Source organism: Alteromonas genovensis (assembly GCF_010500895.1).
Lineage (GTDB): Bacteria > Pseudomonadota > Gammaproteobacteria > Enterobacterales > Alteromonadaceae > Alteromonas > Alteromonas genovensis.
Genome location: NZ_JAAAWO010000011.1, coordinates 57,672 through 167,043, shown reverse-complemented (window position 1 = coordinate 167,043; position 109,372 = coordinate 57,672). Strand labels below are relative to the sequence as shown.

Genomic DNA, 109,372 nt, shown 5'->3' with positions numbered 1-109,372 from the left:
CCTCAAGGTATTCGAGTATGTGATGACCTGCCTTGATGAACTCAGTCGGCCCGACGCCGATATCGAGCAACTACTACCATGGCAATTTGCTAAGCGCTAGGTGAGATTGCCGGACGGATACGATTAAAGCGATAAAGAGCCAACTTAATCTGAAACCGTATTTTTATGAAAAGTCGGCAAAAGTTGGTATTACTGGATGTATTTTGGGAGGGGTCATCGCTTATTTGTTGTTTGTGAAAGCTCTTCCAGTGTTTGGTGTAAACCTTGAAACACCATTGAGGGAGTATAGCGACCAAGTTGTGTACTCGGTTTTTGGTTTTGGCATACTATTACTAATTTGCTGCATATACTTAACCTGTTCGCTTTGCGCAGCAGTTTATTTTTTCTCAATGGTTAAGAGTGGAAACCTTGATTCTGAAGAATACTTCAATATTGTGTTTAAAAGTCAGTACCCGACACGTTGGCAGCGAATGTAAATACCCGAATGTATATCAAAAGTTATATTGAGCGTTAACTGCCAAGGAGATCTTTATGGCAATAGATAGAAATGCATGGATTTTTGGTTTAGCTGTTGCAGCAATTGCTGTTCTATTTAGTCTTACTTCACCCGCTAAACAAGAAAGTATTGCTGCGTACTTTTTAGTGTTTTTCATGTGTGGTATTCCTGCTGGTGTTGGCTTCTTTATCGGTCAGCGCTCACACAAACAACCCTTAAAGATTCAGCACATTTTGCTTGCTGCTTTTATTACATATTTCCTTACAGATAATAGTGTAAAGCTTATCGGCCTCACCCAAGAGTACTGGTATCTTACTATTGCTGTATTATTTGCACTATCAACGCTTGTTAGTTGGCGTTTACCAAAAATGTTTAACAAAGTCGAAGCTAGTAAATAACTCTTGTCGTTCACGTTGTAGCTGGTGCACAAAGTTGGGTGTTACCTTTTTTTCAATCAATAGGACGTTGTTACGCAGGGGCTACTATGCCCTACCCGCTATCTTCCTTTATTTAAAAGTTATTCACCAATATAGGCAGTAACCAATGAAAATGATTACCTATTTACTCCTAGGTACTGTTGCTTGTTATAGCTCATTTGCAATATCAGACATGTATAAAGATGTTGCTAAAAACCACGGACGTTTCGGGCTTAGCACAAACGAAATAGGGAGTGCGAAGCTCCAGGGGGAATGTCTAGTACAGCTCAAAAATCTTACATTCAAAAGAAAAGATAAATTCGACCCTATATCGGAGTGGATAAACTATAGATCTGTTTCTCTACTTGAACAATACTCGCCGTGTGAGGTTCTCATAATGCTAGAAGTAGCTAACGAAAAGATTCGTGGAGCAAGTGAGTAAGATAGGCTGGCACGCCAAGCCGCTGCGCGGCTCGTCGCCCGTTTGCTTTATATTAAATGCTATAAGGAGAGTACGTGAAAATCTACGGTGATATACAATCCGGAAATTGTTACAAAGTAAAATTGTTATGCTCACTCTTAGAAATTGAGCATGAGTGGGTTCATGTTGATATTCTTGCTGGCGGAACGCAAACCTCTGATTTTTTGGTTAGAAATCCAAATGGTAAAATTCCATTGCTTGAACTACCTGATGGGCGCTGCCTTTTTGAATCTAATGCCATTTTGAACTATTTGGCTATTGGAAGTGCGTTACTGCCAAAAGACAGCTTTGATCTCGCTAAAGTTCAACAGTGGCAGTTTTTTGAGCAGTACAGCCATGAACCGTTTATTGCAGTAGCGCGCTTTATTGCCAAATACTTAGGGCTACCTGAAGATCGCCGAGCCGATTATGAATCAAAGCAGGAAGGCGGCAGTAAAGCTCTATCAGTCATGGAAGCTCAACTTAAAGAAACACCATATTTAGCAGGCGAGCAACTAACTACCGCTGACATTTCGCTATACGGCTATACTCATGTAGCCGAAGAAGGTGGATTTACTCTTTCTAATTACCCAGCCATACAAGTGTGGATTGACAGAATTGCCACTCATCCAAATTATGTTGGCATGGCATAAATGGTATTTAATTGGATAGTCAGAGGTATCTAGCCTCCAGCCTACCCTTTTACAAGCTATGTTATTCATTTAGCCAGTTAGAGGCCCTATTGAAAAATTCTAAAGACACCACGTTAACGCTAGCGACTTTTTTGCTATTGGTTGTAGCTTTTTATATTTTAGGCTATTGGCTGATTTATCGAATGGGTCAAGCGACTCCACTGATGTTGTCAGTTGGCGCTGCTACATTGGTTACTTGCCTCTTAAGAAAACGTAATTTATCAAGCCTTGGTTGGCAATGGGGCAAGTGGAAACATCAAGGTATAAGCTATTTATTGCCTTTAATTATTGCACTCATTTCTTATGTAATTATATGGGCGTGTGGATTCGGCGAATTTTATAATGTTGATTTTCTGTCAAATAAAAAGGAAAGCTATAACTTAGGCCATTGGAATGATCTAGCTATATTTCTCTTTCATTGCGGAATGATTGCAACTATTAGTTTTATTGTTTCATTGCCGTCTATTCTAGGTGAAGAGATTGGTTGGCGAGGCTTTCTGGTACCGGAGCTTGCTAAAACAATGTCTTTTACAGGCGTTGGAGTGGTAAGTGGATTTACTTGGGCATTTTTTCACTGGCCACTAATTATTCTAGGGCTATATGGTAACGACGTAACGCCGTTATTTTATCAGCTGTTTGTGTTCTCCGTTTTTATAACTGCCTCGGGGATAATTATGGCTTACTTTCGTCTAAAAACGAATAGCCTTTGGCCTGCAGTTATTTACCATGCCAGCTCGAATATATTCATACAAAAGTTATTCACGCCCATTACAATAACGAACGCAAACTCTGCTTGGTATATAGATGAGTTTGGAGCTGTGATAGCCACTGTGGCAACCTGCGTGGCGTTTTATTTTCTAAGAAAAGGAAATGCTGAATTTAAATTTGTCAAAACATAATAAGCCATCAAGCTCGCGACTACTAACCGTTTGCTCAGTTTTGCCATGCCACGTAATTTAGCAAATAAACGGTGACTTCATGGACATTTTGTATATTTGGATTTTTGCTTTTTCAATCGTGATAATACTAGCCGTATTGCGATACATGAAAATTGGAAATTATGAGCCCGATAAGGTGCTCTAAGATTTCGGTAATAGCATTTGCGTAAACTATTCAGTTATTGGAAGTAAAACGTTACCAAAGAGCTCTGTAGTGAAGATTCAATTAGCAGGCAACTGCGTAAGTCTTTTCAATAAAAGCGATAACGCTTTAGATATCCATGCTCCTCGAAAAGCGCTTGCTCACAACTTATTTGTTAAAGCGAAAAAAGTTTTTCCACACGCGATGGTTATCGAAGTTGACTGCTAACGAGTAAATGTAATATGTGCGATAGAAGCTAAGCTTTAGCAAGTTAAAACACCAAGGTAACAAAATACAGCTTCACTTGGGAAAGCAGGTATGATGTTATCAACATAATTATTTTTGTATAAATAGGGAAATAATATGACTAATAAAAGTAAAGTTGTTCTTATACCAGCAGTCGTGAGCATTGCTTTCATGTTGTCTTTTTGGATTTCGAATGTGAGAGAATCTCAAAGCATATTAGGTGCTAGCTCAGACATAGCAAGTGGCCTAGCACTTGGTCTTGGCATAGGTTTGGCCATAGCGTTACTATCAACACTTAAGAAGCCAGCCTCCTCTAATTAGGTGCAATAGTTAGCGTAAAAAATTTTGATGGGGTTATCAGGAAAAGGATTTTTGACCATGCGTTTACTCGTTTTACTTTTCTTCATTTCATTTTTATCTTCTGCAGCGACAAACGAACCATTGCAAACTCAGCTTATTGAAATGGCAGAGTTAGATCAGTTGCTTCGCAACCAATTGGGAGAAGCCGGTTGGGATAAAGCCCCTAAAGAACTTCGTGCCCAGTTATCAAAGGTAGACCATGACAATACGGAAGCACTCAAAGCAATATTGAGCGACCGCCAATGGTTTACAGAAAAAGAAGTCGGAAGAGACGGTATAAGCGCTGCATTTCTTATTATTCAGCACTCCCCTGATAAACAGTTTCAAGAAAACATGCTTCCTATATTAAAAAACTCGTACTTAAATAACGAGGGCGTATCGGGGCAAGAAGTCGCCCTATTAACCGATCGAGTTCTAATCCACATGAACAAAGCGCAAATCTATGGCACGCAAGCAGAGATAAAAAACGGTGAAGTTACGTTTATGCCTATTTCTGACAAAGATTTAGTGGATAAAAGAAGGGCCGAAATGAATATGCCGCCGATGGAATATTATAAAAAGCTCTTAGAAACAATGTATGGCATAAAAGACCATCCAGAAATAGACTTGAACTAGAGCGCTAACAACATTTCCACGTACTCGTGGAAAAACTAACCCGGCATTAGCACTTTGTATGGGCTCGTTATACAAAACAGATAATTTAAAATAATAAGGATTTTTGATTATGAAACTAGGAACAAAACTTGGCCTGTCGTTCAGCGTTTTGGGTTGTGCGGTCGGCGCTTACCTTGGGCTCTCCCCTGTTTCTGCCGAGTTAAAGTCTGGTGCCCTATCTGGGCAAGAAGCCGGATTAATATTTAGTTTTGTGGGCATGCTCATAGGCACCACATTAGCAACGGCGAGTATTCTAGCTTCGAAAAAGCACGCCGTATAATACACCTATTAATGCTTTTAAGATTTTCAATAGCGCGTTCACTCGAATAGCGTGCGCTGTTATGCCCTTCGCACCTGCTTTAGAAGTTTGAGGAATGGAGTACTCGATGAATATCTCATTTGTACGCACTGCAGATTTAACGCGAGCTGCTGGTATCACTTTTGACAACATGCGAGTTTATTACCAGCAATTCGCCCCAGAGTGGGACGTGTCGAAAGTATTTGAGGCAACATTAGAACTTGAAAACTATGACATCATATTTCAGCAACAGCTTGTTGGCGTAATGCGATTGCAATTCGATGATGACTATTGTGTTTTACGAGATTTACAGATTATTGACTCGGCAAAAAACAAAGGCATTGGCAGCGCATCGGTAAATGAGGCTAAAAGGCGAGCGTTAAATGCAAAGTTAACCACCCTCACACTTAGGGTGTTTAAAAGTAGCCCAGCGGTTGCTCTTTATAAAAGAAATGGTTTTGTTATACAAAGTGAAGATGAACGCTTTTTCAATATGATAGCGGAAATATCTTAGCAATACGCTATAGTAGGCTTGTAGGTTTACCCTCTCCCTTTAATTGGGATATAAAAACAAGGATTGCAAAATGGGGTTTGAAGTTAACTTTTTTGCTAGGCCCATTGACTCTAATTACCGGCTTGCTTGGGAGTCATTTTTAATCGAATTCTCTTTGTTTGTAATCTGCACCGTGATGGCCATTTATGGTTGGAATAACGGTTCACTACTAATGGCAGTGCCAGCAGCGGTTGTGGCAGTATCATGTTTTGGGCTGGTGATTTATTCACTCTTCAATTTTTTTGCAAATAGCCAAGCAAGCAAATAAAGTAGCGCAGCGCGCTCATAAAATGGATACGCATTCAGCAGCATTTAATATGCCATGCACTTTCAGGGAATTCATGATGAAAAACATTCTTTTACTACTAGCTTTTGTTCTAGCAGGCTGCACTTCCACAACGTTGCCACCCACAACTGCCACTTACCCCCTTACTGACTCAATGAAAATTATCGAAGCCGCTGCTAACGCTGCTCCCAAAGGTGTTGTTGGAGAGTATACCCTTCGCATAGTTGCAGCAGGCAGCCAAGGTCACTTTGTTTATCTTAATACAGAAGCCGATTATCGCGACCAGCGCGCTGTAACGGTAGCCCTGCCCCCACGTGTCATTAAGCAACTCACAGCTTATTATAAAATGCCTCCGCAAGAGTTTTTTATCGGCAAAAAAATAGTGGTGAGAGGAAAAGCGCAGCGAGTAAAGATAGCGTTTTTGGCAGAAGGTAAACGCACAGATAAATACTATTACCAAACACATATAAGGCTAATGGATATAGCGCAGTTAAAAGTTGTTGATGAGCCTGTTTAATAATAAAAAAAATAGTGGAAGTAGTATGTCTAATTTGAAAAAAACTGGAACCTGGTTACTGTTAGTTATTGCTGCGGTGGCGTTTATTGCCGCGGTGTTTGTACTTGGTTCAACACTCGGTAGTCTATATGCAGTAGGCTCAATAGAAATATCATTTGCTCAGGTTGGTGTACTTTGCGGTGGGGTTGTAGCCATATCAGTTTTAGTTCGCTGCATTAAACAACTAAGAAATGATGCCGCATGTACGGAAATGTTAAGAAATGAAATGCCCTAGAACGCACACCACGTTAAAAAAAGTTAGTGTAGGCAAAGTCCCCGTTTATTACAGTGAAGCATGCGGCGGCGTGTTGTTGGAAAATAATACCCTGAGTCACTTTGAAAACCCTCAAGATAAAAGAGGCAACGATTTAGCTAATCATTTAAGCCAATTTCATTGTGAGTTGGTGTCGAAAAACAAGCGCATACGCTGCCCTAAGTGCCCTGACATAGTGATGCTGCAGCGATTTTATAGCCCTTTGCACGCGGTGGAAATTGACGAATGCCCAGGGTGCGGTGCTATTTGGTTAGATACCGGTGAACTCGAAAAAATACAGTCGCTTATGCTGAATGAAAAGGAGCGTGCCCTGTTACGCTGCGAGTTGATGAAGCAGCATGAAAGAATAGAAATAAAAGGCATGCCTCACAAACACGATAATTGGGATCGCCGCAGCGATAAAATAGATGCTTTTTTTGATTTAGCATCCTACATATCGAATAGCTGGTAGTTGGCGCTAAAGGACTTAAGAGTTTAAAGGATAAAATGCTTACTAAATTACTTAAACGGTATACTTCAACGCTTTATGTGCAAATTTGGGAAGACCGCTTAAAAGTTATAGATAGTGCAAGAAATAAATCATTTGATGATTCACCCATCGTAGTCATTCAAACTCAAGACTCCGGTAGAAAAGTCATATCGAGTATAGGAAAGAGCGCAGCCATTTCACTTAAGCCAAATGAAATTGCAGTAAATCCTTTTTCGCACCCGCGAGCATTACTTTCAGATTTTTATGTGGGTGAAAAGTTACTTCAACATGCCTTTAAAAGCATAAGCAACGCAAAATTTCTTCGCCCTCGCCCTAAGGTGATAATACACCCAATGGAAAAGACTGAAGGTGGCTTAACAGCGATTGAAAAACGAGCATTTACAGAATTGGCGTTGGGCGCTGGAGCAGTTGCTATAAAAATCCATGTGGGTAAAACGCTAGATATCAGCGAACTTGAATTTGATACATTTCAAGACGAAATTAAAATAGAAAGCTATAGCGAGGAAGCAAGTCAAACTACAAGCAATGTAGCGACACTTTTGGTCTATCTTGTTATTGTTATTATTGCAGTGTGGTATTTTGGTAACTAGGCCCAGATTCAACTTTGTGACCCGGAATTTTTACGCTACCAACAGGATAAACATATGCTGAGTCAATTCTCTAAAAATATAGCTGATAGCGTACAGGCAGAGATTGCGATGGCCGCCAAAAAGGAAGCAAACGGCGATGTTGCCGCCTCTTTTCGTCATCTTGAAACTGCGCATGTATTGGGGCAGGAATCTACATGGTGGCATGTGAAAGCTCATATTCTCATGTTTGGCTGGGCGTTTCGGCAGAAAGATGTAAAAGAGTGTTTAGGGCAAGTTTTTCGTATTATTGGAGCTGCAACCAAAACAGCTATAGGTTTAGTGCCCGCGGGAAATACCGGTGGCTCGAACATTAGCCCATTTAAAACGCTCCCAATAAAAGCAGAGATTCAGCACGCGATCTTAAAAGCCAAGGGGCAGGTTTAATTAGGCCATCGATAACTTTCTCGATGTTGCCTCCTCAATTGAAGTTCCTAGACAAAAAGCGTATTAAGGCTTGTTATATATAGCCGTGGCGGCTTCCTGGCATATCATGGCGGGTGGTTGACGTAGTAAATGTCACTAAACCCTAGATACTAGATTCCTCTTATAAACCTTCAAGGGGAACAAAAATGGAAACGGAATTAATGGTAAATTCGACGTTAATTAAGCAATTACGAAAGAAGGCAGGATGGTCACAAGAGCAGATTTCCGATACCTTTGGTAGAGCGTTGTAGCTAGATTGGAGCTTTAAACAGGATGTTGAAAAGGGCGTTCTCATTTGTAAGCATCGCTTTTATTTATTTTATTATTACTGTTTTAATTCATGAAGCTGGCCATGCATTTGCTGGCCAGATTTATGGATTAGGAACGCCTAGTATTCACTTATGGCCTGGTATTGAAGTGCCACTAGATATAAGCCCATGGTCATTCTCTTCTTATTGGCCTGAAAATGCTTTAGCGTATGTAACTTTCATACCGGAAACTACCAACCTTGTAGTGGAATATCCCGAAAATCCACATTTATTAGCCGTAAATCCACAGCTCAAAATATTGCTAGAGCACCCAAACAATAGCAATTACTTGCCACCATTAGTTGGCGTCATGGGGAGTGGTATCACATACGCTGTTTCGCTGCTCTGTACTCTTTTTCTGTGGTTTTGTAACCCAATGGGAATTGTTCGCACATTTTCAGTGTTCGGCGCGTTCTTATTTTACGACATACTAAGTTATACAATATTCCCCGTTTTCTTTGGTCTGCAACATCTTATCTTTATAGGGGGGAGTTATGCAGAGCCAATTATTTTCCTTGCCGAAATGGGTATCCCCTCTTATGTATCAATCTCTTTGGTTTGCGCTTTGTGTGTTCTTCAGATGATTGCACTTGGCTACATATCTAAAAGTGAAGGACTGATTTACACTAATAATAGGTAAATCGCATACGATGAATAGCTTTTGTGCGCCTAACCACAATATTGACTAAACGGGTAAATCAATGGAAAACAATAGCGCATTAGATCTAGTTTCACTTGCCAATGAACTTGAAGCATTTATCCAAGTTTGCGTACCTGATAGTACAACAGTAAATAAATACGGCGGCACCCTATTTACCATGAAGCCAGATGAAAAAGAGGGGCAGTTTTGCGGTGTTTTTATTTACTCGGCCCATGTACAGCTGTCATTCAGTCATGGCCCTCAACTTGTAGATGAACGCAATATGTTATGTGGCACTGGAAAATATAGGCGACATATTAATTTTAAACGTGTAGATGACATTGACTACCCTTATATTGAAGGGCTTATATGCCAGGCATCCGCATTTTAACGTCAACACCAAAGTCGTAAGTGTGCTGTCACACAATGTTATGATACTGTTAACAGCATATTAAATATAACATTTTTGAGTGAGCACACATGACTGTAGATATACATTTGCCAAGCATTATGAAAGTGGGTGGAGGCGCTATTTCACAGCTTCAGGATATGCTTGCTACCTTGGGTGTAAAACGGCCGTGTATTATTGCCGATCCCATCATGGTGACATTAGGCAAAGTGGAAAATATTACGTCATCGCTTTCAGCTTATGCCAACGACATCCAGGTTTTTAGTGATGTAATGCCCGAGCCCGACGATAGATCTATCGATGGTGCGGTAGCCCTAGTTAAACAGCAGCAGTGTGATGGCTTAATTGCACTTGGTGGTGGTAGCGCAATTGATAGTGCCAAGGCCATTGCACTTTTGGCAACCCACGGCGGGCACATGAGAGACTACAAAGTACCCCGTGTAGTTTCAGAGCAGAGTATTCCAATTATAGCCATTCCAACCACAGCAGGCACAGGCTCTGAGTGCACGCGAGTAACTGTGATAAGCGACTCACAATCTGCGGAAAAAATGCTGTGTATGGGCCCAGGATTAATGCCCAAGGCGGCCATCCTAGACTATGAACTTACGCTATCAGTACCTTATCGGGTGGCGGCAGATACGGGGTTAGATGCCCTTACTCACGCAATTGAAGCTTATGTGAGTAGAAAATCCAACCCGTTTAGCGATCAACAGGCCATTGCCGCTATGCGATTAATAGCCCCACACCTTATTGCTGCATGCAAAAACCCAGATGATATTAAAGCCAAAGAGGCCATGATGCTGGGCGCAAGCTTAGCTGGCTTAGCATTCTCAAACGCGTCAGTTGCATTGGTGCATGGTATGAGTAGGCCGCTTGGTGTGCACTTTCATGTTCCCCACGGCATGAGTAACGCAATGCTTCTGCCTTTAGTTACCGCGTATTCGCTTTCGGGAAGTCCATCTAAATATGCTGAGGTTGCCCACCACTTAGGCTTAACTTGCGAGCCAGGTAGTACTGGTACTCACGAAGATGCGCATGAAAAGCTCATCGACTTTTTGCACCATTTAAATCGTGAGCTTGACGTTCCTACCATGTCTTCATTTGGCATTGAAAAAGCGTCCTACGACAACATAATCGAACTGATGGCGTCACAAGCGCTGGCTTCCGGCTCACCGGCTAATAACCCTAAAGTGCCTAAGCCTGAAGAGTTAGAGCAGCTTTACCGCGATGCGTATGCCTAGCAAGTGTCGATAGCAACAATAGTCGTAACAGCAGGCAGTGAGGTTAGTTTTTTGCTGCCCTAATTCCCTGCATAAGTAGTCTATCTAGTGCATTGGCGAAATTTTGCTTATCGCGTTGAGAAAACGCTTTTGGCCCGCCCGTGTGCTCACCGCTAGAACGCATGGTATCCATGAAATCGCGCATTGTCAGCGCAGCCCGTATTGATGATTTATCAAATTCATCACCACGGGTATTCACTGCACTCGCACCTTTAGCCAGTATGTCCGCTGCCAGTGGAATATCGTTGGTAATCGCTAAATCACCCGCTTCAATTTTTTCTACAATATAGTCATCTGCCGCATCAAAACCCGAGGGAACTACGGTGAGTGTGATGTGCTTGTCGGGTGGAACCGACATTGAGTGGTTGGCAACTAAAGATAAAGGCAGCCCTGTGCGTCGAGCTGCCTTAAATAAGATTTCTTTAATTGCACCGGGACACGCGTCTGCGTCTACCCATATATGCATGGTGCTAGTCTCTCGTATATTTTTACACGGTACAACGTGTAACCATTTTCTTTACGCTAGCATACCACCATCAACTGTTACTGTCGTGCCTGTAGTGTAGGTAGACGCGTCGGAAACAAGGTATAACACGGTGCCAGCCATTTCGTCCGGGTCGGCCACTCTGCCAAGCGGAATCACTTTAAGCGCGTGCTTTAAAATTTGATCGTTAGACGTCAGCGCAGAAGCAAATTTGGTATCGGTTAACCCTGGCAATAAAGCATTTACGCGAATATTTAAGCTGCCGCATTCTTTCGCGAATGATTTGGTCATGCTTATCACCGCTGCTTTGGTAATAGAGTAAATACCTTGCATGTCACCTGGGGTTACACCATTTACCGAGGCCGTATTTAATATTACGCCACCGCCCTGCTCTTTCATCATTTTGCCCGCTTCAATAGACATGAAGAAGTAGCCTCGAATGTTGACGTCTACGGTTTTATTATAAGCGCCAAGGTCGGTGTCTAGAATATGGCCGAAGTACGGGTTTGCCGCCGCGTTATTTACCAATATATCGAGCTTTTTGAAGTCTTGCTTAATAGTGGCAAATGTTTCAGTAATTTGCTCCATTTCGCCAACATGACAGGCCAGTGCTGTTGCTTTACCGCCTGCATCGCGAATAGAAGAAGCTACCGCTTCGCAACCGTCTATCTTGCGGCTTGAAACAATAACGTGAGCGCCATACTGAGCTAGCAAACGAGCAATAGACTCACCAATACCACGGCTTGCGCCTGTTACTAGCGCTACTTTTCCTGTTAGATCGAATAAATCTTTCATCGTTATAATCCTTATTCTGTGTTCTTTGCTGTATTTATTTATATGTTGCCTTTTAGGCTAACATACCGCCATCAAGTACTACTGATTGGCCTGTCATAAACGACGATTCATCGCTACATAACCACGCAATAGCATTGGCAATTTCTTCTGGTTTACCCAAACGCTTCATTGGATTAGCGCCCACTATGCCTTTTTGACCGCGTTCATCGAGTTTAGACAGTACGCCTTGAACCATAGGAGTATCAACAAAGCTTGGGCATACTGCATTAATGCGAATGTTAGCTCGGGCATATTCTACCGCTGCCGACTTGGTAAGGCCGATAACACCGTGCTTCGACGCGCTATAGGCACTGATCATGGGCGCAGAGCGAAGGCCAGCAACAGAGGCTATGTTAATAATGTGGCCGCCGCCGGTTGCAGTCATATGCTTAAGGGCATTTTTCATGCAATACCACACGCCCGCTAAATTAACCTGAATATTTTTCATAAACATGGCATCGTCTACCTCGGTGAGAGGCGCAGGGAAGTGATCGATACCGGCATTGTTAATCACCACGTCTACTTTTTCGTGCTGAGAATATGCCGTTTCAAACATGGCTTTAACTTGCTCGGGGTCGGTTACGTCAACTGCAACCGCATAGGCTTTGCCACCAGCTTGCTTTAGCTCTTCAACAAGGGCTTTCGCATTATCAAGGTTTAAGTCTGCTACCCCGACAAGTGCGCCTCGCTCACACAACACTTTTGCAGATGCCGCGCCAATTCCAGAGCCACCACCCGTAATTAAAATATGTTTATTTTGTACATTTGCCGCTACGTTCATGCATGTTGCTCCACGTTTTATTGGCGATACTTATGCTTCACAACCCTAATTGGGTTGTGAAGCTCATTCTAGTTGTCTTAAAAATTGGCAGCTTTTACGCTATCGCAGGTTGTGTCTTTGGACGATAATACTTCGATGTCTCGTTGCACTAGCGGTAGTTCCCAACTTAAAAAGTATTCCGCGGCGGCAAGCTTGCCTTCATAAAAATCTACGTCTTGGCCTTTGGCACCTTGAGTTAACGCCTGCTCTGCCACATTGGCCTGACGCAGCCAAATCCAGCTCACCACACAACTAGAGAACACATTAAGGAAACAGCTTGCGTTAGTAAGTAGTACCGACTGTTTGTCTGAACGCAAGTCGCCCGCCGCTTGTTGAATTAGCTCGCCTAGCTTATCTAAATAGGGTTTAAGCTTTTTAGCAATGGCTTGAGCACGAGGTGTCTCCGCTCGCTTCATATCAGCGGTAACGCGAGCAAGAAGCACTTGAAGGCCTTTACCTTCATGTTGCCATAGCTTTCTGCCAAGCAGGTCGAGAGCCTGAATGCCGTTGGTTCCCTCATGAATAGGGTTTAAACGGTTATCACGCCAGCACTGCTCTACTGGATATTCGCGGGTGTACCCTGCCCCACCTAAAACCTGTATGGCCAAGTCATTGGCTTTAGGGCCAAACTCTGAAGGCCACGCTTTAAATACAGGCGTGAGTAAATCGAGCAGTTGAGAAAGCTCGGTTCGCTTGGCTTCATCTTGTTCTGTTTCTAGCTCGTCTATCAACATGCTGCCATATAGACAAAGAGACATGCCGCCTTCACAATACGATTTTTGCGCTAACAACATACGGCGAACATCGCCGTGATTAATGATTGGCGTTGGATCATCCTCAGGCGCCAAGTTCGGAGCAGCACGGCCTTGGGTTCTGTCTTTTGCGTAATCGAGAGAGTAACGGTATCCGCGATAGCCAATCATGGCAGCACCATAGCCAACCCCAATTCGCGCTTCGTTCATCATCATGAACATGTAGCGCAAACCTTGATGAGGTTCGCCAATTAAATAGCCGTGACAGTCATCGTTATCGCCAAAGGTAAGCGCCGTTGAGGTAGTGCCGCGATAACCCATTTTATGGATTAGGCCAGCAAGTGACACATCGTTTCGCTCACTCGGGTTGCCTTCTGCGTCTAATCGGAACTTAGGCACTGCAATAAGTGATATGCCTTTAACGCCAGCAGGGCCACCAGGAATTTTTGCCAGTACAAGGTGAACAATGTTGTCTGAAAGCTCGTGCTCACCGCCTGAAATATAAATTTTACTGCCTTTTACGCGATAGCTACCGTCTTCTTGACGCTTCGCTGTTGTGCGGATGTCTGCAAGTGCAGAGCCTGCATGTGGCTCTGTCAACGCCATCGTGCCGGTAAAATCGCCGGTGAGCATTTTAGGTAAAAACGCATTTTTGATATCGTCTGAGGCAAAGTGCTTAATTACGTTAGCAGCGGCCGCAGTTAAGAACGGGTACGACGTGGTTGATGGGTTTGCCGCGAGAAAATAGCCAGCACACGCATTCATTACGGTAACAGGCAGCTGCATACCGCCGTCTTCATAATCAAAATGTCCGGCGATAAAGCCTGATTCTCTGTAAGTATCGAAGGCCACTTTGACATCGTCAATCATGGTCACTTTTTTACCGTCAAACGTAGGCTCGTTTTTATCTGCAATGGCATTGTGAGGAAGGAAAAGCTCTTCCGCCATTTTTTCTGCCATATCGACAACAGCATTAAATGTCTCTACGTTATGTTCTTCAAACCGTGCTTTTGAGCAAAGCGCTTCAGTGTCTAGCACTTCGTATAACTGAAATTGCATTTCTCTGCGGGGAATAATTTGATCGGCCATGTTCGTCTCCACGAATAATTGTTAACGCATTGTGTCATATTCGTTATCATGCCATTATTGTCATTAATGACACAATAATGGTCAAAACAGCCATCAATCACTTAAACTAATTAAATATCATAAGTCGCATTATCTTCATGAATGAGTTGTATGAATAACGCCCCGTTTACCGTCACCGTTTTTGGTTTCAATCACGCCCTCGCCTCGGCGATTACCGGGGCACTTGATGTATTCGCCTTTGCGGGAATTAGCTGGCAACGAATTCACAACCTGCCCACCTCACAGAAGTTTAAAGTTCAGCTTGCTAGCGCCCATGGCCTGCCTTTTCATTGTTCAAATCAGCTGACCCTCACTCCAAATATTGCCATTGAAGATGTAAGCCATACAGATATATTGCTTATCCCCACTATAGGCGGCGATATCGACACTGTACTCACTGAAAATCAGTCACAGCTGGTACACATTAAACGCTTGCATAAAGTAGGCGCTGATATTGCAGCAAACTGCACTGGCACCTTCTTATTAGCAGAGACTGGCTTGTTAGACGAGAAAGTAGCAACCACTCATTGGGGCTATGCCGATAAATTTACACAGCGATATTCCAACGTAGATTTACAACCTGAGAAAATGGTGACGGAACAGGATAATATTTATTGTGCGGGTGGCGGTATGGCGTGGATAGATTTAGCGATCCTGCTTATAGAACGTTACTGCGGCCATCAAATTGCCAGCGACACAGCAAAATCTCACGTTCTCGATTTCTCTAGAACCAATCAAACTGCTTATGCTAGCAGTCGGCAACGCCGCTTTCATTCTGATGAAGATATTATGGCGGTACAGTCATTTATAGAAGAGCATCTCGCCGACACTATTTCTGTGAGTGCGTTAGCAACTACCCATAACATGACCGAGCGCACATTAACTAGGCGTTTCAAGCTTGCCTGTGGCACAACACCTGGGCAGTATCTTCAATCGTTAAGAATAGAGCAGGCTCGAAAACTATTAGAAACTACCGCAATTTCTTTAGAGAAGATAATTAATGCAGTGGGTTACGAAGACTTAAGCTCTTTTACCCGTTTATTTAAAAAAATAACGGGCCTTTCACCATCCCAGTACAGAGCGAAGTTTAAGCGTAATTAGCCAATATAATCATTTCGACTGATATTCAAATTAAAGGTAATTTCGTTAAAAACTGCAGCATTTTCTCATAAATTTAGGTAAACTCGCGCTCGTTGCGCAAATCCAAAAAAAATAAGCGCACTACACTACAAAGAAACTGACACAATCATCTTGGTGAAAACATGAGTTCATATAAAATCGCGTCATTGGCGTTAGCTATCAGCGCTGCTTTTAGCACGTCGGCACTAGCTCAAGAAGCTACAACGACTGAAAAGAAAGAATCAGCACTTGAAAAGATTACTGTAACCGCGCAAAAGCGTACACAGTCTATTCAGGAAGTTCCTATTTCTGTTGCTACATTAAGCGGCGAGAAGTTCGAAAGCATTTTCTCAGGCGGTGAAGATATTCTTGCACTAGCTGTTCGCGTTCCGGGTCTTTACGCTGAATCATCAAATGGTCGCGTAGCACCACGTTTTTACATTCGTGGTTTGGGAAACACCGACTTCGACCTTGCTGCTTCACAACCTGTTTCTATTATCATGGACGAAGTGGTAATGGAAAACGTGGTTCTAAAAAGCTTCCCACTGTTTGACGTTCAACAAGTAGAAGTACTTCGCGGTCCACAAGGCACACTGTTCGGTCGTAATACCACTGCAGGTATTATCAAGTTTGACACCGTTAAGCCTACTCAGGATCTTGAAGGTTATGCCAAAGCTGGTTTCGGCTCTTTTGGTACAATGAACTTCGAAGGCGCAATCAGCGGTGGTTTAACTGACGATCTTTCTGCTCGTTTATCTGTTTTATCGCAAGATCGTGATGACTACATTGATAACGCATTCACAGGCGAAGACGATGCAATTGGTGGCTATGACGAAAAAGCATACCGCTTACAACTTCTTTGGGAACCTTCTGCAGACTTCTCGGCACTACTTAACGTACATGGTCGCGACCTTGAAGGTACAGCGTCTATTTTCCGTGCTAACGTTTTCGACAAAGGCAGCAACGATCTAAACGCTAACTACGATCGCGAAACTGTATTCTATGACGGTGACCTTGAAGGCGACGGTATCGACAACAACCCACAAGCGTACGAAGGTTTTGGTACATCACTAAAACTTGAATATGACATGGACGACGTCACTTTTACTTCAATCTCAGCACTAGAAACGGCTGACGGTTCAAGCCTTGGTGATGTCGACGGTGGCTTTAACAATGCAGACGGCACATCTGGCCCTGGGTTTATCCCATTCTCTGCAGTGACTAAAGATGAGCTGAACGACCTTGAGCAATACACGCAAGAGTTCCGTATCTCTAGCAACACTACAGACGCAATGAACTGGCAACTAGGTGCATTCTATTACGATGCGTCATTTAACGTTACTAGTATCGACGGCTTCTTCGGCGCGACTACAGTTTTCCATGAAAACCAAACGTGGGCGCTATTTGGTCAAAGTTCTTACCAAGTAAACGAAAAGTTAAACGTAACAGCCGGCGTTCGTTACACTCACGACTCTAAGAGCCTTGTTGTGGGCGAGCAAAACGTAAACGGTTTTGCGGTAGTTATTGGCGCTGCAAGCATTCAAGACTATGACGACGTGAATGTAAGTGACGGTCAAGCAAGCTACGAATTAAGTGCAAACTACCGTATTACAGACGACATGTCTGTATTCGCACGTTATGCAAACGGCTTTAGAGCACAAACAATTCAAGCCCGTGACGTAGCATTTGAAGGCGCGCCTTCTGTCGCTGATTCAGAAACCATTAATTCATTTGAAATTGGTTTTAAGTCTGACCTACTTGACGACTCATTACGCTTAAACGCTGCTGCTTTCTACTACACGGTTGACGATATGCAGTTCTCTGCAATCGGTGGTGGAAATAACTTCACTGCGCTTGTTAATGCCGATAAAGGTGAAGCGTACGGTTTTGAACTTGATGCACAATGGTTAGCCACTGATGAGCTTAGCTTTACAGCAGGTTACAGCTATAACCACACAGAAATACAAGATGATTCACTGACTGTATCTCCATGTGGTACCGATCCAGCATTCGGTTCAACAGGTAACTGTACAGTAACCGACCCACGCCCTGACGGTTTTGTTGCGTCTATCGACGGCAACCCTTTCCCACAGGCGCCTGAGTCAATCTTTAACTTTACTGCACGCTACACCATTCCTATGGGTGACGACGGTGAGTTCTTCGTATTTACCGACTGGGCATTCCAAGGCGAGACCAACATCTTCTTATACGAAGCCGTTGAGTTTACTACCGACAATAACTTTGAAGGTGGATTGCGCGTAGGTTACGAGAACTTTGCTCATAACTACACAGTAGCCCTATTTGGTCGCAACATTACTGACGAAGATAACGTTAAAGGCGCTATCGACTTCAATAACCTGACCGGTATCGTTAACCAGCCTCGCATCTGGGGTGTAGAGTTTAAATACACGTATTACTAAGCCATTTATTAACAAATAGCTTTTTAAATAGATAAAAACGGTAGCCAGTTGGCTACCGTTTTTTTATGCGAGTTAGAAATACTGCGCGGTTATATCAAAGCAAGTTCTTTGATTACGCCGCCAACTGAACGTCTTGCTTAGCGCGTGTTACTAACTGTTCTAACTTTCTACATACTTTCACCCAACGTGCTACACGTTGATAGTAAACCTGCTCTATGAGGTTACCTTTTTCGTCAAACAAAAAACTAGCCAGCTTTCCCTTGTGTGAAGGCAAGTAGAAGTGGTGAACATTGAAACACTTCGATAACGGTGCATGCGCTACTTTTTGGTACATGCAAAACGGTAGATTGTTTGCTCTTTCGTCACCGCCAGTCAGTCGCACACGACGTTGAAACTCATCTGCACCAGGACTCACTAAAATGCCATATTTAGTAATTAATGTATCTACTGACTTAATACCTGTTTGCATATCGTATCTCCTGCCAACGCTTAATCATCGGAACGCGCCTTCTACACAGTTTTTCTACATAGCTGCAGAAGTGAGAAAGGGCGACACCATTTTAACTCGAATCATTTTAAACCATACTGTATATATACAGTATATGTGTATTCGTACGAAATGCAAACAAAAAAAAGCCGCTCATAGGAGCGGCTTTCAAATATAGAGTAAAGTATTTAAATCTTAGTTGGTCATCAGGGCATAAAAACCTAGTTCAAAGCAGACTCTAAAAATGCCCACTGGTCGGCATAGCCCTGAATACGCATCCACGTGGGTGTGCCAGCACCATGACCTGCTCTGGTCTCAACTTTAAGCAGTATGGGGTTATCACATCCTTGGGCGGCTTGAAGCTGAGCAGCGAATTTATAACTGTGCCAAGGTACAACCCTATCGTCGTGATCGCCTGTGGTTATCATAGTCGCAGGGTAACACGTGCCTGCTTTTGTGTTGTGTAACGGCGAATAAGCATATAGCGCTTCAAACTGTTCTTTGTTTTCACTCAACCCATAGTCTGAAGACCATGCCCGGGCATTGGCACTTGGCGTGTGGTAGCGCAACATGTCTAACACGCCCACCGCCGGTAAGGCCGCCGCAAATAAATCTGGTCGTTGAGTGATAGCAGCACCAACCAATAAGCCTCCGTTTGAACCGCCCTGTACCGCGAGTTTTTCGCTTGAAGTGTAGCCCTTATCAATCAGGAAATTTGCCCCTGATATAAAGTCATCAAACACATTCTGCTTGTTTAATTTAGTGCCAGCTTGGTGCCATTGCTCACCGTATTCCCCCCCGCCGCGAATGTTTGCGATAGCGAGCACGTTCCCCTGCTCTACCCAAACCATGCGAGAGATAGAGTAGCTAGGTAGTAAAGAAATGTTAAAACCGCCATACCCGTACAATAATGTTTTGTTATTGCCGTCTAGTTCTATGCCTTTTTTATGCACAATAAACATAGGTACTTGAGTGCCATCTTTGCTGGTATAGAATACTTGCTTGGTCACGTAGTTGTCGTAATTGATGCCAGTATCAATGGTTTTAAAAACCGTGCTTGTTCCGGTGTTTAAATCGTATTTAAATACCTGCCCAGGGTTAGTGAAACCAGTTAGTTTATAAAATGTCGAGTCTGCGTTTTTACTGCCATTAAAGCCGGATACATTACCAATATCTGAAAACGCCAATTCCTCTAGCTTATTGCCTTTGGTGTCAAACACAACAACGTTTGCTTTTACGTCTTTTAAGTATTGTACGAACAGTTTGCCGCCAAAGAGAGATACGTCTCGAAGCGTTGCGTCACTGCTTTGTATGATGGTGGTTCTCTCACTAACAACTTTGCCAGTTGATGACCTATCGCTTGCCGGGCTATCCGTTAGGGAAACTTGAATTACTTTTCCGGTAGGTGCGTTTTCAGTAGATGAGAAAAAGAGCGTGTTGCCTTCTTCACCAATAAGCTCATATCTGCCATCCCATTTATCGAAAATTGGCAGTAGAGGCCCGTCTTCGGCAAGGGATTTTGCATAGACACCATTTGACTGATAGCCTTCGAATACGGAAATCAGCAGCGTTTTTCCACCTTGAATTACCTCAGCATACGGGTTCCATGTTGGTTTATCATCAAACTTGAAAATAAGCTTGTCTTCGCGCTGCTCAGTGCCTAATTGATGAAAGTAAATCGAAACGGTTTGGCTATCGTCATACTCACCGTTTTCATCTTGTGGATAGCGAGAATAGTAAAAGCCCGTTTCGTCAGGCAACCAAGCGATATTAGTGAACTTCACACCGCTTAAAATATCGTTAGTATCTCGCTTTGAACTCACATCACGTACGTGCACTGTTTTCCAATCGCTGCCGCCATCAGACAGTGTATAGGCAAGATAACTGGCTTGAGGGCTCACCTCGGTAGAGGACATAGACACGGTGCCATCATCACTTAGCGTGTTGGGGTCGATGAGTACGTCGAAGTTTCCTTCTCCTTTCCCTTCGCCTTCTGCATCGCTGGACACATACATGACATACTGATTCTGTAGCCCGTTGTTGTAAGTATAAAACACCTTCGAATTAACCATATAGGGTGTCGAGTACTTCTCGTAATCCCAAAGCGCAGTTAGGCGTTCTGTATAGCGCTCGTGAGATGGAAGCGCACTTAACAGCGGTTTAGCTAACGCATTTTGCGCATCAACCCACGCTTTCACCTCGGGTGTATCTTGCGCTTCTAACCATCGATAAGGGTCGCTTACTTTCACCCCGTGATAATTATCTACTTGAGAAACCGTTCTTGTCGTTGGGTAAGTCCCCGATGTAACAGACAGCGTAGGCATCAAAGTAGTAGTGCCTGTTTCATGTGCGCTCGGGCTAGAGGTATCTGTGCCGTCCTTTGAGGCCGAATCAGATTGGTAAGCCGAATTACAGGCAACCACAGCACCGGCCGCTAGCACCACAGCAAATGAACGCATTGATTTAATTTTCAACTTACTCTCCAAAAACACGGCTATTTTGAGATCAGCCTGCATTTTCAATCTCAGAACTACTCTTCGCTGCGTTATCTTTACCCTTAAAAATCATTTTTATGTCGTTAAGAATTAAGTACAGCGCAGGAACAAGAAGCAGCGTAATCACAGTGGCAAACAAAATACCGAACGCCAGTGAAATGGCCATTGGTATTACAATTTGCGCCTGTAAGCTGCGTTCAAATACGATAGGCATAAGCCCCATAAACGTAGTCAGTGAAGTCAGGATAATGGCCCTAAAGCGCTGCGTGCCAGCACTTATGGCGGCATCCATTAACGACAGTCCCTCTTTACGTGCCCGGTTAACAAAATCAACCATAATGAGGCTGTCGTTTACCACAACTCCCGACAGCGCAATAATTCCGCAAATGGACAGCACGCTTACCGCCATACCAAGCACCAAGTGACCAATAATGGCACCCACCACGCCAAACGGTATTACCGACATAATAATAAGCGGCTGACTGTAAGAGCGAAGCGGAATGGCCAACAGGGCATAAATGGCAAACAGAGCAAACAGCAGTCCTTGCATTAGGCTGAAAATAGCGTCGGCTTGTTCTTTCGAATTACCCTGTAGCTTAAATTCAACGTTGGGATAGCGAGCAAGTAAGTCCGGCATGATGTTATCTACAACATCATACGTCACCTCAGACGGGTCCATTAAGGCCTTATCCACTACACCTGTAATGGTAACCGAGCGTTTACCGTCAACGCGAATGATAGAGTCGAAGCCCTGACCCAAATTGAATGTGGCAACTTGTTCAAAAGGGATCTCTTGGCCATTTGGCGCTCGCACGCGCATATTTTCAAGGTGCTCAATTGAGCTGCGTTCAGATTTTGGATAGCGCACCATCACTTTAATTTCTTCATCGTCACGCTGAATACGCTGTACCTGCGCGCCGTAAAAACCAAAGCGAACCTGTTGCCCTAACTGCTGCAGCGTAATGCCAAGGGCATCCGCTTGTGGCTTAAGCGCCAGCTGAATTTCATCGCTACCACCAGAGAAGGTATCGTTAATGTCTGTAACGCCTTCGTAGGTATCAAGAACTTCTTTTATTTCATCCGTGATGGCGCGAAGCGCATTAATATCGCTAGAACTAAATTCAAAACTAAGGTCGGCGCCACCACCTGGCCCACCTGGCGAGCTAATACTAAAAGTTTTCACACCGGGAATTTCTGGTACTTCTTCACGCCAGCGATCTTGAATATCAAAGTCTGACAGTGTACGAGTTTCTCCTTTGGTGAGCTCTGCAAAAATTTCACCACCCAAGTTTCCGTTATCGAAGGTCATGGCGTGTTTAATAACGTTAGTGCCCGTCTCTTCTTCAATCTTTTTGTCCATTCTACTCATGGCATCTCGAAGGGTGTCGAGCACGCGGTCGCGCTGAGCAATAGACGAGCCAGGCTCTAATTCAAAGCTTGCCGACATAAAGTCGCTTGGAATACTGGGGAAAAATACAAACCGCACAATCCCGCCGCCAAATAAACCAACCGTTAGAATAAGCATGGCTAGGAAAGTGGCTACAGTGGTATAGCGGTTTCTCACTGCTTTAGCCAAAAATGGGGCATAGGTATTGTGAATAAACTTCTTAATGCCTTCGCTGAAGAAGTCTCTAAAACGCTGAAATTTATTTGCTTTTGCCGGGTCGTATGGCTTCAGCTTCATGTGCACTAAATGCGCGGGCAATATCAGCTTTGACTCTATGAGAGAGAAGACAAGACAAACAATAACCACCATACCGATGGTTTTCCAAATAATGCCGAAGGGCCCAGATACCATCAGCATTGGCGAGAATGCGGCAATGGTTGTTAACACACCAAACGTTGCAGGCATTGCTACCTTTTTTACTCCAGCGATAACATTTTCTGCACTGTGACCTTTTGCGTCTATTTCGGAATACGCAGACTCCCCCATAATAATGGCGTCATCTACCACAATCCCCAGAACTAGTATAAAAGCAAATAAGCTAAGCATGTTAATAGACACGCCAATCATGTCTAAGGGCATCACTAACAACGTACCCAAGAAGCAAACAGGCAGCCCAATAATGACCCAAAACGCCAGCTTAATTTTAAGAAACAGAGACAACACCAAGAAAACTAACAAGGCACCGAAAAACATATTTTCTAGCATCATGTTGAGTCTGTCAGCGAGGTAAAACGAGCTGTCTCCCCATGTGTCTGCTGTAATGTGCGCAGGGAACGTCTCTTTTTCTTTGTCGATGTATTGGTTAACTTGCTCAGATATTTCTAAGGCATTTTGATCGCCCACAGCGCGAACACGCAAACTAACCGCAGGCTTTCCATCAAATAAAGCGTACTGGTTGTTTTCGATAAAGCCATCGTTAATGTAGGCCACGTCACCTAGAGTTACCCGAGTACCGTTACTGTTTGACACTAAGATAATTTGTGAAAAATCCCAACCTGTATATGCCTGACCTTTCGTTCTTAATAAGATGTCGCCATTTTCAGTTCTAATTGAGCCGCCTGGTAAGTCGATACTTGACTGACTAAGACGCGCCACAACATCGGCAAAGGTGAGGTTATATTTTTGCAGGTCAGATTCAGAAAGCTCGATTGAAATTTCATAATCGCGAGCACCCACAACCTGAACACTCGATATGCCGGACAGGTTTGCAATATCATCGCGAAGGTCTTTTGCAAACTCTTTTAACTCGCGCTCGGAGGCATCGCCATACACCGATACCCAGATAACGTCTTGCTGAATCTTTTGTCGATATATAACCGGCTTTTCCGTATCGGCAGGAAAGCTGGGGATTGCATCAACCTGTACCTTAATTTCATCGAGCAAAGACTTAACGTCGTAGCCCTCTTCAACTTGAATACTTACGGTTCCCATTCCTTCAACTGCAGTAGCGTTAAGTTGCTTAATTCCCTCAAGCTCTTTCACGGCTTCTTCTATTTTAAGCAGCACACCCTCTTCTACTTCTTGTGGCGCAGCACCCAAGTATGGAACTCGAACATTAACTACATCAATTTCGAAACTTGGAAACACTTGTTTTTGAATTGAGAATGCACCAAATAAGCCACCAACGACCAATAGCCACATCAATAAGTTAGCGGCTACGTTGTTGCGTGCAAACCAAGCAATCAATCCGCTATGTGTATCTATACGACTCATTCGCTGCCACCTTCTGAGGTATCAGTATTAATTTTTTCTTTATCTGAATTTTTATCAGTGCCTTTATCTAGCTCAGCTTCTTCGGCTAACACTATTTGATCGCCTGGCAGTCGAACTTTCATTCCGTTATAAGGGTTAGGTACTGCACTTGTCACTACCAAAGTGCCTTCGTTTATACCGCCGCTAATAAAGACGTCTTCAGCCGTGGTACGTGTTACATCAACAGGAACAATTTCAAGCTCGCGATTTTCATTCACAGTCAGTACGGTGTTATCTAAACGAAGAATATTGCGGGGAAGTACTATTAAGCGCTCGTCTCTGCCTGAGGTAATCTCGGCCTCAACAAATTGTCCAAATCGAAGTGGAGAGTCTTGCTCGTCATTAATTTGATAAGGCAACGTCACTTCAACTACAGCAAAAACTACACGACTTCCGGTATCCAAAATACCTTCAGAGCGAACTAGGCGCCCAGTCCAACTGCGTTTTGCACCGCCCACCGTAGCCCGTAAAGTAACCTCTGCACCGTCTGATGACTGGTCGGCAATGTTGATAAACCTTAAGTCGCCATCGGTGATTGGTAGCCTTACCTCAGCCGTATCAGTTGAATACACCATACCAATTGGCGTTCCCATTGCTACAAACTGACCTAAATCGATATTTCGCTCGACCACAATACCGTTGTAAGGCGCTTTTATTTTTGTGCGATCCAAGTTACGTCTTGCACGCTCTAGTTTTGCTTCGGAGGCTTTTACATTCGCTTGTTCCTTGGCGAGCTGAGGCTTGCGTAACCCCAACTCGGGGGGCGTTGAGTTGCGTACTGAGCGCCACTCTTGTTCAGCAACTTTCCCTCTCGCAATTTCTTCTTGTAGGGCAGCCTGAGCTTGCGCAAGCTCAGCTTCAGCAAGCTTCATATCGGTCATGTAGTCTTCTTGCTCTAGTACAGCAAGCACATCACCTTTTTTGAACGTTCCCCCTACTACAAAATGGTCAGATAGAGAGACGACTTGTCCACTTACCTGCGCACTCAATGCAGTTTGATGCTTTGGGACAACATTACCCTGTGAACTGACGACAAAACTAATAGACTCGGGTGACACCTCTTGCGCGTCTACCAAAAAGGCCGGTATCTCAACGGGAACCTGTTCGGGTGGTTTTTTAGCGCTGATCATGATTGCTGCTGCAACGAACGCAACAACAATAATAATAAGTGGTATACCACTCTTTTTTAAACCGGAGTTTTTCATTTTCTATCCCTAGGAACAAGTTGCTAAGGCCTTTTAAAGAAGACCTAATATTTTATTATTGTATGTGACCAGTGTACTGATTTTTCTTTACTGTTGCTTTACATAGATTGTTAGATTTTATGTATTTTTTGCTGAAAACCGCATCGCTACATAAAGCACGGGTAATATAAGGAATTATTGGGCTAATAAAAAGTCTGATTGAAAAACTTTCGATAATCGGTGATTATTTATGCGCTCAATTGAAAAAGAGCGTTAGAAAAGACACTTTTTTCTAAATAGAATATTTTCGCTACGTTGAAGAGAAACACATTATGAGTCTTAAGAAGCAATACCTTAAATCTAAACCAGTGTGCAAAGTGACATTTCGACTGAATGCGGAAGCAGCAGGAGAAGCGAAAAACGCAGAGCTTTGCGGCGACTTTACTGGCTGGGACGAAAAGCCCCTGTCGATGAAAAAGCTAAAAAGCGGTGACTTCACCCTAACAGTTAACCTAGATAAAGATGCAGAATATCAATTCCGCTACCTTTTAGACGGTAAAACTTGGGAAAATGACTGGGAAGCCGATGCATATAGAACATCACCCGTTAGTTTTGAAGAGAACTCCGTAGTTCGCGTGTAATTCGTTCATCGTTCGCTTTTAACGCACAATTAGAAAAATTATAGATTCCCTACAGAAAGGGCTGCAGAAGCAGCCCTTTTTTATTGCGTTTTATCGCTCGCATTTAAACAGGTATTCAGTCAGCTGTTATACACACATACTGCTAACACTTGATTAAATAGCGCCTTCCAATTCTGGAAGCACTTCAAACAAGTCACCCACCAAGCCGTAATCTGCAACTTGGAAAATAGGCGCTTCTTCGTCTTTGTTAATAGCGACGATAACTTTAGAGTCTTTCATACCAGCAAGATGCTGAATGGCACCAGAAATACCCACGGCAATATAAAGCTGAGGAGCAACGATCTTTCCTGTTTGGCCGACTTGCATGTCGTTTGGTACGAAACCGGCATCAACGGCTGCACGAGATGCACCCATAGCTGCGCCTAGTTTGTCAGCAATACCTTCAAGAAGCTTAAAGTTCTCGCCGTTTTGCATACCGCGCCCGCCAGAAATAACGACATCGGCAGCAGTAAGCTCAGGACGCTCTGACTCTGTAAGCTCTTCAGATACAAAATCAGACTTTTCGTTTGCTTTTACTACGTCGATAGCAGCAACTTCAGCGCTATTGCCAGTTGAAGCAGCATCGAAAGACGCAGCTCGCACAGTAATAACTTTCGTTGCGTCACCTGATTGTACAGTCGCTATCGCATTACCCGCATAAATAGGACGAATAAACGTATCTTCGCTTTCTACGCCAATAATATCGGAAATTTGAGCTACATCGAGCAGTGCCGCAACGCGAGGCATGAAGTTCTTGCCTGTGGTTGTTGCTGCAGCAATGACATGAGAATAATCGCCTGCTAGTTCAAGTACTAGGTCTGCAACATTCTCAGCTAGCTGATATTTATAAACCGCGTTGTCTGCAAGCAGTACCTTAGTAACGCCGTCTACTTGCGCCGCTGCATCAGCAACCGCCTGACAGCCTTCACCAGCAACCAATACATGAATGTCGCCACCCATTTGCTTTGCAGCATGCACTAGCTTATTAGTTTCGGTTTTCAGGCTCGCATTGTCGTGTTCTGCGTATACAAGTACTGTCATGAGATCACCTTCGCTTCATTTTTAAGTTTATCTACTAACTCAGCAACGTCTGCTACCTTAATACCACCCTCGCGCTGTGGCGGTGGCGTTACTTTAAGCACTTTCACGTGAGATTCTAGCGCTACACCAAAATCTGCCGCTGCTTTAACATCTAGAGGCTTGCGTTTTGCCTTCATGATATTAGGAAGTGACGCATAACGAGGTTCGTTTAATCGAAGGTCTGTGGTTACTACTGCAGGAAGAGAAAGCGCTATAGTTTGAAGGCCGCCGTCTACTTCACGTGTAACGTGCACTTTTTCACCGTCGATGGCTACTTCAGAAGCGAACGTGCCTTGAGGCATTCCCGTTAATGCTGCTAGCATTTGACCCGTCTGATTATTATCAGAGTCGATGCTTTGCTTGCCTAGGATAACCAGCTGTGGCGCTTCTTCTTCAACAACTTTTGCTAACAGCTTAGCAACTTGCAAAGAATCTAGGTTTTGATCGGTATCAATCTGAATGCCGCGATCAGCACCTAATGCCAATGCCGTGCGAATTTGTTCTTGGCAGCTTTTATCGCCAATTGAAACAACAACGATTTCAGTGGCAATACCCTTTTCTTTTAATCTTACTGCTTCTTCAACAGCAATTTCACAAAACGGGTTGATGGCCATTTTTGCATTAGTAAGATCTACGCCAGATTCATCGGCTTTCACTCTTACCTTAACGTTGTAGTCGATCGCGCGTTTGACCGGTACGAGTATTTTCATATTTACCTCAATTATAGAGTTCGTCGGTGTCTACTACGTTTCACTAATAATTAACTATTAAAAATTAAAAACGTATTACTTCACCACGCTTTTTGAAACTTTAATAAAGCACTTTACGTTAAAAAAGAAACCGTGGAACGTCCGTTTTTACAAGGCTAGCTCGAAAAAGGCGTTAACACCACGTTTACCAGCGCATAAAATGCGTTGTCAGTTAACGTTAACGTAAACTGCTATGCAATGTACTTACTGTTGACGTAAACGTCAACCTGGATTACCTTGCAGGTCGACATTTAATTTACATGTTTTTGACACATTGCATTATTTGTTTCATCAATAGTGCATTATAAAAATACGAACATAAGGAGCCTCCCGTGGAACGAGAATCGATGGAGTTTGACGTAGTCATCGTCGGTGCCGGCCCAGCTGGACTATCAACTGCTTGTAAGCTAATGCAGCTTGCAAATGAAAATGACCAAGAATTAATGGTTTGCGTAGTCGAAAAAGGCTCCGAAGTAGGTGCACATATCCTTTCGGGTGCTGTTTTTGAGCCTCGAGCCATGAATGAGCTCTTCCCTGACTGGAAAGAGAAAGGCGCGCCGCTTAACACGCCTGTTACCGAAGACCACATTTACCTGCTTAACGATGAGAATTCGGCCAAGAAGCTGCCAAACGGTATTACCCCAAAAACCATGCATAATGAGGGCAACTATATTGTCTCTATGGGTAATGTTTGCCGCTGGCTTGCTGAACAAGCTGAACAGTTGGGTGTTGAAGTATTCCCTGGCTTTTCTGCCGCAGAAACAATTTACAACGAAGACGGTAGTGTTGGTGGTGTAATAACTGGCGATATGGGCGTTGGCGAAAATGGTGAGCATAAAGACGGCTACATGCCGGGTATGGAGCTTCGCGCGAAATACACCATATTTGCAGAGGGCTGTAGAGGCCACCTTGGTAAAGAACTTATTTCTCACTTCAATCTAGATAAAGACAGTTCACCACAACATTATGCCATTGGCTTTAAGGAAATTTGGGATATCGACCCAGCCAAACACCAGCCAGGTTTAGTGGTGCACAGTGCGGGATGGCCATTAGATGAGGCTACCGGCGGCAGTTACATGTATCACGCCGAAGATAACCAAGTGTTTGTGGGTTTAATTGTTGACCTTAATTATGAGAACCCTTATTTAAGTCCTTTTGATGAGTTCCAACGTCTAAAACATCACTCGGTATTTAAACAATATCTTGAAGGCGGTAAGCGGGTTTCTTACGGCGCTCGCGCCATTGCGAAAGGTGGGTTTAATTCACTGCCTAAAATGACGTTCCCTGGCGGTTTACTAGTAGGTTGTAACGCTGGTACGCTGAACTTTGCGAAAATTAAAGGCAACCATACGGCCATGAAATCTGGCATGTTGGCAGCTGAGAGTATATTTGAAGCAATAAAAGAAAATAATGAAGCACCGGTTAAAGAATTAACCAGTTTCACAGACAAATTTAAATCGTCTTGGGTATACGATGAATTATTCCGTTCGCGTAACTTTGGCCCGGCAATTCATAAATTGGGTAATTTCTGGGGCGGTGCATTTAACACCTTAGAACAAAATTTCTTTAAAGGTAATTTACCCTTTACCATGAAAGATGAGCATAAAGATTATGCGCAGCTTAACGAAGCGGATAAATCACAAGAAATCAGTTATCCAAAACCAGACGGCGTCTTGAGCTTTGACAAACTATCTTCTGTGTTTTTATCCAATACAAACCATGAAGAAGATCAACCCTGTCATTTGCAATTGAAAGATCCTTCTATTCCAATTCAGATAAACTTACCGAAATTTGCAGAGCCTGCTCAACGTTATTGCCCTGCTGGTGTTTATGAAATTATTGAAGATGAAGGTGAAAAGCGTTTTCAGATTAATGCGCAAAACTGCGTACACTGTAAAACCTGCGATATTAAAGACCCAAGCCAGAACATAAAATGGGTAGTACCTGAAGGTACTGGCGGCCCTAATTATCCAAATATGTAAATGATGAGTCGATTTGTGTAAAGGTTTGCTTTTATCGGCTGAATTACGCTGTATATCGTATTAAATTAAAAAGTGGGCTCTGCCCGCTTTTTTTTTGCCCGTTTATTAATTATTATCATTATGAATTTACACCCAACGTACTAAGGTTAATTAATGAGTGAATTTTTAGATATTTTAACCCATGGAAGACGTTTACAAGGTGCAGTAAAGGAATTAAGCATTGAAGAACTGGAAGAAGTTCAAGAGAAATTAGCAAATATTGTTGATAAGCGAAAAGAAAAAGCGCTAGAGCAAGAAAAAGAAATACAGGAAAAACGGGAAAAACTGGCCGCCATTAAACAACAAATGGAAGAAGCAGGTTTAAATGTTGAAGACCTACAGGCTTTAAGTAGCGAGACAAGCAAGAAAACAGGCAAAAAACGCCCGGTCAAATATAAGCTTGTAGACGAAAAAGGCGTTGAGCATCCATGGACCGGCATTGGCAGAATGCCACGGGTTTATAAAGACGCCCTTGATGGTGGTAAATCGTTGGATAGCTTTTCAATTAATTAAGGCATGCCTTAATACATACTGTTATTAATTACATTTACGTAGGTCTGTCTTGCAGGCCTCTTTTTTTCATCAATTTATTTGGCGACTACGTGGATATAAATTACAAAATATCTCAATGCGATAATTCATCGTCATGGCTTTTTTTAATTCATGGATTATTTGGAAGCGCTGATAATTTAGCAATAATTAAACGGCATTTTGAAAAACAATACAATATTGTAAGCATCGACCTTCCTGACCACGGTGAATCGAAATGGACAAATGGATTTGACGTCACAAACGCAGCCAATGCCATTAACGATATTGTCGAAACACTTTCCCTCTCGAGTGTAGCCATACTAGGTCATTCCTTAGGTGGCAAAGTCGCAATGCAGTTTGCACTTAACTACCCAGAAAAAGTGAGCCACCTCGTTGTGGCTGATATTGCGCCAGTTGCATACAACCACAGGCATTACAGCATATTTAATGGTTTAAATGCAGTTCCGTTAGATGACATTCAGGGTAGAAAAGACGCTGAAACTGCAATGTCTGAGTTTATTGAGGAACCTGGTGTACGACAATTCTTACTTAAAAGTTTGTACAAAACAGACGAAGGTAAATGGTCTTGGCGTTTTAATTTAGCAGGGCTGATAGAGAGCTACCCTCATATAGTAGACTGGCAACAAACGTCTAAACAATTTAACGGGCCTACCCTATTTATAAAAGGGGGCAATTCCGATTACATCACCGCGGATCATAAAGCCGCTATCGGTATCTATTTCCCAAATGCGAAAGCGCATATTATCGAAGGTGTCGGGCACTGGCTTCATGCAGAAAAGCCTGCGGCGTTTAATGCAATTGTAGAGAGAATGTTACAAAAAAATTGATTTTTTGTATTGATAAAACAATCTCTTATTAAACTTGCAGTGACGGCGGATACTATTACATATTTTTGAATATTTTGGTCTCTTACACATTCGCATATTGTGATATCATTCGAGCAGATTTTGTAAATTACTGATATTGAATTAACGAAACCATGCTTGCAGAAAACTATGAACTGATAGAGTCCATTATGCTATATGGCGGCCTTGCAATACTTTTTGCATTGATGGGCTTTGCTGTGCACGATGTATTGCGTAAAAACGATGTGCCTCTTATTGGTAAAGTAGTGACCTATGGCGTGCTTGGCTTAGGTGCCGTGGGGTTTCTAGCTAAGGGACTCATCGAATGGTTCTGGCTTAATTCAGGCGTTTAAACAGACAGAAATGATTAATAGAGGTTAGTTATGGCGAGCGTTGGCCTATTTTTCGGCAGTGACACGGGTAATACCGAACACGTAGCGAAGATGATTCAAAAAGAATTAGGTAAGCAACTCATTGACGTTAAAGACATTGCTAAGAGCAGTAAAGAAGATATTGCCGAGTTTGACCTTCTTATTTTCGGAATACCTACGTGGTACTACGGAGAAGCACAGTGCGATTGGGACGACTTTTTCCCAGAGCTTGAGGGCATCGACTTTAACGATAAGCTAGTGGCAATTTTCGGTTGTGGCGATCAAGAAGACTACGCTGAATATTTCCTAGATGCCATGGGTATGGTGCGCGATATCGTTGAAGCGAAGGGCGCAATTCTTGTTGGTCAGTGGTCTACCGATGGCTACGACTTTGAAGCGTCTAAAGGCATGGCTGACGACAATCACTTTGTTGGTCTTGGTATTGATGAAGACAGACAGCCAGAGCTCACTGACTCTCGAGTGAAAGCGTGGTGTAAACAAATTCACGACGAACTTTGTCTCGCTGAACTGGCGTAAATAACGCCCGTTTGTTAAAGATAAAAAAACCGCTCATGGTGAGCGGTTTTTTTGTGCCTGGCATTTTATTTCTGACATTATGTTTTCGTTTACAATTGAAAACGCTCAACCGCTTTTCGCAAGCTTTCAGTTTGCGCATCTAACTTCATGGTGGATTCGTTAGACTGCCTTGTGCTTTGAGCACTGGAGTCTGCCAAGCTGACAATGGTGTTTAAGCTTTGCGCTACGTCGGCTAGCAACACGTCCTGCTGCTCGGTATCGGTGACAATATGCTCGTTGATGTTGCTTAGCTGCTCAATAATTCCCCGAATACTTTTTACCTGCTCTGCAACCTGGTGGGTAATATCAACGCTGCCCTTTGCCTGCTCTTTCCCAGATTCAATGGCTTTAACCGCTTCAGCAGCATCTTTTTGTAAATTGCCAATCATCTGCTCAATTTCTTCAGTTGAGTCATGAGTTCGATTTGCTAAGGTTCTTACTTCATCGGCAACAACAGCAAACCCACGTCCTTGCTCCCCTGCTCTGGCAGCCTCTATGGCTGCGTTAAGCGCCAGTAGATTAGTTTGTTCTGCAATGGTTTTAATAACATCAAGTATGCTACCAATGCTGCGAGAGTTATCATCTAACCGGGCGATGATCTCTGCAGATGTTTCAGCCTGTTTAGCTTGGCTATCTACTTGCTGCCTATTTCGCTCTACGAGATGGCCAATGTCTTGGCTCTGATTGGTAATATCCCGTAGCGCAGACATAGCCTGATTAATTTGTTTAAGGTTACTGCGGCTTTTTTCCTGTACATGTTGCGTATTGGTGGACGTAACCGTGACTTGCTCTCGTTGGTCATCCACATCGACTAGGCTCTTATCACCTAATTCTACGCTCTCTTTCGCTATTTCAATTAACCGCGTTTCCTGCTCTAAAATATTCCCAACCAGCTCTCTTAGGCTATCGGTCAGGCTATTCACTTTGGCAGACAGTGCTGAGAACTCATCGTTACCTTCTTCAGGTAGCTTCTGGCTCAGGTCACCCTTACTCAATAAACTCAAACCACGGTTAATGCGGCTAAGTGGTTTTGAGATACTGCGGGTAACCACAACGGCAAGTACAATGGCGGTAATGAGGCCAAATACAGCAACAATAGTATTTTTAACTAAGTTAGCTTGTACCGATTCTAAAATTGCGTTTTGCCCGCTTAACGCTTGAGCTTGAACCCGTTTAAATAATGCGTTGATGTCGTCCAGGGCCGTATTGAGCGATGAGGTCGCATTGCTTCTCTCTGCCACCGTGTTTTCAATCACGTCTAGCTTTGCTTTTTGCAGCGCTGTTAACTTGTCGACAGCGACCAGTAAGGCATCGTATTGCTCGTTAAACGCACTCACCGTGCCACCGTCGTCTATTCCGCTTGCTAACCTATTTATATAGTCTCTATCTACCTGAAGGTTACTGAGTTGATAGCTTAAATCATCAATAATTCCTAGGCTTTCTTCTGAGCGATTAGACTCTGCTAACTCGATAAATGAGTCATTGATTGTGAGAAGCTTGTTATCTATGGCAGTGCCAGCGCCAATTAATGTTTCTATACCTGGATCGTTAGAGTCGATGTACGAAAGGTCAAGCATAAGTGCACTGGCCTCGTCGGCCACCATTAGCACTTGTTCAAGTTGGCTTTGCAGCTGCGCCTCTACTTCCATACGCGATTTTATAGCCGCATACATTTTATTGCTGCTCTCTACGTAATGAAGACTATCTGCAATTGCTTTTTGGGCATCGCCATTTGAAGGCATTAACGATTTGAGGTTATCAAGATCTTTTGTAAATTCAGAAGATAATGCATCAAACAATGCTTTATTTTTTTCGAATGAAGCAGCGTTTTCCACATGGAAGCCGTTTGCGGTGATAACAGATAAGGACAAAATTTCTGTTTTCACTCTTACCATGCTGGTTTGCTCAGGCATTTTTCGCTCAACAACATCTTCTGCAGATTTGCGGATATCATTAAGGCCGAAGTAAGATAAAACACTGGTAAATAAAAGTAAGCATCCGAACAGACCAAAGCCTAACGTTATTTTATTTATTATTGTTAACTGCATAATAGAATCCAACAAGTACGCCCGACAAAAGCAAGGAGTGTCACAATAGTCTTTCAATTCTAGTTTAACAGTATGTAAATTCAATGCACCAAAAGTTTATATCTATTTTACATATTCATGTTTCTTATCCTGTACTTAATGAACAATCGCTACCGTTTTACGCTTAACTTAATACACCTTTGCTACTTGCCCACTATTCGAATTAAGAACAAAAATCGTTCATACGTTTAAAGAAACCTGAGTTTTACTTTAAAATCGCTACAAGTTACCTATAATACCTGCAAATGTTTTTCACACTTTCTCAGTAGGTTGTAATGGATCAAAATAAAGAATTGAAAAGAGCAGGGCTTAAAGTCACTCTGCCTCGCCTTAAAATTTTACAAATTCTGCAAGACCCAAATAATCAACACATAAGTGCGGAAGATGTGTACAAGATTCTTATCGAGCAAGATGAAGAAATTGGTTTAGCTACGGTATACCGTGTTCTTAACCAATTTGACGACGCCGGCATTTTAAATCGTCATCACTTTGAAGGCGGCAAATCTGTTTTCGAAATAAGCCATAAAGACCATCACGATCACTTGGTATGCCTAAAGTGTGGAAAAGTGATTGAGTTTGAAGACGATATTATCGAGCAGCGACAAGAAATGGTGGCAAAGCAGCACAATATTAAGCTTACTCACCACAGCTTGTACCTGTACGGCGAATGTACCGACGGGAACTGCGACACACTCGACTAATCAAGGCGTGTCGACCTAAAGTTCAAATAAAAAACCTGCCCTAATATCGGCAGGTTTTTTTTCGCTTTTCAAACGCTGCTTATATGCGCATTAAGCGTCAAATTTATAAGCGTGATACGCCCTTATTGCACGTTCCCACACTTCACCTGCCGCGCCCTCACCAATAACATGCCCATCAATTTCAATAACAGGAGACACTTCCTTACTGGAGGATGTAAGCCACACCTCATCGGCATCGAGCAGTGACTCTTTAGAAAACCACTCCTCTACAACGTTAAGGTTTGCACGCTTAAACGATTCTAGTGCAATGTGGCGGGTGATCCCTGGCAGCAATTCGTTATTTAAAGGCGGCGTTTTAATAATGCCGTTTTTCACCATAAATACGTTGCACGAACTTGCCTCAGTTATCAGCCCTTTCTCGTTAAACAAAATCGTTTCGTTAACACCAGCTTTTACGCCACTTTGAAAGTGCATGACGTTGCCAAGCAACGATGTGGACTTTATATGGCACCGCTGCCAGCGCTTGTCTTCTTCTAGTGCCACTTTATACACCTTGGCACTGCTTCTTGAATTTGACTGGGGGGCTGCCATTTCAAACGCGAAAGCAAAAACCGTTGGTGTAACGCCAGTTGGGTATGCATGATAACGCTTAGTATCAGTACCTCGACTCACATGGAAATACACTCCCACGTTACCACTTTCTATATGCTGAGCATTTTCTGTTGCCAGCTGCAGCACAATGGATGTCCACATGGCATCGTCATAAGGGTTATCAATTTCAATGGCCGATAGCCCCGAGGCCAACCGCGACAAATGGCCCTTAAGCCCTACCGGTTTTCCTGCATAGGTCGGTATCACTTCATAAATACCATCACCAAATAGGAAGCCCCTATCCATAGGTGAAATTCTTGCCTCACTCAGGGGAAGGTATTCACCGTTTAAAAAAGCGACTGTCATGCAATTTCTCCTCTCAATCGCTGCACGTGTTGCCGAGACAAAAGAATGTCGGCTCGGGCTTCTTCACTATTTTGAAAAATAAAGGAAACAGTTTCCCCAGGAACCCGCTGAGCCAAGCGACTCACATCGAGTGGGTTCAAACACCCTAGCTTCGGATAGCCACCCAGGGTTTGTCTATCGCGCATCATAATAATAGGCTGTCCATCTGGAGGTACTTGAATTGCGCCTACATGAATAGCCTCTGAGCGCATTGAGGATAGCGATGAAGCAATATCTGCTCCGGTCAAACGATAGCCCATTCTGTCGATTGACGAACTGACCGTATACTCTGAGCTTTCAAACATGCGCTTTGCGACCTGACTAAAATGCGCTTCTTGATAACCTTTAATGACACGTAGAGGCGCGTTTAGATCATAGGCTACATTCTCTCCGCACTTTATCGACATGCTGTGCTTTATAGAGATACCGTGTTGCATTGACATGCTGTGCCGTATTGGCAGCTGACGAACGGATAACGTTGCATAGGTTTGCTCATCGCAACGACTTATATCGATACAGTCACTGTCGCTAATCACCCGACCATCGCCATGAAGGCCGCCAAGGGATTCTCTAACTACAGTACATGCACTGTCAACGTGATAAGGAACCTTCCACTGACCACAAATAGCAAGATACGCCTTACTTCCAACATATTCACTTTCAAAGCTTAAGCGGTCATTTTTATTGACCTTGATACTGGAATAAGACGGTTGGTCATGCCCATTTACCTGCACCTTTACCTGCCGCCCAGCAACGGCAACAATGGTAGGCTCATGAAAACAGACCGTCATTTTTCCCATCACTTCTAAACAGGGCGTATTGTCAGGGTTATGAGCAAGAAAATTTGCCCAACGATACGCTATTTCGTCCATAGGGCCTGATTGGGAGAACCCCTGACGCTGCTTACCTTTTCTGCCTTCATCAACAATGAGGCTGAAAAGGCCTTTTGAAATTACTTCAACCTTCATGATAGGCGTTAAACTCACTTTCTGTTATCGACACAAACTTTACGGTATCGCCAGCACTTAGCAAAGGTTGATTGTTTTTATCTAACATGTTTTCAGGACACAGGCCCAATAAATTCCAGCCGCCGGGAGATTCGCTAGGATAGACAGCGGTTTGCCTATCTGCGATGGCAACCGCTCCCTTCGGCACTTTCTTTCTGGGCGTGCTTAATCGTGGGCACTGTAATTGTGTCGGAATATCTCCCATGTAACCAAAGCCTGGAGCAAACCCCACCGCGTAAACCTTATATTCAATGCTGGTATGAAGTGAAATTGCCTCTTCAATCGATAAGGATGTTTTTTGACTAATTTCAACAAGATCGTTAGCGTCTGGCGCACCATACCATACAGGCAATGTATGGCATTTTCCTGCGGCTATTTCAGTTTTACCACCTGCCGGGCTACCCACTGCCGGGCCACTTATGGTGTTTCCACCGTTTTGCCAGCTGCGAAGCGTATTGTATACAAAGTGGCTATCGACTCGCTCAATATCGAATATTATTAATAAGCTATCGTAAGATGGCACACATTCTACAAGCCAAGGTCGTTCGCTATGACTGGCAGCCCTATCGAGTACACGCAACCATTGCTGACAGGCGGCATTTGCGTGCTCTAAGTCAGAACCTGAAAAATACAACATAATGGCATCTGCTCCCACGGGAACAAACTGCTTAATACTGCCAAAAGGTTGCATGTGCACCTCCTACCTTAAGATAACTTTCAAAATAACGTGTTTCTTGAAACAACATAGTTATAAGTAAGCTCTAATTTGGCGGGCTATCTCTACGGCGCCGGCTGTATCGCCGTGCACACACAAACTGTCTGCTTGAATAGATAACGTGGCGCCTGATGCAGTTGTTACTGTGCCCTGCTCTATTAGTTGCTTGGCTTGTACTAACGCCTCTTGCGGACTGAGCACAGCGCCGTCTATTTGACGAGACTGCAGATAGCCTTCATCGGTATAGCGTCTGTCAGAAAAAGCTTCAAACAACAGCGATACACCATGATGTTTTGCTTCATCTGCTATCCCTTGGTGTTGAGATGTGGCTTGGACCATCAGCGGAAGTTTTCCTTGGCACATGGCGGCAACACTTTTCATCACGGTTTGCCTAATTTCCTTATTTTTCATCATGTCGTTATAGAGTGCACCGTGTGGCTTAACATAACTTACCTGCGTGCCCACTATGGCAGCCATCCCTACTAATGCACTTACCTGATATTGAATACAGGCGCTAAGCTCATTGGCTTGCATTGCCATACTTCTGCGTCCAAACCCTTGTAAATCAGGGTAAGACGGATGAGCACCAACCGATACACCATGGGCTTTGGCAATATCCAGCGCGGCTTTCATGACCAATGGATCGCCAGCGTGAAAGCCACAGGCGATGTTTGCTTGGTCTATTTCAGACATAATGTCCTTTTCCACAGGCATCGACCAAGCCCCAAAACTTTCACCTAAATCGCAATTTAACTTCATAATGGTTTAGCTCTTAACTCCAATCCGATATTATGTTACCTGTTCTATTAAAAAAGTCAGTGTTAATGATAAATATTGGAAAAATTAATACATTGCGCGTGGTAGCAGAATACCCTTTTGGGTACGCCCTAGCCGCCCTAGGCGTTAATGAAAACGAGTTTGAGAGTGGGACTGATAACGAAGGTGCTGCTGTTTTCGATTCAGAGGCCCACACCCTCGGCATCGATGAAACCGTTACCCTTCCTCTTGATGAGGTTGAAACACCCCTTGCAACAAATGCAGAGATAGAGGTATTTGTTGCCACAAATCAGCGTGGAGAGCCCTACGCAACGGTGAAAAAACCGCTGATCCAAGTGGGTGAAGTCAAAATATTGAAAGCGGTATCTGCAACCAACTTCGGCGCTTTTTTCGACTGGGGATTAGATAACGATTTACTCGTTCCAGACGACTATCAAGCCGAGCCTGTTAGTGCGGGTATGAAATACGTTGTTTATACGTTTTTTGACAATAAAACCCAGCGCATTTTGGGTGCGACAAAGCTTCACTACTTTTTACAGGAAAGTAACGCCTATTTGAATGAAGGCGACGATGTTGAATGCCTAGTTTATGCCAAAACAGATCTTGGCTTTAAAGTCGTGATAAACGAAAAGAATCTTGGGCTGATTTTTCACAGCGACGCGTTTAAACCATTGAAAGTAGGTCAAGCTACCTCTGGTGTAATAAAAACAATTCGCGAAGATGGCAAAATTGACGTGGTGCTTCAGCGTATAGATAAAGATGCGCGAAGTGAGCTTCAGCAGGCTATTTTGGACGATTTAGACGCCCACGGCGGCATATCGACGCTCACTGATAAGAGTGCTCCTGAAGATATTTACACGCATTTTAATGTGAGTAAAGCGGCCTATAAAAAGGCATTGGGTGCGCTGTATAAACAGAAAAAAATCACTATTAACGCTGATGCAATACGATTGAACACCAATACTTAATCTACACAACGCAGGATATATAATGAAAGCACGTGTTTCATGGGATAAAGACCTTACGTTTACTGGTACTACCGACAGTGGTTACAACACCGTGATGGATGGAAACGGCAACGCTGTTTCACCTATGGAATCGGTGCTTGTTGCTATTGGTGCCTGTTCAAGTGTGGACGTCGTTGATATTTTAAAAAAAGGGCGCTTTGACATTTCAGCGTGTCATTGTGAGCTTGAGGCCACACGCGCTGAAGAGCCACCACGGGTGTTTGAAAAAGTACATGCTCACTACACGGTGTCAGGAAAGGGAATTACCGATAAGGCGTTAGCTCGTGCTGTGCAGTTATCAGCGGAAAAATACTGTTCGGTCATGTTAATGCTTAAGGGCAATGTTGACATTACCACCAGCTTCACCTTGGTTGAATAGATAATCAGTGGAATAAGCGATGTCTAGGCAGGCTTTGGGCTTGTAGACTTTAGTTTAAATCGCTGTAACTTAGCGATATTGGCTAACAGATAGTAAAAAAGGCTAACCATTTCGGTTGGCCTTTTTGTTTTTCACCTTTATAAACTCCTAACTTACTGAAACTTATAACGTTTAGTTTACTGGCACGTTACCTGCTGATATTGGTCATTATGATATAACGACAATAAATGTTAGGGCATTGACCATGGACACAACACATAACACCTCATATCAGAACGCAAACAACGCTTCACTTCGCAGTTCGAACACTAACTCTCCACTTTTACGTTATGCGGTTATCGGTAGCACAATTCTAGCGCTTAGCGCATTTTCAACAGGCTGCACAGATGCTGATGCGATTGATGCAGCGAATGGCCCTGACAAAGTAGAAGAGACGGTATTCGCTATTCCCGTTGAAGCACTTCACTTAAAAACAGGCGACATTACCTCAACGTACGATACAACCGCTATTTTAGAGGCCCGTGAAGAAGCGTTTGTCTCTGCCCGCGCATCAGGAATTATTGAAGCCATATTCGTAGAAGAAGGCGACTACGTAGAAAAAGGACAAGCGTTGGCACAGTTAGATAAGCGTCGGTATGAGCTCAATGTGTCAAAAGCACGCGCTGATTTACAAGGTATCGAAAACGAGCTCGAACGCGTCAACAAGGTATACTCACAAAAACTCATTAGTCACGATACCTACGATAAACTCAACGCCCAGTATGAATCGGTTAAAGCCTCGTTAAGCATTGCTGAATTGGATTTAAAAGAAACCACTATCGAGGCCCCTATCAGTGGCTTTATTGCATCTCGCAACGCCAAAGTAGGTAATTTAACCGAGTCTTTCCAACGTGAAAGAATGTTTCATATTGTGCAGCAAAAAGATCTTCAGGGCGTAGTATTCCTACCAGAGAACGAATTAACAAATGTGTCTGTAGGCCAGGTCGCAATCCTAAACGTTGCCGCGTTAAACAATCAAGAAATAACCGCACATGTTGAGCGAATCAGCCCCGTTATCGACGCCACTACCGGTACCTTCAAAGTAACCCTGAGAGTGCCCAATGGACAAAACACGTTGAAAGCCGGCATGTTCACTGATGTGTCTCTTGAATATGCCACTCATGCCAATACCACACTAGTGCCCCGCCGTGCTCTGGTTACCATTGATAATACCCACAGCGTTTTTGTAGTCGACGGTGGCGTGGTTAAGAAAGTCAATGTATCTACCGGATTTGAAAATAGCGATGTTATTGAAGTCACGCACGGATTAACCGGTAACGAACAAGTCGTTACTGCGGGACATCAAAATTTAAAAGACAATGCGCCTGTTGAAGTTGTAAACAGCTAAGCGAAGATAAATAAGGAAAATAGTATTATGCGTATTGTCGATATTGCTGTTAAGCGTCCCGTCGCCGTTTCTATGTTTACTTTCGCGGTGTTGTTATTTGGTATGGTGTCTCTTGGTAGGCTGTCGGTGAATTTATTGCCTGATTTGTCTTACCCCACTTTAACTATACGCACCGATTACGATGGCGCCGCCCCTGCAGAAATAGAACAACTGGTATCTAAACCCATCGAAGAATCCATCGGCGTTGTTAAAGGCGTGCGTAAAGTTACCTCTACCTCACGTGCAGGACAATCAGACGTGGTCTTATCCTTTGCTTGGGGTACGGAAATGGACTTTGCCAGCTTAGAAGTGAGAGAAAAACTAGACGTACTTCGACTTCCTCTGGACATTGAAAAACCTCGACTGCTGCGTTTTAACCCCAGCTTAGACCCTGTTATTAAGTTAGGCCTTACCACTGATACCGAAAACCTTTCCGAAAGCGGTATGAAACGCTTGCGTTTATACGCCGAACAACAAGTAAAACGAGGCTTAGAGTCTGTTGAAGGTGTTGCGGCCGTGCGACTAGGCGGAGGGCTAGAAAATGAAATTCACATTCTTATTGACCAGCGTAAAGCCAGTCAGCTATCCATTCCCATCACAGACATTGTTGAGCGTATAAAAGCGGAAAATGTTAACGCCGCAGGCGGAAGAATAGACAATGCCGCCCAAGCCTTTTTAGTTCGAACACTAAACCAGTTTGAAACACTAGACGACATCGAAAACTTATTTATAGGCCGCTCTGGTAATCGAAACATCCAATTAAAAGATGTTGCCGTTGTACAAAGTGCTTATAAAGACAGAAGTGTCATCACGCGCTTCAATGGCACTGAAGGTGTTGAAATAGCTATCTATAAAGAAGGTGACGCTAATGCGGTGGATGTGGCTACCAATGTGTCGCGTCGCCTGAAAGAAGTACAAAAAGCCCTCCCCTCAAATTATGCACTTAGTCAAACTTATGATCAGAGCGTGTTTATAAAACAGGCCATCGACAACGTTAAATCAGCGGCCATTGTGGGCGGTATTCTAGCCATGTTGGTGCTGTATTTGTTTTTAAAAGACTTCTGGGCAACGGTTATCATTTCCGTGTCTATTCCTGTGTCTGTTATTGCCACGTTTAATTTAATGTATGCCAACAACATAAGCTTAAACATGATGAGCCTTGGCGGTATCGCTCTTGCTGTTGGGCTATTGGTAGATAACAGCATTGTTGTGCTTGAAAATATTGATCGTCACCGCAATCACAAGCGTGGCTTAACAACGACTCAACATGGCGAAAACGAAGACGCGACGCAATTTGGTGCGGCCGCCAAGGGCACTAAAGAAGTATCAGGCGCTATTATCGCCTCTACATTAACCACCATGGCCGTATTCGTTCCGCTTATCTTTGTTGAAGGCATTGCCGGTCAGTTATTTCGAGACCAAGCACTCACGGTTTCTTTTGCGCTTGCCGCATCTCTCGTGGTGGCGCTCACCATCATTCCGGCGATGGCAAGAAGAAAATCAACGCAACAATTATCTCACCAAGATACATTCGATAACCCGTCAGCCTCTGTAAAAACAGCCCCTACGAGTCTGTTAGGTAAAATAGCGTTTTACGCCACCTGGCCTGTTAGAGCACTGTTTAAATTTGTTTTTGTTTTTTTACCTGCCGCTCTTGTTACCTTGATAATTGGTGCATGGCACATCATCAGCAAATGTTTGTCGGTAATGTTCACACCACTTATTTGGCTGTTTTCCAAAGGGTTTGATGGCCTATCAAAAGCGTATGAAGTGTTACTGAAAGCAAGCCTTCGCGCTCGAACGGCAGTGCTAGGAATTGCAATAGCGCTGTCAGCAGGAGGAGTTTTACTGTTACCCCAGTTGGGTATGGAGCTCATTCCCACCATGTCACAAGGAGAGTTCTCAGTAGAAATCACCTTGCCAGCAGGTTCTCCTTTGCAGAAAACCGATGCCGAACTCAACGCACTAGCGGCTGTTGTATTTAATGAGAAGAACAGCTTGGACAGTGGTCCAGAAGACGAGCATAAGGACGAAGAGCAGAGCGGATCGCACACAAAAGTACAGCGTACTTATGCGATGTCTGGAACGGGCAGCCTTGTAAGTGCTGCGCCTAATCAAGGTGGCGACCACTGGGGCCGGTTAAATGTAGTCATGCAACCCAATGCGACTCAAGATGACATGCTGCAGGTTCAAAACACCTTGCGTGATTATCTAAACAACAAACCAAATATCGAATCAGTTTTTTCTGAGCCTGAACTCTTTAGCTTTTCATCGCCAATTCAAGTGGAAATTACGGGTTACGATTTAAACCAGTTGCAAGAATATGGTGACGCTATTGCACTTAAGCTGGCAAGCTTTGCTAATTTTACCGATGTAACCACCAGCATTCGCGATGGAAATCCAGAGCTTAAAATAGAATTTGATCACGCTAAGCTTGCTCGGCTAAACTTAGATGCAGCCACTGTATCGCAACTGATCGCCGCCAAAGTGGGCGGGCGCATTGCCACCCAATACAGCGTTGAAGATAGAAAGGTTGATGTATTGGTTCGCACTATTGAAAGTCAGCGCAACGATATCGCGGGCGTAAGGGCAATTGTTATCAACCCTCGTTCAACACAGCCTATTCCTCTAAGCGCAGTAGCCGATGTTTACATGAGCGTGGGCCCAAGTGAAATTACCCGCGTTGGCCAGCAGCGTGTCGCTATCGTTACGGCAAATTTAGCGAAAGGAAAGCTAGACGAAGCTGTTGATGTTGCGAATACTGTACTTAACGAAACTCAGCTTCCTCTCTCACTTAGCGCCACCATTGCAGGTCAAAGTGAAGATATGCAAAACAGCTTCCGCTCGCTGCAATTTGCTCTCGCACTGGCAGTATTCATGGTGTACCTGGTTATGGCGTCGCAGTTTGAATCCTTGCTTCATCCGCTTCTTATTTTGTTCGCAGTGCCGCTTGCAGGCGCAGGCTCAGTGTATGGCTTGTGGCTCACCAACACACCGCTTAGTGTGGTGGTGTTTATCGGGCTAATTATGCTGTGCGGTATTGTTGTGAACAACGCCATTGTGCTTGTTGATAGAATAAATCAGCTGCGCAGAGACGGAATGGAAAAGCACGCTGCCATTGTTGACGCTGCCCAAACACGTTTAAGACCCATTGTAATGACTACATTGACAACTGTTCTCGGTTTGCTCCCCATGGCGTTTGGTTTTGGTGAGGGTGCGGAAATAAGAACTCCTATGGCGGTAACGGTTATTTTTGGATTACTGTTTGCCAGCTTACTTACCCTCATCTTACTGCCGGTGCTGTATAGCTTATTCGACAATAAAAAAATACCTGTGGATACGAGTGCAGTGATGACAAGTGACGAGCCGGTAGTAAAAGGAGGCACGCTATGAAGCCTTCACAAGAAAAGTCGCCAACTGTAGTAGCGGGTATAGGTGCGGCGTTAGCAAGATTTGCCCTTAACAAACCCGTCACCATAGGCATGTTATTTTTCTCCATGCTGCTGTTTGGATTAGTGTCTTCTAGACTGCTTCCGTTAGAGAAGTTTCCCGGTATTGATATACCCCAAATGGTTATCGAAATCCCCTACCCTGACGCCACTCCAATTGAGGTGGAAACCATGATAACGCGGCCTGTTGAAGCTGCCATTGCCACCATGTCAGGGATTAAGCGCCTGCAAGCCCGTTCTTATGATAATAAAGCAGAAATCGTTGTTGAGTTTGATTGGGAAGAAAACCTTAAAGCTAAAAGTATCGAGGCAAGGGAGAAGGTAGACGCGATAAGAAATGAGCTGCCTTCAGATATTGAACGCATAATGGTGTACAAATTTAACACCAATGACATGCCTATTTTTCAGCTGCGCGTGTCTAGCGATCGAGACCTTTCTAACGCTTACGATTTGCTTGAGCGCAACTTAAAGCACCCGCTTGAACGAGTACCCGGCGTGTCGAAAGTTGAGCTTTATGGCACCATGAAACGTCAAATCACCATTCGGTTGGACGCTAAAAAACTTTCTACCTATCGCATAGACAGTAATGAGCTTGAACGAAAATTACAGGGGGCTAACTTTTCCCTTACTGCGGGCTACATGTATAACGATGGCCAAAAGGTGCTTGTTAACCCAACAGGTGAATTTGACGATATTAACGACTTTAAACAAATGTGGATCAAACCCAATATTCGTTTGTCGGATGTGGCTGAGGTCAGCTATGAATTGCCTTTGCGAAACGAAGGACGTCATTTAGACAGAAGCTTTGCTGTTGGCTTCAATGTATTTCGTGAATCTGGCAGTAACTTGGTCAACGTATCAGATGCCGTAATGGCCGTGATCAATGAAGCAAAAAACGACCCTGAGTTTTCCGGTATCAACCTTTTTGTGATGGACGATACCGCTAAAAGCGTTACGTCTTCCCTAAGCGATTTGTTAAGTGCAGGCTTGCTAGGTGCATTGCTGTCAGTCATCGTTTTATATCTATTTTTGCGCCAACTGGTTACCACACTTATTGTTGTGCTGTCGGTGCCATTTTCTATATGTATCGCTTTGGGCGTGATGTATTTACTGGGTTATACCCTAAATATACTGTCACTGATGGGACTGATGCTGGCCGTTGGTATGCTGGTAGATAATGCGGTGGTTGTTACTGAAAGTATTTTTCAAGAGCGCCAGAAAAACAATGATATTGCTTATGCTACACAAAGTGGTGTCAACAAGGTAAGCTTGGCCGTCATTGCGGGTACGGCCACCACGGCCATTGTATTTTTACCCAATATCATTGGCGTTAAAATTGACGTAACCATCTTTCTAGAGCACGTGGCAGTTGCCATTTGTATTTCGCTATTTGCCTCTCTTTTTATTGCGAAAACCCTCATTCCCTTACTGACCACTAAAGTGAAAATTCCGGTGGTCAAGCAGTCAGCGCCCCCGGCTTACATCTCTCGTTACGGGAAAATACTTCAGTGGGTACTTAACAATCAGGGTAAGACATCACTTATTGCTTTTGGTATTCTGGCATCCACTATTATTCCCATGCAGGCGGTGACGTCAGATGATGATGGTAATAACAACCAAGAACGCATTTGGCTGAATTACCACATTACCGAAAACTACACCCTGTCGGAGGTAGAAAATACGGTTGAAAAAATGGAAGCGTATTTGTATGAAAATCAAGAACGCTTTCATATTAAACAGGTATATACCTATTTTACTCCAGGGTATGCAACGAGCGGCCTTACGCTTAACGACGACCTACCTGTGCCGGTTAGCCAGATTAAAGAGGATATCCGTGAGTCTATGCCCTCTTTCGTAAGAGCACGCCCCACATTTCAGTGGGAAAGTGGCAGTGGTGGCGGTATTCGAGTGACATTGCTTGGCGAGTCTTCAGAGCAATTAATGAAAATTTCAGACCAGCTGGTGCCGGTTCTTGCCAAAGTGGAAGGACTTAAAGATGTGAAGGCTGATACAGGCTCAACCCGTGATGAAGTTCAGATTCGAATTGACAGAGAAAAAGCCAATCGATTCGGTATTGCGGTTAACGATGTGGCCAAACTAGTTGCTACCGCCCTTCGCGGCAGTAATCTAAGGACGTTTCGCTACAGCGACGCTGGAGAGGTTAACGTACAGCTCAAATATGGTAGCGATATTCAGTCGTCACTCAGTGCACTCAAAAATATTAATATCGGCTTTGCGCAAAGCCAATCAATTACCCTTAATATGATTGCTGATTTTGAAATAAAGCCTCAGCTGTCGCAAATAAACCGTAGCTATCGCCAAACCGCGCTGGCTATTGGTGCCAACCTTGAGGGTGAAACCACCACCGCACAGGCGAGACAGCAAATAGAAGCGGCTCTCGAAAATATCACCCTGCCCACGGGCTACACCTGGACATTGGACGGCAGTTTCTCTCGCCAAGATGAAGCTAATGCGGTTATGCAGATGAACATGCTGTTGGCGCTTTGCATGATATACGTGGTGATGGCAGCGTTGTTTGAATCGTTGATCTTACCTACATCCGTCATCACATCCTTATTGTTTTCCTTCACCGGCGTGTTTTGGGCGTTTATGGTAACCGGAACGTCAATGTCGGTAATGGGTATGATTGGAATGCTTATACTTATGGGTATTGTGGTGAACAATGGCATTGTGCTGGTAGATAGAATTAATCAGCTTATTAATGACGGTCTTTCTTTATACGACGCCGTTATTGAAGGGTGCGTTACCCGAATAAGACCTATACTCATGACAGTGGCAACCACTGTGCTGGGGCTAATTCCGCTTGCCATAGGCACAACACGGATAGGCGGCGATGGTCCACCCTATTCCCCAATGGCCATCGCCATTATTGGAGGTTTGCTATTTTCTACACTAACCAGCTTGTTCCTTGTGCCGTTAGCATATGTATTACTCCTCAAGTTGAGATTCCACACTCAGCGACTCTTTATCAACGGACGTAACAGAGTGTCGCGTTGGGTAAGGGTTTGAGCCAAGCATCATTAACCAGTTATGACTTCCTGACAGGGTGTGTGATGTTCTTTTAAAGAACAGCACCACCCGCCTTTTCATATTAACCATAGCCAACGCTTACCTTAACTACGTGAAGTGAGGTATTCGTGAACCGTATCAGCGCCACGTTCAGCCGAAAATTGAATGAGGTTACTTCCATTACATGTTAACCCTGTGTCTGAGGTGACTAATCGTAATACTTGACGCTGGCTATCACCAATACGACCTACGTTACGTGACAGGTTCGAACGAAAGGTTTTAAGGTCGTCGTTGATAATGGCTTTGCAAAATCCTGCAAATTCCGTTTCGCCAACAAAACGGACTTCTTTTTGTGAGCTAGCGGCGCTTGCATTGAATGCAATTGATAGTGTTGCTGTAGCAATAATGGTCTTGAGCAATTTCATGGTGTTTTCCTCGATGCATAAAAAAGGGTGTTAGCACTCAGGTAATCGCTGAGTGCCCATTAGTTATGCACCAAGACTGAAAATTTTTCTGTTGTAATGTTGTGTAAGGCAGGTAAATTTGCAGTAAATTGAGTTGTTAATACATATTTAAAACTTTAAGTATCTGAAAAATAAAAATTTCATTAAAATCTTTATTCCTGGATGATATTACAAATCTAAAATCGTGAACAAAAAACTCTAGTACTAAAGTCTAAAAAAAGTATTTCCTCACCTCCAATTCTGAAATTTTAACAAAAAAAATGGCATTTCAGATTATTTTTCACACTGAAACACCACTTTATTTTGTAACAAAACTACACTTTACTCATATTTTCTTTCGACTTTAGTTTCTATCGCATCAATATATGCATGCCAAGACCCATATCCGATAAGCGGCATTAGAATGATAAAACCGACAAACCCAGTGACAAATCCTATAGCGACGGCCGAGAAGATTATTGCCGCCCAAATCAACATGGGTACTTTATTTAACCACACTGCATTAACACTCGTTAGCACGGCGGTAGCAAGGTCGACTTTCCGTTCCATGAGTATTGGCTGAGTGAATGCAGTAATAAACAGCATGATCATCGTAAATGCAGCCCCAACTAAGGTGCCCAACACTAAAAACGGTAGCAAGCTCTCAAGATTGTTATCTATATAAGGAGGATAAAGTGCATGGATTAGCGACGCTACACGTAGCCAAAAAATCATCATGACCATGATGAGTAGCGCAAACCCCCACTCATTAAATGCATTTCTTCGCATTGCTCGCAATGAATGTCTTAACGTAGGTTTGTGGCCTTTTTCCATTTCCCAGCTTACATCGTAAAGACCTGCCGCTAAAAACGGGCCTATCAACATGAAGCAAACAATGGCAGGCAGAATAACCAAGTGCCAGCCCGTCATTTCAACCAAGTACATGATGAACCATGGAATAACGGCGAATAGTACACCATAAAACACTGTTAATCCTGGCGCTCGCATGGCGTCTCGCAACGCCAACGACAGCCATTTTATCGGGTCGCCAACATCTAATTCTTTACAGGGAATGACACGCGCAATGCCACTTTGAGTAATCGCATTTTCTGGAGTTTCTTTAAAATGGTGCGACATATTAAAATCACCTCTGATGATAAACTTGCTTTTTCTTGGTGTTTTTATAAACACCTTATTCTTACGATAGGCTTATATGAATAAGTTCACAAGTTATTAACATAAATTTTATAACTTTATAGCCAAAAGAATAGTCATAAGGATAGCCATCATCATTATTGTTCGCAATTTGTGCAATAAGGGCTAAAAAGTGTCGCCATTCACTGAATTCTTCTAAATTGCCGTCGCATCTCACTGTGGATTGCGATAATCTCAAGGCATGTAAATCAACCAGATAGACCATGAAAACTGTATCTCGCTCACATAAATTAGATAACGTTTGTTATGACATTCGAGGCCCAATAGCAGCACAAGCTAAAAAGATGGAAGACGAAGGTCATCGCATATTGAAATTGAATATCGGTAACCCTGCCCCGTTTGGCTTTGAAGCCCCCGACGACATAGTGAAAGACGTTATTCATAATCTGCCGACTTCTCAAGGGTATTCAGACTCGACGGGAATTTACGCGGCGCGTGTAGCAGTTATGCAGTACTATCAACAGCGAAATATCAAAGATATTCGCGTTGACGATGTTTATATTGGTAACGGGGTAAGCGAACTCATTATGATGGCGATGCAAGCGCTGCTTAATCATGGTGACGAAGTACTTATCCCAAGTCCTGACTATCCTCTTTGGACAGCAGCGGTAAGTCTATCGTCAGGCTCTCCGGTTCATTATCATTGCGATGAACAGGCCGATTGGTTTCCTGACCTTGATGATATTAAAAGTAAGATCACCAGCAAAACCCGTGCAATTGTTCTTATTAACCCGAATAACCCCACGGGAGCTGTGTACGATGAAGCGCTACTTCAAGACATTGTTGAATTAGCGCGGCAACATGGACTTGTTGTATTCAGTGATGAAATTTACGATAAAATTCTTTACGACGATGCGAAACACACTAGCATTGCGTCGCTAGCCGATGACGTGTTTTTTGTTACTTTTAGTGGTTTGAGTAAGAACTACCGTGTAGCCGGATTTCGCGCTGGCTGGCTATTGGTTAGTGGTAACAAGCGACTGGCCTCTGACTATATTGAAGGGCTCAACATTCTCTCTTCAATGAGAATGTGCGCAAACGTACCTTGTCAAAGTGCGATTCAAACTGCGCTTGGTGGATACCAAAGTATTAACGACTTGGTAAACGAAAACGGCCGGCTGCGTATTCAGCGAGATGTGACTACTGACATGCTTAACGGCATCGATGGCATACACTGCGTTAAACCTAAAGGCGCTATGTACTGCTTTGCCCGAGTGGACGAGAAAAAATTCAACATTCACAACGATGAGCAAATGATTTTAGACTTGCTTAGCTCGGAAAAAATTCTGCTGGTACATGGCAAAGCATTTAACCTTAATAGTGGCATTTACTTCCGCTTGGTATTTTTACCTCACAGTGACGTTTTAGTGCCTGCTCTGCATAGAATTGGAAATTTCTTTAGAACCTACAAGCAGGGAGCTTAATATGTCAGATAGAAGTCATTTCTTTGCTCACTTATCTCGGCTTAAGTTAATTAACCGTTGGCCTCTGATGCACAATGTGCGTACCGAAAATGTGCAGGAACACAGCTTACAGGTGGCAATGGTTGCTCATGCCCTTGCGCTTATCAAAAATAAATTTTTCGGTGGCACCGTTAATCCAGAGCGTATCGCCACTATGGCCATGTTTCATGACGTATCTGAGGTACTGACTGGCGATCTTCCCACGCCAGTGAAGTATTTTAATCCGGCGATAAAGGAAGAATATAAAAAGATAGAAAAGATAGCGGAAAATAAGCTCATTGAAATGGCGCCTGAATCTTTTCGCGATGACTATGCTGCGCTGATAGATTCGCAAAACCATAACCCAGAAGATGCCTTTATTGTGAAAGCAGCGGATGTGCTGTGTGCTTATCTAAAAACGTTAGAAGAAATTGCCGCTGGAAATCGCGAATTTACGCTAGCAAAGAAACGCTTGGACAAAATTTTGAAAGAGTATCATTCGGAAGAAGTGGATTATTTTCTCACTCAATATGTACCGAGCTTTTCGTTGAGTCTTGATGAAATAACCCAAGACGAAATGTAACATTCAAAAAGGAGCTACTGTGCCGATATCTCAATGGGAATTAGATTTACACGAGCGTCGCCTTCCACGCAGCGAATCGAGAGACGGCGATCACAGAAATCCTTACCAAAGAGATAAAGCAAGAGTACTCCACAGCGCCGCTTTTCGAAGGCTGCAAGCAAAAACACAGGTATTAGGCGTTGGTTTAAGTGATTTTTACCGAACTCGACTGACGCACTCTTTAGAGGCCGCTCAAATAGGTACGGGGATCACCGCGCAGCTTTGGAACAAATTTCCCGATATCGCCAAAGACTTAGTACTCGACCCTACGTTAATTGAAACCATCTGTTTGGCTCATGACATTGGCCACCCTCCTTTTGGTCATGGTGGAGAAATTGCTCTCAACTACATGATGCATGAACACGGTGGTTTTGAAGGTAACGGTCAAACGTTTCGTATTGTTACTCAGTTGGAGCCTTACACGGCCGACCATGGCATGAATTTATGCCGACGCAGTATGTTGGGGTTAGTTAAATACCCCAACTTCATAAATACTCTGCATACTAAAGAGGCTGTAGGCCCTCGGCCTCAATCATTGCGCCAAGTTAAAGCCGATGATTGGCACCCGCCCAAAGGTTTATTTCAATGTGATAAGTCCTTGTTCGATTGGCTGCTTGCTCCGCTAAACAATGACGATAAACAGTTGTTTATGCAATTTACTGGCAGTACAAGTGCCCACAGTAAAACCTGCTTCAAGTCATTTGATTGTTCTATTATGGAGCTGGCGGATGATATTGCCTACGGCATCCACGATTTAGAAGATGCCATTGTCATGGATATGGTGCAAAAAGCGCATTTCATAGAAGATGTGACGAACCCATTAAAAGCGCTGTCTATTCCATGGCTTTCAGATAATATCGAATCGCTGACCACAAAATTGTTTAGTCACGCCCACCACGAGCGTAAAAATGCTATTGGCGCGCTGGTAAACAGCTTTATTACTGCTATCGAAATTCAAAAAGTAGACGGGTTTTCTCATCCGCTATTAGCCTTTAATGCCACCATGCCTCAAGGCTTTGGTGAAGCATTGGCGCTATTTAAGCGATTTGTGTTTAGAAAGGTAATACGCCGCCCTGATGTTCAGCTGTTAGAATATAAAGGCCAATTGGTGGTGATGGAACTCTTTGAAGCCTTTGCCTCAGATCCTGCCCGCTTGCTGCCAGAAAACACACAAGAGCGCTGGCGTAAAGCAGAGGAAGCGGGAAACGGCATGCGTGTGCTTGCCGACTATATATCAGGTATGACTGACGAATTTGCATCTCGCCTTTACAGCAGTATATTTTCACCTAAACAAGGCGGCATTCAAGACAGTTTCCATATCTAGCGCTAGGGGTAGAACAAGGTTATTAGGTTATGTTGCCAAGGCTAATTGTTAACCGCATCAGCAACAGTTGTTGCATTTACAACTTGGTTCACACTCCCCTGAATAACCACGGTGGCTGATATTTTATCCTGAATGGCTTGTCTGTTTGGATCCCAATAAACCTGTAAAAAGCCTAATAACCCCGTCGCAAAACCTGCTCCGTAACCGCCGTACCGGCCAAAGCAATCAAGCATGCCAAGTGGCTCACCGTTTAGTGAAACCACGCGAATATTACACACTTTTTTACCTGGAGTTTGCCCGCGCCAAAGTAACGAGAATAAGGTAAAGTAAACTGCAGCCCAACCAAAACCTAAACCTAGGTCTTGTATAATACCTTTGCCCCACTGCAAGATACTGGTTACAGGTGTTGTATTGTTTTCGTTTGTATTTTCGTTTGTATTTTGCCCCGTCATACTCTCTGGCGCTAAATCTACACTTTCAACATCATCTGCTGCAATAGGTTCATCATCAGCTATAACCATTAAGTGCAATAGCGCTCGAGCAGCTTGACTATTTCCAGTGTCTTCAATTTCAGCAAGTTCAGGCAATTGAGCAACTAAATTAGCGCTAGCAGCACTTTGGCAAATAGCATCGCAATTTTTGTCGTCGTCTGTTTGCGCTAAATATGTGCGAATTATTGATTTATCATGCTCACTTAACTCATCTGTTTGTTCTGCTTTGTTTATTTGTATTCCTTGTAGAGTGCTGTCGTCTTCAAAAAAGTCTATTGCTAACGAGAGTACCGTTAGCGAGCTTACAAATAAAAAGCCTGCTGCAGAAAGCTTAAGGGTTCTGCGCCAAAACGACGACATTTTAGGAAGGTATTGTTGTGCTGTGCCTTTATAAAAAGCCATCGCAGCAACAAAGGCAATTAACGTTGCGCTAAGTTTTGCAGCCATAAATATTAAAATGACATCAATGATCATTGCCATTGCGCGTTTAATAGGTGGAGCCAAAGGAATGCCTAATAGCGCTTGGTCAACTTTAAAGGCATACGGGGTTATTACATTTCTGGTTTCTGAGCCAGACAGCGCTAATTGCTCTATTTCGTTGGCTTTCATTTTTAGACTTGTTATTTAAATAGGTAAATCGTTCAAGCTACGCGCTTTTTATTTTCAGAACAAGCTAAAGCTATTGATTACTATGCATAAAAAGCATTTTGAGTTTATTTAGCTTCACTTATTATCTAAATTCGGGACCATAGCGGTTTGCTGTGTTCTTTTTAATTCATGAAATTTTATTGTTATTAACTGGGTCTTATTTTATACATGTTAAATCTGAAGTTACTTTTTATAAAATTCGCGCGTGTAATACTAGGCGTGTGGTACTAGGCGTGTATTAAATGATGCAATCCTAAAACCTTGTATTCACGTAAGTAATGTAATCTCGGTGCCTTCGCGCGCAGTCGACGTAAACTGCTTTTCAGTTTTTAATATCTAAGCGCGCTCAATAATTATGGTGTAAGTATGTCTAAACCGTTTAAACCATCTGTAAACCTAACCGACAATCATGTTACCGATGAAAGTGTTTATATGAACCGGAGGTCATTGCTTAAGTCTTTTGGGTTTGTCGGCGCGTCAACGCTACTTGCACAATCTGCAAGTGCGGCTGACTGGTTTTGGGAAGATGAGAAAGAGAAAGCAACCTTTCAAAGTAAGCCGCTTGATTTTACCAAACCTAGTCAGTATCAAATTAATGAGACTCGAACCCCAGAAAAGAAAATCACGTCATACAATAATTTTTACGAGTTTGGCACATCTAAAGATGCCCCAGCAGAGAACGCCAGTGAGTTTAAAACCGACCCATGGACATTGAAAATAGATGGTTTAGTTAAAAAGCCATTAGTTCTCGACCATGACTCACTGACAAAGCGCTTTCCACTGCAAGAGCGCATTTATCGTTTGCGCTGTGTAGAAGCGTGGTCGATGGTGGTGCCTTGGATAGGGTTTGAATTAGCAGCACTTATCAAACAAGCCGATCCATTAATGTCAGCAAAGTACGTGGCGTTTGAGACTCTGTATGATCCAGAACAAATGCCAGGGCAAAGTAATCGATTTTTGGGTGGCGGCATTGAATACCCCTATGTTGAAGGCTTACGCTTAGATGAGGCTATGCATCCATTAACGCTGATGTCGGTTGGCTTATACGGGAAAACCCTGCCTCCACAAAACGGAGCCCCAATTCGATTGGTTGTGCCTTGGAAGTATGGGTTTAAAAGTATTAAGTCTGTGGTGCGTATCCGTTTGACAGATAAACAACCTCCAACGACGTGGAATCGACTTGCCTCAAATGAATACGGCTTTTATGCCAACGTGAATCCTAAAGTCTCTCACCCTCGATGGAGTCAGGCGAGCGAACGTCGAATTACCTCTGGTGGTCTTTTATCTCGAAATCGAATAGAAACACAGATGTTCAATGGGTACTCAGAAGTGGCCCCTCTGTATTCTGACATGAATTTGGCAAAGTTTTACTAAGATGGCACCTAGGAAAGCCCCCCTGCGACTGTCTCCATGGCTCAGACGTTCAATTAAATCAGTTATTCACGTAGTAGCTCTCGGTTACTTAGTGTGGCTGTTCTACGCTGGAATTACCGATACGTTAGGGCCGGACCCAGTGGATACTTTGTTAAATGAAACGGGCATCTGGGCAATTCACCTTTTATTCATTACCCTATTGCTCAGCCCATTGGCTAAGCAAATGCGTAGCCCTGCTCCCATTCAGTTCAGAAGAATGCTTGGTGTTTATGTGTTCGTCTACGCATTGGCTCATTTAAGTACCTACATTTTGTTTGAACTTCAGCTTGATATGGCGTTAGTGCTAAGTGAACTCATTAGCCGCCCTTACATTGTGGTTGGCATGGTGGCGTTATTGCTACTATTAGCTCTTACTGCGACCTCTTTTAAGGTACTACAAAGAAAAATGGGGAAGCGTTGGCAGCAGCTCCACAATGCAATTTATCTCATATTACCACTGACTCTTTTGCACTTCAGTTGGTCACAAAAAACCTTTTGGCAAGAACCTATATGGTATTGGTTAGCGGGAATCATCGTCTTAGCTCCGAGAGCAAAACAATGGTTAATAACATACAAAAAGAAAAGAAGTCGAAAGCAGGCAAAAAAATCAGCGGCTAAAGCAAATAGCCCTCAATATCCTTAAACATTTACTTTCAGCATGCGCTGCAACAATAGCGCACTGAACGATTTATGACAGAATGAATAGCAGCAGTGAATAGCGAGCGGTTTTCGCCATAGTAACAACACAAAGGAAAAACCAAAAATTACTGCGAAGCACTCCTGCTACTAGCGTGATTGGGTCGCCAATAATTGGCACCCAACACAAAAGTAGGCTCCACTTTCCCCACCGGGTAAAAAAGTGAGAGGCGCGAAGAAACGCGTTTTCGCTTATTCTTAAAAGTTTTGTTGCAACCACCCTACCATATTTAAAACCCAGTACGTAGTTCACCAGGGCACCTAGAATATTTCCACTGGACGCCACCAACAGTAAACCCCAACCAGAGAGACCATTGCTATACAGTGCTGTGATAACTATTTCTGAACTAAAGGGCAATATTGTGGCAGCCAAAAATGCACTGACAAACATTCCCGCATAACCAAGATTAACAAAGAAGTTCATTATGCTCTCTTTTTATAATTGCCTTTCCTTCATTGCCCTATCACTTTGCCTTAACCTCACTGCCTTAACCTTACTGCCAAATGTATGTGAGGTTACCAATAAACGTGCAGCCCACTTTCATAAAAAGCCCGTGGTTACTTTAAAAGTACACAAGAAATAACGGGTATTTCCTATCTCTAGTCTCTTTGTTTGTAATGACGCCTGTACTGAAGCCTGTACTGATACCTGCACTAATACTTGTACTAAAACCTGCAACAGCGAACAGTACCAGATTCAAATTTTACGACGTAATAAAAATTCCTTTTATTTAAAAGCACTTAGATAGAATTCTCGCAGTTGTTCGAAAAAAACACAATCTATTGCTTGCAAAAGGAACTCATCGCAACTACTGTATACACATACACACTGTATACCTAAACAGTTAAAATGGTTTTATAAAAATAAGGTATGTTCTATGAGTAATTCACCAGTTTGTCGATTCAATGCACTTCGTAACGCTGTATCAAGTACCGCGGTTGAAAATGTAGTTCAACTTCCATTACCCATTGAAGGTTTCCCCGGTGAAGGAAAAGGAAGCTTTGAAGAAAGAAATGACAAGGGGTGGAGTTATCTTCTCTCTGACTCAGTTGCGTTTTCTAAAGACGTTGTAAATGCTATTCGCATTCAAAAGCCTGAGAAAGAGAAAGTACCAGAGTGGATAAGTAAGCTCATTACTGGCGGCCAATGTAAAACGCTGTATGTTGAAAATATAGATTTAGACTTACAACCCACAGACAGCGACATGATCCGCAAGCTCTGTGAACTTTACTCTGTGAGTTTAGTTAACGTAAAAGTAGACAATACTCAGCAGAGCAAAAATGTTGCGGTTGGCCCTTGGTGATATAAAGAGGAAACATAGAAAAAGCACAGAGAAGAAATGGAAAGAAAATAGAGAGGAATCAGGCAATGTAGTGCTCTCATTTGGCTACGCTTTCAATATGCACTCTCGCAGTGCTTCCTCGCAATTCCCTCTGGTAATGCGATAAACTATAGCTTCATGAAACCCTAAGTGTAGATGAGTGTTATGCGTTGCTATTGTTGTTCTTCCGCTTCTTTTGAACGTTGTTGTGAGCCCCTTTTAAATGGTACCAAATCGCCGAAAAGTGCAGAGCAACTTATGCGTTCTCGATTTTCAGCATATGCGACAAACCAGTACGAATTCGTAATTAATACCTACACCCGTGAAAAACAAGAAGGCTTAACCGTAGAAAGCCTTAAACAAAGTGCTGATGGCGCCTTGTGGTTTGCTCTTCAGATAACGCCCCCATCCGCTCAAGAAGCAACACTTGATACCGTTGAATTTACGGCATTTTATTTTGAGAATAAAAGCCTATTTCAGCTGCATGAAACATCTAATTTCCTTATTGAGGATAATCAATGGCGTTATCACGATGGTACGCTTCACGATGACTGTGGAAAAATAAAGTACGGTAGGAACTTGCCATGTCTTTGTGGCAGCAATAAGAAGTTTAAACAGTGCTGTGCAACAAAGTTGCGGTAGTGAGTGACGCCTTAGAATGGGTATGTGTAAGTGCGCAAAGTGTAAGCCTGTGATAGGCATCACAGGCAAATAAGTATAAGCAACGAACAGTTACTGAGCCTCTATACTTTGAAGAACTTGATACTCAACGGGTAATGCCACAGCTCTCCCCCATTGGCTTTTAACGCTGCAATAATTGCAAAAATTAAGTTTAGAATGCCCAGAATCATTAACCCGAACGCACCAATAAATATCAACAGCAGAATTCCGCAGATTATTGAATAGATAACTAAGCTTATTAACCAGTTAGCCGTTACTTTACCGTGTTTGTCTATGTCTTCATTTTGGTCTTTGTGGGCTATCCACATAACAATAGGCAAAATAAGCCCCAGCCCAGGTATAACAATACTCGCCAATTGGCTTATATGTATGAGCGTGCAGTATGTTCGTGCCGTTAGCCCCCAATACATTTTTTCTTCCGTTGTCATTACTACTCCCTTAATTATGTTTTTAGAATGAGGTGTACATTGAATTTAATTTTTCAACAATTCATTGTTATTGAAAGTTGTTTATTGTATCGCTGTTAAATTCGATACATCGGGAAAGCGTTGGCACATTCCTACGGTGTAATTATTAGCAGCAATTGAAATATTAGTAACACTAATTTACCTTAATGGGTAGTCAACATACTGGTTATTAGACACATTTTTTAACGTCAACCCAACAAACAATGGCCTACTTTATCTTTTGGTCGCTACTAACTACTCATTATTCAGTATTCAGTCTGTCCAAACACTATTACGCCCTCGTCCTCTGTCAGCGATAGTGACGTGCGGGTCGCATAATCAGCCAGCCACCTCTCAGTAAGGTGTTTGTACTGGCTTGATTGTTTAAAAGCAATTGACGCTTCAATAAGTTTTTCCACAAGTTCAGGGGTGGTGCCCTTTTTTGATACAGCTAAATACGTTGTTGCTTTTTGGTAAGTAAAAAGTTTAGTGATGCTATTGCACTTATCACCTAAATCATCACAAACAATGTCCATTCCGCCATCGGAGAAAAACAGATAGTCTGCACTACCGCTTTCAAGGGCTAACACAGCACTCTTCCAGCTGTTTTTAGGTACAGCCCAATAACCTGCCTTTTTAATAATATCTTGTCTAAAGTCTCCCTTAAGCACGCCAATTCGGCTACTTGCAGGCAATTCGTTCAGTGAAGAAATGTCGGTATTACTTCCACGTTTGGAAAATATAGAATAGGCGTTTTGAGTTATGGGAGTGATCCAATGAAATAGCTCCTCTCGTTCAACAGTTCTCGCTAATGAAAATACGAGTACATCTTGTTTCATTGCACTTTCAATTAAAATACGCTGCCAAGGTGCACTTAAAATATCGGTTTTGATACCTGCTTCAACCAGTATGCTCTGAACCAAATCAACGGCGTATCCCGAAAGCTCTCCTCGCTTGTTTCGCTCACTAAATAATGGCTCCTCATTGGTAATCACCCTGGCTATTGTCATCTACCAAGGTCTTGCCGAGAACGATGACGCCCTCTATTTCAGATACATTCGGTGAATAGTCTTCTAATACTGGCAGCCATCGACGTTTAATTTCTGAATATTCTGGACGCTTTAAAAGTCGACTCACTTCTTTTACTAAATCGGTGGCGTATTTTCTATTTTTATCTGTCTTTGGCATCGCCACATAGCTGTACAACACGTTATGGGAATATTGTCTGCTGACGGTGGAGCAATCCAATTCGTTTTTCTGACAAAAAATAGCCATACCAAGATCAGAGAAAAATATGGCGTCTACCCTGTCTTTTAGTACAGCATCTACCGCTTGATTCCAGGTATTGAACTGGTGTAAAACAAACTGAGGGTATTCACTCCCTAATTCAACTCGATAATCTCCCCGCATTACTGCAACAGAAATGGTTTTGTTTTGCGCCGTCAGTAGATCAAGGTCTATGGCCTTTTTGCCATACAACCCCACTACGTTTGCAGTTAATGGTGCTATCCAAAAATATTTGTCTTCTCGTTCTGCGGTTCGACCTATACCAGTCGCTAACATGAGTTCGCCGGTATCGAGCTCTTGAATTAATCGCGCGAAAGGCAATGGCCTAACATCAGCTTGAATACCCGCTAAATTAAGTAATGCTGTAGCAAAGTCCACCGAATAACCTTTAACACCTCCATCGCTTTGAAACTCGCTAAATACGGGCGTATTTGCCGAGAGAACTTTCATAGTTTCAACAGCACTGACGTGCTTTATTTGAAAACAGAAAAAGGAGACAAGAGTAAGAAGTATCAACTTTACTTTAGGCACATCAAAATCTCGTGAGCACGTGTATGCTAAGTGTACAACAAACACCATTGATTACGCCATTTACGGAAATTGAATTATCAACGTAAAGCAAGTGATAAAACGGGAGCATTGGACTTTTACGCATATAAAACCGGTATATTATCGCTATGCACCGCAGTTACGTGCGACTTATCGACATAACTGATCGTTTTTGTTTGTGTGGACTATTAATAGGTTCATACATCAAGGAGGTATATTTATGGCGAAAGTACTCGTAATTGGCGCATCTGGTCAAATTGGTAAGCAAGCGACAGGAAAACTGTTAGAGCTTGGTCATCATGTTATTGCCCCAGTCAGGAGCCCAGAAAAATTGTCTGATATTGATAACAGCAACCTAAGCGTTATTGAGCAAGATTTAGAAAAAGACTTTTCTTCGCACTTCGAAGGCGTGGACGTTGTGGTGTTTACAGCGGGTTCAGGTGGTAATACTGGTGCAGACAAAACGATTATGATTGACTTGTGGGCTGCTCAAAAAGCTGTCGACTACACTAAACGCGCGAAAGTCCCCAAGTTCATTATGGTGAGCTCTATCGGCGCAGGTGATCCAGACTCAATACAGGGCGAAATGAGACCTTATTTAGTTGCCAAACACGTGGCGGATGAATACTTAATAAAAAGCGGTGTGAATCACATTATTTTACGTCCGGGAACATTACTCAATGAGCCTGGCACGCACCTAGTGAGAACTGACATGCCGGACAACCAAGATGAAGCAGTGATCCCAAGAGAAGACGTAGCTACTGCTATCGTGGAAAGCGTCGGCCGAACAAGCGAGGATAATTTAATCACCTACTTGTTCAAAGGCGACGAGCCAATTTCTAAAGTATTTGATTAAACACCTGATAGGCTATCTGCTGAGCCGCCTGTGATTATGTTTGGCGGCTCGACTTCCTATCCCTCTTCTCTCATTCACTCTCCCTTAGTCTCAGCCTGAAGCCTCAACCGTGAGCCTTAACCGTAAAACGCATTACGGAATGACCGACTGGCTCACCCAGTTATCATTCTCATCCTTTTCGTGCCATTCCCTATGCTGTGGATTACCACGTAAATTAAGGTAGTCCACATTTTCAATGTTAAGAGATAGTACACAAAAATGTGCGGGAACGATTGAATAATCCCCTTCGACGTTCAATGCAGACTCATCTAGCCTAGGCGTTCCGGGCCGGCCCCACAGAAACTGTTTTTTACCGGCATCAGAAAGCTTTTCCCACTGCGCTTCCACCAAATCAGGCTGTTCAATCTTAGTTACCATTGAAGCTGTACAGTTAAAACGATACTGCTCGCGAGTTTTAGCAAAGTACCACGACACATGACATCGGTTGTTTTCATTCAGCTGTTGATACTTTTCTGTACGTGTATCTGAAATAACTAACAACTGGTTGTCATCGGTTAGTCCGCGATGAACAACCGTTCTACAGAAAGGCACGCCCTCGCGATTGGCCGTGGCTATTTGAAAATATCGGCTTTCAGGTATGCTTCGCGTTTTATGTAAACTTTTCACTAAGCTTTGGCGCCATGATGGCATAGTCAGTCCTTACGCAGCGCTCTTCTTCGCTAATGCGAAAAGAGTATAAAAATTTTCAGTAGTAATACGTGCTAATTCCTTCACCGATATACCTTTAAGGTCAGCAATAAACTCAGCCACCTCAACAACATATCCAGGCTGGTTTTGTTTTCCTCTGTGTGGCACGGGCGCTAACCAAGGTGAATCAGTTTCAATTAACAAACGCTCTAAAGGGATTTCCTTCACCACCTCGCGTAATTCATCTGCTGAATTGAACGTAACGATCCCTGAAATAGAAATATAAAAGTCCATCTCTATTGCAGCTTGAGCCATTTCCAAAGATTCAGTAAAGCAGTGCAACACCCCTTTAGTACTCGGCTCCTTATGCTCTTTCAGTAAATTAATTGTATCTTCACGGGCGTCTCGTGTGTGAATGATAAGTGGTTTATTAGTGACGTTAGCTACTTTTATGTGGTCGATGAACGAAGTTAACTGAACATCTTTACTTTCGGGGCTATAAAAAAAATCGAGGCCCGTCTCGCCCACGGCCACTACGTCACTCTGCTGTGCTTTTTCTAGCAATTCATCGTAAGTGCATGCTTCATCTTGGTGAAGAGGATGTACGCCACAGGACACGGAGACATCATCAAATCCAACAACGGCCTCTCGCATGCTGTCAAAATCGGCAACCGAAACGCAAACACATAAAAAGTGCTCAACGCCACGAGTTCGCGCAAAATTAAGGGTTTCAGCCAAGGCCTCTGGGCCCTGCTTTAATCTGTCTAAATGACAATGAGAATCTACAAACAAGTTACACCTTTACTCATATTAGTCGTTATTCGTTGGCCACTATTTATCGCTGAAATAACTTTAAAAGCCCAAATAGTACCATCGACCTATTCACCCCAGGATGTTGCAATGTTTTCACTACATCTACGCACTGTGCGTAACGGGAATAATCTGACGGCTGTTGGCTAGCCATATAATCGCCATGGGCTTTTTGCATGCACCACTGAGACGCTAGCACCGCGTTATCTTGCCATTTTTTTGCCAAGCGAAGTGCTTGACTGCTGGCATCGCCCGCGAGCAATGCCTGAAAATCATCATTAAACGTGCGAAAGCTAAATTCTTCTTCACCTTTTAAAGCCGCTTCAGCGCGTAACGGCGCGTTACCATACGCTGCTAATAATGCTTCACTGGCATCTTCTACGCCACATTCGCGCAGGTAGTTCAAACTTAACGCTAGACTGGGTAACGGTAGCGCGTGTTTTTCACATCGGCTCAGTATGGTAGGCATTAACTTTGTAATGCTACTGGTAATAAGCACAAGATAAGTATTCGCAGTCGGCTCTTCCAACGTTTTTAGCAGCGCGTTGGCCGCGGCTTCAGTCATCGTATCGGCATTGGGTATAAGCAGTACTTTATTGCCACTCATCTGAGCCGTACCACTGAGTTTAGCAATGCCTTCGCGTATTTTATCAACACCTAGCTGCTTTTCACTTTCTAAAATATACAGATCGGGATGATTACCCGCTATACGCAGCAAGCATGATGAGCATGTTTCACACGCGCCCTGCTGTGTAGGTGTTTTGCATAGAAGTGCGTTGCCTAACTCTTGTGCCAACCTGTATTTACCGATACCACTTGCACCACTTAGCAATAAAGCGTGATGAAGCTTGTTCGCTAAGTATCGGGAAGTAAATGAATGAAAGACATCATTAAACCAGGGATACATGGGTTACACACCTACCACATAGTTATTGATTAAGGTCTTAATGTCATTGTGAACGCTTTTTATTGGCTGCATAGCATCAACAATTCGAATACTGTCATCATTATTAGCAAGCGCTAGGTAGCGCTCTCGAGTACGCTCAAAAAATGCAATCCCCGATTGTTCAATTCTATCAAGCTCTCCCCTCCCGCGGGCGCGCTCTAGACCAATAGCAGGTTCAACATCTAGGTAAATGGTCAAATCGGGCTTAAACCCTTTAAGTGCTATATGACTTATTGCGCTCATCGTATCGGGCGATACGCCTCTGCCACCACCTTGATATGCTTGTGATGACAAGTCATGCCTATCCCCAACCACCCAAACGCCGCTTTCTAACGCTGGATAAATGCGATTTGTTAAAAGCTGAACTCTGGCTGCATACATCAACAAAAGCTCTGTTTCTTCAGAAACCTGCTCATCCCAGTCGTGTTTTACACAGTCTCGAATAGCTTCTGCCATGGGTGTGCCGCCGGGCTCCCGTGTTTGCTCAACGGATTTACCTGCGTTTTTTAAGGCATCCACAATGAGTCCAATGACCGAACTTTTGCCCGCGCCCTCAAGGCCTTCAACGACTATAAACTTTCCATTCATGGTTTCAAAAACATCTCTTTAATTGATTGCTATTCGACGAATAAGTACTGCTATTGTACGGCCTCTACTAAGTTATTTTTTGCTATTACCTAAACTTAGCGCCGCAATTGGTACTGTCGTACGGCTGCATTGTGTTCACTTAACGTACTTGAGAATTGATGACTTCCATCGCCTTTAGCGACGAAATAAAGTGCATCCGTCGTTCTCGGGTTTAACGCCGCGCGGATAGCCGCTTTGCCCGCCATTGCTATGGGTGTCGGCGGAAGGCCTTTTATGACATAGGTGTTATAAGGCGTTCGCGTTCGTAAATGCTTGCGCGTTATATTACCATCAAATGAAGGTCCTATACCGTAGATTACCGTTGGATCGGTTTGTAGGCGCATGTTCTTGTGTAGTCGATTTACAAAGACACCGGCTATCAGATCCCGCTCTTCTGGTACTGCCGTTTCTTTTTCAATAATGCTGGCCAAAATAAGTGCATCGTAGGGCGTTGCTAGCGGCAAACCTACTTCTCGGGCTTCCCACTCAGACGTAAGAAAATCAACAAGGGCAATATGTGCCCGCGTCAGTATTTCGCTGGCTTTAGTGCCTTTAGTGAAAAAGTAGGTATCAGCAAGATAGAGCCCTTCAGTATTATCCAATTTTTTGCTCTCACTTACCCCTAATTTAGCTAACGTATTGGTTTGCGATAAAAGAATAGGCGTCATATCCGGCTCTAAGGCCACAGCCTCTGATGATGAACTTGCAACGCCCGATAACGAAGACGCACTGTCGGTGGCTGCTTGCTGGCCCAAATCAAATTCAATTTCGGCAATGCCCTTTAGTGTGTTGTGCCATTGAGCCAACGTTAACCCTTCAACCAGACTGACAGAAAAGAAGTACTCATCACCTTGTGTAAATACAGTGAAAATATCGGCCAGCGACTGCCCGGGAAGCAACATGTAAGTGCCCGATTTAATATCTGTACTAGCGGCAAAGAACTTAAGCCACACTTTGGCAACAATAGGGCTAATGTCGGTCATTTCTTTATTGCGAAGCTGATTTATGGTTCTGTACGCGCTGCCCCCTTTTTCGATAGAAAACAGCGTATTCTGCTTTAACTCAAGAGGCATGGTAACCGTGTTAGAGATGTAATAAGCGCCTGCTGCAGCGCAGAGCGAGGCTAATACCATCAAAAAAATAATTACGTATAAAACACGTTTCACAATCATGACTCCTGTCTTTTCGATTGATAGCGAAGGGGCTCAACTTCTGTTTTGTTACTTAGCCCTTTTTTATACAGGCGTTGAAGCAACAGTGTTTGAAGAGTGTCGATGTTGTTATTATTCACCGGATATAGTGAGGTACTACCATCGGCAAAAGTAATGCTTTTTATCGGAATGACCTTCATAAGGGCATTTGTAATAACTACGCAATCTGCCCGCATAACGTTGTTAAGCGTAAACTCTCCTACCTTGTGCGGTACATTTTCTTCATTCAGTGCATTAAGTAAACACTCCCTGACTACACCATTTACACCGCTTCCTGTCAGTGAGGGGGTGCACCACGTATTATCAGTATAAAAGAAAATATTACCTGCACTGCATTCAATAACGTTACCTTGTGTGTCGCACACAAGCGCATCGTCAGCATCGGCTTGGTTTATTTCTCTTTTAATCAGTACTTGCTCTAAACGGTTCATGTGCTTGATGCCGGCTAACGCAGGCTGAATAGCCAATGCTGTTTGCGCACACATTAGCGTAACGCCCGTGGCAGAAAGAGAGTCGTAATGAGTAGGGTATGGATGTTGAGAGAATCGAACTAACGGTGGGTTTGCTTCATCACGACTGTACCCTCGCCCGGCTTCTCCGCCAGATACATGCACTTTTAATACGTACTTAATTTCTGATTTTTCGAATTGTGACGGATTTGATTCACACTCTAATAGCGGTTTTTTTTCATCGTCTATCTGTGAGGCTTCTTTTCTTTTTAGTTCAGCGCTAGCTTGAAAAGCCTGTATCTTAGACCCTATAGCTTGTTCTAAGATGTGAATATCGATAGACAGACCGATTGCCGTACAATCATGGGACAAGCGAGAAAGATGGAGAGACAGTAATTCAGGATGATCATTTACTACACATATTGTAGTAAATACACCGTCACCATAATTAAAGGCCCTGTCGCTCGACGCTATGGGCGTATCATTGGGAATTATTTTCACTGTCTGCTCGGTATCTTAAGTACTGATATTAGTAGTGGGGAGTATACCAAGTTGTTGAGTGCAAACAACAAAGGGTGATGCATAAGATGCATCACCCTTTGATTTATAAAAGCTCAGTGTAAAAGTGCATTATGACAAGACACTGTAAAAGCTCAGCTGAGCCTACCTATGTCGTGCGCTTACAAACGCTTGAATATTAACGAGCCGTTAGTTCCGCCAAAACCAAATGAGTTGCATAACGCATGGTCAGCAGTAAACATTTTTGCTTTATTAGCTACAAAGTCTAAGTCGCACCCTTCGCCCGGCTCATCAAGGTTGATGGTGGGTGGCGCCATTTTATCTCTTAGCGCTAATATCGTGAAAATGGCCTCTACAGAACCCGCAGCACCTAACAAGTGGCCTGTCATCGATTTAGTAGAACTCACCAACAAATCGTAGGCGTGTTCGTTAAATACTCGCTTAACCGCTGCAACCTCGGCGACATCTCCGGCGGGCGTTGATGTACCATGAGCATTTACGTATCCAATTTCGGTGGGGTCGATTTTCGCGTCTCGAATTGCGTTTTCCATCGACGTTGCCGCACCTTCACCGTCTGCTGGTGGAGAAGTCATGTGATAAGCGTCGCCACTCATACCAAACCCAACAAGTTCTGCATAAATAGTCGCGCCGCGTGCTTTCGCCGCTTCGTACTCTTCTAGCATTACCACACCAGCACCCTCGCCCATTACAAAGCCATCTCTGTCTTTGTCCCACGGACGACTTGCAGCTTTAGGATCGTCGTTACGAGACGACAACGCGCGAGCAGCAGCGAAACCTGCAATACCTAGAGGCGTAATAGTTGCCTCGGCACCGCCGGCTAACATTGCGTCAGCATCGTCATAGGCTATTGTTCTTGCTGCGATACCTATGTTGTGAACCCCTGTGGTACAGGCTGTCACAACATTGATATTAGGCCCTTTCAACCCTTCTATAATGGAAAGAAAGCCAGAAATCATGTTCGTTATCGTGGATGGCACAAAGAAAGGAGATACACGCTTTGGCCCACTGTTGAGCAATTTTGAATGATTTTGTTCAATTTGCTCTAAACCACCAATTCCCGAACCTATTGCTACACCTACGCGGTGAGCATTATCACTGGTAATGGGTAGACCTGAATCGGCTAGTGCTTGTTTACCCGCTGCAACACCTAACTGGATAAAGCGGTCCATTTTTTTCGTTTCTTTCTTATCGATATAATCCAGGGGATCAAAATCGTTAATTTGGCCTGCGAAACGGGTTGAATAGTTACTACAATCGAAATGAGTGATTTCACCTATGCCGCTCTCGCCTGCGAGCAGTTTGCGCCATGTGTCTTCACTGTTAAGACCCAATGGTGAAAGCATCCCAATACCGGTAACCACTACGCGACGTTTTGTCACAAAAAGTCCTCGCTTTGGAACTAAGGTAGGAGAAACAAAAACGGCTCTAAAAAAGAGCCGTTTCGTAACTTAATAAAGACTTATGCGTCTTTATTTGCATTAATGTAATCAACCGCTGACTGAACAGTAGTGATTTTTTCAGCTTCTTCATCAGGAATTTCAGTATCGAATTCTTCTTCTAAAGCCATTACCAACTCAACAGTGTCAAGTGAATCAGCGCCTAAATCGTCAACGAATGAAGCTTCTGCTTTTACTTCTTCTTCTTTAACGCCAAGCTGTTCAATGATGATTTTCTTAACGCGTTCTTCAATGTTACTCATAATTCTAGGTTTCCCTTAAACGTCACTAGATAACAAAAGTGTCGCTAGTTTATTTTGCTAGGTCGTTCCTTGCAAGCACCAGTGTAAACTAATTTTCTGGTCAAACCAGCGACATTCGAAATTGTTTAAATACTATTTTTACATCCAAGTTTGGGTAAATACCACCCTAAACTCAACAAAATTCGCAAAAATTGCGAATTTACCCCATATACATTCCACCGTTAACGTGGATTGTTTCACCTGTAATATAGGCGGCACCGTCGCTTACTAAAAACGCAACAGTGGAGGCAACTTCATCCGGCGAGCCTAATCGACTTGCTGGAATATCTTTAAAAATGGCTTCTTTTTGGTCATCAGACAATGACTTTGTCATATCTGTATCGATGAAACCAGGCGCAACAACGTTAATTGTTATGCCTCGTGAAGCCACTTCTCTTGCCATAGACTTAGAAAAACCGATTACGCCTGCTTTCGCAGCGGCATAATTAGCTTGGCCTGCGTTACCGGCACTGCCTACAACAGAGCCAATATTGACAATACGGCCAAAGCGTTTCTTCATCATACCGCGAAGTACCGCTTTTGACAGCGTAAATATTGACGTCAAGTTAGTATCAATGATGTCCTGCCACTCGTCGTCTTTCATTCGCAGTAAGAGATTATCACGGGTAATACCCGCATTATTGATAAGAATATCAATACCGCCGTCGGCACTACTAATCACTTTTATGGCTTCATCTACGCTGGCTTTATCGGTTACATTGAGTGCCAAGCCTCTACCGCCAAAAGCTTCGAGATAGGCCGAAATGGCAGCTGCACCATTGTCACTTGTTGCTGTACCGATTACTGTTGCGCCTTGACTAGCAAGTGCAGTAGCAATGGCTTTTCCAATACCTCTGCTCGCACCAGTAACAAGGGCAACTTTACCGTCTAACTGACTCATTGCATTTCCTTATTGTTTTAATGCTTCCACACCCTCGGGTGTATTAACAGCAAGAGACTCAAGGCTCTTGTTAATTCGTTTATTCAAACCGGTAAGCACTTTACCAGGTCCTACTTCTATGACGCGCTCAACACCTGCTGCGGCTAAATATTCAACCGTGCGAGTCCATTGAACGGGACAATATAATTGACGCACTAATGCGTTTTTAATTGCCTCACCTTGCGTTTCAATGGTCACATCTACATTGTTTACAATGTTAATGGCCGGTTCTTTTACCAAGAGTGAAGTTAATGCGTCTTCTAGTTTGTCTGCAGCTGGGCGCATAAGTTCACAATGTGAAGGCACACTCACCGCCAAAGGCAAAGCACGTTTTGCACCTGCCTCTTTACACGCATTAGCAGCTTGTTCCGCTGCATTTTTTTCACCTGCAATAACCACTTGCCCAGGCGAATTAAAATTAACTGGAGCAACTACATCACCCGTTGCGATAGCAGTTTGCTGACACACGTTAGCGATAGATGAATCATCTAAACCAATAATGGCAAACATAGCGCCTGCGCCAGCCGGTACAGCTTCTTGCATATACTTACCACGAGCCTCAACCAGTTTGACCGCGTCGGTAAAGTCCATAGCGCCACCGCATACCAATGCGGAATACTCACCTAAACTGTGGCCGGCAAGATAATCTACCTCTATGCCCTGCTCACGAATAACGCGCCATGTAGCCACGCTTGCAGCTAATAATGCAGGTTGGGTAATGTGAGTCTCGTTAAGTTGACCGTCAGAGTCGTTCTGAACAAGGCTCCAGAGGTCGTAACCTAGTGCGTCAGACGCTTCTTTGAACGTTGCCTCAACCACTGGGTACTGAGCTGCCAACTCTTTTAGCATGCCCACACTCTGAGACCCCTGACCTGGAAATACACAGGCTGTTCTAGTCATTCTTCTTCCTTATTATTGTATAAATCATTAGAAGTGAAAAATGGCGTGGTTTACGTTCGCTTAGTAGCGAACTAACGCAGACGCCCACGCAAAACCGCCACCAAATGCTTCTAATAGCAAATGTTGACCGCGCTGGATTCTACCGTCTCGTATCGCTGTGTCTAACGCTGTAGGAACCGTAGCGGCTGACGTATTGCCGTAATGCTCTAACGTTAGCACCACTTGATCAAGAGACATATTCAGCTTTTTAGCTGTCGCTTTGATAATTCTGAAGTTGGCTTGGTGCGGCACCAACCAATCTAAATCTGTCTTTTCCATGCCGTTGGCAGACAGAGTCTGCTCAACCACCTGAGATAATTTGTTCACAGCTACTTTAAACACTTCGTTGCCGCGCATTACGCCCCAGTTTTCGTGTACCGATTTTTCGTCGCCCCGAGTTGGGTTGCCTACGTACAGAAGGTCGCCATAGGAACCTGCCGCATGAATATGCGTTGATAAAATACCAGGCTCGTCGCTTGCTTCAATGATTGTGGCCCCTGCCGCATCGCCAAATAAAATGACCATGGTTCTGTCTGCGGGGTCAATAAGGCGGCTTAAGCAATCAGTGCCAATAACCAGAATACGTTTCGCCATACCTGACTTAATGTACTGATCGGCCACACTCAATGCGTAGCAATATCCTGCACACGCTGCTGCAACATCAAAGGCGGGAATGCCGTCTAAATCGAGCATGCGCTGAATTTCGCACGCCGTGCTAGGTAATGCATAACGACCACTTGTCGTGGCACACACTATCATATCAATGGTTTTAGGATCGATACCCGCCATTTCAATGGCTTTCTTGCTGGCCTCTACACCCATGGTCGCAGCAGTTTCATCTGCACCAATTATGCGACGTTCTTTGATACCTGTGCGATCAGTAATCCACTCATCACTGGTATCAACCATGACTTCTAAATCTGCGTTTGTGCGCACGTCACTGGGGTAATAACTGCCTGTTCCTATAAAGCGAGAATATTTGCTCAAAGTTGCTCCAACAATACCGTTTCTATCTTTGTTTTTATCTTATCCGGCAAATGCATTTCTGCTTCTTTCATTGCTTGAACAATGGCGTAATAAAAAGCGTCTTTTTGTGCATTTCCGTGACTCTTGATAACAATGCCGCGCAATCCTATCAGACTCGCACCATTATACTGGTCGGGGTTCACGCTATTGTAGATAGATTTCAGTAATGGGAAGGCAATTCTGGCTAATAAACGGGTGTATAAATTCTTTTGAGACTGGCGTTTTACTTCATTAATCACTAACTTAGCCAAACCTTCGCTCGATTTTAGCGCAATGTTACCAGTGAAGCCATCGGTGACTACAACGTCGGCATAGTCGGTGAATATATCATCACCTTCAACATAACCAATGTAATTAATACCAGGGGCATCTCTAAAAAGCTGATCGGCAGACTTCACTTGTGCGTTGCCTTTTATATCCTCTTCGCCGACATTGAGCAGCGCAACTCTTGGAGATGCAATACCAGAGACTTCTTGAGCCAGCACTGAGCCCATTACACCGTATTGAAAGAGAATTTCAGGCGTGCAATTAACGTTTGCCCCCAAATCGAGTAGAAAAACATTATGGTTACTCGTGGTTGGCAACATATTGATTAGTGCGGGTCTATCAATGCCTGATAACGTTTTAAGTAAATAAAAGGAAAGTGTCAGTAAGGCGCCGGTGTTTCCGGCACTTACGCAAGCATTGGCTTCACCGCTTTTAACGCGCTCAAGTGCTCGTCGCATGGAGGAGTCTTTTTTATTTCGAAGTGCTGACGTCGGCGCTTCTCCCATTTCAACAACTTGGGAGCAATGAACAATGTCGACGCGGCCGCGTTCTTCAGAGGTAAGGGCTGTGATGCCGCTTTCAATAACTGATTCGTCGCCGCAGAGTGTGAAGCGAATATGGGGATGTAGCTGAATAGCCTTTACGGCTGCAGAAAGGATAACAGGGGGACCATGATCGCCCCCCATGATATCTAACGCGATGGTTAGCTCAGACAAAATGTAGTCGCCGTATTACGCGCCGATTACTTTCTTGCCTTTGTAGTATCCATCAGCAGTCACGTGGTGACGAAGGTGAGTTTCACCCGACGTTGAATCGACGGACAAAGTAGCACCTGTCAACGCATCGTGTGAACGACGCATACCGCGCTTAGAACGCGTTTTACGATTTTTTTGTACTGCCATAACTTACTCCTGGTCTCGCTTAAGTTCTTTCAAAACCGCGAAAGGGTTTTGTCGCTCTTGTTCCGGTTCAATCTTTCCGAATGACATCTCATCTCGCTTTATTGCACACTCCGACTCTGCATGAAGGGGTACAATTGGCAACGATAATAGTAACTCGTCTTCAAATATCTGAAGCAGACTGACTTCTCCGTGGTCGTTGACCTCTACCGGTTCGTAAGCCTCGGGAATGATGTCCTCATTTTCTTGCTCTCCTCCCTGCACTGGAGTAAAGCAAAAATCCGAATGAACGGATAAATCGAGTTCACCATTACACCTCTGACAGATAAGTGTAACGTCAGTAGATAGGTGGCCGTGAAAAACAGTAAGACCCTGCTCGTCTTTTCTAAACTGTACTTCTGCGTCCACATACTCACTGCATCGGACAACTGCCCCGCTCAATCGTTCCATATCACTAGCCAAAATAACACCCCGATAATCGGAACGTTTAGTGGCGGTTTTAATCGGTTCAACCGAATGGGGTAATTTCACTTTCTGCATAGGGCGCGCATGATATAGCGTCACCCCGCTTCTGTCAAAGCAAAATTGCGATTTAACTTGGGGGGAAACAGGGTAAACTAACCGGCATACCTTTATTAAGGCGTATTAAAGTAGAACGCCGAAAATAAGAGCTCGAAACAGGAATACTCACCATGACTACACTAATTTTAGCCTCGTCTTCTCAATATCGAAAAAAGTTACTGGCTGATATTGGTCTACATGTAGAAACCATGAGTCCAGATATTGATGAAACGCCTAAGCCTGATGAAACCGCCCTGACACTGAGTAAACGCCTAGCGCAAGAAAAGGCGCTAAAAGTAAGCGCACGTGTGAGCAACGATGAGGCCATCGTTATTGGCAGCGACCAAGTCGCTTTTTTAGCCACAGACGACGGACCGGTATTACTTGGTAAACCTTTAAATGTGGGTACCGCTGTTCAGCAGCTCAAACTCTGCCAAGGTAAAACTGTGTCTTTTTTTACCGCTATCTGTGTTTATCAGGCAAGTAGCGATACATTAATCACTGATGTAGAAGAAACACGGGTTCATTTTCGTGAAAACACAACCTCCCTATTACAAGGCTATGTTGAAAAAGAACGACCACTAGATTGTGCTGGTAGTTTTAAAAGCGAAGGCATGGGCGTACTTCTATTTGAACGTGTAGAAGGAAGAGACCCCAATAGTCTCATTGGGCTGCCCATCATGCTGTTAAACGATATCTTGTCTTCTCACTTTAATACTAACTTGCTAGAGATGGCTACTCGTTAATATCGTCTTGTTGTCGCTGGCTCTTCACCCAAATGCTGATCAGCTAATAGCCGTTCTAACACGAGAGCTCACCTACTACGTTACTTACCTAATAAATAGTGCTGTAATTCTGCAATGGAATGAACAATCACTTTGGGTTGCAGCGCTTCTAAATGGACTTGTGCGTGAACGCCATACGACACGCCTATCCTGTCCATGCCAATAGACTTAGCCATTTGCATATCATAGGTGGTATCACCAATCATTACAGCATCGCTAGCAGGAATAGCCAATTCGTCGATAAGTTGGAGCAGCATATCAGGTGATGGCTTCGACTCTGCTTCATCAGCTGTGCGTGAGGCGGAGAAAAAGCTGCCCGTGTCCGTTTGTTTCCACGCTCTGTCCAAACCTCTACGGGCTTTACCTGTGGCAACGGCAAGGATACAGCCAGATTCTTTAAGCGCATTAAACAGTGCTTCAGCGCCATCGAATAAAGGGCATGGCGTGGTGTCTTTGGCAACAAACGCTTCTTTATACGCTAGCACTAACTGTTCTGCGAGTGCGTCATCGTCAATACCAAAGAGTTGCTTAATAGCTGGCTTAAGGCTGATGCCAATAATGTGCCCCACTTCATCACGACTTGGTATTGGCATACTGCATTGCTTTGCTGCAATCTGCATGCAGTTAACAATTTTGTCTGCAGAGTCCATCACAGTACCATCCCAATCGAAAATTACGAGCTTGTAGCGAGGCGGAATTGAAGATACTGGCGACGGTTGTGTTTGTGGCGCAGTTGAAATGTCGGACATAAATCGTTATTACTCGTTATTTCGTGCTTGGGGCGTTTAAGGCCATTAAAGAATCAGTCAGCGCTTTATCAAGGGGTGCGGTAAACGTCATTCTTTCTTCTGTAGCTGGGTGTATAAACGCGATACTTTGGGCATGAAGAAATAATCGGTCTAATCCTTTTCCTCTCATGCTGGCATCGAATTCACTATCGCCATACTTTGGATCGCAAGCAATAGGATGCCCTGCGTGTAAACAGTGCACGCGTATTTGGTGTGTTCGACCCGTAATCGGAGAGGCTTCAACCAGCGTTGCCCCAGAAAATTGCTTTAATATTCTGTAACGGGTTTCAGAAGGCTTACCATCATCACTGACGCTGACCATTCTCTCGCCTGACTGCAGGGTGTTCTTTCTAAGAGGCGCCTTTACCTTAAATCGATTTGCCGGCCACTCACCTGCGACTAGCGCATTATAACGCTTGTCCATTTTGCCTGTACGCAGCTGTTCATGCATATGACGCAGTGCTGAGCGCTTCTTGGCGATGAGCATGCAGCCTGATGTATCGCGATCTAGTCGGTGCACAAGTTCCATAAACTTCGCGTCTGGACGTAATGCTCTTAATCCTTCAATTAGACCAAAACTTAAGCCGCTTCCGCCGTGAACTGCAATACCGGTAGGCTTATTCATGACAATGAGGCGATCGTCTTCAAATAAAATGTGCGATTCAAGTGCTGCAATCTTATCAAGTTTGGGTGAGGGTGCTGGCGCGCCCTCAGGGACCCTGACAGGCGGTATGCGTATTACGTCGTCAGCTTGCAGTTTGTATTCAGGCTTTATCCTACCTTTATTAACGCGTACTTCGCCTTTGCGTAAAATGCGATAAATCATACTCTTTGGCACACCCTTCAATTGAGTGCGCAAAAAGTTGTCGATGCGTTGGCCTGCTAAATCGGCCTCTACCGTTATAAAACGGACTTTTTGGGGAGCTTGTTCTTTCATGCGTTTGATTATACCGCAATGCTTCGCCGCCAACATTATGAAAATATCTATTTGCTAAAATTTCTTGTTTTTGACTCTTTTTTGCTCTGAGCTCATCGTTTTATGAAAATATCTCGGTATTAGTTGCTTTTATTCACCGACTTACCTTGCTTAATTTTGCTTATTGGTGCGATAATCGTTAATGGTTTTTACACGAAACAAACGCGAATAATAACCTTGCGCCAACGCGCTCATTTTGCGAACACAACGCGTAAAAACAATATAGACGATATTGAAGCAAAAACGACGACATATTGCGGTCGATGCTTCACGTCGCAAACGAAAAAGCATGAGTTAGATGTCGGTAGTGTCAGTAAAGAAACAAGACATTTCATACCGAACTCGCTAAGAGGCAACGACAACACTGCCGTAGTAAAGCGAAACCGTGCTTGCGAACATAAAATAAGTTTGCCGTTTAGCCAACAGAATTAAATGACAAACAAGCGAGGCTCATTATTTCGCTTGTTAAAATGAAAATTGAAATAAGGGTTTGTCGCTCCCGACATCCTCAAAGCAGCGTGGCCTTGGTAAGGTCAGTCGTTTAGGTAAAATAGACAAACAAAAACAACGTTTGTGACCTGTAACGCTGACAGAGATGCATTTAGAAAGTGCATAGGCTACCCACTCGGGATAATGCGATGTAACAACAAAGTCCCCGTCCAACCGTGAGGTTGCGCGGTGAGGGTTTGCACATGTCACTTTAATTTTGTGTCTTAACGGCTGTACAAAAACAGAGTTAGATACAATGAAAAGAATGTTAATTAATGCAACTCAACAAGAAGAGTTGCGTGTTGCTCTAGTAGACGGGCAACGCTTGTACGACCTAGATATTGAAAGTCCTGGGCACGAGCAAAAGAAAGCAAATATTTACAAAGGCAAGATTACCCGAGTAGAGCCAAGCCTAGAAGCAGCTTTCGTCGATTATGGCGCTGACCGCCACGGTTTCCTCCCCCTTAAAGAAATAGCCCGCACTTACTTCCCTAAAGGTTACAAGTTTGAAGGCCGCCCTAACATTAAAGATGTTATCAAGGAAGGTCAGGAAGTTATTATTCAAATCGATAAGGAAGAGCGTGGCCAGAAAGGCGCAGCACTGACTACTTTCTTATCGTTAGCAGGCAGTTATTTAGTTCTTATGCCAAACAACCCTCGTGCTGGCGGTATTTCACGTCGTATCGAAGGTGATGAGCGTACAGAACTTAAAGAATCATTAGGCAAATTAGACCTTCCAGACGGAATGGGCCTTATTGTGCGCACGGCTGGCGTTGGCAAGTCGTATGAAGAATTAGAATGGGATTTGAAAGTACTTCTTAAGCACTGGGACGCGATATCTGCAGTGGCCCAAGAGCGTGAAGCACCGTTCTTAATTCACCAAGAAAGTAACGTTATTGTTCGCGCTATTCGCGATTACCTACGTCGTGACATCGGTGAAATTCTCATCGACAAAACCAGTATCTACGAGCAAGCACTTCAGCATATCGAACTGGTTCGCCCCGACTTCGCAAACCGCGTAAAACTGTATCGCGGCGAAGTACCTTTGTTTAGCCACTACCAAATAGAAAGCCAGATAGAATCTGCATTCCAAAGAGAAGTACGCTTACCATCGGGCGGTTCAATTGTTATTGACCCAACAGAAGCTTTAACCTCTATTGATATCAACTCTGCTCGTTCAACAAAAGGCGGAGATATTGAAGAAACGGCACTGAACACAAACCTAGAAGCGGCTGATGAAATTGCTCGCCAGTTGCGCTTGCGTGATCTCGGTGGGTTAGTGGTTATCGACTTTATTGATATGACCCCAGTTAGACATCAGCGCGATGTGGAAAACCGCATGAAAGACGCGGTACGAAGCGACAGAGCTCGCGTCCAGTTAGGCCGTATTTCTCGCTTTGGTCTTCTTGAAATGTCTCGTCAGCGTTTGCGCCCTTCCCTTGGCGAATCTGCCCATCATGTATGTCCACGTTGTTCAGGTCACGGTACTATTCGTGGTACTGAATCTCTTGCACTTTCTATTCTTCGCATATTAGAAGAAGAAAGTATCAAAGAGAATACGGGACAGATTGAAGCGCAGCTACCAGTGTCGGTGGCAACGTACCTGTTAAATGAAAAGCGCAAGTCTATTCAGCTTCTTGAGAAGCGCCACGGTGTTGATTTGCTGCTTATTCCAAACGCAAATTTAGAAACGCCTCATTATCAAGTAGAGCGCCGTCGTCCAGATGATGCCCTGCAAGATGCAAGCTATGAAGTTGAGCTAATGCCTGCTGTGGAAACAGAGAAAGTGACGACGACCACTGCCCCTGTTAAGCGTGAAGAGCCTGCACTTAAAGGCCTTGTTGCTCCTACTACGGCAGCACCTGTTGCTCAGCCTAAAGTTCAGGAAAAAGCGGCACAAACAAACGAATCTTCATCATTATTCGCTCGCATTGGTAAGTGGATAAACGATGTATTTGGTGATAGCAACAAGCCTGAAGCTAAGCCAAAGGAAAACCAAGAGAAAAACGAGAAAACGTCGTCTAATTACAAAGGTAAAAACCCGCGTAATACTCGCAATAATGACGACCGTCGTCGTAAGCCTCGTAAAAATACCCGTCGCAATAATCCAGCTCAAGCAAAAGACGGTGAGCAGGAGCAACGCCCACCACGCAGTGATCAAGACGACAAGCGCAACAACCGTGGCCGCAAGCCTCGCAGAGCGCAGCAGCCTCGTGATGAGCAGCAAAAGCCAAAGCACGAAAAGCCTCAACAAGACGCTCCTGTTAATGACAATGTGGAACAACAGGACAATCAGGTTGAGAAGAAACGTGAAGTTGCCGAGCGCAGAAAGCGTCGTGATAAGCGTCGCAGCGTTCGAGTCAACAAAGATGACTCAGCAAATGCTAATGCGCAAAGTGTGCCAAAAGCTGAAACTAAACCAGCTGCACCTAAGAAGCCAGAAAGAACTGAGAAGCAGCCTGACGAGCAAGTTGTTAACTCTGCACCTGTTACTGAAGACGCAGCAGGAAAGCCGTTAGAGAAGCATCACGCTAAGCAAAAAACGGTTATCGGGTCGACGGCAGAAACCTCTGACGCCAACGAGGAAACTCAAGAAGCAGCAGTAATTTCAGAGTTAACTAACGACGAAAACGGCCAAAAACGTGAAAGCAGAGGACGTTCACGTCGCTCTCCTCGTCACGTTCGCGCGGCAGGTCAACGTCGTAAGAAAGAAGCGCAGCAAAATGAGGAAGGTACTACCGAGAGTAGTAACGACAATCATAATAATACTGCGCCAGTAAACGTTGATGAAACGCAGGCTACACAACCTGGCGTGCTCTCTTCAGAAGTGCAGTCAACAAATGCACAACCGGATGGCATTAAAGAAGCGGTAACTGCAACTGCTGAGCAAACAACGTCAACCGTTGAAGAGACTAAAGCGCCTGTTGCTGACGCTTCTGTTCAGTCTGAAGAGCTAGCGAAAGAATCAGCGGTGGCGCCAAGTGTTGAAGCGGTTCAAGATGAATTGCAGTTCGAGGCAGCCCCGCAAGCAGATGAAGCAGCAAAAGCAAGTGGTACTGAAGAAGCGCCTGTAAAAGCGGCTCAACAAGATAGCGCTGAAACAGCAGCACCAAAGCAAGTTGAAATAAACTTAGCTGAGGAAGCTACTGAGGCAGCAGAAGCACCTGCAGCCAAGCAGTCTGTAGCTGAAGACAAGCCAGCAGTGGTTGAAGAGCCTTCAGCGGGTAAGGAGCCTTCAGCGGGGAAGGAGCCTTCAGCGAATATTGAGCCTTCAGCGCCTTCTAAGCCTGTAGCCGATGAAAAGCCTGTAGTATCTGCAACAGCTAAAAAGGCTGACAAGCCAGCATCGGCACTAGGTGCAAGCGGAACAGGAAAACGCAGAGCGTCTCACCCAATGACAACCCCAGCGTCTGTTGACGATGAGTTTGTCGATGTGAAGCTTACAGCGAAGTCAGATGATTCTCGCCCCGCTGTAACGGTTTGCGGTAAAACTGCAAACATGGCTCAGGTATCAGCGCGAGCATCTGCTCCTGCTACACTGCCAGGCAGCGTAGATTAAGCGTTTGCTAGAACCTTTGAGATAAAACGTCTCTAATAATGAAAGCCGCTGTTTTAAGCGGCTTTTTTATGCCTCTCGTCCTAAAATAAGTCATAAAAATGAGGAGCTAAGCGATGAGTCACCCCGTTAACCCACACTTCGTATCTTGGCTAGAACAACATTGTCAGGCAAACGCAATTGAGACGTCGCTCATTCAAACACTATGGAGCGGCTATGGCGCCTGCTTTCGGGCAGCCCTGCAACCTGCTAGAAACAGTCACCTTGCAGCGCCTTTATCTGCGGTGGTGAAATGCGCGGTGACACCTGCAACTCACAAACACCCTCGAGGCTGGAACGGTGATACTGGCCATAACAGAAAGCTGCGCTCATTTGCTATTGAAAACAGTTTTTACCAGTATGCTCAACCTTTTACCAACGAACGCTGTAAAACCCCTCGCTGTATCGCAGCCGCGAAGGACGGTGACAGCACGTTATTAGTCATGGAAGACCTTGGAAAGTTAGGTTTTACGCAAACAACCCTCGGACTGACAGTGGCGCAGGCCGAGATAGTGCTTACCTGGTTGGCTGAATTTCACAGTCGCTTTATTCACACAAAATCGTATTTTCAAACTAATAATGTATTGCTTTGGGATACGGGTACCTATTGGCATTTAAAAACCCGTGAAGATGAATACCAAGCCATGACTCCCTGCCAATTAAAAGATAGCGCAAGCAAAATAGACAGCGTGCTTAACAACGCTAAATACCAAACCCTGGTGCATGGTGATGCTAAGGTCGCCAACTTTTGTTTTACACCTGATTTTCAGTCTTGCGCGGCAGTAGACTTTCAATACGTTGGATTTGGTGTAGGTGTAAAAGATGTAGCGTATTTTTTAGGGAGCGCGCTAAGTGAAGATGACCAAGTAACATACTCTGAGCACTGCTTAGAGGTTTATTTTAAAGCGCTAGCGTTAGCCTTACACCAGCGCTGCTCAGTGGGTTCTCAAGCATACGAATCTGCGCCGCCAACAGCACTAGAAAAATCTGAAATACCTCTACTCATCAAAGAGTGGCGTACACTCTACCCCATCGCTTGTGCTGACTTTCATCGATTTTTAGCAGGGTGGAGTCCACAACATTGGAAGATTGATAAAGCGCTACAACATCAAACTTCTATCGCGTTATCAATGCTAAAAGGCAGCTCTAGTTAGAATACGGGTCTATTTCCAAATGCTTTTGATAGCGATACTTGGGGTAGCGATACTTTTGATAGCAATACTTGGGATTACTGGGTTTATAAGTGACCAATTTACAATAACCTAACGTAATAGCTATAACTATCGGAAGCTCTCTGCTCTTATGTACAAACGCAAACTATATCTTTTTGGCCTTCTCTCTACCTTTATTCTATTCATCGCCCTTGCTAGCGCTGCGGTAACTGCACATCTTACGCGAACCAATTTAGAACAAAGTCAGCTGGCTCAGTCCTTATTGTCTGAACATCAGCAGCTTTCCAGTACATCTTACCGACTATTTAAACAACTGACTGATGAACTTATCTTCGGAAAAAGTGCGAACCAAGCAAACGTAAGAAATAAACAGGAAAGAATTGACCAATCTATAGCAAGAATAAAACAATTTGAGCTTGCTCAGCGTGACGCGCTTGGCCTTGACGCAACTCAGGGAAGTGTTGAAGACACTGACGAACTAGAGGCATTGATTGGCAGTATTGTCGGCGAATTTCGCGCTATAGCCTCGCGCAATGATAGTACTCCATTAAAAGAGCAAGAAAGACTGCATACGCTGCTTGAAAGCACCATTGATAATCAATTTCGTGAAGCCATTAATGCCGCTGTAGTGCGCCAAAGCAGTGTGGTGTCGGGTATTAATTCAAGTATAGATACACTCAATACCAGTATTGTTTGGTTTACCATTATTTTAGGTGCCATAACATGCCCGTTTATCCTACTAGGTTGCTATTGGCTATTTAATGCGTTGTATCATCCGCTCACTGTTATTCGAACGGGAACAGACGCTATTGCCTCCGGTAACTATCACTATCGGCTACCAGAAACTCTTGATAGCGAATTTACCGATTTAGTTAAAGCGTTTAATTCTATGATTGTGCGGCTTGGCGCCCATGAAGACAAAGCGTCTGCACACCGAAAGCAACTTGAGTATGAGGTGGAAACACGAACGCGGGCACTGCAGGAGGTCAATAACAAGCTGACGCAACTCGATACTAAACGTCGTCAGTTTATGGCAGATGTGAGTCACGAGCTGCGTACCCCTCTCACTATAATCCGAGGAGAAGCCCAGGTCACCCTTCGTCAGCAAACCGCTACTGTGGAAATTTACCAAGAAACGCTTAACACCATTTTAGAGCAATCTGTAAAGCTCAGTAAGCTGGTAGACGATTTGCTTTTATTGGCAAGGGCGGAAATGCACGAATTTACCTTAGACGTTGCTCAGTGCACTCTCGAGAGTGAACTTTCTGAGCAAGTGACAAAGTGGCAGAAAGTGATTAAAACACGTGACATTACTTTTCAGAGCCAACTTCAACACAACCAGAGTGTTGTTATAGACAAAGAGCGGATCATTCAGGCATTAACCATTTTAGTTGAAAATGCTAACAAATATTCCTCACCCGGCGCCCCCATTATAGTAGCACTAGACGATGATAATAACTGGATACGTATTAATATTATGGATACCAGCGATGGTATTTCCTCATCGGACTTAGAACATATTTTTGAACGCTTTGTTCGCCTTAAGCGACAGGGAGATGGCATGGGCTTAGGCCTTTCAATTGCAAAGGCCATTGCTGAGGCGCACGGCGGTACACTCACTGCACGCTCAGAGCTATCGAAGGGGTCTGTCTTTACATTATCCTTGAAAAAGCCTGCATCGCATTAACGCTAGCGTCGGCTTTTAGGGCTGCCAGCGAATAAACAAGAAAGAGAAAAACTTATAATGAAAATTTTAATTGCCGACGACGAGGCACCTCTATTACGATTCTTATCTCGCGGTCTCAGCGCCGAGGGATATCAATGCGTAGAAGAAAGCACCTTACACAATCTAATTACACGAATTCGACAAGAATCGCCAAGTATTGCAGTGCTAGATAGAATGTTTGGCGATGAGGACAGCGTTGAGCTTTTACCCACGATAAAGGCCATGCCAAATGCACCAATGGTATTGCTACTGACTGCCGTGGATGACGTGAAAGAGCGCGTTAACGGCCTTACTTTAGGTGCTGATGACTATTTGTGTAAACCTTTCGACTTTGACGAGTTATTAGCGCGTATCACTGCACTAAAACGCAGAGCGGGATCGGCAACTGTGGACGACAGTTTAACAGTGGGCCCTTTGCAAATTGATAAAGATTCTAGAATTGTTACCTTGTGCGGCGATGAGCTATCACTAACAAAGCTAGAATATGACACCTTGTATTACTTTGCTGAAAATGCGGAGAAAGTGCTCTCACGAGAACGAATACTGAGTCGAGTTTGGAAAAGCCATAGCGATCCACTCACCAACGTTGTGGATGTATACATCAGTCGACTGAGGCAAAAGCTCAACGCCAATGACTCAATTTCAATAGAAACATTGCGTGGAAATGGTTATCGGTTAACGGTTAAATAAAACCGCAAATAGAAAAAGCCCAACGAAGGGACAACGTTGGGCATAGTTGTAGCGATAGTGGCGGTTTTGTCGTTAACGCGGTTTATCATTGGCACACACATCAAATCCTTAACCCAAGATATTCCGCCGACATCCCTGATGTCCTTTAAGCAACAGGGCAACTGCACTTGCTACCCTTCCAATAGTAGAGAAAAATTATAACGAAACCTTTTACGCCTCATTAAAAGAAAATGAACAGAAGATTAAAAAACCTATGCCCTTCTTCTCTGCCCTCCTACTTTCGCCATTAATACTTTCAACCTTCTGCCGGCTAACTAAAAGAATCCAAGTGGATCCTCGCTAAAACTGACTAACGCTTTATTGTCATTGCCCCAGGGCGAATGCCGACACTAGCCTTTAAGCTTATGTGGCAGTTGAAATGACTGAATAGACTCAAAAAGCTTGATGCATTGAGGGGTTGAAAGCACTGGGGGATTGAAAGCATTGTTCTAGCGGAAGCGATTTACGCTCTTTTCATATCCACATGAGGGATATCATCTTCCAAATACATGGGCGATGAAGAAACAAAACCAAAGCTTTCATAGAAAGACAAAAGATACTCTTGTGCGCCTATTTCAATAGCTTCATTAGGCCACAGCATTTCACACTCTGCTATCGCTTTACTCACTAACGTTTTACCTGCCCCTTTACCGCGAACGTCTTTATGCGTTGCAATTCGCCCAATACTGACTGACGGAAAGCTAACACCCTTAGACAGCAGCCTCGCACAAGCAACTAAGACACCATCAACAAACCCCATAAGGTGCCGAGTGTCAGGGTGCCTGTCTTTTTCGTCAAGTTCAGGGTACGGACAGGTTTGCTCAACCACAAACACATCAACTCTCAACTTTAACAAGTCGAAGAGTTGATTAGTCGTTAATTCATTGAACGAACACAGTTGCCAAGTAATCACCAAACCATTTACCACGTTAAATCATCAGGAATGTCGTAGTCTGCATACCAATCGTCTTCTGCTTCATCTTTACCGTCGGTGCCGCTTTTATCTAAATCAGCTCGGTAAACAATAAAGCTATCGTCGCGCTGGGCTATTTTATCTGCCACAGGCGTAGGCACTAGCTCGTACGCATCATCAAGTAACACGACGGTTAAACGACCTTTAGTTACCTGACGATGAATGTCTGCGTTCACGTACATACGTTTCACAACATTATCGTGGGTGAAATTGAGCACCATATCGCCTTTACGCGCTTGCTTATTGGTTTCAATAAGCTGCTTCACCTGAGCGGCAATCGAGCGTTTCTCTCGTTCGTTTTGCTGAAGCTGGTTCAGCTCTCGAGAACGTTCCTTTTTCTCTTCTGCTGCTTTTTGAGCAGCCAGAGTGGCTTCATCCACTACTGGCTTCTTCTGTTTCTGCTTTTTACGCTTTTCAGCACGGGCTTTTTTAGCCGTGCCTTTATCCGCTAATCCCGCTTTTAAAAGTTGGTCTTGTAAAGAGGCCATATTTCGTTCAATTACCTATTAAGTTACTTCTTTTTGGCGTTAGATTTTGCCGCTGGCTTCTTTGCCGCTGGCTTTTTCGGGGTCTGCTCTTGCCATTTGCCGCTCTCATACCACGCCGACCATCCGGTAGCTTTGCCCTCTGCATTCTCACTCATTACGTACTGCTGCTTAGTCTTACGGCTGTAACGAACAATAGTCTCGTTTCCGTCTGAATCTTTAGCTGGCGCATCGGCAAGATAATAGAACTTAGGCGATATACGGTCTCTGAAGCGAGCAAGTTCGTGAACTTTAGGCGCACGAGTTTCTCTTGATTTAGGGAAGTTGTGGGCTGCCAAGAAGATACCTGAAGCACCGTCACGTAGCATAAAGTGTGCGTCGGTTTTTTCGCACGGAAGTTCCGGTAAATCCACCGGATCTTCTTTAGGTGGAGCTGCTTCACCATTTCGAAGCAACTTACGGGTGTTTTTGCATTCTTCGTTAGTACAACCAAAGTATTTGCCAAATCGACCGTTTTTCAGCTCCATATCACTGCTGCATTTATCGCATTCAATGATAGGGCCGTCGTAGCCTTTTATTTTAAAGGTGCCGGTTTCAACAACCGTGCCGTCACAGGTAGGCGTGTTGCCACACACGTGAAGCTTTCTTGTCTCATCCACAAGATAGCTATCCATCGCTGTGCCGCATTTAGCACAACGCTTTTTAGAGCGCAGTGCTTCGGTTTCTAACTCTTCCTCGTCATCAACCTTAACCACCTCATCACCCGATGTTAGGTTCATGGTGTTGGTACAGCGTTCTTTAGGTGGCAGATTGTAGCCTGAGCATCCTAAAAAGACCCCTGTGGAGGCAGTTCTAACGTTCATTTCACGGCCGCACTTCTCACACTCTATGCCAGCAGGAATAGCCTGGTTTAGGCGCATACCGCCGTCTTCTGGGTCTTTTTCAGCGTTTAACAATTTACCGTAGAAGTCACTGTAAAAGTCGTTAAGTACGTCCTTCCAATTTTTATTCCCTTCGGCAATATCATCTAAGTGCTGCTCCATATTCGCGGTAAAGTCGAAGCTCATCAAATCGTCGAAGTTTTCCATCAATCGATCGTTCACTATCTCGCCCATTTTTTCAGCGTAGAAGCGCTTATTATCTAGTCTTACATAACCGCGATCTTGAATAGTCGAGATAATACTGGCGTAAGTCGAAGGACGGCCAATGCCACGTTTTTCAAGCTCTTTTACCAAGGAAGCTTCGTTAAAGCGAGCTACAGGCTTAGTGAAATGCTGCTTTGGATCTAACTCGTTTAGCGTAAGTGAATCGCCCTTTTGCACGTCAGGTAGCAATAATTCATCGTCACCTTTTTTGCGCAACTGAGGTTGAACACGTGTCCAACCGTCAAATTTAAGCACTCGGCCTTTTGCGGTGAGTTCATAATCCGCCGCAACCACTTTAATCGTTGTTGCATCGTATTTAGCAGGCGTCATTTGACAGGCTAGGAATTGACGCCAAATTAGCTCGTAAAGACGCTGAGCATCACGCTCCATATCGCCTAAGCTTGCCGCACTTATGGTCACGTTTGAAGGACGAATAGCTTCGTGAGCTTCTTGTGCACCCTCTTTACTGCCGTAGCGTATGGCAGAATCGGGTAAATATTTATCACCGAAATTATCGGTAATATACGCCCTTGCACTTTCAACCGCTTCTTGACTTAAGTTGGTTGAGTCAGTACGCATATACGTGATGTACCCAGCCTCATAAAGACGCTGAGCCATCATCATGGTTTTCTTAACGCCAAAGCCTAAACGAGTGCTCGCCGCCTGCTGAAGGGTTGATGTAATAAATGGCGCAGAGGGACGGCTTGACGTAGGCTTAGACTCTCGACTTTCAACGGTGTAATCTGCACCTTTTAAATCGGCTAATGCCTTATCTGCATCGTCTTTATTTTTTGGCTTAAATGCACTGCCCTGATACTTGGCTACAAGCATTTTTAGCGCGGCTTGTTCCTTGCTGGTAAGGTCTGCGTGAATATCCCAAAACTCTTCGGGAACAAACGCTTTAATCTCTCGCTCACGCTCTACCACCAAACGCACTGCAACAGACTGAACGCGGCCTGCAGACAATCCTCGGGCTACTTTTTTCCAAAGTAGTGGCGATACCATGAAACCAACGACTCTATCGAGAAACCGTCGTGCTTGCTGCGCATTAACGCGAGAGATATTAAGTTCACCAGGCGCAGAGAACGCATCCTGAATAGCATTTTTTGTGATTTCGTTAAACACCACACGCTGGTAGGTTTTGCCTTTGCTGCCGAGTAATTCTTGTAGATGCCAAGCAATGGCCTCTCCTTCTCGGTCCAAATCCGTTGCGAGATAGATGGTGTCGGCATCTTTAGCCAATTTTTTTAATTCATTAACAACTTTTTCTTTACCTTGCAGCACTTGATAATGAGCATGCCAATTCTTTTCAGGGTCGACGCCCATTCTGTCTACAAGTTTTAAATATTCATGGCGGCGAAGGTATTCCTGACGTGCTTCGTCGCTGTATGTTTTGAGTTCTTTAGCCGGTATTTTAGGCTCTACGTTACCTAAAGCCTTCGTTGGAAGATCCCGAACATGGCCAACCGAACTTTTTACGATAAAATCTTTACCAAGATATTTATTTATCGTTTTCGCTTTGGCTGGTGACTCGACTATGACCAGTGATTTTGCCATATAATTGAACTAAACCTATTGATTTTAAATGACTTCTTACGTCAAATACCGAAAATTGATGCAACCTTGCACTATATATAGGGTGCCCGCTCTTTTTTAACATATATCTACAAAGTGAATGGAAAACAAGATCTTCTTCATACTTATTCTTCTACTTGCTTCAATCTCACACAAAAACTGTACAAGAAATAAGCAGCGCGATTGGCAAAGCCTTTAAAAGCCGTATAATGCCAGCCATTCCACTAGCACCACTGCGCGCTGTGAAAGGTTAGATGCGCATTGGTGGTAAAAAAAGCGCGATTGTTGAACGCCTTGCTAAATGCCTAGAACTATACAGCGTAGCGTTCAAATGCCCAAACACCAAATAGAGGGAAAGTATGAAGCAATTTGAAGTGAATTTTGATGGCCTTGTTGGCCCAACCCACAACTATGCCGGTTTATCATTCGGTAACGTTGCTTCTCTCAACAATGCCAATGCAGTGAGTAGTCCAAAGCAGGCGGCTAAACAGGGATTGGCTAAAGCGAAAGCGCTGTCGGACATGGGAATGATGCAAGGCGTGTTGGCTCCGCAAGAACGACCTGACATTAACGCGCTGCGTCGATTAGGCTTTACCGGCACAGATGCACGGGTGCTAGAAAGCGCTGCAAAGCAATCTCGCGAGATATTTTTAGCATGTTGCTCTGCTAGTAGCATGTGGACTGCAAACGCCGCCACTGTGTCTCCTAGCGCCGATACAGCGGATGGGCGAGTTCATTTTACCCCTGCAAACTTAACAAACAAGTTTCACAGGTCATTAGAACCTCAAGTCACAGGCAATATTTTGCGCGGTACGTTTGCAAACGATACCTACTTTGCCCATCACCAACATCTGCCTGACAATGAGCATTTTGGCGATGAGGGTGCAGCAAACCACACCCGTTTGTGCAGCGATTATAACGAAGCAGGTGTTGAGTTATTTGTCTACGGTAGACATGCCTTTGACCCCACAAAGCCTGCACCAACAAAATACCCAGCTAGACAAACACTTGAAGCGTGCCAAGCGGTAGCGCGTTTACATGGCTTGCGTGACGAAGGTGTTGTGTATATGCAGCAAAACCCTGACGTTATCGATCAAGGTGTATTTCACAACGATGTTATCGCGGTAGGTAACCAAAACGTGCTCTTTTTCCATGAACAAGCGTTTCATGAAAAAGAGAAAGGGTTTACCGAATTACAGCGTAAGTTTGGTGAAAAGCCACTGCACTTCATTGAAGTGCCTACAGCACAAGTGTCAGTGCAAGACGCAGTGAAGACCTATTTGTTTAATACGCAAATCATTACCCTGCCAAATGGTGAAATGACGATTATTGCACCTACGGACTGTGCTGAGAACGATTCTGTTAAAGCCTACTTAGACAACCTTGTCACTCTGGGTACGCCCATAAAGTCGGTTAATTATTTTGATGTTAAACAAAGCATGCGAAATGGTGGCGGTCCGGCGTGTTTACGCTTGCGCGTAGCAATGAGTGAAGAAGAGTTGAACGGTGTTAATCAGTCTACGCTGATAAACGACACCCAATTTGCTCGCCTAAATGCGTGGATAGATAAGCATTATCGCGATGAATTAAGTGAAGATGACTTGAGAGATCCGCAGTTACTTATTGAGTCGCGCACTGCCCTTGATGAACTTACACAACTGCTTCAAATAGGCTCGGTTTATCCGTTTCAGCAGGGGTAATAGCCTGCTTGGCGCGCTTTAGCGTAAATAGCTTTCACTGCATATCAAAAAGCCGGCAATGAAGCCGGCTTTTTATTGTTAACTAGTCCTGTTACTAATCTAATGGCATTACGGAGTCACCTCAGTACATTGGTCTGTTACGCCAAACGGATTAGCCGGCGGGGATGAACCTTCATCAGTTACATCATCAGCAGAAATGCTCAATGTGTAATGCATCGATGCTTTAGCTTCACTACCTGTGGATTGACCGAACACGGAAATCACTGCATCGTACCAAACCGCATAGCTTGCGGGATAACGATACTCTAGCTCCGCATAGCCATTCTCATCAGTCACCGAGTCCACCGCAAATGTGATTGTGCCAACAGAGCCTGGTGTTAACATGTCGTCGCCATTGGTATCTTCAAGGCGAGGCGTAGTGTCTAAAATACCGTTGTCATTCACATCTTCTGTTTCACAGTTTTGATTAACGATAGCCTGCCAAATGGATTCATCATCGTTGTAAAACCAAAAGCCGGTACGATACTCGCCGCCATCCACAAATTTAACAGGGGTAACAGATGCAGTTAGCTCTACGCCGCTAACAGGCTGACCCACAGAGTCTGACACAAATACGCTGAAGCGTTTTAAGTAGGTTGTTGAAGTAGGCTCTTCCAACTCGTTCCCAGTTCCGATCGAGATATCAAAAGCACGGTTACCAACGGTTAAAACAACATCATCTTCTATTGCCGGATCATCAGCAACGAATGCTGTAATAACCACTGCGTCAGGCGTAGACACTGACCCTGACGTAAATACAGTAGTAGCAATGCCTTTACTGTCTGTTGTTGCTTGTGAAGGTGAAACAAAACCGGTTGAAACGTCTGACACTGAGAAATTAATCACACTGTTTTTCACCAAATTGCCATCTACGTCTCTCACAACAGCGCTTATAGTGCTGGTTTGACCGTCTGGACCCAATAAATCCGGTGACGCATCAGCAATTAGCGTGTGTGGCGTGGTAGCAACAAACTCAACTTGCGTGAGCGCAGAAACAAGCACATCGCCATTCCCGTCTGTCGCCGTTGCTGTGATAGATGATATGCCGGCATTGGTTGAGCTTATGCTAATTGTAGCCTCACCGTTTGCATCGGTTGCCACCGTTGATGCACCGTTTATCACGCCCCGTGAAGCACTAAACGTAATATCTTCGCCAACGACTGGTGAGTTGTTCTGACGCCACTGCACCGTAATGGACTGCTGCTGGCCTACAGACACTTCTTCAGTAGGAAGATTGACGAAGTTAAATTCATCTTGCTGTACTTGCACAGTAAACGTAGCACTGGCATTCAATGCGGTCGCAGTAATTGTATTTTCCCCTGACTCAGACGCGGTATAGGATACCGTTGCCTGGCCCGTTGAACCGGTATTCACCTCGGAGGTGCCAAGTGTACCGCCGCTGGCTTCAAGCTGAACAGATTGATTCAGTATTGATGTGCCGTCAGAGTCTTGAACGCGAATGGTGTAATTTACCGTATCATTTAAAATAACTGATGATGCACCGTTTACCGTTACTTCCGTTCCGTCAATTTCGATAGAAACGTCTTCTGGGCTAAGGGAACCTGCTTGTGCCGAAACCGTGACAATGCGATTAGCGGCATTGTTTCGAGTAGATAATAGTGCACGGGCGGTACCGTCTGCCGCTGTAGTAGTTTGAATAAGCTGTAATTCAACGCCATCTGCGCTCGGCGCTGAAAAGCTCACTTCAACGCCTTCCATCAGCACGCTTTGCTCGTTTTTCACCAATGCGATTAACTCAACTTCATCGCTACCGCTTGATGCTAGTTGAATACTGTCTGCAAAAAGCTCTAGGGAGGCAGGCTCTTCACTGACACTAGTGCGACCTTGAGAACTAAAGGTTGTAGAACCTGACTCGCCCGTTGGTAGGGTAACGGTTACTTCACCATCGCCAGATAAATCGCTTACCGTCATGCCAATAGATGCAATACCGTTCTCATCTGTTAGCGCAGTTGCCGTGTCATTTGAAAACTCTGCTAGGTCACTGTTGCTTAGTGAGAACGTAAGCAATACGTCGTCTTGTGGATTCCCATCTGCGTCAGTCACCGTTGCAACTGCGGTAAGTGCGTTATTAGTAGAAAGCTCATTGTCTTCTTCGCCATCACTGTTTTGCAATGTCAGCGTTACCGACGAATCTGTTGAGCCGGTTGTTGCGGCTGTTGCCGAAAATGTCGTCGTTCCCGTCTCCCCAGTATTTAAACTGGCGGTGATTTGACCGTCGCCCGACGCGGTGCTGGCATTTAGGCCTATACGCGCTACCCCGCTGTCATTGGTGCGAGCGGTGCCTGTATCATTAGCAAAGGTTGCCAGCGCGGCATTGTCCAGCGCAAAAGTCACTAAGCTATCAGACAGTGCGTTACCGTCTTGGTCGGTGACTGTGGCTACCACGGTGAGGCTGTTGTTCTCTGATAAATTGTTATCGCCTTCACCATTGGCATTTTCAAGGGCAAGGGACACCGTGTAGGTCGGTGTAGTCGTCCCACCGTTGCCATTTCCAGCACCATTGTCCGTGTCGTCTCTAGAGACGGAACCGCCTCCCCCACATGCTGTTAGCATAAATATTGCGCTAAATAAGCTTAGCGTCTTCGCTAATGTCCGCATAATTCGTTCCTGAACCTCTATTAATGGCAATTGCGTCGTTTTTTATGTTTAAAAATCAAATGAATCTGGCACACTACGTGAGACTAAAAAATATAATAATGCACAGGGAACTTTCATGTCTCAATCTGCACACAAGTATAGTTTAACCGCTCGCATCTTTATCGGCATGGCAACCGGTATCTTGACAGGCGTGTTACTCCAATTATTGTTTGATGATAGCGGAGATTTCACATTTTCGATATTCGGTTTAGAACTCTCTACGTATAACATTCTTGTAGAAGGTATATTTTCAACTTTAGGCCAAATATTCATTGCCAGCTTAAAAATGCTGGTGGTGCCATTGGTATTCGTTTCACTAATATGTGGAACAAGCACACTGTCAGACCCCAGTAAGTTAGGTCGGTTAGGCGCAAAGTCTGTCGGACTTTATGTTGTCACAACCGCCATAGCGATAACACTGGCTATGAGTATAGCGCTAATTGTTGCACCAGGCGACGGGCTAAATTTAACGACTGAAACCACGTTCCAGGCAAAAGAAGCGCCAAGCCTGTCAGACGTTATCGTCAACATGTTCCCCAGTAATCCTATCAATTCTATGGCACAAGGGAATATGCTGCAAATAATTGTTTTTGCAGTGCTATTTGGTATAGCAATGGCAATGACGGGGAATGCTGGTAAACGACTTACCGCGATTTTTGAAGATATCAACACCGTAATAATGCGCTTGGTGACTATTATTATGAACCTAGCACCCTATGGTGTGTATGTGTTGATGGCAAAACTGTTCTCAACCATTGGCGGCGATACTATTCTCAGCCTTGCCAAGTACTTTTTCTTGGTATTTGGTGTGCTTATCCTTCACGGTTTGGTGACCTACTCGGTACTGCTCAAGATACTTGCTGGACTAAACCCACTGATATTACTTAAGAAAATGCGCGATGCCGCCCTGTTCGCCTTTAGTACATCAAGCAGCAGTGCAACGCTGCCTGTGACTATGGAAACAGCAAAGAACAAGCTTGGGGTGGGTAACTCGGTGTCTTCATTTACCTTGCCTTTAGGCGCAACCATTAATATGGACGGCACCGCTATTATGCAGGGTGTTGCCACGGTATTTATCGCTCAAGTTTACGCTGTCGATTTAAGCTTAGGCGACTACATGATGGTTGTGTTAACCGCCACACTGGCGTCAATCGGTACTGCAGGTGTGCCAGGTGTTGGGCTCATTATGCTTGCCATGGTGCTTCAGCAAGTTAACTTACCCGTTGAGGGAATTGCCCTTATTATCGGTGTAGACAGACTGCTTGATATGACCCGTACTGCCGTTAACATTACTGGCGACTGCATGGTGTCCTGTGTTGTTGCTAAAAGCGAAGGCGCGTTAGATGAGGATATATTTAACGACCCTAACGCGGGTGAAAAACAAGAAGACGTAGACTTTGAGCACTTCGACCGAAACAAGTAATGGCAAGGTAAGATAATAAACGTCATGGCAAGAATAGCTAAAACGTTTATCTTTTCTTTATCCGATACATAAAAAAGGTAGCTTATACGCTACCTTTTTTATTGGGCTTTCACATCAAACCCCATTCGCTTCAATGCGGTCACCCTGCTTCAATACGGTCAACATTATGTCCTCATCGCCACGTAGTCACAATGCTGGCAACTAATAACGCTTGTGCAATGATACTGGCGGTCATATTCGAGTTTGAGCAACTAATGAAGCGCTGAAGACGGTGATATTTTTACCGCCTTTTGGGCTGGGTACAGCGTTGCCAACACGCATAACGTTAAGGCCAAAGCGACTGTTATGCCAACGTCTCCCCAGTGTAGCTCAGACGGTAAAAAGTCGATAAAGTAGATATCTCCTGAGAGTACCTCAATACCTAAAGCGTTCTCTACAAACAGCACGATTGCGGACAAGTTAGGTGCGACTAACAACGCCAATAAGACACCTGTTGTGATACCCACCACCCCATTAATGATCCCTTGTAAGATAAAAATGGTCCGTATCAGCGAATCTGTAGCGCCCATTGTCTTTAAAATTGCAATGGCGGCTTGTTTTTCTCTTACTGCCATCACCAAGGACGACACGATATTAAAGCAGGCAACACCAATCACAAGCACAAGGGCGATGTAAACCACTGCCCTTACCAGTTGAATATCGTTATACAGGTGACCCTGAGTACGAGTCCAATCGGACATATACACGGCTTGTGGATAGCTATAGCCTATCTCTCGCATAATCTCATTGGCAGAGTACGCATTGTAAAACGTGAATTGCATGCCCTGAGCCTTTGACGTTATTTCCGCTGCATTCGATGCCATATCAAGGTGCATTAGCCCTACTAGGTTGTCCAACTCTCCACCTATAGATAAAAACCCACTCACCGTCAGGGTAATTGTCTTAGGCGCTTTAAAAGTTAGGTCATTCGTTGCTACAGGAACTAATACCTGCACGGCATCGCCTGGCTGCACGCCAAGCTTTTCGGCAATACCTTGACCAATTAACACCCCTTTATCGTTGGCTTGAAAAGATAACCACTGAGGCTGTGACACCCTATCTTCAAAATACTGCTGATTGTCTGCGGCAATAATGCCGGTGAGCTCTATCGCTTTTAACTCACCCTTGTACTGCAACATTCCTGTTAGCTTTGTATAGGGCGTGACGCGCGCTATTCTCTCGTCTTGCTCCAAACGATAGCGCTGGGCGTCGAGGTTGTCGATGCCTCTCTTATCAACGCTGTATAGCTCTCCGTGGGGAATAACACTGAGTATTCTATTAGTGAGTTCTTTTTCAAATCCGTTCATAACGCTTAATAGCAATATAAGTACGAAACAACCAAGAGCTATGCCTACCGTTGACGACATGGAAATAAAGGAAATGAAGCGCTGTTGGGAGCGCGTTTTACGAAACTGCCTTGCAAGTTCTAATGCGAACATTATGACTGCATCCTAACAGCACCAGACTGAACCAGCTTTCCATCTTTTATGCGCAGCACTCTATCCATTCTGTTTGCTAACGCTAGATCGTGGGTTACCACCACAAATGCAGTGTGCTTTTTCTCACTTAACGAGGTTAGCAGCTTATAGATTTGCTCACCCGTGCTATCGTCTAAATTACCGGTGGGCTCATCGGCCAGTACAACGGAAGGCTCGGTCACAAGCGCTCGCGCAATTGCAACACGCTGACGTTCACCACCAGAAAGGGCCGCAGGTAGATGCGAGATGCGATGTGATAACCCAACTTCCTCAAGCATAGCTTTGGCTTTATCTTGAGCTGCCTTTGCTGAAAGCCCTCTTATTCTCAGAGGCATAGCCACATTTTCTAGTGCTGAAAATTCACCAAGTAAGTGATGAAACTGGTAAATAAACCCCATCTCTTCGTTGCGTAACGCAGCAAGAGTATTCGCATTTAGGGAGGATAAGGTTTTGCCTTTAAATTGTACTTCCCCACTGCTTGGCTTATCGAGCCCACCAAGCAAGTGAAGCAAGGTACTTTTGCCTGAGCCTGAACTACCTAAAATGGCAACATGCTCACCGGCTTTAATTGAAAGTGATATGTCTTGAAGAACGGGAGTTTCATTACTGCCGTCGTGATAACTTTTATGAATGTGGTGGCAACAAAGCACGTCCTGCATGCGGTTTTTTTCTTCTCTATTTATCCGTGTGCGAATGGTAGCGTTAAACACTACCAACACCAAATAGAAAATAACAGGGGCATGTTATTTTGACTGCTTATACTTTTTCTCGTTAATCAGCCGTTATTTAAGCGCTCTGTTGTACGCTTTCTGCAAGACTTTCTACTGATTGTGGTTTTCCATATAGCCAACCCTGACCGAAACCAACGGACAGGTTGCGCAGTTCACTGGCCTGTTCACTGTTTTCTACGCCTTCAGCAATTAACTTAATCTCAAGGCCGTTGGCAATACCAACAATGTGAGGAATAAGGGATGAACGAATACTGTTCTCTTCCATTTCCATAACAAAGCTTCTATCAATTTTTAAGAAATCGCAGTTCATCGTCTTCAACTGACTAAGATTTGAGTAGCCTACACCAAAATCATCAATAGCAAACAGGAACCCTTTACTCTTCAGTGATTTAATATGCTTGATGGCACTGTGCGTTGAAATTTGCTCATCTTCAGTAATTTCCAGCACTAGCTTAAAATTTTTCGTATTAAGAGTAAGAGCAAAATCTAGATCGAGGCAGTAGTCTTGGTTAAAATCCATGGGAAATAAGTTAAATGAAACCTTAAAATCTTTTGGAATACCCTCACAGTTAGTAAGTTCGAGCATAGATTTCTTGATCATGTCTTGTGTGAACTCTCGGGTAATTCCTAATGCTTTAATTTGTGGAATAAACTCATCAGGATAAATAGCGCCTAATTCATCCTCGAAGCGACTTAACACCTCACATCCAATGACCTCACCAGATTCAAGGTCCACAAAAGGCTGGTACACACAGTAAAAACTCGATTTTGCTAGCCCTTTTTTTATTCGCGATTCAAGAGAGTGTTTATGCCGAAGATAATTAAATGTAAGTACATGAGAAAATGCAGCTGTCATAAGTGTGACTAGAAAGAGAAGAAGCAATTTACCAACGTGTAGATCGAACAGGCGATTCATGTCCGGGTCCACTTTCAGACAGGTAAGATAATAAACATCATGGCATTTGATAAAATGAAGAGAAAAAAATGAATCGCTTGATAACTCGCTCTCTGACACTGAGTTTTTAAGCAGCGTTTTATTGCCAGCCATGTGGTAAAACTTATCGCCGTTATAAAACAACTGCCAATCAAGAAAACGAGTGAAGCCGATAACATTACCCATATCCAGAACGGCGTTATAACGCCCCCTTTTCACGACAGTACCCACCGCTTTTTCGTCGAACAAGGCGAGAGGGGTATTTACCCAGAAAATGTCGTCTTGAATCGTTACAAAGTCAGGTGCAGCATCGGTGAATGGCACATCAAGAATGCCAAGATAAGTACTGCATCCAAGCGCATCATCTTCGTAAAAACCTATTTCTTTCACAAAGCGAGAACGAAATAAGATTTTTCTCATCGCAAATAAATGCTCGTTGCTACACTGGGCGAACGTTAATTCATTCACCCTATCCAACGTTGCAGAAGCATCTTGGAATACTACACCCACATTATTGAGGATTTCTAGCGCTCGTCTCTCCTCTTGCTCTTTGACAAATGAAAGCATAATTAAAAATAGGAGAAGAGTGACAATGATTGCGCTAACAAGCGACACGAGAACCGCTTTCGCTTTATCTGCAGTAATATGCTCATTAAGGGGCTTATGGCTCATACTTTCACATGGGTTTCAGTATTTTAAGTATGAAAAGAATAGACTAATTCTGAAAAAATAGCATTTGCACTTTGGTCGTAAATAACAGACCAGTGTTAGGCCCAAAATAGCGAGGTCATCTCTGAAGTATAGGGGTGTGATTGAAGCCTTGCATTGATGGCGGAGCGGACGGGACTCGAACCCGCGACCCCCGGCGTGACAGGCCGGTATTCTAACCAACTGAACTACCGCTCCACACAATGGGCTTACAAATATATCGTTAGCTTTACTTCAATGCATAACTCGCAGTTAATGGCGGAGCGGACGGGACTCGAACCCGCGACCCCCGGCGTGACAGGCCGGTATTCTAACCAACTGAACTACCGCTCCACATAACCGAGCTTACATTGTAAAACTAAATAACTAAATGGCGGAGCGGACGGGACTCGAACCCGCGACCCCCGGCGTGACAGGCCGGTATTCTAACCAACTGAACTACCGCTCCGAAGACCTTTTAGTTATATCATTGAAAGTGGCGGAGCGGACGGGACTCGAACCCGCGACCCCCGGCGTGACAGGCCGGTATTCTAACCAACTGAACTACCGCTCCACAATCTCAATGTTATCAGTGAGTTAAAAAGGTTGCTGTAACCCTGTGCCCTCACTGCGGCGCAGATAATACGTATTCCCCAATGTGGAGTCAATGCTTTTTATTAATAAAATTGTCATCTGCAGTTTGTTTGCCTGTTAAATAAACACAATGTCGAAATAAAATCCAAGATGGATAATTTTACGCCAAGACTAAGACCTACAGGCCTAGCTTTCATCCTGTTTTTTCCTTTTAAACATCGCAAACAATTTCTTTATCCCTTTGGGGCTGTCATCTAGGGTCAAATTAGACTCATCAGCAGCATTATTTTTGGCTTTTTTCTTAAGCTCTGCTTTTGATGGCTTAGCTTTTGAAGGTACAGCCTTTCCACTACTTCCCTTTTTCCGTTTTAAGATAATAATAACAGCGACAATAAGGCCAATGAGAATGATTGAACCGTTAATAGCAATGATCAGAAGCGTCAGTGTGGCAGAATCCATATCGCCCTCAGACGACTGTTCTGCGGTATTAAGCGGCGTTTCAGTGTTGCTGGTAACCAATGGGGCGCTTCCATCTACGATAGGGTCTTCGCCGTACACGAGAGGGTCTTCTACTTCAGGCTCTGCAGGGCCCTGACCTAAGAATGTGTATTCTGGTACATCAAGAATAAAGTCTCGGCCATCAGTAGTGGTGCCATAAGCCGTAAGTTTTACGCGAAATACGCCTTTTTCATAAGCAACAATCTGGTATTCCCTTGCGTCTGGTCCACCTTCGGTAAGGGAAAAGTTTTGAGTATCCCCATTGGGAAAGCGCACCTTTCCATCTACCAACAAGGAGTCGATTTGCACGAGCTCTCGGTCTACATCAATAAGCAGGTTATGGTAGCCGGAATCGTTTTCATTCATTACCACCGAAATGTCTACCGGATTTTCATGCAGTACGATTGGTGAGCCCTCTTGCTCGCGAGTCATCATTGGCGTTGCGACAGAAAAAACAGGCTTCCACTCTCCCGACGCTATTTTTAAATTGAACTGGCCGGTGAAAATACCGTCTCCAGGCCGCTCATCCATACCCAGGCCATCGTCTTCAAACGTTGCAACTAACTCGTCTACTGCGCCAAAGTTGTTGTAGTTTGCATTATTGGTGCTTATAAATTCTATTTCCACATCCACAACGTTTCGAAATTCGTTGTTTTTTATTTCTTCTCCACCATTTGTGAGATAGGCCGTAGACTTTAAAATCTCGCCAGAAAAAAGGATGTTTGGAAGTGGGTCGGCGGTTAGCTCTATATCAGAAACAACCATTATTCGGCTTTCTGGTAGCACTTGCCCTACTGCTTGCCACGGGCCGGGGACAGGATTTTTAATCGTGATCATGTCGAAGGAATCGGAATCGAACCACTCAACTTTTTTTTCGTCTACCCTGCCTTGAAATAACTTAGAGCCATCGGGACGAACTAATACAACAGGTGCAGAACCGTATTTGCGAAAGAACACCATGGTGATCTCTTCAACGTTGTAGTCCACACGAAAACGATTCTTCAGCAATTCTATGGAATTGGTGTAATCATCTCCAAGCTCAGAGATAACAGAGGTGTCTACCGACTGCTTTGCGTCGTCCTCTGACGTTACCGCGCCATCAGCAGTTTGTAGTGCAAGATCTTGCTGCTCCCGCAACGATTGTGAAGACGCGTTTGTACACCACGTGCCCAAAAGGACAATTACGCAATAAATCCACACTCTCACGTTGCTATGCTCCTGCATTTCGTTATGTCGGTTATCTACAGCTGGCTCGTTTTGATCACTCTGGTCGCCATATACAGTTACCACCCGCTTCCTGGACAATATTCAGTCGCGCTTCATGCTGTTCTAATTCATCGGCGCTGGCCTTGATAACCTTTAATTTATTTGCCGAACGCTCAATACGACGAAGTGCTGTAGCATCGGCATCACTGGTGCCGCTAGACGCCAATTTCAATTTGGTCTGCCCACCTGTCATCAATAAATAAACATCGGCAAGAATTTCGGCATCGAGCAATGCACCGTGCAGCGTTCGATGACTGTTGTCTATACCGTAGCGCTTACACAAGGCATCAAGATTATTTTTCTGCCCAGGGTGCATTTTTCTGGCAAGAGTGAGCGTATCCAGTACATCGCAGATTTTACTGGTAACCACACCTTTGGTTCGCGCTTCCATTTTGAATTCATGATCCATGAATCCAACGTCAAAGGGCGCGTTGTGAATTACCAACTGTGAACCTTTGATAAAATTCACGAAATCATTTGCCACAGATGAAAACACCGGTTTATCTGCGAGAAATTCATTGGTAATACCATGTACCTCTATCGCTTCTTGCTCTATGTGACGACCGGGGTTGATGTAAGCGTGGAAGTGATTACCAGTTAAACGACGGTTTACTACTTCAACACAGCCAATTTCAATGATTCTATGGCCTTCTTTTGGGTCAATACCCGTCGTCTCAGTATCTAAAACAATTTGGCGCATACATCCTCTGCTATTAATGTGTTTCTATTTTTTGATAGTATATCAAGGCCTTCGCTACAGACTAAGGGAAATAGTTAAAATAAATGTATCAGAGCATTATATAAGAGCTGACAAAAGCTGAACTAAAGCTGATAGGCGCTTAACATAAAAAGGACACTTCTTGCCAAATGCTGCGTTTAGCAATGCCGCGATGAGCGAGTGCGTGATTAAAAAGCTGCAGTTACAAAGCGTGCGGTGAAAAACATATGGGAAAAGAAGACATGACACAGAAAACCATAGATATTTTTACCGATGGCTCCTGTCTAGGTAATCCAGGACCGGGAGGGTATGGCGCCGTACTTATCTATAAAGGTCATAGGAAAGAATTAAGCGATGGCTTTGCGCACACCACCAACAATAGAATGGAGCTCCTGGCTCCCATTGAAGCGCTCAATTCTTTAACAGAAACCTGTAAAGTAGAACTCACCACCGATAGCCAATATGTTAAAAATGGGATTAATCAGTGGATCCATAACTGGCGCAAAAACGGCTGGAAAACATCAGATAAAAAGCCTGTGAAAAATGCAGATTTATGGAAGCGACTAGACGAAGCTGTGAAAAAGCATTCCGTTAACTGGCATTGGGTGAAGGGGCATTCAGGTCACCCAGAAAATGAACGATGCGACGTATTAGCAAGAACTGCGGCTGAATCTAAGCCAACGAAACCAGACGATGGTTTCGTTGCCAAATAGATTGCTTTAGGTTCAATTTACCAAGACACCACTATCTTGCCCTTTGTATCATTACTTTCTAAACGAGCATGGGGCTTGCTTATGTCTTTAATGTTGTAATGGGTGTCTAGATTCACCACCAGCTCACCGGTTTCAAACGCTGGCAAACAAACTGTGGCAAAGTCACTAATAAGATTTGCTTTGTACGCATCGCTGCGATTGCGAAGGGTTGTTCCCGTGATAGTGGCGCGTTTACCGAGTAATAGTGCCATATCTAAATTATCAGCGTAGCGCCCGGCTAACATGGCAAGGTTAACGATAATACCATCTTGTTTTATCACGCTGAGATTTTTATTGAGATAGTCTCCCCCAACCATATCAAGCACCATATCAATGCCTTCAGGCCATTCCCGTTTAATTTCATCGGCAAATGAGTGTGTTTTATAGTTTATCAGTAGCTCTGCCCCATTCTCTTGGCACAAATTCAACTTTTCCTGAGCTGACGCCGTCACTGCACTGTGTACTCCCCAATAACGACATAGCTGTGTAGCGGCCAGACCCACTCCGCTCGCGCCTCCATGGATAAGGGCATGCTGAGCGGGCTTCACATGAGCTATGGTTCGCAAACATTGAAAAGCGGTTAAAAAGACCTCGGCAAGCCCCGCTGCCTCAACAAAAGGCATGCCTTGTGGAATAGTCATTAAATGGGAAGGGTTAACGATAGCTTCTGTTGCGTATCCACCACCGGCGACGAGCCCAAACACGCGATCACCCTCTTTTACATTGGTGATGCCTGATGCCACTTCCGTTACGGTACCTGCAACTTCTAATCCGAGTATTGGGCTTTCTCCCTGTGGAGCCGGATAGTGTCCCTGACGTTGTAATGTATCAGCGCGATTAACGCCAAAAGCGTTCACCGCCACTTTTACCATTCCATCGGGCAGCTCATAGGACTCTCTTTCTTTAACAACGAGTTTTGAGGGCGAACATCCTTTTTCAAAGTCTATGTAATACATTTTGCTCTCCTGTCGATAACCGCATTTGCGGATGTGACTTGTTTACGGGACTGCCAAGGTTAAAGTTTAGTTAGCGCTTGACCTGCTGACTTTGTCATCTCAATTTGTTTTTCACAACAGATACCGACACAAGGTAAGCAAAATTTCGGTATAATATTATTATTGCGTGCGTGGCCGCTGCGAAGTTATTCGCGGGAGCATCCACGTGGATTTCCACGTAATTTTATCCACTTTAAACCTTTTTATATCTACTTTATTGAGTAAGAGAGCCTTCATGTCAGCACAAGTCATCCTTCAGCCTAATCGAGATAAATCGTTGCGTCGGCGCCACCCGTGGATTTTTGAAAGCGCGGTAGCTGAAGTAAAAGGCCGAGCAAAGCTTGGCGATACGGTGGATGTTTTCGACTCTGAAGGTGAATGGTTAGGACGCGGGGCTTATTCTCCAGAATCAAAAATTCGAATTCGTATGTGGACATTTAAAAAAGATGAAAGCATCGACAACGGCTTTTTTATGCGCAAATTAGAAACTGCTTTAGCCCTTCGTAAACGTTTGTTCAATTCCGCAACAACTAACGCATTTAGATGGATAGCGTCAGAGAGTGATGGCCTGCCTGGCATTACTATCGACTTATACGACAACGTGGCCGTGGTTCAACTGCTCAGTGCTGGTGGAGAAAAACACAGAAGCAAAATAGTGTGGGCAATTACTAAACTACTTCCCGATGTGCATATCTATGAGCGCAGCGATGTAGATGTGCGCAAAAAAGAAGGGCTAGAGCCAGTGATGGGCGTATTGCACGGCACACCACCTAGCCAAGTTACCGTTTTAGAAAACGGCCTCAAGATTGTCGTTGATATTGAAACTGGCCACAAAACAGGGTTCTACCTCGACCAAAGAGACAGTCGCGCTGCCGCCGGCTATTATGCAAAAGACGCCGACGTATTAAACTGCTTTAGTTATACCGGCACCTTTTCATGTTACGCGCTAAAAGGTGGTGCAAAATCAGTTACCAACGTCGATGTGTCTCAACCCGCTCTAGACTTAGCAAAACACCACGTTGCTATTAACGAACTTGACGAAGATAAAGCGCAATACATCAATAAAGACGTTTTTAAAGCATTACGAGAGTATCAAAGTGAAGGAAAGCAGTTTGATATGGTTATTCTCGACCCACCAAAATTTGTCGATAACAAGGCCACCCTCAATCGCGCAGCCCGCGGCTACAAAGACATAAATATGTACGGCATTCATGCGGTGAGATCAGGGGGATTTCTACTGACGTTTAGTTGCTCTGGCCTGATGCCTGCAGATCTATTTCAAAAAATTGTTGCCGATGCCGCCCTTGATGCAGGTCGTACCATAAAAATTATTGCTAGGCTTAATCAAGCCTCTGACCACCCTATCATTGGCAGCTACCCTGAAGGTTACTATTTGAAAGGTCTGGTTTGTGAAGTCACTGACGACTAACGTATAACACGTTAGTCGCCGAACTTGACAAGCGTTTGCAACTGCGTCGCGAAAGCTTGTCAAACGCCATAACGTTGTGTGGGCAAGCAGTTGTGTGAGGCGAGTGTTGGCATAACATAAGGTTATGTTTTACCTCACGTTATGTTTGCCGCCGTGTTTTACCTTAAAGTGCCACCTGAGACAAACCACTGTCACTCTCAGGTTTTTCCTCTAGCTTTTTCCACACCATTTCGTGAAAGTAAAAAGCCACCGTATTCACTGCTGGCTCAACGAGTGCCACCAGACCACCCACAATCATACTACCCGTTAGTAAATAGGCAACAGTAAATGCTACCGCAAAGTGCATAATGGCAAATGTTATTGTCTTTTTCACAATTGGCTCCTCTAATTCTTAGTTTCACTTAATTCGTGATGGCTAATATCTTAATGACTGATACCGTAATGACTAGTATCGTAATGAGAATTATTATCAATTGCAAGTAAGATTACTAACACTTTTTCTATAACAAGGTAATCGCTTTTTTTAATCAAGACACAAAAAAACGGCGTAGGTCCCAAAGTGACCTACGCCGTTTTTAAAATTCAAATAATAGCGCGCAACTGTTGTGTTGCAGTAGTACGGGCAAGCTACGCCTATACGCCTTTTGCTGTGCGGTGCTTTATTTGCGCTAACTAATTTGTGAAACCTAAGTCGTGAAACCTAAGTCGTGCTATTTCATTTGAGTAATTTCAACACCGATAATGCAACTTGCATCGGTTTCCGGTTCACATCGCACCACATTAGCAAGGGCTGCTAGTGATGGTATTTGGGAGCTAGAGGACTCAATGGCAACACTAATCTGCGTTCCCACCTCAATGGCTGGTTCATCAACTTCTAAAGACATGCCCGTTGCGCTTATATCCCTACACATTGCCTGCATCGTACGGCTAGACTCATCGTCGGTAACCTGTAATTGACACGGCGAGTTGACCATCATCCTGAAAAAATTACGCTTGTCGTCGTATCCTAGCATGCCTACTTCCTCTGATTTTTAGCTCACGCTTACTACCCTCTTTCTGTTATAGATTGAGGATAAACACTTGTCAAACTAAGTGATTAAATTACGTACAATTATGTGTACATACAGTGTCTAATAGCAAGAATTAAAAATCGTCTAAGAACAAGGTAATACGTTTTGCCGATATGGGGTAAGCGGTACCAAGCTGTTGTGCAAACAAAGATACTCTTAATTCTTCAATCATCCACCGCGCGTCATCAAGGGCCTCTGGTACCTTTCCCTTCGGGTATTTACTGCGAGCCTTTTCCCATTCTTTGATACTCTTTTCAATGGTCAGTTGATGCATTCTGTCTTTGTTAGGATCGATGGGCAGTTTTTCCAACCTACGTGAGAGACCTTTTATATATCTGTTCCAATCCTCTAACCTTCCTTCACCAATTTGCGAGGCAAACCCAGGATAGACCAACGACGCTAAGTGAGCCTTGCAATCGCCTAATGCGCTAATCATTGTCAGTGGCACATTGCCCTTCATTTGCTTTTGACATTGATGGGCAAGCGTAAGCCCCTGCTCTACTTGCTTAGCAATATCGAGCACTCTGTCATTAATGTCAGCCCTGACTTTATCAACACAGGCTTCAAAGTCTGTCTTTTTTCTAATATCAGTATTATGCGCTTTGCAAAAGTCAGACACTAAGGCATCGATACCCGCAAAAATACAGTCATCAATGAGCGCTTTAACATGACCAAAGGGGTTAAAGTAAAGCCCCAGCTTTGCTTTATTCGGCAGCTTGTTTTGTAAGTAATTCAGTGGAGAAGGCATGGCGTTTTTAATTAAAACATTCACGCCTTGTCGATGTTCAAGTTCGGCCTTATCGGCTTCATCAACAAGGGCAATATCTACTTTGTCCCCCCGTCTTACCAGCGCTGGGAATGCCTGTACTTCAAAGCCCCCCACCTTTTGCACAAAGGTTTCAGGAATGCTTTCAAAATCCCACTGCTCAATATCGTTTCGTTCTAAATCAGGGGTAGCCGCTTTCTCGAACGTCTTTTGCACTTGTCCTGCACACTGCCGTTTCAGGGCGTGCAAATCATCACCAACCGCAATATTTTCATTGTTATCGTTGGTCACAGCAAAATGCATCTTTAAGTGTTTGTCTAGTTGCTCGAAGTTCCAATCTTCTGGCTCAATCACAACACCTGTCATTTTGCGCAATTTATCAGCCACTGCATTTACCATCACTACAGGGCGATTGTTTTTGTCTGTTTCACTGATATCGGCAAGGCAAGCATCTGCAAAATTAGGCGCAGGAACAAAGTTTCTACGCAAACGTTTGGGCAAGGTTTTTATCATTCCCACAATAAGCTCGTGCCTTAGCCCCGGTACTAACCAATCAAAACCAACATCATCAACTTGGTTAAGTACGGGCAGCGGAATAAGAACAGTGACACCATCGTCTTCAGCGTTCGGTTCAAAGTTATAACGAAGGGGCAGCGTGACGTTACCTTGTCGCCAAATATCAGGAAACGCATTGGCAACAGACTGCCCAGGCTGCTGACGATAAACATCGTCTTCCGTAAACGTTAGGTTTTCATTACTACCGTGCTGCTTAAACCACTTTTTAAAGGCTGCGTCGTTATTTGCCTCAACAGGAACACGCTGAGCATAAAAGTGTGCAAGCTCTTCATCGTCGACCAGCAAATCTCGGCGTCGAGTTTTTTGCTCAAATTCGTCTGCCTGCTCAAGCAATGCTTGGTTTTCCTGCAGGAATTGATAATTGATTTTCGTATTGCCCGCCACCAGCGCTTCGCGAATGAATAGCTCGTGACAAATAGCGGGGTCAATAAGGCTGTACACTTTCGCTCGCTTCATCACAATTGGCAGCCCAAAAAGTGTTACCTTTTCAAAGGCAATAACAGCGCCTCTCTTTTTGGACCAGTGAGGCTCTGAATAGCTACTTTGCGTCACGTGCGTGGCAAGGGGCTCTATCCAAGACGGCTCGATTTTGGCAACCATACGGCCAAACAGCTTTGATGTTTCTACTAGCTCTGCCGCCATTATCCATTTAGGCTGTGCTTTCGACAAACCCGAGCCCGGAAAGATCATAAACTTGGTATTTCGAGAACCTAAATACTCTCGGTCTTTATCCTTAAAGCCCAAATGAGATAGAAGACCACTGGCAATCGCTTGGTGAATAGCCTGGTAGTCGGCTTCTTGACTGCTGATCCCAAATCCTAATTCGGCAATAGATTTTTTCAATTGGCTGACAATGTCCTGCCACTCTCTCATACGCAGGTAGTTGATAAACCGCGTTTTACACCATTTCCTAAGCTGGTTTTGGGTAAGGTTATTTTGCTGCTCTTTAAAACCTAACCACAGGTTAAGAAGGCTGATAAAATCTGAGTCTTTATCTGCAAACTCACTGTGACTCTCATCTGCTTGTTGACGCTTTTCTTGAGGCCGCTCTCGTGGGTCTTGTATAGAGAGGCCTGCAGCGATAACCATAACTTCGCTAAGCGCGTTGGTACTGTCTGCTTCAATAACCATTCGCGCATAGCGAGGGTCGATAGGGAGCCGCGCAATACTTCTTCCCATTTTCGTCAGCTGCGTCTTGTCTTTGTGTTTTGCAATTGCTTGAATTTCTTCTAGCAGCCTAAAGCCGTCATTGATATTGCGATTATCTGGGGGCTGTACAAAGGGAAAAGCTGCAATATCACCTAAACCTAAGGCCAGCATTTGCAAAATGACTGACGCTAAGTTGGTTCGCAATATTTCTGGGTCCGTAAACTCAGGGCGGCCCAAATAGTCGTCTTCACTGTAAAGCCTAATACAGATACCGTCAGATACACGACCGCAGCGCCCTGCCCGTTGATTCGCCGATGCTTGGGAAATTGGCTCTATGGGTAATCGCTGCACTTTACTGCGGGCGCTATAGCGAGAAATACGTGCAAAGCCAGGGTCAATAACATATTTAATGCCGGGCACTGTGAGAGAGGTTTCCGCTACATTGGTAGCGAGTACAATGCGCCTACCGCTGTGAGACTGAAATATTCGATTTTGCTCTGAAGCCGATAAGCGAGCATAAAGAGGAACCACTTCGGTGTTGCGGTAATGTTGTTTACTCAGGGCATCTTGAGTGTCACGTATTTCCCGCTCACCGCTGAGAAACACCAATATATCCCCTGGCGCTTCGCCCATAAGCTCATCGACAGCGTGGATAATTGCATCAGTTTGCTCCACTTCGTTGTCAGCATCTTCATTGGAGCGATAGCGAACCTCTACAGGATACGTTCTGCCGCTTACCTCGATAATGGGCGCATTATTAAAGTGCTCAGAGAAGCGCTCAGGATCGATGGTTGCAGAGGTAATGATTAGCTTTAGATCTGGGCGCTTATCTAGCAGCTGACGTAGATACCCCAGAAGAAAATCAATATTAAGGCTTCGCTCATGGGCTTCATCAATAATAATGGTGTCATACTGATTTAAGAATCTGTCTTGCTGCATTTCAGCTAGCAGCATGCCGTCGGTCATCAGCTTTACATAGCTGCGTTCGCTGACTTGGTCGCTGAAGCGAATTTTAAACCCTACTTTCTCCCCAAGAGGCGTGTTCAATTCCTCAGCGATACGCGTGGCTACGCTTCGCGCGGCAAGTCGTCTTGGCTGCGTGTGTGCAATCATTCCGTCTACACCGCGGCCTAACTCCAAACAAATTTTTGGCAGCTGTGTGGTCTTTCCTGAGCCCGTTTCACCTGCAACGATAACAACTTGGTTATTCGCAATGGCCTCTTTTATATCCCCTCTTTTATCGCTGACGGGCAGCGGTGGATAGTCGACCTCGGGTAAATTGGCTTTCCGCTGGGCTTTTTTCTCAGCAGAGCGTGCAATGTCATTCTCTAATTTTTCAAATTGCTGCAGCAGTTTTTCATCATTGCGTTCATTGCCTTTTGGAACGACGTTACCGTCAGATGCAGACTTGGTTTCAGGAGCGGCTTTACTGTCAGATACAGTATTGGCTTTAGAAGAGGCCTTGGTTTCAGATGCTTTGGTGTCAGAAGCCTTGAGGGCTTGAACGAGCTGAGTAATACGTCGCTTCAATCGAAATTTATCAGCGGTAAGGCAAGCGTCAAGTTTTTGATAAAGCGGTTTTATTGCAATGGGTGAAGACAAAGTAACATCCTACGGAAAATGACTTTAGAGCGTTAAATTCAAATATTGGCAACTAGTACGAAGATTTAGCGCGACTGGGTTAACTCATCGCCCTGTGGTTCACTGAATCGAGGGAAACCAAAGCTAATTGCCGCTATCCCGAAAACGAAAATCAGCATGGGATACCAACAATAAGGGGTAATGGCTAAAGGAGAAATCCCCACTACTGCCGCAGCGCTAAGAAGCTGGGCGCCATAGGGCACGAGCCCCTGAAAGCTGCATGAAAATATATCCAGTAACGACGCGGTTCGGCGAGGATCAACCCCATACTTTTCGTTCAAATCTTTAGCGATAGGCCCTGCGGTTACAATAGCAATGGTATTATTCGCAGTGGTTATATCTAAAAAGCTGACCAAACCAGCAATACTAAACTCTGCACCTCTTTTGGTGGTGACCCGTCGTGTTAGCCTTTGTATTAGCCACGTAATACCACCATTAGCATGCATTAATGCCACAATGCCGCCAATAGTGATAGCAATCATCGCTAAGTCCTGCATCCACCCCATCCCTTTTTGAATGCTTTGCATCATCGACAGTACACTAAAACTATCTTGGGCAAGACCTACTATGCATGCACTGGCAATACCAATAGCCAGAACGCTGATAACGTTAAAACCACTAAGCGCAAAACCTATAATGCACAGGTACGGTAAAATTCGCCAAAAATCATAGCTTTCTGCCTGCACAATTCCCGATGTATCCACATCAACAAATAAGAGCAAAATCATGGTCACGATGCACGCAGGCAGAGCAACCATCAGATTCGCGCGAAACTTATCTTTCAGTTGAACGCCTT

General features: G+C 44.1%; 100 protein-coding genes and 4 tRNA genes (1 of these 104 running past the window's edge). 48 read left to right on the top strand and 56 right to left on the bottom strand.

Going from position 1 to position 109,372, the window contains the following annotated elements; all coding sequences use genetic code 11:
• The first annotated feature begins 531 nt into the window (after nucleotides 1-531).
• The 17 genes from GTQ48_RS14370 (at nucleotide 532) to GTQ48_RS14290 (ending at nucleotide 10,511) form a co-directional block, all read left to right on the top strand.
• Nucleotides 532-894: a hypothetical protein gene (locus tag GTQ48_RS14370; RefSeq protein ID WP_163107286.1), complete on the top strand. Its 363-nt coding sequence runs from the start codon at nucleotides 532-534 to the stop codon at nucleotides 892-894.
• 534 nt (nucleotides 895-1,428) lie between these two features.
• Nucleotides 1,429-2,025 carry a glutathione binding-like protein gene (locus GTQ48_RS14365; RefSeq protein WP_163107285.1) on the top strand — a complete coding sequence of 199 codons (597 nt, stop codon included), beginning with the start codon at nucleotides 1,429-1,431 and terminating at the stop codon, nucleotides 2,023-2,025.
• Between the two features lie 89 nt (nucleotides 2,026-2,114).
• Nucleotides 2,115-2,963, top strand: coding sequence for a CPBP family intramembrane glutamic endopeptidase (locus GTQ48_RS14360; protein ID WP_163107284.1), 849 nt, complete (start codon nucleotides 2,115-2,117; stop codon nucleotides 2,961-2,963).
• A 253-nt stretch (nucleotides 2,964-3,216) separates the two neighbouring features.
• Nucleotides 3,217-3,372 (top strand): hypothetical protein, encoded by a 156-nt coding sequence (locus tag GTQ48_RS14355; protein WP_163107283.1) that lies wholly within the window; start codon nucleotides 3,217-3,219, stop codon nucleotides 3,370-3,372.
• A gap of 135 nt (nucleotides 3,373-3,507) precedes the next feature.
• Nucleotides 3,508-3,711 carry a hypothetical protein gene (locus GTQ48_RS14350; protein WP_163107282.1) on the top strand — a complete coding sequence of 68 codons (204 nt, stop codon included), beginning with the start codon at nucleotides 3,508-3,510 and terminating at the stop codon, nucleotides 3,709-3,711.
• A gap of 57 nt (nucleotides 3,712-3,768) precedes the next feature.
• A complete protein-coding gene (locus tag GTQ48_RS14345) occupies nucleotides 3,769-4,365 on the top strand; it encodes a DUF6624 domain-containing protein (RefSeq protein ID WP_163107281.1) in 597 nt (198 codons plus the stop codon).
• 109 nt (nucleotides 4,366-4,474) lie between these two features.
• Nucleotides 4,475-4,684 carry a hypothetical protein gene (locus tag GTQ48_RS14340; RefSeq protein ID WP_163107280.1) on the top strand — a complete coding sequence of 70 codons (210 nt, stop codon included), beginning with the start codon at nucleotides 4,475-4,477 and terminating at the stop codon, nucleotides 4,682-4,684.
• Nucleotides 4,685-4,790: 106 nt separating this feature from the next.
• Nucleotides 4,791-5,216, top strand: coding sequence for a GNAT family N-acetyltransferase (locus GTQ48_RS14335; RefSeq protein WP_163107279.1), 426 nt, complete (start codon nucleotides 4,791-4,793; stop codon nucleotides 5,214-5,216).
• A gap of 70 nt (nucleotides 5,217-5,286) precedes the next feature.
• A complete protein-coding gene (locus tag GTQ48_RS14330; RefSeq protein ID WP_163107278.1) occupies nucleotides 5,287-5,523 on the top strand; it encodes a hypothetical protein in 237 nt (78 codons plus the stop codon).
• Between the two features lie 73 nt (nucleotides 5,524-5,596).
• Nucleotides 5,597-6,058, top strand: a complete 462-nt coding sequence (locus GTQ48_RS14325) for a hypothetical protein (protein ID WP_338023329.1) — start codon at nucleotides 5,597-5,599, stop codon at nucleotides 6,056-6,058.
• 25 nt (nucleotides 6,059-6,083) lie between these two features.
• Nucleotides 6,084-6,332, top strand: coding sequence for a hypothetical protein (locus GTQ48_RS14320; protein WP_163107277.1), 249 nt, complete (start codon nucleotides 6,084-6,086; stop codon nucleotides 6,330-6,332).
• On the top strand, nucleotides 6,319-6,822 hold the full coding sequence (locus tag GTQ48_RS14315) for a TFIIB-type zinc ribbon-containing protein (protein ID WP_163107276.1): 504 nt from the start codon (nucleotides 6,319-6,321) through the stop codon (nucleotides 6,820-6,822). The genes GTQ48_RS14320 and GTQ48_RS14315 overlap by 14 nt, the downstream gene beginning before the upstream one ends.
• 35 nt (nucleotides 6,823-6,857) lie before the next feature.
• Nucleotides 6,858-7,451 carry a rod shape-determining protein gene (locus GTQ48_RS14310; RefSeq protein ID WP_163107275.1) on the top strand — a complete coding sequence of 198 codons (594 nt, stop codon included), beginning with the start codon at nucleotides 6,858-6,860 and terminating at the stop codon, nucleotides 7,449-7,451.
• Nucleotides 7,452-7,505: 54 nt separating this feature from the next.
• Complete coding sequence (locus GTQ48_RS14305) at nucleotides 7,506-7,874, top strand: DUF3703 domain-containing protein (protein WP_163107274.1); 369 nt, start codon at nucleotides 7,506-7,508, stop codon at nucleotides 7,872-7,874.
• Between the two features lie 312 nt (nucleotides 7,875-8,186).
• Nucleotides 8,187-8,861: a hypothetical protein gene (locus tag GTQ48_RS14300; protein WP_163107273.1), complete on the top strand. Its 675-nt coding sequence runs from the start codon at nucleotides 8,187-8,189 to the stop codon at nucleotides 8,859-8,861.
• Between the two features lie 61 nt (nucleotides 8,862-8,922).
• Nucleotides 8,923-9,252: a DUF1801 domain-containing protein gene (locus tag GTQ48_RS14295; RefSeq protein ID WP_163107272.1), complete on the top strand. Its 330-nt coding sequence runs from the start codon at nucleotides 8,923-8,925 to the stop codon at nucleotides 9,250-9,252.
• 89 nt (nucleotides 9,253-9,341) lie between these two features.
• Nucleotides 9,342-10,511 carry an iron-containing alcohol dehydrogenase gene (locus GTQ48_RS14290; protein WP_163107271.1) on the top strand — a complete coding sequence of 390 codons (1,170 nt, stop codon included), beginning with the start codon at nucleotides 9,342-9,344 and terminating at the stop codon, nucleotides 10,509-10,511.
• A 43-nt stretch (nucleotides 10,512-10,554) separates the two neighbouring features.
• Here the strand turns inward: GTQ48_RS14290 and GTQ48_RS14285 are convergent, their stop codons facing one another.
• The 4 genes from GTQ48_RS14285 to GTQ48_RS14270 form a co-directional block, all read right to left on the bottom strand.
• Entirely contained in the window at nucleotides 10,555-11,016 is a 462-nt protein-coding gene (locus tag GTQ48_RS14285; protein ID WP_032095846.1) for a YaiI/YqxD family protein, read from the bottom strand.
• A gap of 51 nt (nucleotides 11,017-11,067) precedes the next feature.
• Nucleotides 11,068-11,829, bottom strand: coding sequence for an SDR family oxidoreductase (locus tag GTQ48_RS14280; RefSeq protein WP_163107270.1), 762 nt, complete (start codon nucleotides 11,827-11,829; stop codon nucleotides 11,068-11,070).
• Nucleotides 11,830-11,881: 52 nt separating this feature from the next.
• Nucleotides 11,882-12,649, bottom strand: a complete 768-nt coding sequence (locus GTQ48_RS14275; RefSeq protein ID WP_163107269.1) for an SDR family NAD(P)-dependent oxidoreductase — start codon at nucleotides 12,647-12,649, stop codon at nucleotides 11,882-11,884.
• 77 nt (nucleotides 12,650-12,726) lie between these two features.
• Nucleotides 12,727-14,529: an acyl-CoA dehydrogenase gene (locus GTQ48_RS14270; RefSeq protein ID WP_163107268.1), complete on the bottom strand. Its 1,803-nt coding sequence runs from the start codon at nucleotides 14,527-14,529 to the stop codon at nucleotides 12,727-12,729.
• 150 nt (nucleotides 14,530-14,679) lie between these two features.
• Between GTQ48_RS14270 and GTQ48_RS14265 the strand changes: the two genes are divergently transcribed.
• Both GTQ48_RS14265 and GTQ48_RS14260 read left to right on the top strand, forming a co-directional pair.
• A complete protein-coding gene (locus GTQ48_RS14265; protein WP_163107267.1) occupies nucleotides 14,680-15,669 on the top strand; it encodes a GlxA family transcriptional regulator in 990 nt (329 codons plus the stop codon).
• Between the two features lie 161 nt (nucleotides 15,670-15,830).
• Nucleotides 15,831-18,107: a TonB-dependent receptor gene (locus GTQ48_RS14260; RefSeq protein WP_163107266.1), complete on the top strand. Its 2,277-nt coding sequence runs from the start codon at nucleotides 15,831-15,833 to the stop codon at nucleotides 18,105-18,107.
• Nucleotides 18,108-18,219: 112 nt separating this feature from the next.
• Here GTQ48_RS14260 and GTQ48_RS14255 read toward each other — a convergent pair whose 3' ends face one another.
• The 4 genes from GTQ48_RS14255 to GTQ48_RS14240 form a co-directional block, all read right to left on the bottom strand.
• Nucleotides 18,220-18,576: a hypothetical protein gene (locus tag GTQ48_RS14255; protein WP_163107265.1), complete on the bottom strand. Its 357-nt coding sequence runs from the start codon at nucleotides 18,574-18,576 to the stop codon at nucleotides 18,220-18,222.
• Between the two features lie 239 nt (nucleotides 18,577-18,815).
• Nucleotides 18,816-21,068 carry a prolyl oligopeptidase family serine peptidase gene (locus GTQ48_RS14250; RefSeq protein WP_239060137.1) on the bottom strand — a complete coding sequence of 751 codons (2,253 nt, stop codon included), beginning with the start codon at nucleotides 21,066-21,068 and terminating at the stop codon, nucleotides 18,816-18,818.
• A gap of 31 nt (nucleotides 21,069-21,099) precedes the next feature.
• Nucleotides 21,100-24,249, bottom strand: a complete 3,150-nt coding sequence (locus GTQ48_RS14245) for an efflux RND transporter permease subunit (RefSeq protein ID WP_163107264.1) — start codon at nucleotides 24,247-24,249, stop codon at nucleotides 21,100-21,102.
• Nucleotides 24,246-25,493 (bottom strand): efflux RND transporter periplasmic adaptor subunit, encoded by a 1,248-nt coding sequence (locus tag GTQ48_RS14240; protein ID WP_163107263.1) that lies wholly within the window; start codon nucleotides 25,491-25,493, stop codon nucleotides 24,246-24,248. The genes GTQ48_RS14245 and GTQ48_RS14240 overlap by 4 nt, the downstream gene beginning before the upstream one ends.
• A 311-nt stretch (nucleotides 25,494-25,804) precedes the next feature.
• On the opposite strand from GTQ48_RS14240, the gene GTQ48_RS14235 reads away from it, so the two are divergent.
• Nucleotides 25,805-26,113, top strand: a complete 309-nt coding sequence (locus tag GTQ48_RS14235) for an isoamylase early set domain-containing protein (protein WP_163107262.1) — start codon at nucleotides 25,805-25,807, stop codon at nucleotides 26,111-26,113.
• A gap of 153 nt (nucleotides 26,114-26,266) precedes the next feature.
• Here the strand turns inward: GTQ48_RS14235 and GTQ48_RS14230 are convergent, their stop codons facing one another.
• Complete coding sequence (locus GTQ48_RS14230; RefSeq protein WP_163107261.1) at nucleotides 26,267-27,193, bottom strand: electron transfer flavoprotein subunit alpha/FixB family protein; 927 nt, start codon at nucleotides 27,191-27,193, stop codon at nucleotides 26,267-26,269.
• On the bottom strand, nucleotides 27,190-27,942 hold the full coding sequence (locus GTQ48_RS14225; RefSeq protein WP_032095834.1) for an electron transfer flavoprotein subunit beta/FixA family protein: 753 nt from the start codon (nucleotides 27,940-27,942) through the stop codon (nucleotides 27,190-27,192). The genes GTQ48_RS14230 and GTQ48_RS14225 overlap by 4 nt, the downstream gene beginning before the upstream one ends.
• Nucleotides 27,943-28,313: 371 nt before the next feature.
• Between GTQ48_RS14225 and GTQ48_RS14220 the strand changes: the two genes are divergently transcribed.
• The 5 genes from GTQ48_RS14220 to fldA all read left to right on the top strand — a co-directional run bounded on the left by GTQ48_RS14220 (nucleotide 28,314) and on the right by fldA (nucleotide 32,307).
• On the top strand, nucleotides 28,314-29,963 hold the full coding sequence (locus GTQ48_RS14220; protein ID WP_163107260.1) for a 4Fe-4S dicluster domain-containing protein: 1,650 nt from the start codon (nucleotides 28,314-28,316) through the stop codon (nucleotides 29,961-29,963).
• A gap of 153 nt (nucleotides 29,964-30,116) precedes the next feature.
• On the top strand, nucleotides 30,117-30,515 hold the full coding sequence (locus tag GTQ48_RS14215) for an H-NS histone family protein (RefSeq protein ID WP_163107259.1): 399 nt from the start codon (nucleotides 30,117-30,119) through the stop codon (nucleotides 30,513-30,515).
• Between the two features lie 89 nt (nucleotides 30,516-30,604).
• Nucleotides 30,605-31,381 (top strand): alpha/beta fold hydrolase, encoded by a 777-nt coding sequence (locus GTQ48_RS14210; RefSeq protein ID WP_163107258.1) that lies wholly within the window; start codon nucleotides 30,605-30,607, stop codon nucleotides 31,379-31,381.
• Nucleotides 31,382-31,533: 152 nt separating this feature from the next.
• Entirely contained in the window at nucleotides 31,534-31,752 is a 219-nt protein-coding gene (locus tag GTQ48_RS14205) for a DUF2788 domain-containing protein (protein ID WP_032095830.1), read from the top strand.
• A 30-nt stretch (nucleotides 31,753-31,782) separates the two neighbouring features.
• The gene (gene fldA / locus GTQ48_RS14200) at nucleotides 31,783-32,307 is read left to right on the top strand and encodes a flavodoxin FldA (RefSeq protein ID WP_163107257.1); all 525 of its coding nucleotides are present in this window, start codon (nucleotides 31,783-31,785) and stop codon (nucleotides 32,305-32,307) included.
• Between the two features lie 89 nt (nucleotides 32,308-32,396).
• Here the strand turns inward: fldA and GTQ48_RS14195 are convergent, their stop codons facing one another.
• A complete protein-coding gene (locus tag GTQ48_RS14195; protein ID WP_163107256.1) occupies nucleotides 32,397-34,394 on the bottom strand; it encodes a methyl-accepting chemotaxis protein in 1,998 nt (665 codons plus the stop codon).
• A 314-nt stretch (nucleotides 34,395-34,708) separates the two neighbouring features.
• Between GTQ48_RS14195 and fur the strand changes: the two genes are divergently transcribed.
• Entirely contained in the window at nucleotides 34,709-35,134 is a 426-nt protein-coding gene (gene fur / locus GTQ48_RS14190) for a ferric iron uptake transcriptional regulator (protein WP_032095827.1), read from the top strand.
• A 90-nt stretch (nucleotides 35,135-35,224) separates the two neighbouring features.
• On the opposite strand, the gene GTQ48_RS14185 is transcribed toward fur, so the two are convergent.
• Genes GTQ48_RS14185 through GTQ48_RS14170 form a run of 4 tightly spaced genes read right to left on the bottom strand, consistent with a single transcriptional unit; the run spans nucleotide 35,225 to nucleotide 38,611 of the window.
• Complete coding sequence (locus tag GTQ48_RS14185) at nucleotides 35,225-36,091, bottom strand: aminotransferase class IV (RefSeq protein WP_163107255.1); 867 nt, start codon at nucleotides 36,089-36,091, stop codon at nucleotides 35,225-35,227.
• Nucleotides 36,088-37,098, bottom strand: coding sequence for a 5-oxoprolinase subunit C family protein (locus GTQ48_RS14180; protein WP_163107254.1), 1,011 nt, complete (start codon nucleotides 37,096-37,098; stop codon nucleotides 36,088-36,090). The genes GTQ48_RS14185 and GTQ48_RS14180 overlap by 4 nt, the downstream gene beginning before the upstream one ends.
• On the bottom strand, nucleotides 37,088-37,828 hold the full coding sequence (locus tag GTQ48_RS14175; protein WP_163107253.1) for a 5-oxoprolinase subunit B family protein: 741 nt from the start codon (nucleotides 37,826-37,828) through the stop codon (nucleotides 37,088-37,090). Before GTQ48_RS14175 ends, GTQ48_RS14180 begins: the two co-directional genes overlap by 11 nt.
• A 57-nt stretch (nucleotides 37,829-37,885) precedes the next feature.
• Nucleotides 37,886-38,611: a 5-oxoprolinase subunit PxpA gene (locus tag GTQ48_RS14170; RefSeq protein WP_163107252.1), complete on the bottom strand. Its 726-nt coding sequence runs from the start codon at nucleotides 38,609-38,611 to the stop codon at nucleotides 37,886-37,888.
• 65 nt (nucleotides 38,612-38,676) lie between these two features.
• Here GTQ48_RS14170 and GTQ48_RS14165 point away from each other — a divergent pair, with 65 nt between their 5' ends.
• The 5 genes from GTQ48_RS14165 (at nucleotide 38,677) to GTQ48_RS14145 (ending at nucleotide 47,920) form a co-directional block, all read left to right on the top strand.
• Entirely contained in the window at nucleotides 38,677-39,597 is a 921-nt protein-coding gene (locus GTQ48_RS14165) for a S1-like domain-containing RNA-binding protein (protein WP_163107251.1), read from the top strand.
• A gap of 22 nt (nucleotides 39,598-39,619) precedes the next feature.
• A complete protein-coding gene (locus GTQ48_RS14160) occupies nucleotides 39,620-40,015 on the top strand; it encodes an OsmC family protein (protein WP_163107250.1) in 396 nt (131 codons plus the stop codon).
• Nucleotides 40,016-40,259: 244 nt separating this feature from the next.
• Nucleotides 40,260-41,402: an efflux RND transporter periplasmic adaptor subunit gene (locus tag GTQ48_RS14155; RefSeq protein WP_163107249.1), complete on the top strand. Its 1,143-nt coding sequence runs from the start codon at nucleotides 40,260-40,262 to the stop codon at nucleotides 41,400-41,402.
• Between the two features lie 27 nt (nucleotides 41,403-41,429).
• Nucleotides 41,430-44,834: an efflux RND transporter permease subunit gene (locus GTQ48_RS14150; RefSeq protein ID WP_163107248.1), complete on the top strand. Its 3,405-nt coding sequence runs from the start codon at nucleotides 41,430-41,432 to the stop codon at nucleotides 44,832-44,834.
• Nucleotides 44,831-47,920: an efflux RND transporter permease subunit gene (locus GTQ48_RS14145; protein WP_163107247.1), complete on the top strand. Its 3,090-nt coding sequence runs from the start codon at nucleotides 44,831-44,833 to the stop codon at nucleotides 47,918-47,920. The genes GTQ48_RS14150 and GTQ48_RS14145 overlap by 4 nt, the downstream gene beginning before the upstream one ends.
• 104 nt (nucleotides 47,921-48,024) lie before the next feature.
• On the opposite strand, the gene GTQ48_RS14140 is transcribed toward GTQ48_RS14145, so the two are convergent.
• On the bottom strand, nucleotides 48,025-48,345 hold the full coding sequence (locus tag GTQ48_RS14140) for a DUF3718 domain-containing protein (RefSeq protein ID WP_163107246.1): 321 nt from the start codon (nucleotides 48,343-48,345) through the stop codon (nucleotides 48,025-48,027).
• Between the two features lie 360 nt (nucleotides 48,346-48,705).
• Entirely contained in the window at nucleotides 48,706-49,500 is a 795-nt protein-coding gene (locus tag GTQ48_RS14135; protein WP_163107245.1) for a DUF2189 domain-containing protein, read from the bottom strand.
• A gap of 281 nt (nucleotides 49,501-49,781) precedes the next feature.
• Here GTQ48_RS14135 and GTQ48_RS14130 point away from each other — a divergent pair, with 281 nt between their 5' ends.
• The 3 genes from GTQ48_RS14130 to GTQ48_RS14120 are packed head-to-tail and all read left to right on the top strand — an operon-like array spanning nucleotide 49,782 to nucleotide 52,966.
• On the top strand, nucleotides 49,782-51,002 hold the full coding sequence (locus GTQ48_RS14130) for a pyridoxal phosphate-dependent aminotransferase (protein WP_163107244.1): 1,221 nt from the start codon (nucleotides 49,782-49,784) through the stop codon (nucleotides 51,000-51,002).
• A gap of 1 nt (nucleotide 51,003) precedes the next feature.
• A complete protein-coding gene (gene yfbR, locus GTQ48_RS14125) occupies nucleotides 51,004-51,603 on the top strand; it encodes a 5'-deoxynucleotidase (RefSeq protein ID WP_032095816.1) in 600 nt (199 codons plus the stop codon).
• Nucleotides 51,604-51,622: 19 nt separating this feature from the next.
• Nucleotides 51,623-52,966, top strand: a complete 1,344-nt coding sequence (locus GTQ48_RS14120; RefSeq protein ID WP_163107243.1) for an anti-phage deoxyguanosine triphosphatase — start codon at nucleotides 51,623-51,625, stop codon at nucleotides 52,964-52,966.
• Nucleotides 52,967-53,007: 41 nt separating this feature from the next.
• On the opposite strand, the gene GTQ48_RS14115 is transcribed toward GTQ48_RS14120, so the two are convergent.
• A complete protein-coding gene (locus tag GTQ48_RS14115; RefSeq protein ID WP_163107242.1) occupies nucleotides 53,008-54,066 on the bottom strand; it encodes an RDD family protein in 1,059 nt (352 codons plus the stop codon).
• 405 nt (nucleotides 54,067-54,471) lie between these two features.
• On the opposite strand from GTQ48_RS14115, the gene msrP reads away from it, so the two are divergent.
• A complete protein-coding gene (gene msrP / locus GTQ48_RS14110; RefSeq protein WP_163107241.1) occupies nucleotides 54,472-55,479 on the top strand; it encodes a protein-methionine-sulfoxide reductase catalytic subunit MsrP in 1,008 nt (335 codons plus the stop codon).
• Nucleotide 55,480: 1 nt separating this feature from the next.
• A complete protein-coding gene (locus GTQ48_RS14105) occupies nucleotides 55,481-56,161 on the top strand; it encodes a protein-methionine-sulfoxide reductase heme-binding subunit MsrQ (RefSeq protein ID WP_163107240.1) in 681 nt (226 codons plus the stop codon).
• Between the two features lie 45 nt (nucleotides 56,162-56,206).
• Here the strand turns inward: GTQ48_RS14105 and GTQ48_RS14100 are convergent, their stop codons facing one another.
• Nucleotides 56,207-56,638, bottom strand: a complete 432-nt coding sequence (locus GTQ48_RS14100) for a YqaA family protein (protein ID WP_239060136.1) — start codon at nucleotides 56,636-56,638, stop codon at nucleotides 56,207-56,209.
• Nucleotides 56,639-57,092: 454 nt separating this feature from the next.
• Here GTQ48_RS14100 and GTQ48_RS14095 point away from each other — a divergent pair, with 454 nt between their 5' ends.
• The gene (locus GTQ48_RS14095; RefSeq protein ID WP_163107239.1) at nucleotides 57,093-57,518 is read left to right on the top strand and encodes a deoxyguanosinetriphosphate triphosphohydrolase; all 426 of its coding nucleotides are present in this window, start codon (nucleotides 57,093-57,095) and stop codon (nucleotides 57,516-57,518) included.
• A 174-nt stretch (nucleotides 57,519-57,692) separates the two neighbouring features.
• Complete coding sequence (locus GTQ48_RS14090) at nucleotides 57,693-58,178, top strand: YchJ family protein (RefSeq protein WP_338023328.1); 486 nt, start codon at nucleotides 57,693-57,695, stop codon at nucleotides 58,176-58,178.
• Nucleotides 58,179-58,279: 101 nt separating this feature from the next.
• Here GTQ48_RS14090 and GTQ48_RS14085 read toward each other — a convergent pair whose 3' ends face one another.
• From GTQ48_RS14085 to GTQ48_RS14075, 3 genes are all read right to left on the bottom strand, one after another.
• Nucleotides 58,280-58,645 carry a DUF4870 domain-containing protein gene (locus GTQ48_RS14085; RefSeq protein WP_163107238.1) on the bottom strand — a complete coding sequence of 122 codons (366 nt, stop codon included), beginning with the start codon at nucleotides 58,643-58,645 and terminating at the stop codon, nucleotides 58,280-58,282.
• Nucleotides 58,646-58,929: 284 nt separating this feature from the next.
• Nucleotides 58,930-59,673 (bottom strand): substrate-binding periplasmic protein, encoded by a 744-nt coding sequence (locus tag GTQ48_RS14080; RefSeq protein WP_163107237.1) that lies wholly within the window; start codon nucleotides 59,671-59,673, stop codon nucleotides 58,930-58,932.
• A complete protein-coding gene (locus GTQ48_RS14075) occupies nucleotides 59,645-60,400 on the bottom strand; it encodes a substrate-binding periplasmic protein (protein ID WP_163107236.1) in 756 nt (251 codons plus the stop codon). The genes GTQ48_RS14080 and GTQ48_RS14075 overlap by 29 nt, the downstream gene beginning before the upstream one ends.
• Before the next feature lie 319 nt (nucleotides 60,401-60,719).
• On the opposite strand from GTQ48_RS14075, the gene GTQ48_RS14070 reads away from it, so the two are divergent.
• Nucleotides 60,720-61,355: an SDR family oxidoreductase gene (locus GTQ48_RS14070; RefSeq protein ID WP_163107235.1), complete on the top strand. Its 636-nt coding sequence runs from the start codon at nucleotides 60,720-60,722 to the stop codon at nucleotides 61,353-61,355.
• Nucleotides 61,356-61,487: 132 nt separating this feature from the next.
• Here the strand turns inward: GTQ48_RS14070 and GTQ48_RS14065 are convergent, their stop codons facing one another.
• The 14 genes from GTQ48_RS14065 to yceD form a co-directional block, all read right to left on the bottom strand.
• The gene (locus GTQ48_RS14065) at nucleotides 61,488-62,045 is read right to left on the bottom strand and encodes a pyridoxamine 5'-phosphate oxidase family protein (RefSeq protein WP_163107234.1); all 558 of its coding nucleotides are present in this window, start codon (nucleotides 62,043-62,045) and stop codon (nucleotides 61,488-61,490) included.
• A 9-nt stretch (nucleotides 62,046-62,054) separates the two neighbouring features.
• Entirely contained in the window at nucleotides 62,055-62,834 is a 780-nt protein-coding gene (locus GTQ48_RS14060; RefSeq protein ID WP_163107233.1) for a TatD family hydrolase, read from the bottom strand.
• 43 nt (nucleotides 62,835-62,877) lie between these two features.
• Nucleotides 62,878-63,759, bottom strand: a complete 882-nt coding sequence (locus GTQ48_RS14055; RefSeq protein ID WP_163107232.1) for a DNA polymerase III subunit — start codon at nucleotides 63,757-63,759, stop codon at nucleotides 62,878-62,880.
• A gap of 3 nt (nucleotides 63,760-63,762) precedes the next feature.
• The gene (tmk, locus tag GTQ48_RS14050; protein WP_163107231.1) at nucleotides 63,763-64,386 is read right to left on the bottom strand and encodes a dTMP kinase; all 624 of its coding nucleotides are present in this window, start codon (nucleotides 64,384-64,386) and stop codon (nucleotides 63,763-63,765) included.
• Nucleotides 64,387-64,481: 95 nt separating this feature from the next.
• Entirely contained in the window at nucleotides 64,482-65,591 is a 1,110-nt protein-coding gene (gene mltG / locus GTQ48_RS14045) for an endolytic transglycosylase MltG (protein WP_338023327.1), read from the bottom strand.
• Between the two features lie 2 nt (nucleotides 65,592-65,593).
• Entirely contained in the window at nucleotides 65,594-66,586 is a 993-nt protein-coding gene (pabC, locus tag GTQ48_RS14040; RefSeq protein ID WP_163107229.1) for an aminodeoxychorismate lyase, read from the bottom strand.
• A gap of 179 nt (nucleotides 66,587-66,765) precedes the next feature.
• Nucleotides 66,766-68,004, bottom strand: a complete 1,239-nt coding sequence (fabF, locus tag GTQ48_RS14035) for a beta-ketoacyl-ACP synthase II (RefSeq protein ID WP_163107228.1) — start codon at nucleotides 68,002-68,004, stop codon at nucleotides 66,766-66,768.
• A gap of 80 nt (nucleotides 68,005-68,084) precedes the next feature.
• Nucleotides 68,085-68,324, bottom strand: a complete 240-nt coding sequence (gene acpP, locus GTQ48_RS14030) for an acyl carrier protein (RefSeq protein ID WP_032095800.1) — start codon at nucleotides 68,322-68,324, stop codon at nucleotides 68,085-68,087.
• 199 nt (nucleotides 68,325-68,523) lie between these two features.
• The gene (fabG, locus tag GTQ48_RS14025) at nucleotides 68,524-69,264 is read right to left on the bottom strand and encodes a 3-oxoacyl-ACP reductase FabG (RefSeq protein WP_163107227.1); all 741 of its coding nucleotides are present in this window, start codon (nucleotides 69,262-69,264) and stop codon (nucleotides 68,524-68,526) included.
• A gap of 9 nt (nucleotides 69,265-69,273) precedes the next feature.
• The gene (gene fabD, locus GTQ48_RS14020; RefSeq protein ID WP_163107226.1) at nucleotides 69,274-70,203 is read right to left on the bottom strand and encodes an ACP S-malonyltransferase; all 930 of its coding nucleotides are present in this window, start codon (nucleotides 70,201-70,203) and stop codon (nucleotides 69,274-69,276) included.
• A gap of 60 nt (nucleotides 70,204-70,263) precedes the next feature.
• Nucleotides 70,264-71,229, bottom strand: a complete 966-nt coding sequence (locus GTQ48_RS14015; protein ID WP_163107225.1) for a beta-ketoacyl-ACP synthase III — start codon at nucleotides 71,227-71,229, stop codon at nucleotides 70,264-70,266.
• Nucleotides 71,226-72,251 carry a phosphate acyltransferase PlsX gene (plsX, locus tag GTQ48_RS14010; RefSeq protein WP_163107224.1) on the bottom strand — a complete coding sequence of 342 codons (1,026 nt, stop codon included), beginning with the start codon at nucleotides 72,249-72,251 and terminating at the stop codon, nucleotides 71,226-71,228. The genes GTQ48_RS14015 and plsX overlap by 4 nt, the downstream gene beginning before the upstream one ends.
• A 15-nt stretch (nucleotides 72,252-72,266) precedes the next feature.
• Nucleotides 72,267-72,437: a 50S ribosomal protein L32 gene (gene rpmF, locus GTQ48_RS14005; RefSeq protein ID WP_032095795.1), complete on the bottom strand. Its 171-nt coding sequence runs from the start codon at nucleotides 72,435-72,437 to the stop codon at nucleotides 72,267-72,269.
• 3 nt (nucleotides 72,438-72,440) lie between these two features.
• Nucleotides 72,441-72,974: a 23S rRNA accumulation protein YceD gene (yceD, locus tag GTQ48_RS14000; RefSeq protein WP_032095794.1), complete on the bottom strand. Its 534-nt coding sequence runs from the start codon at nucleotides 72,972-72,974 to the stop codon at nucleotides 72,441-72,443.
• 152 nt (nucleotides 72,975-73,126) lie between these two features.
• Between yceD and GTQ48_RS13995 the strand changes: the two genes are divergently transcribed.
• Complete coding sequence (locus tag GTQ48_RS13995) at nucleotides 73,127-73,741, top strand: Maf family protein (RefSeq protein ID WP_163107223.1); 615 nt, start codon at nucleotides 73,127-73,129, stop codon at nucleotides 73,739-73,741.
• An 80-nt stretch (nucleotides 73,742-73,821) separates the two neighbouring features.
• Here GTQ48_RS13995 and GTQ48_RS13990 read toward each other — a convergent pair whose 3' ends face one another.
• Both GTQ48_RS13990 and rluC read right to left on the bottom strand, forming a co-directional pair.
• The gene (locus GTQ48_RS13990; RefSeq protein ID WP_163107222.1) at nucleotides 73,822-74,529 is read right to left on the bottom strand and encodes an HAD family hydrolase; all 708 of its coding nucleotides are present in this window, start codon (nucleotides 74,527-74,529) and stop codon (nucleotides 73,822-73,824) included.
• A gap of 16 nt (nucleotides 74,530-74,545) precedes the next feature.
• A complete protein-coding gene (rluC, locus tag GTQ48_RS13985) occupies nucleotides 74,546-75,505 on the bottom strand; it encodes a 23S rRNA pseudouridine(955/2504/2580) synthase RluC (RefSeq protein ID WP_163107221.1) in 960 nt (319 codons plus the stop codon).
• A gap of 784 nt (nucleotides 75,506-76,289) precedes the next feature.
• Here rluC and rne point away from each other — a divergent pair.
• From rne to GTQ48_RS13965, 4 genes are all read left to right on the top strand, one after another.
• Nucleotides 76,290-79,592, top strand: a complete 3,303-nt coding sequence (gene rne / locus GTQ48_RS13980; RefSeq protein ID WP_203565243.1) for a ribonuclease E — start codon at nucleotides 76,290-76,292, stop codon at nucleotides 79,590-79,592.
• Between the two features lie 113 nt (nucleotides 79,593-79,705).
• The gene (locus tag GTQ48_RS13975; protein ID WP_163107220.1) at nucleotides 79,706-80,782 is read left to right on the top strand and encodes an oxidoreductase family protein; all 1,077 of its coding nucleotides are present in this window, start codon (nucleotides 79,706-79,708) and stop codon (nucleotides 80,780-80,782) included.
• A 148-nt stretch (nucleotides 80,783-80,930) separates the two neighbouring features.
• Nucleotides 80,931-82,487 (top strand): sensor histidine kinase, encoded by a 1,557-nt coding sequence (locus GTQ48_RS13970; RefSeq protein ID WP_163107219.1) that lies wholly within the window; start codon nucleotides 80,931-80,933, stop codon nucleotides 82,485-82,487.
• A 57-nt stretch (nucleotides 82,488-82,544) separates the two neighbouring features.
• Nucleotides 82,545-83,216: a response regulator transcription factor gene (locus GTQ48_RS13965; protein ID WP_163107218.1), complete on the top strand. Its 672-nt coding sequence runs from the start codon at nucleotides 82,545-82,547 to the stop codon at nucleotides 83,214-83,216.
• A 502-nt stretch (nucleotides 83,217-83,718) separates the two neighbouring features.
• On the opposite strand, the gene GTQ48_RS13960 is transcribed toward GTQ48_RS13965, so the two are convergent.
• Genes GTQ48_RS13960 through topA form a run of 3 tightly spaced genes read right to left on the bottom strand, consistent with a single transcriptional unit; the run spans nucleotide 83,719 to nucleotide 87,415 of the window.
• On the bottom strand, nucleotides 83,719-84,168 hold the full coding sequence (locus GTQ48_RS13960) for a GNAT family N-acetyltransferase (RefSeq protein ID WP_163107217.1): 450 nt from the start codon (nucleotides 84,166-84,168) through the stop codon (nucleotides 83,719-83,721).
• Nucleotides 84,169-84,176: 8 nt separating this feature from the next.
• Entirely contained in the window at nucleotides 84,177-84,716 is a 540-nt protein-coding gene (locus GTQ48_RS13955) for a DUF2058 domain-containing protein (protein WP_163107216.1), read from the bottom strand.
• A 23-nt stretch (nucleotides 84,717-84,739) separates the two neighbouring features.
• On the bottom strand, nucleotides 84,740-87,415 hold the full coding sequence (gene topA / locus GTQ48_RS13950) for a type I DNA topoisomerase (RefSeq protein ID WP_163107215.1): 2,676 nt from the start codon (nucleotides 87,413-87,415) through the stop codon (nucleotides 84,740-84,742).
• Between the two features lie 377 nt (nucleotides 87,416-87,792).
• Between topA and astB the strand changes: the two genes are divergently transcribed.
• Nucleotides 87,793-89,133, top strand: a complete 1,341-nt coding sequence (astB, locus tag GTQ48_RS13945; RefSeq protein WP_163107214.1) for an N-succinylarginine dihydrolase — start codon at nucleotides 87,793-87,795, stop codon at nucleotides 89,131-89,133.
• A 108-nt stretch (nucleotides 89,134-89,241) separates the two neighbouring features.
• On the opposite strand, the gene GTQ48_RS13940 is transcribed toward astB, so the two are convergent.
• The gene (locus tag GTQ48_RS13940) at nucleotides 89,242-91,791 is read right to left on the bottom strand and encodes an Ig-like domain-containing protein (RefSeq protein ID WP_163107213.1); all 2,550 of its coding nucleotides are present in this window, start codon (nucleotides 91,789-91,791) and stop codon (nucleotides 89,242-89,244) included.
• Between the two features lie 115 nt (nucleotides 91,792-91,906).
• Here GTQ48_RS13940 and GTQ48_RS13935 point away from each other — a divergent pair, with 115 nt between their 5' ends.
• Nucleotides 91,907-93,253 carry a dicarboxylate/amino acid:cation symporter gene (locus GTQ48_RS13935; RefSeq protein ID WP_163107212.1) on the top strand — a complete coding sequence of 449 codons (1,347 nt, stop codon included), beginning with the start codon at nucleotides 91,907-91,909 and terminating at the stop codon, nucleotides 93,251-93,253.
• A gap of 251 nt (nucleotides 93,254-93,504) precedes the next feature.
• On the opposite strand, the gene GTQ48_RS13930 is transcribed toward GTQ48_RS13935, so the two are convergent.
• From GTQ48_RS13930 to dnaQ, 9 genes are all read right to left on the bottom strand, one after another.
• Nucleotides 93,505-94,731: a lipoprotein-releasing ABC transporter permease subunit gene (locus GTQ48_RS13930; protein WP_163107211.1), complete on the bottom strand. Its 1,227-nt coding sequence runs from the start codon at nucleotides 94,729-94,731 to the stop codon at nucleotides 93,505-93,507.
• Nucleotides 94,731-95,429, bottom strand: a complete 699-nt coding sequence (gene lolD, locus GTQ48_RS13925) for a lipoprotein-releasing ABC transporter ATP-binding protein LolD (protein WP_163107293.1) — start codon at nucleotides 95,427-95,429, stop codon at nucleotides 94,731-94,733. The genes GTQ48_RS13930 and lolD overlap by 1 nt, the downstream gene beginning before the upstream one ends.
• Nucleotides 95,430-95,556: 127 nt before the next feature.
• The gene (locus tag GTQ48_RS13920) at nucleotides 95,557-97,107 is read right to left on the bottom strand and encodes an EAL domain-containing protein (RefSeq protein ID WP_163107210.1); all 1,551 of its coding nucleotides are present in this window, start codon (nucleotides 97,105-97,107) and stop codon (nucleotides 95,557-95,559) included.
• Between the two features lie 157 nt (nucleotides 97,108-97,264).
• A tRNA-Asp gene (locus GTQ48_RS13915) sits at nucleotides 97,265-97,341 on the bottom strand.
• A 58-nt stretch (nucleotides 97,342-97,399) separates the two neighbouring features.
• Nucleotides 97,400-97,476 (bottom strand) — tRNA-Asp (locus GTQ48_RS13910).
• 38 nt (nucleotides 97,477-97,514) lie between these two features.
• Nucleotides 97,515-97,591, bottom strand: a tRNA-Asp gene (locus GTQ48_RS13905).
• A 28-nt stretch (nucleotides 97,592-97,619) separates the two neighbouring features.
• Nucleotides 97,620-97,696 (bottom strand) — tRNA-Asp (locus GTQ48_RS13900).
• Nucleotides 97,697-97,902: 206 nt separating this feature from the next.
• Nucleotides 97,903-99,438, bottom strand: a complete 1,536-nt coding sequence (locus tag GTQ48_RS13895; protein ID WP_163107292.1) for a TIGR03503 family protein — start codon at nucleotides 99,436-99,438, stop codon at nucleotides 97,903-97,905.
• A gap of 37 nt (nucleotides 99,439-99,475) precedes the next feature.
• The gene (gene dnaQ / locus GTQ48_RS13890) at nucleotides 99,476-100,180 is read right to left on the bottom strand and encodes a DNA polymerase III subunit epsilon (protein WP_163107209.1); all 705 of its coding nucleotides are present in this window, start codon (nucleotides 100,178-100,180) and stop codon (nucleotides 99,476-99,478) included.
• A 260-nt stretch (nucleotides 100,181-100,440) separates the two neighbouring features.
• Between dnaQ and rnhA the strand changes: the two genes are divergently transcribed.
• Entirely contained in the window at nucleotides 100,441-100,911 is a 471-nt protein-coding gene (gene rnhA / locus GTQ48_RS13885) for a ribonuclease HI (protein ID WP_032095875.1), read from the top strand.
• A gap of 17 nt (nucleotides 100,912-100,928) precedes the next feature.
• Here rnhA and GTQ48_RS13880 read toward each other — a convergent pair whose 3' ends face one another.
• On the bottom strand, nucleotides 100,929-101,906 hold the full coding sequence (locus tag GTQ48_RS13880) for an NAD(P)H-quinone oxidoreductase (protein ID WP_163107208.1): 978 nt from the start codon (nucleotides 101,904-101,906) through the stop codon (nucleotides 100,929-100,931).
• A gap of 274 nt (nucleotides 101,907-102,180) precedes the next feature.
• Here GTQ48_RS13880 and GTQ48_RS13875 point away from each other — a divergent pair, with 274 nt between their 5' ends.
• Nucleotides 102,181-103,374 carry a class I SAM-dependent rRNA methyltransferase gene (locus GTQ48_RS13875; protein ID WP_163107207.1) on the top strand — a complete coding sequence of 398 codons (1,194 nt, stop codon included), beginning with the start codon at nucleotides 102,181-102,183 and terminating at the stop codon, nucleotides 103,372-103,374.
• Between the two features lie 163 nt (nucleotides 103,375-103,537).
• Here GTQ48_RS13875 and GTQ48_RS13870 read toward each other — a convergent pair whose 3' ends face one another.
• From GTQ48_RS13870 to GTQ48_RS13855, 4 genes are all read right to left on the bottom strand, one after another.
• A complete protein-coding gene (locus tag GTQ48_RS13870) occupies nucleotides 103,538-103,747 on the bottom strand; it encodes a DUF2061 domain-containing protein (RefSeq protein WP_163107206.1) in 210 nt (69 codons plus the stop codon).
• A 337-nt stretch (nucleotides 103,748-104,084) separates the two neighbouring features.
• The gene (locus GTQ48_RS13865; RefSeq protein WP_163107205.1) at nucleotides 104,085-104,387 is read right to left on the bottom strand and encodes a PilZ domain-containing protein; all 303 of its coding nucleotides are present in this window, start codon (nucleotides 104,385-104,387) and stop codon (nucleotides 104,085-104,087) included.
• A 130-nt stretch (nucleotides 104,388-104,517) separates the two neighbouring features.
• Complete coding sequence (gene hrpA, locus GTQ48_RS13860) at nucleotides 104,518-108,537, bottom strand: ATP-dependent RNA helicase HrpA (RefSeq protein ID WP_163107204.1); 4,020 nt, start codon at nucleotides 108,535-108,537, stop codon at nucleotides 104,518-104,520.
• Nucleotides 108,538-108,602: 65 nt separating this feature from the next.
• Nucleotides 108,603-109,372, bottom strand: partial view of a Na+/H+ antiporter NhaC family protein gene (locus tag GTQ48_RS13855; RefSeq protein WP_163107291.1) — the 3' portion only. The gene runs 529 nt beyond the window's last position; only the last 770 of its 1,299 coding nucleotides appear in the window; its start codon lies off the right edge, out of view — the gene reads right to left on this strand; its stop codon occupies nucleotides 108,603-108,605.

Excerpts from the sequence above, each read along its gene's own strand:
- GTQ48_RS14370 (WP_163107286.1), top strand. The coding sequence starts at position 532 with ATGGCAATAGATAGAAATGCATGGATTTTTGGTTTAGCTGTTGCAGCA.
- GTQ48_RS14350 (WP_163107282.1), top strand. The coding sequence starts at position 3,508 with ATGACTAATAAAAGTAAAGTTGTTCTTATACCAGCAGTCGTGAGCATT.
- GTQ48_RS14345 (WP_163107281.1), top strand. The coding sequence starts at position 3,769 with ATGCGTTTACTCGTTTTACTTTTCTTCATTTCATTTTTATCTTCTGCA.
- GTQ48_RS14340 (WP_163107280.1), top strand. The coding sequence starts at position 4,475 with ATGAAACTAGGAACAAAACTTGGCCTGTCGTTCAGCGTTTTGGGTTGT.
- GTQ48_RS14335 (WP_163107279.1), top strand. The coding sequence starts at position 4,791 with ATGAATATCTCATTTGTACGCACTGCAGATTTAACGCGAGCTGCTGGT.
- GTQ48_RS14330 (WP_163107278.1), top strand. The coding sequence starts at position 5,287 with ATGGGGTTTGAAGTTAACTTTTTTGCTAGGCCCATTGACTCTAATTAC.
- GTQ48_RS14325 (WP_338023329.1), top strand. The coding sequence starts at position 5,597 with ATGATGAAAAACATTCTTTTACTACTAGCTTTTGTTCTAGCAGGCTGC.
- GTQ48_RS14320 (WP_163107277.1), top strand. The coding sequence starts at position 6,084 with ATGTCTAATTTGAAAAAAACTGGAACCTGGTTACTGTTAGTTATTGCT.
- GTQ48_RS14315 (WP_163107276.1), top strand. The coding sequence starts at position 6,319 with ATGAAATGCCCTAGAACGCACACCACGTTAAAAAAAGTTAGTGTAGGC.
- GTQ48_RS14310 (WP_163107275.1), top strand. The coding sequence starts at position 6,858 with ATGCTTACTAAATTACTTAAACGGTATACTTCAACGCTTTATGTGCAA.
- GTQ48_RS14305 (WP_163107274.1), top strand. The coding sequence starts at position 7,506 with ATGCTGAGTCAATTCTCTAAAAATATAGCTGATAGCGTACAGGCAGAG.
- GTQ48_RS14300 (WP_163107273.1), top strand. The coding sequence starts at position 8,187 with ATGTTGAAAAGGGCGTTCTCATTTGTAAGCATCGCTTTTATTTATTTT.
- GTQ48_RS14295 (WP_163107272.1), top strand. The coding sequence starts at position 8,923 with ATGGAAAACAATAGCGCATTAGATCTAGTTTCACTTGCCAATGAACTT.
- GTQ48_RS14290 (WP_163107271.1), top strand. The coding sequence starts at position 9,342 with ATGACTGTAGATATACATTTGCCAAGCATTATGAAAGTGGGTGGAGGC.
- GTQ48_RS14285 (WP_032095846.1), bottom strand. The coding sequence starts at position 11,016 with ATGCATATATGGGTAGACGCAGACGCGTGTCCCGGTGCAATTAAAGAA.
- GTQ48_RS14280 (WP_163107270.1), bottom strand. The coding sequence starts at position 11,829 with ATGAAAGATTTATTCGATCTAACAGGAAAAGTAGCGCTAGTAACAGGC.
- GTQ48_RS14275 (WP_163107269.1), bottom strand. The coding sequence starts at position 12,649 with ATGAACGTAGCGGCAAATGTACAAAATAAACATATTTTAATTACGGGT.
- GTQ48_RS14270 (WP_163107268.1), bottom strand. The coding sequence starts at position 14,529 with ATGGCCGATCAAATTATTCCCCGCAGAGAAATGCAATTTCAGTTATAC.
- GTQ48_RS14265 (WP_163107267.1), top strand. The coding sequence starts at position 14,680 with ATGAATAACGCCCCGTTTACCGTCACCGTTTTTGGTTTCAATCACGCC.
- GTQ48_RS14260 (WP_163107266.1), top strand. The coding sequence starts at position 15,831 with ATGAGTTCATATAAAATCGCGTCATTGGCGTTAGCTATCAGCGCTGCT.
- GTQ48_RS14255 (WP_163107265.1), bottom strand. The coding sequence starts at position 18,576 with ATGCAAACAGGTATTAAGTCAGTAGATACATTAATTACTAAATATGGC.
- GTQ48_RS14245 (WP_163107264.1), bottom strand. The coding sequence starts at position 24,249 with ATGAGTCGTATAGATACACATAGCGGATTGATTGCTTGGTTTGCACGC.
- GTQ48_RS14240 (WP_163107263.1), bottom strand. The coding sequence starts at position 25,493 with ATGAAAAACTCCGGTTTAAAAAAGAGTGGTATACCACTTATTATTATT.
- GTQ48_RS14235 (WP_163107262.1), top strand. The coding sequence starts at position 25,805 with ATGAGTCTTAAGAAGCAATACCTTAAATCTAAACCAGTGTGCAAAGTG.
- GTQ48_RS14230 (WP_163107261.1), bottom strand. The coding sequence starts at position 27,193 with ATGACAGTACTTGTATACGCAGAACACGACAATGCGAGCCTGAAAACC.
- GTQ48_RS14225 (WP_032095834.1), bottom strand. The coding sequence starts at position 27,942 with ATGAAAATACTCGTACCGGTCAAACGCGCGATCGACTACAACGTTAAG.
- GTQ48_RS14215 (WP_163107259.1), top strand. The coding sequence starts at position 30,117 with ATGAGTGAATTTTTAGATATTTTAACCCATGGAAGACGTTTACAAGGT.
- GTQ48_RS14205 (WP_032095830.1), top strand. The coding sequence starts at position 31,534 with ATGCTTGCAGAAAACTATGAACTGATAGAGTCCATTATGCTATATGGC.
- fldA (WP_163107257.1), top strand. The coding sequence starts at position 31,783 with ATGGCGAGCGTTGGCCTATTTTTCGGCAGTGACACGGGTAATACCGAA.
- GTQ48_RS14195 (WP_163107256.1), bottom strand. The coding sequence starts at position 34,394 with ATGCAGTTAACAATAATAAATAAAATAACGTTAGGCTTTGGTCTGTTC.
- fur (WP_032095827.1), top strand. The coding sequence starts at position 34,709 with ATGGATCAAAATAAAGAATTGAAAAGAGCAGGGCTTAAAGTCACTCTG.
- GTQ48_RS14185 (WP_163107255.1), bottom strand. The coding sequence starts at position 36,091 with ATGACAGTCGCTTTTTTAAACGGTGAATACCTTCCCCTGAGTGAGGCA.
- GTQ48_RS14180 (WP_163107254.1), bottom strand. The coding sequence starts at position 37,098 with ATGAAGGTTGAAGTAATTTCAAAAGGCCTTTTCAGCCTCATTGTTGAT.
- GTQ48_RS14175 (WP_163107253.1), bottom strand. The coding sequence starts at position 37,828 with ATGCAACCTTTTGGCAGTATTAAGCAGTTTGTTCCCGTGGGAGCAGAT.
- GTQ48_RS14170 (WP_163107252.1), bottom strand. The coding sequence starts at position 38,611 with ATGAAGTTAAATTGCGATTTAGGTGAAAGTTTTGGGGCTTGGTCGATG.
- GTQ48_RS14165 (WP_163107251.1), top strand. The coding sequence starts at position 38,677 with ATGATAAATATTGGAAAAATTAATACATTGCGCGTGGTAGCAGAATAC.
- GTQ48_RS14160 (WP_163107250.1), top strand. The coding sequence starts at position 39,620 with ATGAAAGCACGTGTTTCATGGGATAAAGACCTTACGTTTACTGGTACT.
- GTQ48_RS14155 (WP_163107249.1), top strand. The coding sequence starts at position 40,260 with ATGGACACAACACATAACACCTCATATCAGAACGCAAACAACGCTTCA.
- GTQ48_RS14150 (WP_163107248.1), top strand. The coding sequence starts at position 41,430 with ATGCGTATTGTCGATATTGCTGTTAAGCGTCCCGTCGCCGTTTCTATG.
- GTQ48_RS14145 (WP_163107247.1), top strand. The coding sequence starts at position 44,831 with ATGAAGCCTTCACAAGAAAAGTCGCCAACTGTAGTAGCGGGTATAGGT.
- GTQ48_RS14140 (WP_163107246.1), bottom strand. The coding sequence starts at position 48,345 with ATGAAATTGCTCAAGACCATTATTGCTACAGCAACACTATCAATTGCA.
- GTQ48_RS14135 (WP_163107245.1), bottom strand. The coding sequence starts at position 49,500 with ATGTCGCACCATTTTAAAGAAACTCCAGAAAATGCGATTACTCAAAGT.
- GTQ48_RS14130 (WP_163107244.1), top strand. The coding sequence starts at position 49,782 with ATGAAAACTGTATCTCGCTCACATAAATTAGATAACGTTTGTTATGAC.
- yfbR (WP_032095816.1), top strand. The coding sequence starts at position 51,004 with ATGTCAGATAGAAGTCATTTCTTTGCTCACTTATCTCGGCTTAAGTTA.
- GTQ48_RS14115 (WP_163107242.1), bottom strand. The coding sequence starts at position 54,066 with ATGAAAGCCAACGAAATAGAGCAATTAGCGCTGTCTGGCTCAGAAACC.
- msrP (WP_163107241.1), top strand. The coding sequence starts at position 54,472 with ATGTCTAAACCGTTTAAACCATCTGTAAACCTAACCGACAATCATGTT.
- GTQ48_RS14105 (WP_163107240.1), top strand. The coding sequence starts at position 55,481 with ATGGCACCTAGGAAAGCCCCCCTGCGACTGTCTCCATGGCTCAGACGT.
- GTQ48_RS14100 (WP_239060136.1), bottom strand. The coding sequence starts at position 56,638 with ATGAACTTCTTTGTTAATCTTGGTTATGCGGGAATGTTTGTCAGTGCA.
- GTQ48_RS14095 (WP_163107239.1), top strand. The coding sequence starts at position 57,093 with ATGAGTAATTCACCAGTTTGTCGATTCAATGCACTTCGTAACGCTGTA.
- GTQ48_RS14090 (WP_338023328.1), top strand. The coding sequence starts at position 57,693 with ATGAGTGTTATGCGTTGCTATTGTTGTTCTTCCGCTTCTTTTGAACGT.
- GTQ48_RS14085 (WP_163107238.1), bottom strand. The coding sequence starts at position 58,645 with ATGACAACGGAAGAAAAAATGTATTGGGGGCTAACGGCACGAACATAC.
- GTQ48_RS14080 (WP_163107237.1), bottom strand. The coding sequence starts at position 59,673 with ATGACAATAGCCAGGGTGATTACCAATGAGGAGCCATTATTTAGTGAG.
- GTQ48_RS14075 (WP_163107236.1), bottom strand. The coding sequence starts at position 60,400 with ATGAAAGTTCTCTCGGCAAATACGCCCGTATTTAGCGAGTTTCAAAGC.
- GTQ48_RS14070 (WP_163107235.1), top strand. The coding sequence starts at position 60,720 with ATGGCGAAAGTACTCGTAATTGGCGCATCTGGTCAAATTGGTAAGCAA.
- GTQ48_RS14065 (WP_163107234.1), bottom strand. The coding sequence starts at position 62,045 with ATGCCATCATGGCGCCAAAGCTTAGTGAAAAGTTTACATAAAACGCGA.
- GTQ48_RS14055 (WP_163107232.1), bottom strand. The coding sequence starts at position 63,759 with ATGTATCCCTGGTTTAATGATGTCTTTCATTCATTTACTTCCCGATAC.
- tmk (WP_163107231.1), bottom strand. The coding sequence starts at position 64,386 with ATGAATGGAAAGTTTATAGTCGTTGAAGGCCTTGAGGGCGCGGGCAAA.
- acpP (WP_032095800.1), bottom strand. The coding sequence starts at position 68,324 with ATGAGTAACATTGAAGAACGCGTTAAGAAAATCATCATTGAACAGCTT.
- fabG (WP_163107227.1), bottom strand. The coding sequence starts at position 69,264 with ATGAGTCAGTTAGACGGTAAAGTTGCCCTTGTTACTGGTGCGAGCAGA.
- fabD (WP_163107226.1), bottom strand. The coding sequence starts at position 70,203 with ATGACTAGAACAGCCTGTGTATTTCCAGGTCAGGGGTCTCAGAGTGTG.
- rpmF (WP_032095795.1), bottom strand. The coding sequence starts at position 72,437 with ATGGCAGTACAAAAAAATCGTAAAACGCGTTCTAAGCGCGGTATGCGT.
- yceD (WP_032095794.1), bottom strand. The coding sequence starts at position 72,974 with ATGCAGAAAGTGAAATTACCCCATTCGGTTGAACCGATTAAAACCGCC.
- GTQ48_RS13995 (WP_163107223.1), top strand. The coding sequence starts at position 73,127 with ATGACTACACTAATTTTAGCCTCGTCTTCTCAATATCGAAAAAAGTTA.
- GTQ48_RS13990 (WP_163107222.1), bottom strand. The coding sequence starts at position 74,529 with ATGTCCGACATTTCAACTGCGCCACAAACACAACCGTCGCCAGTATCT.
- rluC (WP_163107221.1), bottom strand. The coding sequence starts at position 75,505 with ATGAAAGAACAAGCTCCCCAAAAAGTCCGTTTTATAACGGTAGAGGCC.
- rne (WP_203565243.1), top strand. The coding sequence starts at position 76,290 with ATGAAAAGAATGTTAATTAATGCAACTCAACAAGAAGAGTTGCGTGTT.
- GTQ48_RS13975 (WP_163107220.1), top strand. The coding sequence starts at position 79,706 with ATGAGTCACCCCGTTAACCCACACTTCGTATCTTGGCTAGAACAACAT.
- GTQ48_RS13970 (WP_163107219.1), top strand. The coding sequence starts at position 80,931 with ATGTACAAACGCAAACTATATCTTTTTGGCCTTCTCTCTACCTTTATT.
- GTQ48_RS13965 (WP_163107218.1), top strand. The coding sequence starts at position 82,545 with ATGAAAATTTTAATTGCCGACGACGAGGCACCTCTATTACGATTCTTA.
- GTQ48_RS13955 (WP_163107216.1), bottom strand. The coding sequence starts at position 84,716 with ATGGCCTCTTTACAAGACCAACTTTTAAAAGCGGGATTAGCGGATAAA.
- topA (WP_163107215.1), bottom strand. The coding sequence starts at position 87,415 with ATGGCAAAATCACTGGTCATAGTCGAGTCACCAGCCAAAGCGAAAACG.
- astB (WP_163107214.1), top strand. The coding sequence starts at position 87,793 with ATGAAGCAATTTGAAGTGAATTTTGATGGCCTTGTTGGCCCAACCCAC.
- GTQ48_RS13940 (WP_163107213.1), bottom strand. The coding sequence starts at position 91,791 with ATGCGGACATTAGCGAAGACGCTAAGCTTATTTAGCGCAATATTTATG.
- GTQ48_RS13935 (WP_163107212.1), top strand. The coding sequence starts at position 91,907 with ATGTCTCAATCTGCACACAAGTATAGTTTAACCGCTCGCATCTTTATC.
- GTQ48_RS13930 (WP_163107211.1), bottom strand. The coding sequence starts at position 94,731 with ATGTTCGCATTAGAACTTGCAAGGCAGTTTCGTAAAACGCGCTCCCAA.
- lolD (WP_163107293.1), bottom strand. The coding sequence starts at position 95,429 with ATGCAGGACGTGCTTTGTTGCCACCACATTCATAAAAGTTATCACGAC.
- GTQ48_RS13920 (WP_163107210.1), bottom strand. The coding sequence starts at position 97,107 with ATGAGCCATAAGCCCCTTAATGAGCATATTACTGCAGATAAAGCGAAA.
- GTQ48_RS13895 (WP_163107292.1), bottom strand. The coding sequence starts at position 99,438 with ATGCAGGAGCATAGCAACGTGAGAGTGTGGATTTATTGCGTAATTGTC.
- dnaQ (WP_163107209.1), bottom strand. The coding sequence starts at position 100,180 with ATGCGCCAAATTGTTTTAGATACTGAGACGACGGGTATTGACCCAAAA.
- rnhA (WP_032095875.1), top strand. The coding sequence starts at position 100,441 with ATGACACAGAAAACCATAGATATTTTTACCGATGGCTCCTGTCTAGGT.
- GTQ48_RS13880 (WP_163107208.1), bottom strand. The coding sequence starts at position 101,906 with ATGTATTACATAGACTTTGAAAAAGGATGTTCGCCCTCAAAACTCGTT.
- GTQ48_RS13875 (WP_163107207.1), top strand. The coding sequence starts at position 102,181 with ATGTCAGCACAAGTCATCCTTCAGCCTAATCGAGATAAATCGTTGCGT.
- GTQ48_RS13865 (WP_163107205.1), bottom strand. The coding sequence starts at position 104,387 with ATGCTAGGATACGACGACAAGCGTAATTTTTTCAGGATGATGGTCAAC.